At 45.1% G+C, this 115343-nt stretch carries 97 protein-coding genes and 2 tRNA genes (1 of these 99 running past the window's edge); 43 read left to right on the top strand and 56 right to left on the bottom strand.

Annotation, left to right across the window (positions count from 1 at the left end; genetic code table 11):
* The 5 genes from L865_RS0107425 to L865_RS0107405 all read right to left on the bottom strand — a co-directional run.
* Window positions 1-1175: the 5' end (the start) of a glycogen/starch/alpha-glucan phosphorylase gene (locus L865_RS0107425; protein WP_028772659.1), read on the bottom strand. Its footprint begins 1366 nt before the window's first position; 1175 of the gene's 2541 nt are visible here — the first part of the coding sequence; it begins with the start codon at window positions 1173-1175; the stop codon falls past the left edge of the window.
* Entirely contained in the window at window positions 1176-3323 is a 2148-nt protein-coding gene (glgX, locus tag L865_RS0107420) for a glycogen debranching protein GlgX (RefSeq protein ID WP_037470726.1), read from the bottom strand.
* On the bottom strand, window positions 3310-5544 hold the full coding sequence (gene glgB, locus L865_RS0107415) for a 1,4-alpha-glucan branching protein GlgB (protein WP_028772657.1): 2235 nt from the start codon (window positions 5542-5544) through the stop codon (window positions 3310-3312). The genes glgX and glgB overlap by 14 nt, the downstream gene beginning before the upstream one ends.
* Before the next feature lie 25 nt (window positions 5545-5569).
* Entirely contained in the window at window positions 5570-7750 is a 2181-nt protein-coding gene (gene malQ / locus L865_RS23305; protein ID WP_051484497.1) for a 4-alpha-glucanotransferase, read from the bottom strand.
* Between the two features lie 382 nt (window positions 7751-8132).
* Complete coding sequence (locus L865_RS0107405; protein WP_028772656.1) at window positions 8133-9335, bottom strand: porin; 1203 nt, start codon at window positions 9333-9335, stop codon at window positions 8133-8135.
* Window positions 9336-9461: 126 nt separating this feature from the next.
* Between L865_RS0107405 and L865_RS0107400 the strand changes: the two genes are divergently transcribed.
* Window positions 9462-11342, top strand: coding sequence for a methyl-accepting chemotaxis protein (locus tag L865_RS0107400; RefSeq protein ID WP_028772655.1), 1881 nt, complete (start codon window positions 9462-9464; stop codon window positions 11340-11342).
* Between the two features lie 58 nt (window positions 11343-11400).
* Here L865_RS0107400 and L865_RS24500 read toward each other — a convergent pair whose 3' ends face one another.
* Both L865_RS24500 and L865_RS0107390 read right to left on the bottom strand, forming a co-directional pair.
* A complete protein-coding gene (locus tag L865_RS24500) occupies window positions 11401-11871 on the bottom strand; it encodes a GGDEF domain-containing protein (protein WP_084632488.1) in 471 nt (156 codons plus the stop codon).
* 35 nt (window positions 11872-11906) lie between these two features.
* A complete protein-coding gene (locus L865_RS0107390; RefSeq protein WP_028772653.1) occupies window positions 11907-12317 on the bottom strand; it encodes a PAS domain S-box protein in 411 nt (136 codons plus the stop codon).
* Window positions 12318-12697: 380 nt separating this feature from the next.
* On the opposite strand from L865_RS0107390, the gene yiaY reads away from it, so the two are divergent.
* Window positions 12698-13846 carry an L-threonine dehydrogenase gene (gene yiaY / locus L865_RS0107385; protein WP_028772652.1) on the top strand — a complete coding sequence of 383 codons (1149 nt, stop codon included), beginning with the start codon at window positions 12698-12700 and terminating at the stop codon, window positions 13844-13846.
* A 386-nt stretch (window positions 13847-14232) separates the two neighbouring features.
* Window positions 14233-14382 carry a hypothetical protein gene (locus tag L865_RS25855; protein ID WP_245608408.1) on the top strand — a complete coding sequence of 50 codons (150 nt, stop codon included), beginning with the start codon at window positions 14233-14235 and terminating at the stop codon, window positions 14380-14382.
* A 185-nt stretch (window positions 14383-14567) separates the two neighbouring features.
* Here the strand turns inward: L865_RS25855 and ubiT are convergent, their stop codons facing one another.
* A complete protein-coding gene (gene ubiT, locus L865_RS0107370; protein WP_028772651.1) occupies window positions 14568-15077 on the bottom strand; it encodes a ubiquinone anaerobic biosynthesis accessory factor UbiT in 510 nt (169 codons plus the stop codon).
* 200 nt (window positions 15078-15277) lie between these two features.
* Between ubiT and ubiU the strand changes: the two genes are divergently transcribed.
* Complete coding sequence (gene ubiU, locus L865_RS0107365) at window positions 15278-16279, top strand: ubiquinone anaerobic biosynthesis protein UbiU (protein WP_028772650.1); 1002 nt, start codon at window positions 15278-15280, stop codon at window positions 16277-16279.
* A gap of 2 nt (window positions 16280-16281) precedes the next feature.
* A complete protein-coding gene (locus L865_RS0107360; protein ID WP_037470723.1) occupies window positions 16282-17163 on the top strand; it encodes a U32 family peptidase in 882 nt (293 codons plus the stop codon).
* Between the two features lie 4 nt (window positions 17164-17167).
* Here the strand turns inward: L865_RS0107360 and L865_RS0107355 are convergent, their stop codons facing one another.
* A complete protein-coding gene (locus L865_RS0107355) occupies window positions 17168-17851 on the bottom strand; it encodes a DUF998 domain-containing protein (protein WP_028772648.1) in 684 nt (227 codons plus the stop codon).
* A 389-nt stretch (window positions 17852-18240) separates the two neighbouring features.
* Between L865_RS0107355 and L865_RS0107350 the strand changes: the two genes are divergently transcribed.
* The 5 genes from L865_RS0107350 to L865_RS26155 all read left to right on the top strand — a co-directional run bounded on the left by L865_RS0107350 (window position 18241) and on the right by L865_RS26155 (window position 27236).
* Window positions 18241-19785, top strand: a complete 1545-nt coding sequence (locus L865_RS0107350) for a methyl-accepting chemotaxis protein (protein WP_028772647.1) — start codon at window positions 18241-18243, stop codon at window positions 19783-19785.
* 361 nt (window positions 19786-20146) lie between these two features.
* Window positions 20147-21478 carry a YjiH family protein gene (locus tag L865_RS0107345; RefSeq protein WP_037470735.1) on the top strand — a complete coding sequence of 444 codons (1332 nt, stop codon included), beginning with the start codon at window positions 20147-20149 and terminating at the stop codon, window positions 21476-21478.
* Between the two features lie 137 nt (window positions 21479-21615).
* Window positions 21616-25332, top strand: a complete 3717-nt coding sequence (locus L865_RS0107340; RefSeq protein WP_028772645.1) for a sensor histidine kinase — start codon at window positions 21616-21618, stop codon at window positions 25330-25332.
* A gap of 153 nt (window positions 25333-25485) precedes the next feature.
* Complete coding sequence (gene olsF, locus L865_RS23295) at window positions 25486-27006, top strand: bifunctional ornithine lipid synthase OlsF (RefSeq protein ID WP_483852535.1); 1521 nt, start codon at window positions 25486-25488, stop codon at window positions 27004-27006.
* 17 nt (window positions 27007-27023) lie between these two features.
* Window positions 27024-27236, top strand: coding sequence for a hypothetical protein (locus L865_RS26155; RefSeq protein WP_483852534.1), 213 nt, complete (start codon window positions 27024-27026; stop codon window positions 27234-27236).
* Window positions 27237-27276: 40 nt separating this feature from the next.
* Here the strand turns inward: L865_RS26155 and dapE are convergent, their stop codons facing one another.
* Window positions 27277-28476, bottom strand: a complete 1200-nt coding sequence (gene dapE / locus L865_RS0107330) for a succinyl-diaminopimelate desuccinylase (protein WP_028772644.1) — start codon at window positions 28474-28476, stop codon at window positions 27277-27279.
* Between the two features lie 131 nt (window positions 28477-28607).
* Between dapE and L865_RS0107325 the strand changes: the two genes are divergently transcribed.
* Window positions 28608-29012 (top strand): CBS domain-containing protein, encoded by a 405-nt coding sequence (locus L865_RS0107325; protein WP_028772643.1) that lies wholly within the window; start codon window positions 28608-28610, stop codon window positions 29010-29012.
* A gap of 80 nt (window positions 29013-29092) precedes the next feature.
* On the opposite strand, the gene L865_RS0107320 is transcribed toward L865_RS0107325, so the two are convergent.
* Window positions 29093-30454 (bottom strand): NCS2 family permease, encoded by a 1362-nt coding sequence (locus L865_RS0107320; RefSeq protein ID WP_028772642.1) that lies wholly within the window; start codon window positions 30452-30454, stop codon window positions 29093-29095.
* Between the two features lie 390 nt (window positions 30455-30844).
* Between L865_RS0107320 and L865_RS0107315 the strand changes: the two genes are divergently transcribed.
* A complete protein-coding gene (locus tag L865_RS0107315; RefSeq protein ID WP_028772641.1) occupies window positions 30845-32002 on the top strand; it encodes a BamA/TamA family outer membrane protein in 1158 nt (385 codons plus the stop codon).
* A gap of 208 nt (window positions 32003-32210) precedes the next feature.
* Here the strand turns inward: L865_RS0107315 and L865_RS0107310 are convergent, their stop codons facing one another.
* Window positions 32211-35336, bottom strand: coding sequence for an efflux RND transporter permease subunit (locus L865_RS0107310; RefSeq protein ID WP_028772640.1), 3126 nt, complete (start codon window positions 35334-35336; stop codon window positions 32211-32213).
* 12 nt (window positions 35337-35348) lie between these two features.
* Window positions 35349-36506 carry an efflux RND transporter periplasmic adaptor subunit gene (locus tag L865_RS0107305; RefSeq protein WP_028772639.1) on the bottom strand — a complete coding sequence of 386 codons (1158 nt, stop codon included), beginning with the start codon at window positions 36504-36506 and terminating at the stop codon, window positions 35349-35351.
* Window positions 36507-36988: 482 nt separating this feature from the next.
* On the opposite strand from L865_RS0107305, the gene L865_RS0107300 reads away from it, so the two are divergent.
* Both L865_RS0107300 and L865_RS0107295 read left to right on the top strand, forming a co-directional pair.
* Complete coding sequence (locus tag L865_RS0107300; RefSeq protein WP_028772638.1) at window positions 36989-37357, top strand: hypothetical protein; 369 nt, start codon at window positions 36989-36991, stop codon at window positions 37355-37357.
* Between the two features lie 341 nt (window positions 37358-37698).
* The gene (locus L865_RS0107295) at window positions 37699-39000 is read left to right on the top strand and encodes an NAD(P)/FAD-dependent oxidoreductase (RefSeq protein ID WP_084632487.1); all 1302 of its coding nucleotides are present in this window, start codon (window positions 37699-37701) and stop codon (window positions 38998-39000) included.
* Window positions 39001-39047: 47 nt separating this feature from the next.
* Here L865_RS0107295 and L865_RS0107290 read toward each other — a convergent pair whose 3' ends face one another.
* Complete coding sequence (locus tag L865_RS0107290) at window positions 39048-39416, bottom strand: acyl-CoA thioesterase (protein WP_028772636.1); 369 nt, start codon at window positions 39414-39416, stop codon at window positions 39048-39050.
* A gap of 378 nt (window positions 39417-39794) precedes the next feature.
* Between L865_RS0107290 and L865_RS0107285 the strand changes: the two genes are divergently transcribed.
* Genes L865_RS0107285 through L865_RS0107275 form a run of 3 tightly spaced genes read left to right on the top strand, consistent with a single transcriptional unit; the run spans window position 39795 to window position 43731 of the window.
* Entirely contained in the window at window positions 39795-41291 is a 1497-nt protein-coding gene (locus tag L865_RS0107285; RefSeq protein ID WP_028772635.1) for an alkaline phosphatase, read from the top strand.
* A 14-nt stretch (window positions 41292-41305) separates the two neighbouring features.
* Window positions 41306-42952 carry an alkaline phosphatase gene (locus L865_RS0107280; protein WP_028772634.1) on the top strand — a complete coding sequence of 549 codons (1647 nt, stop codon included), beginning with the start codon at window positions 41306-41308 and terminating at the stop codon, window positions 42950-42952.
* A gap of 59 nt (window positions 42953-43011) precedes the next feature.
* Window positions 43012-43731 (top strand): hypothetical protein, encoded by a 720-nt coding sequence (locus tag L865_RS0107275; protein ID WP_028772633.1) that lies wholly within the window; start codon window positions 43012-43014, stop codon window positions 43729-43731.
* Window positions 43732-43792: 61 nt separating this feature from the next.
* Here L865_RS0107275 and ltaE read toward each other — a convergent pair whose 3' ends face one another.
* Window positions 43793-44815, bottom strand: a complete 1023-nt coding sequence (gene ltaE, locus L865_RS0107270; protein ID WP_028772632.1) for a low-specificity L-threonine aldolase — start codon at window positions 44813-44815, stop codon at window positions 43793-43795.
* A gap of 298 nt (window positions 44816-45113) precedes the next feature.
* Here ltaE and L865_RS0107265 point away from each other — a divergent pair, with 298 nt between their 5' ends.
* Window positions 45114-45752, top strand: a complete 639-nt coding sequence (locus L865_RS0107265; RefSeq protein WP_028772631.1) for a trimeric intracellular cation channel family protein — start codon at window positions 45114-45116, stop codon at window positions 45750-45752.
* 141 nt (window positions 45753-45893) lie between these two features.
* On the opposite strand, the gene L865_RS0107260 is transcribed toward L865_RS0107265, so the two are convergent.
* From L865_RS0107260 to L865_RS23290, 3 genes are all read right to left on the bottom strand, one after another.
* A complete protein-coding gene (locus L865_RS0107260) occupies window positions 45894-46718 on the bottom strand; it encodes a mechanosensitive ion channel family protein (RefSeq protein WP_028772630.1) in 825 nt (274 codons plus the stop codon).
* 31 nt (window positions 46719-46749) lie between these two features.
* Entirely contained in the window at window positions 46750-47322 is a 573-nt protein-coding gene (locus tag L865_RS0107255) for an OmpA family protein (RefSeq protein ID WP_245608407.1), read from the bottom strand.
* A 218-nt stretch (window positions 47323-47540) separates the two neighbouring features.
* Window positions 47541-47990 (bottom strand): PACE efflux transporter, encoded by a 450-nt coding sequence (locus L865_RS23290; protein ID WP_051484496.1) that lies wholly within the window; start codon window positions 47988-47990, stop codon window positions 47541-47543.
* Between the two features lie 89 nt (window positions 47991-48079).
* Here L865_RS23290 and L865_RS0107245 point away from each other — a divergent pair, with 89 nt between their 5' ends.
* Complete coding sequence (locus tag L865_RS0107245; RefSeq protein WP_028772628.1) at window positions 48080-48964, top strand: LysR family transcriptional regulator; 885 nt, start codon at window positions 48080-48082, stop codon at window positions 48962-48964.
* 10 nt (window positions 48965-48974) lie between these two features.
* Here the strand turns inward: L865_RS0107245 and L865_RS0107240 are convergent, their stop codons facing one another.
* Both L865_RS0107240 and L865_RS0107235 read right to left on the bottom strand, forming a co-directional pair.
* Window positions 48975-49421 carry a DUF924 family protein gene (locus tag L865_RS0107240; protein WP_028772627.1) on the bottom strand — a complete coding sequence of 149 codons (447 nt, stop codon included), beginning with the start codon at window positions 49419-49421 and terminating at the stop codon, window positions 48975-48977.
* 166 nt (window positions 49422-49587) lie between these two features.
* The gene (locus tag L865_RS0107235) at window positions 49588-50148 is read right to left on the bottom strand and encodes a DUF4136 domain-containing protein (RefSeq protein WP_028772626.1); all 561 of its coding nucleotides are present in this window, start codon (window positions 50146-50148) and stop codon (window positions 49588-49590) included.
* A 178-nt stretch (window positions 50149-50326) separates the two neighbouring features.
* Here L865_RS0107235 and L865_RS0107230 point away from each other — a divergent pair, with 178 nt between their 5' ends.
* The 4 genes from L865_RS0107230 to ruvX all read left to right on the top strand — a co-directional run bounded on the left by L865_RS0107230 (window position 50327) and on the right by ruvX (window position 52172).
* Window positions 50327-50641 (top strand): hypothetical protein, encoded by a 315-nt coding sequence (locus tag L865_RS0107230; RefSeq protein WP_028772625.1) that lies wholly within the window; start codon window positions 50327-50329, stop codon window positions 50639-50641.
* 149 nt (window positions 50642-50790) lie between these two features.
* Complete coding sequence (gene yciH, locus L865_RS0107225; protein WP_028772624.1) at window positions 50791-51120, top strand: stress response translation initiation inhibitor YciH; 330 nt, start codon at window positions 50791-50793, stop codon at window positions 51118-51120.
* A gap of 19 nt (window positions 51121-51139) precedes the next feature.
* Complete coding sequence (locus L865_RS0107220) at window positions 51140-51700, top strand: YqgE/AlgH family protein (protein WP_028772623.1); 561 nt, start codon at window positions 51140-51142, stop codon at window positions 51698-51700.
* Window positions 51701-51752: 52 nt separating this feature from the next.
* Window positions 51753-52172 carry a Holliday junction resolvase RuvX gene (gene ruvX, locus L865_RS0107215; protein ID WP_028772622.1) on the top strand — a complete coding sequence of 140 codons (420 nt, stop codon included), beginning with the start codon at window positions 51753-51755 and terminating at the stop codon, window positions 52170-52172.
* A gap of 60 nt (window positions 52173-52232) precedes the next feature.
* On the opposite strand, the gene hemH is transcribed toward ruvX, so the two are convergent.
* The 5 genes from hemH to L865_RS0107190 all read right to left on the bottom strand — a co-directional run bounded on the left by hemH (window position 52233) and on the right by L865_RS0107190 (window position 57296).
* Window positions 52233-53240 (bottom strand): ferrochelatase, encoded by a 1008-nt coding sequence (hemH, locus tag L865_RS0107210; protein WP_028772621.1) that lies wholly within the window; start codon window positions 53238-53240, stop codon window positions 52233-52235.
* A 29-nt stretch (window positions 53241-53269) separates the two neighbouring features.
* Complete coding sequence (locus L865_RS0107205) at window positions 53270-53812, bottom strand: glutathione peroxidase (protein ID WP_028772620.1); 543 nt, start codon at window positions 53810-53812, stop codon at window positions 53270-53272.
* A 90-nt stretch (window positions 53813-53902) separates the two neighbouring features.
* Window positions 53903-55033, bottom strand: coding sequence for a hypothetical protein (locus L865_RS0107200; protein WP_245608406.1), 1131 nt, complete (start codon window positions 55031-55033; stop codon window positions 53903-53905).
* 99 nt (window positions 55034-55132) lie between these two features.
* Complete coding sequence (locus L865_RS0107195) at window positions 55133-56245, bottom strand: PilT/PilU family type 4a pilus ATPase (protein WP_028772618.1); 1113 nt, start codon at window positions 56243-56245, stop codon at window positions 55133-55135.
* 13 nt (window positions 56246-56258) lie between these two features.
* Window positions 56259-57296 (bottom strand): type IV pilus twitching motility protein PilT, encoded by a 1038-nt coding sequence (locus L865_RS0107190; RefSeq protein ID WP_028772617.1) that lies wholly within the window; start codon window positions 57294-57296, stop codon window positions 56259-56261.
* A 35-nt stretch (window positions 57297-57331) separates the two neighbouring features.
* Here L865_RS0107190 and L865_RS0107185 point away from each other — a divergent pair, with 35 nt between their 5' ends.
* The 8 genes from L865_RS0107185 (at window position 57332) to L865_RS0107150 (ending at window position 64264) form a co-directional block, all read left to right on the top strand.
* Window positions 57332-58027 (top strand): YggS family pyridoxal phosphate-dependent enzyme, encoded by a 696-nt coding sequence (locus tag L865_RS0107185; protein WP_028772616.1) that lies wholly within the window; start codon window positions 57332-57334, stop codon window positions 58025-58027.
* A 117-nt stretch (window positions 58028-58144) separates the two neighbouring features.
* A complete protein-coding gene (proC, locus tag L865_RS0107180) occupies window positions 58145-58963 on the top strand; it encodes a pyrroline-5-carboxylate reductase (protein ID WP_028772615.1) in 819 nt (272 codons plus the stop codon).
* A gap of 30 nt (window positions 58964-58993) precedes the next feature.
* Window positions 58994-59542, top strand: coding sequence for a YggT family protein (locus L865_RS0107175; protein WP_028772614.1), 549 nt, complete (start codon window positions 58994-58996; stop codon window positions 59540-59542).
* Window positions 59542-59835, top strand: a complete 294-nt coding sequence (gene yggU, locus L865_RS0107170) for a DUF167 family protein YggU (protein ID WP_028772613.1) — start codon at window positions 59542-59544, stop codon at window positions 59833-59835. Before L865_RS0107175 ends, yggU begins: the two co-directional genes overlap by 1 nt.
* Window positions 59836-59930: 95 nt before the next feature.
* Window positions 59931-60365 carry a DUF4426 domain-containing protein gene (locus L865_RS0107165; RefSeq protein ID WP_028772612.1) on the top strand — a complete coding sequence of 145 codons (435 nt, stop codon included), beginning with the start codon at window positions 59931-59933 and terminating at the stop codon, window positions 60363-60365.
* 103 nt (window positions 60366-60468) lie between these two features.
* A complete protein-coding gene (gene rdgB / locus L865_RS0107160) occupies window positions 60469-61071 on the top strand; it encodes an RdgB/HAM1 family non-canonical purine NTP pyrophosphatase (RefSeq protein WP_028772611.1) in 603 nt (200 codons plus the stop codon).
* Window positions 61071-62213 carry a radical SAM family heme chaperone HemW gene (gene hemW / locus L865_RS0107155; protein WP_028772610.1) on the top strand — a complete coding sequence of 381 codons (1143 nt, stop codon included), beginning with the start codon at window positions 61071-61073 and terminating at the stop codon, window positions 62211-62213. Before rdgB ends, hemW begins: the two co-directional genes overlap by 1 nt.
* Window positions 62214-62419: 206 nt before the next feature.
* On the top strand, window positions 62420-64264 hold the full coding sequence (locus L865_RS0107150; RefSeq protein WP_028772609.1) for a DUF885 domain-containing protein: 1845 nt from the start codon (window positions 62420-62422) through the stop codon (window positions 64262-64264).
* 947 nt (window positions 64265-65211) lie between these two features.
* Here L865_RS0107150 and L865_RS0107145 read toward each other — a convergent pair.
* From L865_RS0107145 to trmB, 5 genes are all read right to left on the bottom strand, one after another.
* Complete coding sequence (locus tag L865_RS0107145) at window positions 65212-66156, bottom strand: LysR family transcriptional regulator (RefSeq protein WP_028772608.1); 945 nt, start codon at window positions 66154-66156, stop codon at window positions 65212-65214.
* Between the two features lie 357 nt (window positions 66157-66513).
* Complete coding sequence (locus tag L865_RS0107140) at window positions 66514-67341, bottom strand: YggN family protein (RefSeq protein ID WP_037470719.1); 828 nt, start codon at window positions 67339-67341, stop codon at window positions 66514-66516.
* A gap of 197 nt (window positions 67342-67538) precedes the next feature.
* Window positions 67539-68453 (bottom strand): glutaminase B, encoded by a 915-nt coding sequence (gene glsB, locus L865_RS0107135; RefSeq protein WP_028772606.1) that lies wholly within the window; start codon window positions 68451-68453, stop codon window positions 67539-67541.
* Window positions 68453-68776, bottom strand: a complete 324-nt coding sequence (locus L865_RS0107130; protein WP_028772605.1) for a YggL family protein — start codon at window positions 68774-68776, stop codon at window positions 68453-68455. The genes glsB and L865_RS0107130 overlap by 1 nt, the downstream gene beginning before the upstream one ends.
* A gap of 38 nt (window positions 68777-68814) precedes the next feature.
* Window positions 68815-69531, bottom strand: a complete 717-nt coding sequence (gene trmB, locus L865_RS0107125) for a tRNA (guanosine(46)-N7)-methyltransferase TrmB (RefSeq protein ID WP_028772604.1) — start codon at window positions 69529-69531, stop codon at window positions 68815-68817.
* A 248-nt stretch (window positions 69532-69779) separates the two neighbouring features.
* On the opposite strand from trmB, the gene mutY reads away from it, so the two are divergent.
* Together mutY and L865_RS0107115 are read left to right on the top strand one after the other, a co-directional pair.
* A complete protein-coding gene (gene mutY / locus L865_RS0107120; RefSeq protein ID WP_037470729.1) occupies window positions 69780-70835 on the top strand; it encodes an A/G-specific adenine glycosylase in 1056 nt (351 codons plus the stop codon).
* Window positions 70836-70837: 2 nt separating this feature from the next.
* Window positions 70838-71116, top strand: coding sequence for an oxidative damage protection protein (locus L865_RS0107115; RefSeq protein ID WP_028772602.1), 279 nt, complete (start codon window positions 70838-70840; stop codon window positions 71114-71116).
* 31 nt (window positions 71117-71147) lie between these two features.
* Here the strand turns inward: L865_RS0107115 and L865_RS0107110 are convergent, their stop codons facing one another.
* Both L865_RS0107110 and L865_RS0107105 read right to left on the bottom strand, forming a co-directional pair.
* A complete protein-coding gene (locus L865_RS0107110; protein ID WP_028772601.1) occupies window positions 71148-71723 on the bottom strand; it encodes a YceI family protein in 576 nt (191 codons plus the stop codon).
* On the bottom strand, window positions 71720-72271 hold the full coding sequence (locus tag L865_RS0107105; protein ID WP_028772600.1) for a cytochrome b: 552 nt from the start codon (window positions 72269-72271) through the stop codon (window positions 71720-71722). Before L865_RS0107105 ends, L865_RS0107110 begins: the two co-directional genes overlap by 4 nt.
* A 355-nt stretch (window positions 72272-72626) precedes the next feature.
* On the opposite strand from L865_RS0107105, the gene L865_RS0107100 reads away from it, so the two are divergent.
* Both L865_RS0107100 and L865_RS0107095 read left to right on the top strand, forming a co-directional pair.
* A tRNA-Phe gene (locus L865_RS0107100) sits at window positions 72627-72702 on the top strand.
* Window positions 72703-72708: 6 nt separating this feature from the next.
* Window positions 72709-72784 (top strand) — tRNA-Thr (locus tag L865_RS0107095).
* A gap of 212 nt (window positions 72785-72996) precedes the next feature.
* On the opposite strand, the gene L865_RS25440 is transcribed toward L865_RS0107095, so the two are convergent.
* The 7 genes from L865_RS25440 to L865_RS0107065 all read right to left on the bottom strand — a co-directional run bounded on the left by L865_RS25440 (window position 72997) and on the right by L865_RS0107065 (window position 82086).
* The gene (locus L865_RS25440) at window positions 72997-73134 is read right to left on the bottom strand and encodes a hypothetical protein (protein WP_157577487.1); all 138 of its coding nucleotides are present in this window, start codon (window positions 73132-73134) and stop codon (window positions 72997-72999) included.
* Between the two features lie 162 nt (window positions 73135-73296).
* Complete coding sequence (gene nagP, locus L865_RS0107090; RefSeq protein ID WP_425423620.1) at window positions 73297-74598, bottom strand: N-acetylglucosamine MFS transporter NagP; 1302 nt, start codon at window positions 74596-74598, stop codon at window positions 73297-73299.
* 235 nt (window positions 74599-74833) lie between these two features.
* Window positions 74834-75970, bottom strand: coding sequence for a transmembrane glucosamine N-acetyltransferase NagX (nagX, locus tag L865_RS0107085; protein WP_028772598.1), 1137 nt, complete (start codon window positions 75968-75970; stop codon window positions 74834-74836).
* Between the two features lie 75 nt (window positions 75971-76045).
* Complete coding sequence (gene nagA, locus L865_RS0107080) at window positions 76046-77176, bottom strand: N-acetylglucosamine-6-phosphate deacetylase (RefSeq protein ID WP_028772597.1); 1131 nt, start codon at window positions 77174-77176, stop codon at window positions 76046-76048.
* A 66-nt stretch (window positions 77177-77242) separates the two neighbouring features.
* On the bottom strand, window positions 77243-78241 hold the full coding sequence (gene nagB-II, locus L865_RS0107075) for a glucosamine-6-phosphate deaminase NagB-II (protein WP_028772596.1): 999 nt from the start codon (window positions 78239-78241) through the stop codon (window positions 77243-77245).
* 67 nt (window positions 78242-78308) lie between these two features.
* The gene (gene nagK / locus L865_RS0107070; protein ID WP_028772595.1) at window positions 78309-79211 is read right to left on the bottom strand and encodes an N-acetylglucosamine kinase; all 903 of its coding nucleotides are present in this window, start codon (window positions 79209-79211) and stop codon (window positions 78309-78311) included.
* Between the two features lie 226 nt (window positions 79212-79437).
* On the bottom strand, window positions 79438-82086 hold the full coding sequence (locus L865_RS0107065; RefSeq protein ID WP_028772594.1) for a family 20 glycosylhydrolase: 2649 nt from the start codon (window positions 82084-82086) through the stop codon (window positions 79438-79440).
* A 925-nt stretch (window positions 82087-83011) separates the two neighbouring features.
* Between L865_RS0107065 and L865_RS0107060 the strand changes: the two genes are divergently transcribed.
* Window positions 83012-83896 (top strand): sulfite exporter TauE/SafE family protein, encoded by an 885-nt coding sequence (locus tag L865_RS0107060; RefSeq protein WP_037470717.1) that lies wholly within the window; start codon window positions 83012-83014, stop codon window positions 83894-83896.
* A 45-nt stretch (window positions 83897-83941) separates the two neighbouring features.
* Window positions 83942-85447 carry a tryptophan halogenase family protein gene (locus tag L865_RS0107055; protein ID WP_028772592.1) on the top strand — a complete coding sequence of 502 codons (1506 nt, stop codon included), beginning with the start codon at window positions 83942-83944 and terminating at the stop codon, window positions 85445-85447.
* 57 nt (window positions 85448-85504) lie between these two features.
* On the opposite strand, the gene L865_RS0107050 is transcribed toward L865_RS0107055, so the two are convergent.
* Together L865_RS0107050 and L865_RS0107045 are read right to left on the bottom strand one after the other, a co-directional pair.
* Window positions 85505-87025 carry a tryptophan halogenase family protein gene (locus L865_RS0107050; RefSeq protein WP_028772591.1) on the bottom strand — a complete coding sequence of 507 codons (1521 nt, stop codon included), beginning with the start codon at window positions 87023-87025 and terminating at the stop codon, window positions 85505-85507.
* Between the two features lie 206 nt (window positions 87026-87231).
* Entirely contained in the window at window positions 87232-90216 is a 2985-nt protein-coding gene (locus tag L865_RS0107045) for a TonB-dependent receptor (protein ID WP_028772590.1), read from the bottom strand.
* A gap of 661 nt (window positions 90217-90877) precedes the next feature.
* Between L865_RS0107045 and L865_RS0107040 the strand changes: the two genes are divergently transcribed.
* Both L865_RS0107040 and L865_RS0107035 read left to right on the top strand, forming a co-directional pair.
* On the top strand, window positions 90878-91600 hold the full coding sequence (locus L865_RS0107040; protein WP_028772589.1) for a SapC family protein: 723 nt from the start codon (window positions 90878-90880) through the stop codon (window positions 91598-91600).
* A gap of 54 nt (window positions 91601-91654) precedes the next feature.
* Window positions 91655-93163: a tryptophan halogenase family protein gene (locus tag L865_RS0107035; protein WP_028772588.1), complete on the top strand. Its 1509-nt coding sequence runs from the start codon at window positions 91655-91657 to the stop codon at window positions 93161-93163.
* Here the strand turns inward: L865_RS0107035 and L865_RS23285 are convergent.
* Complete coding sequence (locus L865_RS23285; RefSeq protein WP_037470716.1) at window positions 93160-94677, bottom strand: tryptophan halogenase family protein; 1518 nt, start codon at window positions 94675-94677, stop codon at window positions 93160-93162. The genes L865_RS0107035 and L865_RS23285 overlap by 4 nt on opposite strands.
* Window positions 94678-94809: 132 nt before the next feature.
* Window positions 94810-97533, bottom strand: coding sequence for a TonB-dependent receptor (locus L865_RS0107025; protein ID WP_028772587.1), 2724 nt, complete (start codon window positions 97531-97533; stop codon window positions 94810-94812).
* A gap of 439 nt (window positions 97534-97972) precedes the next feature.
* Between L865_RS0107025 and L865_RS0107020 the strand changes: the two genes are divergently transcribed.
* Entirely contained in the window at window positions 97973-98986 is a 1014-nt protein-coding gene (locus L865_RS0107020; protein ID WP_028772586.1) for a LacI family DNA-binding transcriptional regulator, read from the top strand.
* A 96-nt stretch (window positions 98987-99082) separates the two neighbouring features.
* Here the strand turns inward: L865_RS0107020 and L865_RS0107015 are convergent, their stop codons facing one another.
* Window positions 99083-99421, bottom strand: a complete 339-nt coding sequence (locus L865_RS0107015; RefSeq protein WP_028772585.1) for a P-II family nitrogen regulator — start codon at window positions 99419-99421, stop codon at window positions 99083-99085.
* 222 nt (window positions 99422-99643) lie between these two features.
* Between L865_RS0107015 and L865_RS0107010 the strand changes: the two genes are divergently transcribed.
* The gene (locus tag L865_RS0107010) at window positions 99644-100156 is read left to right on the top strand and encodes a GspH/FimT family pseudopilin (protein WP_028772584.1); all 513 of its coding nucleotides are present in this window, start codon (window positions 99644-99646) and stop codon (window positions 100154-100156) included.
* Window positions 100157-100273: 117 nt separating this feature from the next.
* On the top strand, window positions 100274-100813 hold the full coding sequence (locus L865_RS0107005; protein WP_051484494.1) for a GspH/FimT family pseudopilin: 540 nt from the start codon (window positions 100274-100276) through the stop codon (window positions 100811-100813).
* Between the two features lie 32 nt (window positions 100814-100845).
* Here the strand turns inward: L865_RS0107005 and L865_RS0107000 are convergent, their stop codons facing one another.
* The 12 genes from L865_RS0107000 to murJ all read right to left on the bottom strand — a co-directional run bounded on the left by L865_RS0107000 (window position 100846) and on the right by murJ (window position 114651).
* A complete protein-coding gene (locus L865_RS0107000; RefSeq protein WP_028772582.1) occupies window positions 100846-101133 on the bottom strand; it encodes a TapY2 family type IVa secretion system protein in 288 nt (95 codons plus the stop codon).
* A complete protein-coding gene (locus L865_RS0106995) occupies window positions 101130-101522 on the bottom strand; it encodes a type IV pilin protein (protein WP_028772581.1) in 393 nt (130 codons plus the stop codon). Before L865_RS0106995 ends, L865_RS0107000 begins: the two co-directional genes overlap by 4 nt.
* Window positions 101523-101558: 36 nt before the next feature.
* Window positions 101559-105098: a pilus assembly protein gene (locus tag L865_RS0106990; RefSeq protein ID WP_425423622.1), complete on the bottom strand. Its 3540-nt coding sequence runs from the start codon at window positions 105096-105098 to the stop codon at window positions 101559-101561.
* Window positions 105098-105535 carry a pilus assembly PilX family protein gene (locus L865_RS0106985; RefSeq protein ID WP_028772579.1) on the bottom strand — a complete coding sequence of 146 codons (438 nt, stop codon included), beginning with the start codon at window positions 105533-105535 and terminating at the stop codon, window positions 105098-105100. Before L865_RS0106985 ends, L865_RS0106990 begins: the two co-directional genes overlap by 1 nt.
* A 12-nt stretch (window positions 105536-105547) precedes the next feature.
* Window positions 105548-106531 carry a PilW family protein gene (locus L865_RS0106980; protein WP_028772578.1) on the bottom strand — a complete coding sequence of 328 codons (984 nt, stop codon included), beginning with the start codon at window positions 106529-106531 and terminating at the stop codon, window positions 105548-105550.
* On the bottom strand, window positions 106532-107086 hold the full coding sequence (gene pilV, locus L865_RS0106975; protein ID WP_051484493.1) for a type IV pilus modification protein PilV: 555 nt from the start codon (window positions 107084-107086) through the stop codon (window positions 106532-106534).
* Between the two features lie 226 nt (window positions 107087-107312).
* On the bottom strand, window positions 107313-108266 hold the full coding sequence (gene ispH / locus L865_RS0106970; protein WP_037470713.1) for a 4-hydroxy-3-methylbut-2-enyl diphosphate reductase: 954 nt from the start codon (window positions 108264-108266) through the stop codon (window positions 107313-107315).
* A 2-nt stretch (window positions 108267-108268) separates the two neighbouring features.
* On the bottom strand, window positions 108269-108691 hold the full coding sequence (fkpB, locus tag L865_RS0106965; RefSeq protein WP_028772575.1) for an FKBP-type peptidyl-prolyl cis-trans isomerase: 423 nt from the start codon (window positions 108689-108691) through the stop codon (window positions 108269-108271).
* 3 nt (window positions 108692-108694) lie between these two features.
* The gene (gene lspA / locus L865_RS0106960) at window positions 108695-109222 is read right to left on the bottom strand and encodes a signal peptidase II (RefSeq protein WP_028772574.1); all 528 of its coding nucleotides are present in this window, start codon (window positions 109220-109222) and stop codon (window positions 108695-108697) included.
* A gap of 13 nt (window positions 109223-109235) precedes the next feature.
* Complete coding sequence (gene ileS, locus L865_RS0106955; RefSeq protein WP_028772573.1) at window positions 109236-112058, bottom strand: isoleucine--tRNA ligase; 2823 nt, start codon at window positions 112056-112058, stop codon at window positions 109236-109238.
* A gap of 32 nt (window positions 112059-112090) precedes the next feature.
* Window positions 112091-113026 carry a bifunctional riboflavin kinase/FAD synthetase gene (gene ribF / locus L865_RS0106950; protein WP_028772572.1) on the bottom strand — a complete coding sequence of 312 codons (936 nt, stop codon included), beginning with the start codon at window positions 113024-113026 and terminating at the stop codon, window positions 112091-112093.
* Between the two features lie 65 nt (window positions 113027-113091).
* Window positions 113092-114651 carry a murein biosynthesis integral membrane protein MurJ gene (gene murJ / locus L865_RS0106945; RefSeq protein WP_028772571.1) on the bottom strand — a complete coding sequence of 520 codons (1560 nt, stop codon included), beginning with the start codon at window positions 114649-114651 and terminating at the stop codon, window positions 113092-113094.
* Window positions 114652-114898: 247 nt separating this feature from the next.
* On the opposite strand from murJ, the gene rpsT reads away from it, so the two are divergent.
* A complete protein-coding gene (gene rpsT, locus L865_RS0106940; RefSeq protein ID WP_028772570.1) occupies window positions 114899-115165 on the top strand; it encodes a 30S ribosomal protein S20 in 267 nt (88 codons plus the stop codon).
* Window positions 115166-115343 lie beyond the last annotated feature (178 nt).

Here is a 115343-nt window from a genome sequence, read left to right as displayed (position 1 = left end):
GCCATGGTATGGGTGGTGATATGCCAGGCGTCATCCCATTCAAGCCCATAAATATCAATCAGCAAGCGCATCAGCTCAGGGATGGCAATACTCGGATGGGTGTCATTGAGCTGAATCGCGTGCAGTTTGGCAAACTGACTAAAGTCTTCACCATGTACGGCAACATACTGCTTCAATAGATCTTGTAAACTTGCTGAAGATAAAAAGTACTGCTGACGCAGGCGCAGCTCTTTGCCATTCTCACTGGCATCATTCGGGTAAAGCACCATGGTGATTTGTTCAGCTTGGTTTTTACGTGCAACCGCTTCGGCATAATCGCCTTGGTTAAATTCAGCTAAGTCAAAATCATCGGTGGCTTCAGATTTCCACAGTCGCAGGGTATTAATGCGTTTGTTGCGATAACCCGGCACAGGCATATCGTAAGCTACGGCCAACACATCTTGGGTATCGACCCAGGTCATGTGCCGGCGGCCATGTTTGTCCACATAGGACTCGGTATGACCAAAGAAAGGCACTGTGACATTATGCGCCGGCACGCGCACTTCCCAAGGATTGCCATCCCTTAACCAACGGTCCGGACACTCTACCTGATAGCCGTCCTGTATTTTTTGACTGAACATGCCATATTCGTAGCGGATGCCATAGCCTACAACGGCTAAATCCATACTGGCGCAACTATCAAGAAAACACGCGGCTAATCGCCCTAGGCCACCATTGCCTAATCCCGCATCATGCTCCTGCTCGGCAATGGTTTCTAGCAGTTGAGAATAAGGCAGCAACGCTTGGCGCACCTCGGTATCAATATCAAGATTGAGTAGCGCATTGCCCAAGGCCCGGCCCATCAAAAACTCAAGTGATAAGTAGGCCACTTGTTTGTTTTGGTAACTGCCATCTTGACTACGGGTTTGACGCCAGTCATCTAACATCAACTCTTTTACGCTTTGCGCTAAGGCATTAAACAACTCTTGATTATCCTGCTCATCACGATTAAGCCCATGAAGCACTTGTCTTGCCATACTGTCTGCAAGCTGTTTAGCCGTTGCGGAAGTCTTAGCTGTAGTGCTGGAAGCTTTGGTAGTAGAGGCTTTAGCAGCCGCTGGCTTTTTAGCGCTAGCTGCTGTTTTTTTGTTGCTAGCGGATCTGCGTTTTGGCTTACTTGCCTGTTGTTCGCTCATTTAATTCGCTCCTTCAAATTGGGCGTAAAAAACCATTAAGCTTTTGCTTTGCAGTAAAAACTGCTTTGCTGCGCCACCGGCGAAATAGCCCTTAGTTTCGCTATCAAAACCACTGTCTTGGGTATGGATAAGGCAGTCCCAATGGCTGATACCTGAGATTGTCGGTAAGGTAAAATGCAATGACTCATCATCGGCGTTGAGCATGAGCAGCAAGGCTTGTCGGCATTGGGGTTGCGCTTCAAGCTCGCCACTTATCACGACACTTAAAGTACGCGTTTGCGCTTCGCTCCAAAGGGTCTTGGTCATTGGGCTACCTTGGCGGCAAAACCAATCCAAAGCCGGACTACCTGTGGTGCATGAATCGTGGATATATTCTCGATGGCATAACAACGGAAAGCGCTGGCGTAACTTAATTAGCCTGCGGGTAAATTGCAGCTGTTCATCGCGTTGAATGTCCTGCTGCCAGCTCAACCATGTGGTGGTGTTATCCTGACAATAAGCATTATTGTTGCCCTGCTGGCTATGACCTAACTCGTCTCCGGCCAGCAACATAGGCACACCTTGGGAGAGCAACAAGGTGGTGAGCATATTACGTGATTGGCGAGTCCTTAATGCCTGAATGTGCAGGTCCTGACTGACCCCTTCCATGCCACAGTTGTCACTAAAATTTTCCTGATGCCCATCACGACTTTGCTCGCCATTGGCATCATTGTGCCGCTGCCGATAACTCACTAAATCCGTAAGGGTGAAACCGTCATGACTGGTAATGAAATTGATGCTGGCACTCGGTCGGCGTCCAGCGTGCTCAAACAGATCACTTGAGCCATGAAAGCGCCGCGCAAATTCAGGCAACATTCCGGCATCACCGCGCCAAAAACGCCTAACGGTATCGCGATAACGATCGTTCCACTCACTCCACCCCATTGGGAAGTGCCCTAACTGGTATCCGCCTGGCCCGATATCCCACGGCTCAGCAATCAGACGCACTTGGCTCAAAACCGGATCTTGCTTTATTGCATCGAAAAAGCTCGAATTGACATTAAAGCCTTGCGGCTCACGCCCTAGGGTTGCGGCTAAATCGAAACGAAAGCCGTCTACGCCCATGACTTCAACCCAATAGCGAAGTGAGTCCATCACTAGCCTAAGTACATGGGGATTACTTAAATCAACGCTATTGCCACAGCCGGTATCATTGATGTAATAGCGCGGCTGCTGTGGGTGTAATCGGTAGTAGCTAAGGTTGTCGATACCGCGAAAACACAAACTTGGTCCGCGGCAATCACCTTCAGCGGTGTGGTTGTAAACCACATCGAGCAACACTTCGATACCTGACTGGTGCAACGCCGCCACCATCTGCCGAAACTCATTAATGTCGGCATTGTTTAAATAAGCCTGATGCGGCGCAAAAAAGCCGATACTGTTGTAGCCCCAGTAATTACTGAGCTGCTTTTGCTGTAAAAAAGGTTCGCTGGCAAATTGCTGTACCGGCAACAACTCCACCGCAGTCACGCCTAAATTTTTGATGTATTGCACTACGTTGGCGTTAGCAATACCACTAAAACGGCCACGTTCAGCCTCAGTTAAATCCGGAAATAGCTGAGTAAACCCTTTTACATGCATTTCATAAATAATGCTGCGCCGCAGTGACAATGACGGTTGAGTTTGATCGTATTCTTTGGCCACCGCCGGGATAGGCGAGAGGTTGCGGGTGTCGACGATTTTACACTTAGGCATAAAATCGCCACTATCCAGAGAGCAAAAACTTAAATCGGCGTCGGGATGCTGCTGTTGATAGGCGTAATGACTTGGGTGGTCAACTAGCTCGCCCAGAAGTAATTTCGCGTAAGGATCGAGCAGCAGTTTATTGACATTAAAGCGATGGCCAAGTTCAGGCTGATAAGGGCCGTCAACTCGATAACCATAACAGCAATCTAATGCCAAACCTTCGATGTGGCCATGCCAGATATGGTCGCTTTGTCTTGGCAAGGCCACTCGAGCCAGCTCATTAACGCCGCTGGCATCGTACACGCACAGATATACTGCGGTAGCATGGGCCGAAAACAGCGCAAAATTAACGCCACTATCGTCAACACTCGCACCCAGCGGATAAGGTCGTCCGGGAGTCACTAACATCTTAGTCAGCCTCATTATTGAGGCCTATCACTAGACAAGCTAGCGGCGGCACGGTAATTTCGGCGCTGTACTCACACCCTTGATAAGGCTGAGCTTGCGCCACAATCACCCCATGATTGCCAACATTGCTGCCACCATAGAGCTGGCTGTCGCTATTGAGGAGCTCAACGTATTGCTGATCAGTTGGCAGGCCGAGGCGATAGCCGTGGTGAACTTGTGGTGTCATGTTGACCACAAAAATTAACGACTCGGTTTGACTGTGACGCATAAAACAGAACACGCTGTTATCGGCGTTATCACAATCTAACCAGCTGAAGCTTTGTGGCAAATGGTCTTGGCTATATAGCGCGGGCTGCACCTGATACAAACGATTGAGATCTTTTAACCAGTCTTGCACCCCTTGATGGGGGGAGTACTGCAGCAGATGCCAATCTAAACTTTGCTGATGGTTCCATTCATCGCGCTGGGCAAACTCATTGCCCATAAACAGTAGCTTCTTACCAGGATGCCCCCACATGAAGCCGTAGTAGGCACGTAAAGTGGCAAATTTCTGCCAATCATCGCCAGGAATCTTGTGCAGCAACGACCCTTTGCCATGTACTACCTCATCATGGCTGAGTGACAGGATAAATTGTTCACTAAAGCCATACATTAAACCGAAAGTCATTTCACTGTGGTGATGGCTACGGTAGAGCGGATCACGGCAGAGGTAACGTAAGGTATCGTTCATCCACCCCATGTTCCACTTAAAACCAAAACCTAGGCCATCATGCTCGACACTTTGGGTCACTCCCGGCCATGCGGTTGACTCTTCAGCAATCATCAAAATGCCTGGGTAGGCTTGATATAATTCACTATTGAGGCGTTTTAACAAATTGATGGCTTGCAGATTTTCTCTGCCTCCATATTCGTTAGGCAACCACTCCCCTGCTTCACGGCTATAGTCGAGATACAACATTGACGAGACGGCATCTAAGCGCAAACCGTCGAAATGAAACTCTTCAAGGTAGTAGCACGCGTTACTGAGCAGGTAGCTTTGCACTTCAGCGCGGCCATAGTTATAAATCAACGTATCCCAATCTGGGTGTTCGCCCTGTTTAGGATCGTCATGCTCAAACAAGCAGGTACCATCGAAACGGCGCAGGCCATGGGGATCTTTGGGGAAATGAGCCGCCACCCAGTCTAGAATTACCGCCAAACCTAATTGATGGGCATGATCAATAAACGCCTTTAATTCAACCGGGCTGCCGAAACGATGACTCGGTGCATACATTCCTACCGGCTGATAACCCCATGAACCATCAAAGGGGTACTCGCTAACGGGCATTAGCTGTAAGTGAGTGAACCCCATCTCTTTGACATAGGGCAGCAAGGTTTGCTGCAGCTCAGTGTAGTCAAGGTAGCTTTGGCCCGAATCTCCTTGACGGCGCCAAGACCCTAGATGCACTTCATAGATTGAAACCGGTTGTTGATGCCATTTCTGCGATTGGCGTGCTTGCATCCATGGTGTATCTTGCCACGCATAGTCATCGGCCAACACCACCTTTGATGCATTACTTGGAGCCGGATCCATAGCTTTGGCAAATGGATCCGCTTTTAATTCGCGTTGTCCTTGCTGATCAATGATTTCGAATTTGTATAGGCTGTACTCGGCGACTTGAGGAATAAAAATCTCCCAAATGCCGTGGGCGACATGTTGGCGCATCACATGACGAGCGCCGTCCCAGTAGTTAAAGTCTCCCTGTAGAGACACGCGCTTAGCATTGGGCGCCCACACGCAAAACAGCACGCCATCGATACCATCAACAGTTCGGGGATTCGCGCCCAGAAACTGATAGGCATGCCTAAGCTTGCCTTCGGCAAAGAGATAGACATCTTGCTCAGTTAGCAAAGACTGAAACTGATAAGGATCGACAATCTCTTCCACACTTTGCGGATAGGTCACCCGCAATAGATAGGGAAACGGGTTTACCCGACGTGGAATGAAACCGGCAAATAGCCCCTCATCATCTTCCTTGTTCAATGTGGCGACTTTACGCTTATCTTTTAACGTCAATACCTCAACTTGCTGCGCGCCGCGCAAAAAGCACCGTAGCAATAACTTTTTAGTGGCTTTGCCAGTTTTAGATTGTTGCTCAACTTGATGCATGCCTAATAACGAAAATACGTCGATATACTCACCTTGAAGCAACGCGATACCTGCGCCGTCATGAAAGTGGGGGGCATTTTGTGTCATGGTTAGTTCTCCCATAATTTTAAATTCATGCTGACTGACTGTTACCTCGCGGCGCACTCACATCATTTGCACTCGCACCTGCGTTTCGCTGCTGAGCGATTTGCGATAACAGTTTGTCTATCAATGGGCTGCGGCTTATTTCGCTAACTGTCATTGAGTAGCGGCGCCGCCAATTTGGGTATTCAGTGCTGGTGCCGGGAATATTATTGCTAACGGTTTCAGACAATAGATCGCATAGTTGAACGCTAAACAGTTCAGCTGCGCTGCTGGCGCTGTCGCTTAGCCAAGCGGGTAATATCGCCTCAAAAGCCACGGTCTCAGATACGTCGTTCAGTAGCCCCAATGACCGCCAGCGCTTAACTAATTGCTGTATGTCGCAATCACGACTGACCTCGGCGGCTTCCAACTGCAAAGTAGTGATTAAGCCTAAAGAATGCTGCAGATGCAGATCATCACTGCGCCACCAAGCCGCTAAAGGAGGGACATCATGGTTGGCTAGCATCATTAAGCTGTGGCCTTGGTGCAGCTCAGGAGACACAATCCGATCGTATTGGCGAGTGAAATAAAACAGCTGGTTGGAATAGATATTAAATTGCTGCAGTTTGGTACGTATCTCATCGGGCACGATACCTAAGTCTTCGCCAATCACTGTGCAGTTAGCGGCGTGACTTTCATAGGCTAAAATGGCGAATAGCGCGTCGGCATCATAATAGACGTAAGCACCACTGGGATCGTTTGCATTTTGGGCCGTCCACCACCACAACCGTAATAATCCCATAATATGGTCGATGCGTAGCGCGCCGTAATGCTGCATATTGCTTGCGAGCAGCTCACGAAAATGACCGAAGCCAGTGGCTTTTAACGCCCAGGGTTGCATTGGCACCAACCCCCAGTTTTGCCCTCTAGCAGCAAAACGGTCTGGCGGCGCGCCAATACTGGCCGCAGCGCAAAAAAGCTTGGGGTGCTGCGCGGCCTCGACACCATCGGCAACGGTTCCCACGGCAAGATCGCCAACAAGACCAATCGCCATACCCAGCTCTGTTGCCAGCGCTTTTGTCTGCGTCAATTGCCGAGTGACTTCAAATTGCAAAAAGGCGATAAATTGCTCAGCATTCTCGCCAGCAATCGCTGCGACACTATCTGCTTGATGGTCAATGTAGGCCTGTAAGCTCTTCCCGCCTCGCTCAACAAACAGCTCAAAGGCTTGGGCTCTGGCACTGTTTACTGACAGCTCATATTGCACAAATGACTGGTAAATGAGGTAGAGTGCAGCAAGCTTTAAGCGAGATACGGCCTGGGCTTCGATAGTTGGGCTCTGATTTAACTCGTGCCTGGATGATTGATATGTCAGTGTTAGCGAATCTGCCACGTAGCGGCATTCAGGAACCTGCTCAATACTAATATATAAAGGATGAATAAAACGGCGATCAATCGGACTGTAGGGACTGAGCTCACTAGGTTTATCTAATGCCAGCGCATGCAAAGGATTGATGACCACAAAATCACATTGACGTGCTGCCAGCGTAGTCAATAACCCTTGTAAGTCGGCTAAATCGCCCATTCCCCACTGCGTATTACTGCGCAAACTGGGCAGGTGAACACTCACGCCCCACGACTTATGGCTTAGTTTCGCTGGCCGTTTTGCACGCCCTTCAGCTTGGCTCTGACCGTGAAGAGCATCAAAAGTGTGCCGGGGGGCTAGCAGTAACTCGCCCTGTGCGACTAGACTCCCAGCAATATGTAACTCAAGTTGTAGGTAGCCCATACCAGTATCAGTTAGCTGGGCAATTTGCGTCGATAATGGATAGCGATAACGGATATAGCGTTGCTGCTTAGTTTGATAATCACCAATTTCAACCAGCTTAGTAGTATCAATTGGCCACTGCATTTGCCGTGCTGGGGTGCGCTCTGATGCCGCCGAACGCACCGTAATCGTCATAGGCCGATTGTCATGCTCTGCTAAGTGCAGCACCACAGCAGCTTGGTCGGCAAAACAGTATTGGAAAGGGGCGAGAAAATCGCGCCATGGCTGAACATCAAGCTGGTCTATTTGCTGGGAAATGATGGCATCGTCTATCTCGGGCTTCGCCAACATGGCTTGCAATATTGCCAAGCGATCGTTGGCATGAATCGCGGTTAATTGACCATCACAGTCAACAAATTCTGCACCCACGCCCCGTAAGTAGAGCAACTTATCCAATCCCATTGAACCCGCCCTATTGCTTAACACACCTTGTTGAGAGTGCACTAAGCATGCCAAGGGCAGATAACAGCTTAAAGACAGTTTAATTGCAGAACCATGACAGGCAGAATTATTTAAATAACAACAACTTAGAGTGAAAAACTTAGGAAATAACTATCGCAAAGCCCAAGCTTAGCAGTAGTGATCAACCATACCTATTTTTAGGTATGCACAAGTGTGGCGCGTCATCTCACCAATTCGGCGCACGGCCAGCAACCAATAAACTTGTCACGCTCATGCTAACGCAAATAGCTAAAATGATAAGCAAAGGTTATGTATTCAACCAAAGAAAATAATCGCAATATATTGATTGCATTGTTTTTATCAACCAACTCTAGCCCCTACCCTAAAAGCGCCAATCTTTGGCGAAATCATAACGAAAGCCAACAGACCAGGAATTAAAGTCATCAAGATAATCGTAATCACGAACTAGATATTCCAAGTGGAACCTTAAATTCTCATCTGGCAACCACTCTAAAGTGGTATTGTAGCCATTGAACTTTTGGCTCAATTGAGCTTGATAGCCATCGTCAAAATCAAAATAGCCCAGCTTTAATCTGAACGCTTGGCTTAAGCGATAAGCCCCGGAAATATCCATCGTGTGACCTGTTCTATCACTGACAACGACATCTCTTTTATAGGTTTTATCTTGATAAGCTACGGCAAGGTACAGCCCCATATCGAATTGGTGAGCTAATGCGGCCGCCCAGACAATATCTTCGCCTTGGCTCAGGTTATCGCTAATACTGTCTTGTTGTAAGTAAGATATAGCCCCATGAAAACCACCAACATCATAACTCACACCTAAGTTGACCATATCAGCATTATTATTGCCGCTGTCACCGTCGAATTGTCCTGCTGCTAGCCAACTCAAACCGCCGGTTTCAATACGGTATGTCACCATATTGTTCACAAAGAAAATCCCTTCTGGATCATAAGAAAACGGGCTATTAGCATGATTAAAAATATCCACATATTCTGCAATCAACAAATATTGCGGCGGCCGCTGCTTACCGACCCCTAAACGACCATAGGGACTGTCCACCGCGACATAAGCTCGGCGTGCATTACCAAAGTCGCCGTTATTGGACAAGTCTATGCCCCACTCGCCATGTAAAATCGCCTGCCAACCGGGCATAAAGTCGTTACTCGCCTTTATTCCTGCATGGCTAAGTGCATCTCTAACATCCCAAAATTGCTCCCCTTTTTCATCAATATAACCATAGGTTGGACGCATGGTGGCATAAACGCTCACTTTATTTCGGGCTTCTACTTCGTCGGCGAGTTCTGTAACTGGCTGGCGCTTGTCTTGAGTTGCTATATCGGTTTCAGCCACAACGTCACTGTGCAACTGATTTTGTTGAACTTGTTGAGCTGGTTGGTTCTGTTGAGCTTGCTGGGCTTTTTCGAGCGCGATTATCTGTTGTTGTAACTTGTCGACTTGCTGCTTGAGCATTTCAAGAGTAATCTCTGCCTCTGCAGCCAACACATTGAAAATCATTAAAAAACTGCCAGAAAACAGCCATATCACCTTAGTCCATATACGCATCATTTCATTCCAAAACTAGCGAGCAATGACAAAAGTATAGACTATACTTTTGTACCATATGCAGGTGAATATTCCGTCATAGCAAGCTGTTATGTGGGTTTGTTTGGCCAAACAAGGACTAGCGCAATGAAAATAAGAACTAAATTCTCTGTCGCCTCAGGTATCGTCATCTTTGTTGTAGTCTCCCTACTTGCCATCACCACGGATCTGGCAATCAAAACCACTTTAGAAGAGAAAACACAGGCCTATATTCAAGACAACGCGTCATTGTTAACCACCAGTATTGGTAATTGGTTAACCGGAAAAAGTCGACAAGTCGACCTGTTAAAAAGCGTTGTCGAGCAAGACTTCTCGACTGACAACTTTCAAAACACCTTAGCCTTATCTGCGGTGAAACAAGACTTCTTACTGGTATTTGGCACGCTGAAATCTGAAACGGGGTTACGTTCTAATAACCCTAACAGACAAAATCCCGCCGGCGTCGATTTTAGACAAAAGCCTTGGTACGCCTTAGCGCAAAATAATAACGACACCGTATTTACCGCACCTTATCAAGATGCGGCAACCAAAGAGATGTTGTTATCTATCGTGACTAAAATTGAAACCGCGTCTGGGTTTCAAGGGGTTATAGGCGGTGATTTAAGCCTTGGTACCATTGCTGAAACCGTCAACACCATCAACTTTGATGGAACAGGGCTGGCTTTTATCGCTGATGGCCAAGGTAATATCATCACCCACCCACAAGCGGATTATAATGGTAAAAACACCAATAACGTCTATCAACATTCCCCAGCAACTAGCCAACAAATAATCGAAATTGAGCACCAAGGTGTCGACAAACTATTGTATTTTTACCCACTGCCACAAGCGAATGGTATCAATTGGCATTTAGCGGTGCTACTTGATAAAGACAAAGTATATCAAGCACTCACAGATCTGACTTGGCGAACTACCGTATTGGCTTTCTTCAGTATTGTGATCTGTTTCTTTCTACTCAAACAATTAGCCAAACACTTATTAATGCCACTAAACGAGTTAGAAAAGGCCATTGAAAATATTGCATCTGGCGAAGGCGACCTAACTCAAAGATTAACCATCAAGAATCAAGATGAATGCGGCGCGGTTGCCAACAACTTTAATTTATTCCTCGCATCAATGCAGGCATTGGTGGTCGATATTAAACAAAAGGCTGACTCAGTCGTGCATCACAGCAACGACTCAACGGATCTAGCAACCCAAGCGGGTAGTCATTTGGTCGAACAAAAAGCGCTGATTGAGGGCTTAGCCACAGCGATGAATGAAATGACAGCCACCTCTGCCGATATTGCCAGCAGCGCCCAAGAAGCGGCCAGTTCAATAACCTCAGTGAACGAGCGCACCGACCAAAGCCAAATCACCTTCACCGAGACCTCTAACTATATCGGTCAGCTGTCTGACACCATTAGTGTCTCGCAAGGCGTCAGCGACCAACTGGCCGAGTACAGCACTAACATTGAGCAAGTATTGTCTGTTATTAACGGCATTGCCGAGCAAACCAACTTATTGGCCTTAAATGCGGCCATTGAAGCGGCCCGCGCAGGCGAGCAAGGACGCGGTTTCGCGGTGGTTGCCGACGAAGTGCGCACCTTGGCTTCACGCACACAAGAATCAACCACCGAAATTAAAAGCACTATAGATCAAATACAATCGGCGTCGGCGCAAGTTCAACAAGCCATGCAAGACAGCAAAGAAAAAGCCCAAACATGCGTTGATCATGCTTATACCGCCAGCACGGCACTGCAAGAGATCTCTGAATCGGTGAAAGACATAATGGATAGAAATATTCAAATTGCCGCAGCGATTGAAGAGCAAAGTGTGGTTGCAGAAGAGATTAATCTCAACACCAATAACATTAACGATATCAGTACCAGTGTCGGTGAATTCTCTGAAAGTCAGCTCAGCACCAACCGAGAGCTCGTTGAGCAAGTGAACCAGCAGCAACAACTACTGAATAAATTCACCGTTTAAAGTACAGCTTGAACAAGCAGAATAATGCCGATAGCAGCTAGAGCATTTTCAAGTAGAATTAATCGCTGACGCTAGCCTCCATGTCAGCAACCAACACATAAGGTTGTCTCTCGGTTTTACTAAGGTACATGGCGTTGTCAGCGAGTGCGATAACTCGTGCTAGGTCTTTATCATCATGGGGTACTATACCGATACCAATGCTCGCCCCTACCCTAATAGGTTGTTGCTGCCCCTCAATTTGCACCTCTTGGGTAAGCAACTGGTGCAGTTTGCGACCAATACCATTGGCCTCTTGTTGATAATGCTGATGATGATTAATCTTAAACAAAATTAAAAACTCATCACCGCCAAGGCGGAAACAAACATCATCGCTACGCGATTGCACCAGCAAGCGCTGCGATAATGCAACCAGCAAACTGTCGCCAACATCATGCCCTAAATTATCATTGATCAACTTAAAGCCATTTAGGTCTATGTAAGCCACTCCTAAACATCCAGAATCGTAAATCCCCAAGTAGGGCCTGCTCATGACATTTTCTAAATGCCGCTTATTGAAAAGCCCGGTTAATGGATCGGTACTCGCTTCGCTTCGCTGCGCAGTTCATTAATTAACTCCTGCACAGTTGAGTAATCTTGTATGGTCGCAATACCACAAGCTTGGCCGTGGAACTCAATATTAGAGATGGAGATACGGGCGTTAAACCCTTCTCCTTTGGCGTTAATACACGGCATAATATTGCGCGACATCATCGGCCTTGAGTGGGACTGGTTATCAATAAATGTGGCCACTTTATTATGGTGACCCTGCACCTTTTCTGGTGTCATTAAATCGGTAATCGATAGCCCCAACATTTCACCTTGCCCATAACCAAATAATCGCTCACAAGAGCGGTTGGCAAATTCAACCTGTGATTGACGATTGACTATGACAATGGCGTCCGCCAGAAAGTCTAAGAACTTAGCAATATCATCCATAGATTGCTCTCTAATTATTAATTTCTACAGTTAAAAACATAGCCAAACTGAAGAGGGCTGCCAGCTTTAATAGCAACTTGTTTGATATCAAATAAGTATTTCAGACTAATTGACTATTTCAGACTAATTAACTATCCCAGCCTAGCTTCCCTTAATTGAAATCAGTCACGCGCTTGCTGTTCACCTGCTAATAAGAGGCCAGTTTTTACAACTCTGTCATAAAATTACAAAATTAGTCGTACAGATCGACTTTCTCATCATCCCTATGGCTAATCCGCGGACAAATCAGACGCGGATCACACCTTTTGGCCATGGGGGTTGGTACTTTAGTTACCAGATAAAGATAACAACTTTTAATTTTGAGCATAAAGGTGAATTTTATGGCTGCTAAATTTTTTATCCCATCTGTAAACGTACTAGGCCAAAACGCTGTCGATGATGCGATTGGTGATATTAAAACCTTAGGCTTTAAGCGTGCGCTTATTGTCACCGACCAACCTTTGGTAGATATCGGATTGGTCGCACAAGTGACTGAAAAGTTAGGTCAAGCTGATGTTAGCTCTGTCATTTTCGCCGGCGTGCAACCGAACCCAACCGTGGGTAACGTTGAAGCAGGCCTTAAACTTCTAACCGCTAATGACTGTGACTTTGTGGTCTCTCTCGGTGGCGGCTCTCCACACGACTGCGCAAAAGGTATTGCATTAGTGGCAACCAATGGCGGCAGCATCAAAGACTATAAAGGCTTAGATGTCTCTAGTAAGCCTCAACTACCGTTAGTGGCGATTAACACCACTGCCGGTACCGCCAGTGAAATGACCCGGTTCTGCATTATTACCGATGAAGAACGTCACATTAAAATGGCCATTGTAGACAAGCACACTACGCCCATTTTATCAGTTAATGACCCTGAACTTATGTTGGCCAAACCCGCGGGGCTGACGGCTGCGACAGGTATGGATGCATTAACCCATGCCATTGAAGCCTATGTATCGATTGCGGCTAACCCGATTACTGACGCTTGTGCAATTAAAGCCATTGAGCTGATTAAAGGTAACTTAGTTGAAGCCGTTAAAAATGATCAAAACATTGATGCTCGCGATCAAATGGCTTACGCCCAGTTCCTTGCAGGCATGGCCTTTAACAATGCGAGTTTAGGCTATGTGCACGCTATGGCTCACCAGCTCGGAGGTTTCTACGACTTGCCACATGGTGTCTGTAACGCGCTGTTACTACCGCATGTACAAGAATACAACGCACAAGTGGCCGCTCCCCGCTTAAAAGATGTTGCTAAAGCAATGGGCGCTGATGTCAGTGGCATGAGTGATGAACAAGGTGCCCAAACCGCTATTGACGCGATTAAAGCATTGTCTGTCGCGGTGCATATTCCTGAAAACCTCACCAAGCTGGGCGTGAAAGCAGAGGATATTCCAACGTTGGCTGATAACGCGTTAAAGGATGCTTGCGGGTTAACTAACCCACAACAAGCGACCCATGCTGAAATCTGCCAAATCTTTACCAACGCATTGTAACGGCAACCGTTACTGCAATTAATTGCTATACATTTTCTCCCTGCAAGTAGAAAATGCGCTCAGGGCTCAACCTAAGGTTGAGCCCTTTTTTATCTGTTGCAAATCGTGATCTCTCAATTAACTTAAGCTTAGGTCACACTCGGCAGTTTTATCGCAAAAACCGCTAGCACTCTGAGATACAAGTGTTATAAGATGTTATCAGTTCGCTTTTTCCCTGCAAAGAAACAGCTAGCTAGAGGCCCAAGCGAAGTCACTTTGCTTGGGCCTTAATTATTTTAACTGAGCCATAATCAAGGCTAGCGAATTTAATGGTTAAGGCTTCATAGACAGTTAAGCTACAGTCTTTACCCTAGCAAGATAATATTTATTAGGATGTCAGGCATTTGATGAATTGGACGAGCATAGGCCAACATTGTTGGTCATTTGGTTTAGCATTCGGCTTGTTTGTTGCCAGCATAGTCACATTAGTGATTACGGTTTGGGAATGGGTCGAAAATCCCGGCGGTATTTTTTATGACGGCAACTCAACGCAGTAGTCAATGCTGTATGACACCGCCATTAGCTGGTTTGTCCCCACTTTACTTTATGCCGCCATTGCCGCAACAATCGGTCATTTGAGCATTACGTTACTCAGCCAATGGATAGGTAAAAAATAAACAAGCGTCGTTATAACACTCCAATAAAAGGCTGCGCCAACAACATCAATGGCGCAGCGCACCATTTAAGCGTTAATGGGTGCCTGACGTTGTAAATACTGTAATAGCTCGGCAAGCTTATCGATACTATCTCTTAGCGGCGCAGGCATAGTGTCAAACTCAACCCCTAATAGCAGGTTTTTTACCTCTAAACCTAACTCTGTATCGCCTTCAATTGTTAGCTTACGTTGAAAAAACAGCGTGTCGGGATCTTCCTTGCCCGCAGCAATGAGCAACAGATCTTTGGAATTGCCACTAAATACCACTTCGGCGTTACCACTGGGTGCCACACTGATTTGACCATCGAAACTCACCTCAAATCGTAAGTCCATATCGGTGATGTTAATCCCCACCCAACGTTGCTCAAGAAAATCCAGTTCTTCATCAATTATCTGCTGCTTGAGGATTAGACTCAGCATTGACTGTAAAGCTTGACCTTTTACAGCAAAAGGAACCAACTGCAGCGGTTTAGCGACGATTTGTGGTCCATGGTTAAGCAGCTGTTTGGCGGCATGGGCAAATAAACGCGATTGCATCAAAGGGAATACTCCATAACGTTCAAGGGATAGCGTCAACGAACCGAAACGCTCGGTTGATGAAATAAGCGGCAAACGTGCTGCTTGTCAAAAAAAGAAACCAAGTTTAACCAGATTTTATGATCACAAACCTGTTTTACATCAACAATTCGATCTGCAAACGGTTTTAAACTCCAGTCTTTTTGTGGGAGAACACCATCATGGAGCTGTTATGTCCAGCAGGGAATCTGGCTTCACTAAAAACGGCGCTCAACGCTGGGGCTGATGCAGTCTATTTAGGGTTAAAAGACGACACCAATGCACGCTCTTTTGCCGGCCTAAACTTTACGCCGAAAAAACTACAACAAGCAGCCCAGTACACCCAGTCATTAGGGAAAAAGATTTTTCTCACTATCAATACATTCCCTAAACCAGGTGAAGAGCAACGCTGGTACGATGCCATTGATTTAGCCGCCAATACCGGCGTCAATGCGCTAATTATGGCGGATTTATCACTGTTAGATTATGCCCACAGCCGTTACCCACATTTGCCGCTACATTTATCTGTGCAAGCCAGTGCAACCAATCTAGGTGCACTGAACTTGTATAAGAAAGAGTTCAACATTGAACGCGCGGTATTACCTCGAGTTTTATCGATGAAACAGGTACGCGATCTATCTAAAGTCAGCCCCGTCGATTTAGAGGTGTTTGCGTTTGGTAGCTTATGCATTATGGCCGAGGGCCGCTGTCATTTATCCTCATACGTCACAGGGCAATCTCCCAACACGGGTGGCTCATGCTCACCGGCGCAACATGTTCGTTGGCAAGAAGTCGGCGCGAGCCGCCAAACCCGGCTCAATAACGTCCTGATTGACGAGTCCAGTGTGGATGAACAAATGGGTTATCCAGTAGTGTGCAAAGGTCGCTATACCACCGCTGAGAATGCCAAACCAAGCCATATTCTTGAGTCACCAACTAGCCTCAATACCCTAAGTCTGCTGCCGGAGCTGGCCAAAGCTAATGTGGTATCGCTTAAAATAGAGGGCCGCCAGCGCAGTCCAGCCTATGTGGAACAAGTCACCAAGGTGTGGCGACAAGCTATTGATACCTATCTTAATGATCCACAGGCTTATCAGTGCCAATCACAATGGGATGCCGCTTTAGCTAAAGTCTCTGAAGGCCAAACCACGACACTAGGCGCTTACGAGCGAGCATGGCAATAATCATGGAAAATACCCTTAATGCTTCTCTTGGGCCACTACTTTACTGTTGGTCCAAAGCTAAAGTCACAGAGTTCTATCAGCAAGTCGCTGACAGCGATATCCCGCTGGTGTATGTGGGGGAAACCGTCTGTAGCCGTCGTCGAGAGATCAAGTTTTCCGACTATATGGCAATCGCCCAGCAATTGCGTGAAAGTGGTAAGCAAGTGGTGCTATCAACGCTAGCGCTCATTGAAGCTCCGTCAGAGTTTACTGAGTTAAGTAAACATATCGACAATGGTGAATTTACTATTGAAGCTAACGACATGGGAGCGGTATCGGTTGCTAAGTCTTTAGAGTTGCCCTTTGTTTGTGGGCCCAGCATTAATAATTACAACCTCGCCACACTCAATAAGCTGGCAAGCTGGGGCATGCAACGTTTTGTTATGCCAGTAGAGCTTTCCAAGCATTGGCTAGGACACATTCTATCTGACAGCACTAAACGCCAATTTGAAGCGGAAGTTTTTGGCCATGGCTATCTACCACTCGCCCATTCAGCGCGTTGCTTTACCGCGAGGCAGCTGGGACGCCAAAAAGATGCCTGTAAGATTGCTTGTATCGACCACGCCAAAGGCTTATTAGCGCAAACCCAAGAGAATCAACCACTACTACGTATTAATGGCATTCAAACTCAGTCGGCTCAAGCTATTGATTTACGCAATGAGTTTCACAAGATGCAAGCAATGGGAGTGAGTTATTTTAGGGTTTCGCCGTCATCGCTAGACAGTATAGAACTGGCTCAACAACTGATAACCGAGAAGTCGTTAAACAGTAAAGACGAGCGGGATTTATCTTGTGACGGTTACTGGCATGGCCAACCAGGATTTAACAACACCTTAGCCGGCTAATCACTTAGGCTTTTGACTCTCGCTGGCTCCAAACCAGCGAGAACACCCACAATACAAACAAACCTACGCTGATCCACTCAATCAAGGCTGGCCACCACAGTTCTGGTCTAGGCTGCGCCATCACCATCTCTTGATAAAACGGTTTACCATTGACCGCAATGCCAATATCTAGATGTGCCAATAATAACGACAGCGTAAAGCTCACCCAAGTCAAAAAGGCCCAAAAAATACTGCCTAACGAAGCAAATCGGCGCTTGGCAAACGCACTGTAAAACAGGTAGGTCAAACTACTACTAAAACCAAAGTAATAGAAGCAATGCATAGCTTTGTTGTGCAAATGATAGACGTTAATCGGAAACAACCCCACCACGGCTAAAGATAAAAAACTGCCGCCTAACAACAAAAAGCAAGGCACAAGCCAAGGGCTATCACTTATCTGCATAGCGAACAAACAAAACAGCACTAAACTCAGGCCACCGAAAAATAGCCCACCATTAAGTAACACAGCACCAGCTGAGTGACCGTAATGCCCAAGCTCACTGACTGAATAATTGAAAAAGCTAAAACCGTGACCATCAACATCGGTGAAAGATAGCGTGGCAACGGTTACACCCAGCACTAAACCCGGCAAACCAAGCAGGCCAAACCGAAATGCGAGCTTAGAAAGTTTTTGTTGCCTTAAGATCATCTTTATTACATTCACTACACATAAAATGCCACAAACGTCTATGGAAACAGATTTTGTTACTAAGGTCTAGCCTGAAATATTTACAATGTGGTCAATGACTAACTATTACTTCAATCCTAGCGGGCGATTTTACCGCAACGTAAAAACTGACTGTAAAGGCAGATTGTTCATAAAAAAAGACAAAGCAGCATTCGCTAATAAAGCTCAGATTAGTAGCACAGCATGTTATTTGTAAGGTGAAATCTACGGCAAAAACACAGGAAAAACTAATCCACATCACAATTGTGGTTTTTATGTGATACACCTAACAAAACAAGTGTTTAAATGATAATATCGAAGCCATTAAAATAACACCTGTGAAACCTACAATAACTTCTGAGTAGTAGATTATGACCCGACAGCAAGTAAGCCTATCGAAGCGGGAAGTGCAGCTCGCAGCCGACGACGAATTAATTTCTAGCACCGATCTTTCAGGTAAAATTACCTACATTAATCAAACTTTCCTGGATATTTCCGGCTATTCACAACAAGAGTTGATTGGTCAAAATCACAACATTATTCGCCATCAAGATATGCCAAAAGCCGCCTTTGCTGATCTTTGGCAAAAGCTTAATGCCGGCCAATCTTGGCGTGGTGTGGTCAAAAACCGCTGCAAAGATGGACGTTTTTACTGGGTCGATGCATTTGTTTCACCTTTATATGAACATGGCAAAGTGATTGGCTACCAATCAGTCCGAGTAAAACCTAAGCAGCAATACATCACCGCCGCAGAGAAAATCTACCAAAGATTAAACTCAGGTAAAGCCGTAAACGATCCTTTGAGCCTAAACAATAAACGTATTCTCTCGGCCATCAGTGCCACCGCAGGTTTAGCGCTTGCAGGTTATCTATTCGGTTGGCAAGTGATTGTTGCCGGCTGTTTATTGATGGCTATTAATTTAGCGATTTTCTATGACGAGGCGTTTCGAGTGCCAGCCAAACTAATGGCAATGAAGCAAAGCTATGACTCAGTGAGTCGATTTATCTATTGCGGTCGAGATACATCATCACTATTAGATTTTCAAATGCTGATGAAAGAAGCCAAATTGCAAGGGGTGCTGGGTCGCAACCAAGACAGCGCCAACACCATTAATGATATAGCCAGTCAGTTGATTGTCGCAGCAAACCAGACCCATGCGGGGATAGATAAAGAGAACCGCCAAATTGAGCAGATAGCCAGTGCAATGGAGGAAATGGGTGCCACAATTGGCGAGGTAGCGACTAATACTCAATCCACCTCAGATCATATTGAGCAAACTTATCAACTGTGTGCAGAAAGTCGCGATAAGATGCAAACCAATGCCAATAGCATTGCCGCCTTGACCGATTCTGTCACGGTAGCAGCCGAAAATGCTCAGCAACTAAACAAAGAGGCTGAGCAGGTGGCCAATGCCATGAGTGAGATTGATGCCATTGCCGAGCAAACTAACCTATTAGCGCTTAATGCGGCCATTGAAGCTGCTCGAGCCGGTGAACAGGGACGCGGATTTGCCGTGGTCGCCGATGAAGTGCGCGCCCTGTCGAGCCGTACCCAAGTATCGACCAATAGCATTTCAACCAGTGTTGATAAGATGTTCAACATGCTCAGCGACTGGGCCAAGCAGATGGAGCATAGCCGTGAACAAGCACAAGATTGCGCCAATGAAACCCAAGAGTCTGCCGGGCACCTAGAGAATATTTACCAATCGGTGAGCCACATCCAATCCTTGGCCCAGCAAAATGCAGTGGCTGCTGATCAACAAAAACAAGTCGTTAATGAGATAAACAACGGGGTGTATGAAATCAACCATGCAGCAAACTCCAACTTGTCAGCGTTAACTGAAGTTGAAAACTCAATATTAGAGCTCAAATATAACGCAGACAAAGCCAAAGGCTTACGACAAACCTTTGGTTAACCCTCGCTCACCAAAAGTCGGTTTGCCACTATGGACACAGTGGCAAACCACCCCAAATTAAAAACACAATTATCACACTGTTTTAAAAGGTTTTTAACCAAAAAGTACATAGTGCAATCTCACTTTTTTCCGCTACAATATATTTAGTCAAAATCAGCTAATAACTATTCTTCATCAGTGAATATTCTCACCTATTGCTGGAATCGTTTTACATGGCTAGATGAAGGGAGTAACCTTCGTCGCTACGCTTGAATGGATATTCAGCATCAATCAATCTATAGCAAAGAACTGTAACTAGGCAGTTCAAATCAACATAGTAAAATTTAGGGCATAAAAAGTGGCAGAAAAACAAACCCATAACATGAAAACGATAATGACATTTATCGTGCCATCACTTATTGGCTTATTGTTGTTTATGACACCAATCAGCTACAACGATGCAATCACTATCCCGATTGCGATCATCTCTAAAGGCCTTCAAAGCTATTTGGGTGATGCCATAACCGCCATTGTCACTGCTATCGTGGTATTTACGGCGCTAGCAACATTGGTCACCAAGGCTTTCAAGCCCGCTATTGTCAGCAACAGTCGATTTTTCACGTCATTGCTCAATGTGTCTATTCCATGGACAGTAGTACGTGTATTAGGGGCGATATTTATTGTCTTGACCTATATGGGCATTGGTCCAGAGGCCGTCCATTCGGGTGATACTGGCGCCTTGGTACTCAATGATCTGTTACCTGTGCTGTTTTGTGTGTTTATCTTTGCTGGCATGCTACTGCCTTTACTGCTTAACTTCGGCCTGCTCGAACTGTTTGGTACCCTGCTCACTAAGATTATGCGTCCGGTATTTAACCTACCTGGCCGCAGCGCCATTGACTGTATGGCCTCATGGCTAGGTGATGGTAGCGTGGGTATTTTGATGACGAGTAAACAGTATGAGGCCCGCTTTTATACCCAACGCGAAGCCGCGGTTATCGGTACAACCTTCTCTGCAGTGTCAATCACCTTCTCACTGGTGGTGATCTCTCAAGTCAAATTGGAGCACCTATTTGTACCGTTTTACTTAACCGTATGTTTCGCTGGTATTGTTGCAGCCATTATTGTGCCAAAACTGCCACCGCTATCTTGGAAAAAAGATAACTACATCGACAACACGCCGCGTCACCCTGATGATGAGGTGATTCCGCAAGGTCATGGTGTGATGTCTTGGGGACTTGATCAGGCACTGACAAAAGCTTCGAAAGCTGGTGGTATTGGCCATACGCTTAAAGATGGGGTTAAGAACGTCATTGATATGATTTTTGGTGTCATCCCAGTCGTCATGGCAATCGGTACTGTCGCGCTGATCATTGCTGAATACACGCCGATATTTGACTACTTAGGTATGCCGTTTATCCCACTACTTGAGCTACTGCAAATTCCTGAAGCGACACAAGCGTCGAAAACCATCGTGGTGGGCTTTGCGGATATGTTTATCCCATCGATATTAGCAAGCTCGATTGAATCGGACATGACTCGCTTTGTTATTGCTGCAATGTCTGTGACTCAGCTTATCTACATGAGCGAAGTGGGTGCCCTGCTAATCGGCAGTAAAATCCCCGTGAATATCGTAGAATTATTTGTGGTATTTATCCTGCGTACGCTAGTCACTTTGCCTGTGATTGCCGGTGTCGCACATTTAATCTTCTAAGTTTCACCGCCGTAGATTAAATAAGGGAGCTGTCAATTCAGCTCCCTTTTTCATTTCAATCTCGCACTTTTGTTAATCCCATCTACACTTATAGCTTAAAACACTAACTTTATTAGAAAATAACTCGGCTAGGTGTAATGAGACCACTGCTGCTCCTTATCATTTGTTGCTTCAGCTTCTTCAGTTCTGCTGCGCAATTTTCGCCAAGGTTTGACACCTTTGGTGTTGATGAAGGCTTGTCGATGAATACCGTCAATGACGTTGTGCATGACCAACAGGGATATCTATGGGTCGCAACCCAGGCAGGTTTAAACCGTTTTGATGGCAAACAATTTATCCAGTACAACCCTAAAGCCAACGGCTTAGGTCCATCTAAAAAGCATATCACCAAGCTGTATTATGGCGAGCAGCAACGGCTTTGGCTTATCACTCGCAGTGATGGAATTAACCTCTACTTACCACAATCAGACTCTTTTACCTACTTTAATCAGGCTAATAGTGGTATTCCTAACAATCACATTGTTGATTTACTCGAAGACACCAATGGTCACCTGTGGATAGCAACGGCTGATCAAGGTCTGATATATTTTGACCCTGAAACTAAAAAGATACTTAAACACTATCGCTATGATGGCACCTCACATGCACTCATCAGCGACAGTATAACTGGATTGTTTCAAGACAGATTTAACCGAATGTGGCTCAGTTTTGTTAATGGTTTGATGGTATTTGATAGCGCACAGGATCAATTTATTGCGGTCGATGTCAGCGTCATTAATGGCAATATAACTCAATTAGAGCAAGCCCCTAGAAACGAGATTTGGATAGCAAGCAGCACAGGTGAACTATGGCTATTAAATGTAGAGTCGCGACAATTAAAGCCAATTGCGCTTGCCGAAGATAAACCTAACTCAGCCATCAGTAGCCTCAAGTATGATGGTATCGACACCTTATGGGTGGCCTATGCCAACCAAGGAGTCGCACTTTACGATATAAAACATCAGCAAACTAGCTGGTTAAAGCATAGCCACAGCCACCCTTTTAGTTTATCTAGCCCGTTGGTCAATGTGCTTTGGTTAGACGACGAACGGCAAATGTGGATAGGTACTCAGGGCGGAGGACTTAATAAGGCAAACCTTAATGCTGCATTTTTTGGTCACTTACATCCCTATAGTTTCGATAAAAACAATTTAAGAAATAAAGATGTACGCGCAATTGCACTGCACAATAGCCAGCTTTATGTGGGTACGGCTAAGGGCGTATTTGTCACCACCCTCGATGAGCAAGGTCATGCCAGTAGCTTTAAAAAATTCGATCCCAGTAATAGTCGCTTAAGCAATGGCTTTATCAGCTTCATCGAACTTGGGCCTCAGGGCAAACTATGGTTTGGTACTCGCGGAGATGGCTTATTTATCTATAGCGCAGAAGGTGATTACCGGCATTTACATCACACTCCACAAACGCCCCAGTCGGTGGATTATCTGGCCACAAACCAGCTTTACGCGCTGTACTTTGACCCACAGGGTGATGGCTGGTTAACCACAAAAGATGCCGGCTTCTATCGATTTACTAAAGGCACTACAACGCCACAGCATTATCAGCACAATGAAAATATCATCAACAGTCTACCGACTAATGCCTTGACGGACGTCACCCAAGACAGGCGCGGCCACACTTGGTTTACCTCTTATCAAGATGGCCTAGTAGAGCTCACTGCTGAAGGACAGTTTAATCACTATATTGATGCAGCGCTGCCGTCCAATCACTTATTCAATATCGTGGCCGGCGATGACAACCTGCTCTGGATAGCGAGCAGTGATGGGTTAATTAAATTTGACTCTACCAGTAAGCAATCTCAGTTATTTACCAAAGCTGACGGGCTTATCGGTGATACTGTCTACTTACTTACGCAAGATGCCACCCATCAATTATGGCTCGGCACTGCCAATGGCCTCACACGCTTTAACCCCAAAAACCAACAAGTGGTCAACTTCACCCGTGATGATGGTATTCAAGACAACGAATTTAATTTTGGCGCCAGTTTTTTAAGCCAAGATGGGTGGTTATATTTAGGTGGCATTAATGGCTTTAACCACTTCCAACCCTCGCAGGTTCGTTTAGGCAGCGCCCCGCGAAGACCGATTATAGATGCACTTTACATTTTAGATAAGCGCGTACCATTGCCTACATCCACCAGCAACAATCTGCAAAAAGGCAACCGGGCAGCAACCCTAAAGCTTCACTATAACGATGATATTTTCTCGCTGCATTTTAATAGCCCAAGCCTGCGTGCCGCCAGTTACCTAAAGTACGAATACCGAATGATCGGACTCAGCGAGACTTGGCTGCCGTCACCTGACGGGCAGTTCATTTACTTCACGGGATTAAAGCCCGGCGCTTATCTTTTTCAGGTCAGAGCTCGGGATTTAAATGGCAACTTAAGCCCCAACAAACAACTTAAAATTATTATCCCACCAGCACCTTGGTTATCACCACTCGCCTATGTCATGTATGCTTTATTAGTCGTGTTAACCATTGCAGGACTATTCTACCGAAAACATCGCCAATTCAAGCAACAAGCCCAAGTACTGAGCCGTATTGAAAACAGTGAACAACGTTTATTGCTGGCGTTATGGGGCAGCGGCGATGAATTTTGGGATTGGGATTTAGTCGCAAAACGCACAGTACGCACTAACTCTTTCTTAAATTATCCCAAAGATAATGTCAGCTTAAAGCAGGTACTCGCCCAATGCATCCACCCAGAAGATGTTGACGAAATTCAGCAACAGTTAGATAGCTGCCTTGAAAACCGCTCCGATAAGTTTTCCATAGCTTATCGAGCTCGCGGCGAAAACGATCAATGGATTTGGGTACTCAACCGCGGTCAGGTGGTCAGCCGGGACGCTAACTTAAAGCCGACACGCATTGCTGGCACCATCAAAAATATTCAGCAGCTCAAGCAAAGTGAGCTGGCACTCAAACAATTAAACAGCGATCTTGAAGATAGAGTCAAGGCTCGCACCCAAGACCTTGAACAAAGTAATCAGGAACTTACCGATACTTTAGCAAGCTTAGATCATGCGCAAACGGAGTTAATCGACAAAGAAAAAATGGCGGCGCTAGGTGGATTGGTTGCCAGTATTACCCACGAAATCAACACACCTATAGGTATTAGTGTCACTGCGGCATCACACCTACAAGAAAGTGTAAAACGTTTTAATACCGCCTATGCCAACGAAGATGTGTCCCACGATGATTTTGAGCTGTACCAAAAAGAGGTCGCCGAATGCTCTCAGCTTATGCTAACCAACCTAGGCCGTGCCTCTCGACTGATTAAGAGCTTTAAACAAGTGTCAGTCGATCAGTCCCATGAAGACGTACGCCAATTTGATTTACATGTTTATCTAGAGGAGATTTTCGTCTCGCTCAATCCACTGCTATCACGCACTCAACACCACTATGAGTATCAATGTCCAGAGTCGTTACAAATAACTAGTAACCCGGGAGCCTTCTACCAAATCATCAGTAACCTATTTAATAACTCGGTGATCCACGCCTATCCTGACGGTAACAGTGGTCATTTAAGCTTACAGGTTGAGCAAACAGCTGAAGCAATTGTGATGACTTACCAAGATGATGGCTGCGGAATGAGCGATGAAGTAAAAAATCACATCTTCGCTCCGTTTTACACCACCAAACGAGGTAAAGGTGGTAGTGGTTTAGGTATGAATATTGTTTATAACTTAGTTAACCAAGTGCTTGGAGGCAATATTGAGGTAGAGTCGGCACCACAACAAGGCACTCGGTTCATCATCACACTGCCACTTAGCTTATTAGCACAAGCAAAATCCTAGCAATTTTACCCAGCCAACAGTCATCTGTTTGCAATAAATCAGTCATCGATTAGTCAAACTTCCCCCCTACTCTGAGCGGTAACCTATTGTAAGCTCACAACGCAGTACCGTGGGCCTCATCCGTTTCAACGGAAAAATTGCGAGTAGCCAACTATGGAAAAGACCATTTTCAGTGTCGATGATGTTGTCACCAATAACCTACCTAAAATCAATCAATCACCCTGGTTAGCAACACCGACTAAAGCGGTATTACGCTACTTCTTAATGGAAAAGCAGTGCCAACAGATCACTCAGGAGTTTGACTACCTCAACGGTATCGATTTTATTGAGCAGGTTCTCGCAAAATTCAACTTCAACTACAGCGTACCCAATAGCGAAATTGAAAATATTCCTAGCGAAGGCCGCGTGGTTATTTATGCCAACCACCCTATCGGCTCTCTTGATGCACTCGCCATGATCAAACTGATAAGCAAAGTGCGCCCAGACATCAAAGTGGTTGCCAACGAACTACTCATGGCACTAGAGCCACTGCATAACATACTGCTGCCAGTAAGAAACATGACTGGTGGCACCCCAAAGCAGCATTTAAGTAATATTCACCAACACCTTAAGAATGAGGGGGCGGTGTTAATTTTTCCGTCAGGTGAGGTCTCTAGGTTGCGGCCAAATGGGGTACGCGATCTGCATTGGCACAGCGGCTTTGTTAAAATCGCCAAGGCTTGCCAAGCACCGTTGCTGCCAATGTATGCCGATGCTAAAAATTCAGCGGCCTTCTACGGTGCATCTATGTTGTACAAACCGCTGGCAAGCTTAATGCTGGTCAAAGAGATGTTTAAACAGGCGGAAAAAACCATGCCGATCCGCATCGGCCAGCTCATCGCCAAAGAAGTCGTCATGGGTCACGACTTCCCATTGAAGACGCAAGTAAAACTGCTAAAGAATCACCTCTATCGGATCGGCAAAAATCGAAGCCCACTGTTCACGACCCAAAATGCCATAGCCCACCCAGAGTCTCGCAGCGAACTTCTAGAAGCTCTATCACACTGTGAATTGCTTGGACAAACCCATGACAACAAGCAGATTTATCTATACAACCATGGCGACAGCAACCCCATCATGCGTGAAATCGGTCGCCTGCGAGAAATCGCTTTTAGAGCTGTTGGCGAAGGCAGTGGACAGCGCCGTGATACCGATAAATATGATGCTCACTATCAGCACTTAGTGCTTTGGGACAGCCAAGCACTGGAGATTGTCGGCGCCTATCGCTTTGGTCACGCCGCAAAACTCTATAATGACCCAGAAACCTCCGGGCTATACAGCCAATCACTGTTTCAATATGACAGTAAGTTCACGCCCTATTTCGAACAAGGGCTTGAGCTAGGGCGCAGCTTTGTGCAACCTAAATATTGGGGCAAGCGCAGCCTAGATTACCTGTGGTACGGTATCGGTGCCTACCTCGCCAAACGGCCACAGTTTCGTTACCTGTTTGGCTCCGTATCCATCAGTGACTCCCTGCCAGAACATGCAAAAGAGAGCTTAGTGTATTTCTATCAAACTCACTTTGCGACCGAACAACCGCTGGCAACGCCCAATATAAGTTTGATAGCAGCAAACAGCAGCAACTGGCCGCGCTATATCCAGGCCTTGACTATCAGTCGGAGTTTAAGCAGCTAAAACAAGCATTGTCGAGCATGGACAGTGCGGTACCCGCGCTATACAAACAGTATGGAGAGTTATGTAAAGACCAAGGAGTACGCTTTTTAGATTTTGGTATTGATGCAGAATTCGGTGACTGTATTGATGGGTTGGTTTTAGTTGATACCCACAAGCTAAAACCCAAAAAACGTAGCCGTTATATTGACTGCCATCAACCTGATCTTAACCTAGGCCAACATAGCCACTAGTAATCCGGGCTAAGTCATCCAACAGCAGTTCTTACCTAGGTTAGAACTGCTGTAATAACTGCCGATAGATATCATACAAGCGAACCACTTGCGCTAGCTCCACCTGCTCGTTAACTTGGTGAATGGTTTTATTGGGTAAACCCAGTTCAATAACCTGAGTTTGCGCTGAGCTTAAAAAACGCCCATCAGAAGTACCACCAGAGGTAGATAATCGCGGAAAGCGATGATTAACCGCCACAATAGCTTGCTCGACTTTAACTAACAAATTTGAGTCTGCATCAGCGGCATCGCCAATATGATAAGGCGTACAAGGCCGTTGCCACTCTAGTTGATATTGAGCCTGACTCTCTGCCATGATTTTTGTAATACATCGCACAATTCGCTGACTGATACTCACCTCATTGTAGCGGTGGCTATAGCGTAAGTTGAAGCACACTTCGCAGCTACCCGGCACAACATTGTCGGTAAACTCCCCTGAGTTGACGTAAGTCACCTGCAAGCTGGTACCGGGAAAATCGTCACTGCCTTTATCCCACCCAAGCTCGGCCAAGGCGCAGGCCACTTTGCTACCGATATGCACAGCATTGATGCTCTTGTCTGGATAGGCAACATGCCCTTGGCGGCCTTGGATGGTTAGCTTGGCTGAAATTGCACCGCGGCGGCCAATTTTTATCACATCACCGGCTTGTTGATCCGCTGTTGGTTCGGCAATCAAGCAGTATTGCGGCAGTTGGTTGTGCTGCGCCAACCGCTTAACAATGGATTGGGTACCATGACTTGCTTCGCCCTCTTCATCGCTAGTGAGCAAAAACTGCCAGTTCTGATTGGGGCGACCATAGGTTTGAAAATGATCTTCTACTGCCGCTAGCATCACTGCAACGCCAGATTTCATATCAACAGCACCACGCCCAATTAGATAGCCCGCTTTCACCGTCGGTACAAATGGGTCACTATGCCAGCGTTCGCGCGCGCCAGGCGGCACAACATCGGTATGACCCGCCAGTGCCAACACAGGCTTAGCGTCCGATAAGCTCGCAATGGTGTTGGTGACTCCATTGTCGACAAATCGCTCTATGTTAAACCCAAGCTTAGTCAGCTTGGCAGCAACCCAATCTTGGCAACCAGCATCGTCAGGCGTCACTGACGCTTTAGCCACAAGGGTTTGTGTGTAAGCAACAGCTTTATGGATAGCAAGATCTGCGTGGGCTTTATCATTACGGTAGGCATAAGCGCGATTCATAGTCAGTGTCCTTAAACAATGCGCATTCCACTGCTATTTAATCCTAGGACAGTGACATTTTTGTGACTTAACTATGGCTATTTGTTGAACGCTGGTTTGTCTGATATAACTAGTATAACAAGGAGATGCGTATGACAATTAAGGTTGAAACCATAATGAGCACCCGCGTGGTTACCATCGATATGGATGACCGCTTAACGGTAGCGAAAGAGATTTTCGACAACGCGCCCTTTCATCATCTATTGGTGACTGAAGATGGTGCCCTGCAAGGGGTATTATCGGAACGAGATTATTTGCGTGCACTGAGCCCGCACTTAGGCAAGATTTGTGAAACTGAGCGAGACTCAGAAACATTACAAAAACGGGCCCACCAAGTCATGACCCGTAAGCCTGTTACCGTGAGCCCGCAATCAAGTATTGATCAAGCAAGCGAGCTCATGCTTAAACATGGTATCGGCTCGCTGCCAGTACTAAATAATGCCGAACTAGTCGGCATTATTACTTGGAAGGACTTGCTCCGCGCTTACACAAACTAAAGGGTTAGGTGCTGAAGACTATTCGACTATTAGTCCTAAGCACTCATCACCCGTGGCGCTTTACTGCTAGCCTAAACAGCCTAAATTGCCCAACCGCCCATATAAAACACCACTAGCCCTAGCGTGATGGCGACAACGCCAGGTTTTAGTTGACGCCACTCACCACTGCATAAACGGCCAACAACTAAGGTGACAAAACCTAACATGATGCCGGTGACAATGTTGCAGCTCAAAATTATAAACACCGCACAAGTCAGTCCAGCCATCGCATCGACTTTGTCATCAAAATTTAGCTTAGTCACGTTGCTGAGCATCAACAGGCCCACATACATTAGTGCTGGTGCCGTTGCATAGGCTGGAACCAAATAACTTAGCGGCGCCAAGAACATCATGAGTAAGAACAGCACGCCAACGATGGTCGCCGTAAGGCCTGTCTTACCGCCCGCTGCAGTACCTGCTGCAGACTCTATGTACACAGCTGCAGGAGAGCCGCCCACCGCTCCAGCAAAAATACTGCTGACCGAATCTGAGGTCAGTGCTTTGCCTCCGCCAACAATATTGTCTTTTTTGTCAAGTAATTCAGCTTGTCCTGCCACTGCTCTTATGGTGCCGGTTGCATCGAAAATAGCGGTCATAACTAACGCCAACACAATGGGTAATACCACCGGGTTTAGCGCCCCCATAATATCCATTTGGCCAATCAGTGAGCCTTCAGATAACAAGTTGGGCCAAGCAAAAAGCCCTTGATACTGCACGTTAGGGTCAAACGCCAAGCCAAACAAGGACAACACCACAATCACTAATAAAATGCCACCTGGCACTCCACGGCGCTCAAGGCCTATCGTTGCAGCTAAACCGATGATAGTTGCCAATACAGGCAAGCTATGAATATCACCAAGCTTGACTGGCAACCCGCTATCATTAGCTACAATCAATGCCACACTATTGGTAGCAATTAACAGCAGAAACAGTCCGATACCAATGCTGGTGCCATGGGCGATGCCTTTGGGAAGGTTGGTCAATATCCACTGTCTTAAGCCTGTCACACTGACAAAGGTGAACACTAAGCCCATTAAAAAGATGGCACCTAAGGTCACAGGTATCGAGATTTGCTGACCTAAAACCATACTAAATGCAGTAAACGCGGTAAGCGAAATCGCACAGCCAATCGCCATCGGCATATTGGCCCATAACCCCATTAACAAAGACCCAAAAGCCGCAATCAAACAGGTGGCGATAAATACAGCACCGGGGTCAAAACCTGCCGCACCTAACATGTTAGGCACAACAATCACCGAGTACACCATCGCCAAAAAGGTCGTTAAACCAGCGATAGTCTCACGTTTAACATTACTGCCACGCTCGGTTATAAGGAAGAATTGGTCGAGTTTAGACAGTGACGGGCTAGCCGCCGAACTTGCAGGGGATTGCTTCGAGGTCATAGGAGTACCTTATTTTTTGATCTCTTGTGTTATTTGGTTAAGGGTGTCGCAGATGAGAGCCCCGCTGGCGGGTGAGAGATCCATAAAGTGATTGCACTTTATGATCTGCTAATTGATATTTTTTGCATCAATTAATGTCGTTGCTATACCGCACGACAACACAACCTTATGTTGGCGGCGGATTCTACAGTATGACGAAGAAGTGAAAAGGGACATAGGCAGCAAATCTGAAACAAACTTCTGCTTTCATCAACATGTGCTACAGCAAATTGGTTACAAAGATTTTGCTAGCTAACTGAAAAGACGCCAATATAATGTACACAACAAGCTCAATGGATTGTTTGATAACTGCAAATAATGCAACCAAGCGCTATGCAAAGGAATACATTAATGCCGCTTTCATATCGACATATTGCTCGGCTAAGTCGTTTATCATTGGTCATTGGCTGCCTATTTACTGCAAGCAGCCATGCTGATGTATGGCAACAGTTAACCGATCCTCAAGATGGTCAGTTTGATACCAGTCAATGGATTTTAGACAATGCCCACGGCTTTATGCCGGTTCCTTTTATTATTACCGAGCCCGCGGTGGGCACTGGCGGCGGCGCAGCGTTACTGTTTTTCCATGAAAGCGAACAACAAAAACAATTGCGACAACGCCATCCCGATCAGGTATCCGGCATTCCCCCTAGTGTCACAGGGATCGTCGGCGGTGCAACCAGTAATAGCAGTATATTTGCCGGGCTATTTCACTCTGGCAATTGGCAACAAGATAAAGTCCGTTACCTAGGCGCCCTGCTTGCAAGCTCAATTAATCTAGATTACTACGCCCCGCTCACCAACCGCCCGGCTCAGTTTAATATCGAAGGGCTGTACGTGCTGCAAGACATTGACTTTAGATTGGGCGATAGCCAATTTTTTGCAGGCGTAAATTATACCTATGTACAATCTAAGACTGTTTTTGATATCACAGACAACCTGCCAGGTGTCGACCCGCTGAGCTTAGATAATCAAGATGCTAGTGTCGCAGTTAAACTCTCTTACGACAGTCGCGATAATCAGTTCTCACCACGAACGGGACTTAAAGCAGGTATTGAAGCAGGCTTTCATCATCCCAATCTAGGCGGTGACTTTACCTATCAGCAATACTCATCTTATGTTCATAGCTATCAGCGACTCAGCAACACTTGGGGGCTGAGGCTACGCGGTGAGTACGACTATATGACCGATGGAGCCCCTTTTTACGCGAAACCTTTTATCAGTTTGCGCGGTATTGCCGCAATGCGCTACCAAGGTGATGACGTCTCTGTAGCTGAGATGCAATTAGATTATGATCTCAACCCGCGTTGGACAGTGTTAGCCTTTGCTGGTGCAGGTAAAGCCACGACTGAACAACAAAGCTTTGCTGATGCTGATTGGCAATTCACCCAAGGAGGTGGCTTTCGATATTTGATTGCTAGGCAGCTTGGATTACGCAGTGGTATAGACGTTGCTAAAGGCCCTGAAGAGTGGACTTTTTACATCCAATTTGGCAGCGCTTGGCGTTAACTTAATCGCTTTAACTTAATCGCTTAAGCACCCTTTTAACAGCCGATGTTAAATCTCTTGAGCCACTTTCACCCCGGCGTATTAATCGTACTGCGGTAACGCCAGCCGTCCTCTCGACACAGTTTTCCAAAGACCAAACTCATCCCTTTAGCACGCCAAAATAAAAAGCCCACATCAAGTGGGCTTTTTATAAAAGGTTTGCTAGCGTTTAGGCTTTGGCTTCGTCACTAGTGCCTTTCATGCGCTCGCGCAGTTTTTGCATAATCACATAGAAAACCGGTACCAGCAATGTCCCCACAATGGTGGCGGCCAACATGCCACCAAACACCGAATAACCTAGGGCGCGGCGGCTGCCTGAACCCGCACCGGTAGCCACCACTAACGGGAGTACCCCAAGTAAGAATGAGAAAGCTGTCATCAGTACCGCGCGGAAACGCAGCCTAGCAGCGGTTTCCCCTGCATCAAGAATGCTCTTGCCTTCTTCACGCAACTGTTTGGCAAACTCGACAATCAAAATCGCGTTCTTACAGGCAAGGCCAATCAATAATACTAAGCCAATTTGAGCATACAAGTTCAGATCCGCCCCAACCAATAAGATATTGAGGAACGCGCCTAATATTGCAATTGGAACCGCAAGCATAACCGCAAATGGAATGCTCCAACTTTCATACTGCGCGACTAAGAACAGATAGGTGAACACCAGTGCCAGTGCAAAAATTAGCGGTGCTAAGTTCCCCGCCTTAATTTCTTGATAAGTCTGCCCTGTCCACTCAAAGGTATAACCTGCCGGTAAACTCTCATTGGCTGCGCGCTCCATTGCGGTAATGGCATCACCACTACTAAAGCCCGGTGCGGGGAAACCATTAATGGTGGTTGAATTGAACATGTTGTAGGCGTTCATTACGTCGGGACCAAGAATTGGCGTCACCTTAACTAAGGTGCTCAGCGGCACCATTTCACCGGTGTTGGAACGCACATAAAAACTGGAGATATCCCGATCTGAATTTCGATAATCGCCCTCAGCTTGGAGTATCACCCTAAACACCTTACCAAAACGGTTAAAGTCATTGACGTACATTGAACCGAGCATAGTCTGCATGGTGCTGAAGATTTCATTAAGCGAAATCCCTAAAGCTTTAGCCTTGTCACGGTCAACATCAACAAACATTTGTGGCACGTCGGCCCTAAAGTTACTAAAGGCCATAGCAATTTCAGGCTGCTCATTGGCTTTCATAATGAGCGCTCGCATTACCGCAGCAAGCTCTTGCGGAGAGCGACCTTGGGTATCTTGCAGCACAAACTCAAAGCCACCAACACTGCCCACACCAGGAATAGGCGGCAGAGAAAACGCCATCGCTTTCACCGAGGGGTTAGCGGCATATTTAGCCTGCAATTTAGCAACAATTGCCGCTTCAACCATATCTGGCGTGTCACGTTCATCCCAAGTCGATAAAGTGACAATCATCAAACCACCGTTTGACGATACCGAACCGGTCAAAATACTAAAGCCACTAGCATGAATCACATTCTCCACACCCGGCTCTTGCAGTGTCAGTTCAACTAAATCACGCATAACTTCTTCGGTACGGTTGAGCGACGCGCCATCAGGTAGCTGAATATCTACCATAAAGGCCTTCTTATCTTCCATTGGCACAAAGCCTGAAGGCAAGATTTTTGCGATACCGCCCGTTAGGCCAATCAAACACACGTAGACAATTCCCACTAGGGTTAACTTGCGGGTGAGAGATTTCACTAAGGTCATATATTTACCGGTGAACTTCTCAAACATGCGGTTGAAAGCGGCATGAAAGCCTTTGGTATGCTGCTTAGGCGGTCTCAATACAGAAGCACATAATGCAGGTGATAATGTCAGTGCATTAATCGATGAAATAAGCACCGAAATACAGATGGTGACCGAGAATTGAGCATACATCTGCCCGGTAATACCTGGCATCACTGCGGTTGGAGCAAATACAGCCAATAACACTAAGGTGGTGGCGATAATAGGGCCTGTCACCTCTTTCATCGCTTTTGAGGTCGCTTCTTTGGGCGATAACCCCTCATCCTGCATAAGGCGAGTCACGTTCTCAACCACCACAATCGCATCATCAACCACGATACCAATCGCCAAAATAAGCGCAAATAGCGATACGGTATTAATACTCATGCCAAAGGCAAGCAAAAACGCAAAGGTACCAATCAAAGACACCGGAATAGCAATCCCAGGTACTAAGGTCGAGCGTACATCTTGCAAGAAGATAAACACCACAAATACCACCAGCGCGATTGAGATAAACAGGGTTTGCACCACTTCTTTAATCGAGGTTTCTACAAACTCGGTGGTGTCGTACAGCACTTCGTACTCTAAATCAGCCGGAAAACGAGCCGATAGGCGCTCCATTTCCGCTTTAATGCCTTTAGCCACATCTAGCGCATTAGCATCAGGAGACTGATAGATAGCAATAATTGCTGACGGTTTATTGTTGAGTTTACCTTGAGCATCATAGGTTTGAGAGCCGAGCTCAACACGTGCCACATCACCAACTGTGACTTTTGAGCCATCATTATTGGCTCTTATCATCACGTTACGAAACTCATCGGGGTCTTTCAAACGCCCTTTAGTTTGTAATGTATATTGAAATTGCTGTTCTGGGTCTACCGGCGCTGCACCAATACGCCCGGCGGCAACTTGAATATTTTGCTCTTGCAACGCGGCAATGACATCACTGGCGGTGACGCTCAGGCTTGCCATTTTAAAGGGGTCAAGCCAAATACGCATGGCATAATCTAATGCACCAATGACTTGGACTTTAGAGACCCCGTTTTGCCGTGCTAATGCATCTTTTACATTTAAACCGGCATAGTTGGTGATAAACAGCGAGTCAAAGGTCTCTTTAGGTGAAACCAAGTTAACCACCATCAACATATTGGGACTTTGTTTCTCAACTTTGACCCCCTGACGGCTCACCTCTTCAGGTAAACGCGGCATAGCCTGTTGTACGCGGTTTTGCACCTTAACCTGAGCCATATCCGCATCGGTACCCACCTCAAAGGTAACACTCAGCGAATAGCTGCCATCGTTAGCGCTTTTAGACTCCATGTAGAGCATGCCTTCAACACCATTGACCTCCGCCTCTAACGGCTGCGCGATGGTATCTTTAACAATCTCGGCACTGGCGCCTGAATAACTGGTTGAAACATTCACTTGCGGTGGCGCTATTTCTGGAAATTCTGCCACCGACAAAATGGGAATAGAGATTAAGCCCACCAAAGTCAGCACTGTGGAGATCACAAATGCAAACTTGGGCCTATTGATAAAAAATTCACTAATCATAATAGGCTCCGGCTACGCGTCGTTATTTTCTTGGAAAGGTACCACCTGCTGCTCAACCGCTTCGACCTTTATGCCTGCGCGGATTTTTTGCAATCCATCTACGACAATACGCTCACCATCTTTAAGCCCACTATGTACGCGCCAATCAATGCCAAAACGTTCGCCTAGTTCCACGACGCGCTTTTCAACTTCATCATTTTCATTTAGCACCATCACAAAGCGCCCTTGTTGATCTTCCTGCACGGCTGCTTGGGGAATCAATAACGCAGTTTCAGTGATAGGAGATTCAATCACTAAAGTGACAAACAAGCCCGGTAGCATCAGTTTTTCGCCATTATCGAAGGTGGCTCTAACCGGCAAAGTACCGGTCGCGGCGTCAACACGGTTACCGATAAAGTCGATATAACCTGTTTCATTAAACATGGTGCCATTAGGCAAACGTAAGTTGATGACGATATCGCTGATTTTAATGTCGCGCTTTGCCGCTTTAGAGAAGTTCTGCTGAGCTGTGATTAATGCCTTTTCCGCCACTTGGAAGGTGACCCACATAGGTTGAAGCTGAACTAAACTGGCCATATCAGACTGCGGAGTAATGATGTCACCGGTGCTGACCATTGCGTTACTGATACGCCCCGAAATGGGTGCGTAAATCTTGGTGTAACTCAATTGTAGCTCCGCCGCTTTAACTGCAGACTCGGCCTGAACGACGCCTGCGGCTGTGGTTAATTTTCGGCTGGTTAGCTCATCCATATCTTGCGCACTGATCATACCATCAGGTAGTAAACGTCGACCACGCTCCCAATTCATCACCGCTACATCACGCGACGCAATGGCCTGCTCCAGCACCGCTTGTTGCTGGGCCAATTCCGCACTATAAGTCGACGGGTCGATTTCAAACAGCAAATCCCCTGCGCTAACATCGTCACCTTCGACAAAGTTACGTTTAAGTAACTGTCCTTGGATCTGTGAGCGAATAACCACATCTTCCGACGCCTCAGTTCGACCAACAATTTCGCTCTTAGGAGTAACTTGTTGGGTTTGCGCGGTATTAACAATCACACTCGGTAACAAAGCTTGTTGCGGGGCTGGCGCCTCACCACAGGCCGTTAAAACAAGTAGCGCCAAAACTGTGGAACACCACTTAAATGTGGCAACGGTGCGAACAACCATTACGGCCTCCGGTAACAATTAATAAAATTAATAACTTGAGTGACATAGAGTATAAGACGATAGTCAGACCAATAAAACTTTTTTACATTTTTTTTTCATGGTGGTAACGCGATTAAAGTAAGCCCTGCAGGAGGTATAGCGCTAGAGCAATATTCCCCGCTATGTCAATTGCACCCGCCCACGGCCGAAAGCTTGCCGTGGTAGCCAGGATGAACGCCAATGGGCTATTGGATGAAGGCTTTGGACAGGGGGTTACGTTTTAGCTGATGCTTTATTAACCATTAACGATGCGATTAAAAATAGATTAGTACAAATGCGATCTAGCACAAAGTTATCTACGCTTTAAGCATGCTAAAACAAGTTCATAGCAACGAAGCTTTAACTTTGGATTTAAGATAGTTAAGTAAATACGAATAAAAGTTGACCGAATAGAAATACAGTGCCTATGATGGCATTAGTATCAACATACAGGTAGGTAATTTATGACAGCAATCTCTCATGTCTACAACTATACAGTTCGATGCCCACACGTTAAGGATCCCGCCCACCCCACCACTTGGCAAAATCACATTGAGTTCAACCAATCCTGTGAAATCGGTTTAAATCGCGTCACCAAGTGGCATGGCCGTTCTGGGCACCGAGTATTTGACATTCAAGGTTTTGTCGTGAGAGAAGCCGATACCGAGAGTGCATATTTTAGTATGAACAACGTCCGTATCAAAAATGACGGCCATGTGCTTGTCACCTTTAAGATTTTTATGGATGACGATACGAAAGACACCTCAGTACAAGAAATTATGCAGCATCTGATCAGCGATCTTAACGAGCGTATCGGTAAAATTAACGAGTAATTTGCCGTTGCGAGAGTAACCTCCAAAAGGAGGTTGCTCACAGTTTTTAAAACTAAACTGGTGCGAGATCACATAATCGACAGGTCTACATCGCCAGATTTCTTTGTTTTAAATTGCAAAATTAAAAAATAAAAACATTAATAATCAATCCACTACTATAAAACACATCCTATTTACGCCTTTTAATCACGATATCCCCCTCAATTGCTGAAATTAGACACTACTGATACAATTTTGCGCAGTTGATTTTCGTCAGCAACCGTATTAGCTGCGGCAAAATCACGGTTAACCTCTAAACTAAATATTTATCTCACTCCTCTATCGATAGGAACACGCAGTCCATGCAGGAAATGATCAATGTAGTCATCGTTGGTGGTGGCGCAGGTGGAATGGAAATCGCCACCAAACTAGGACATAAACTCGGCAAAAAGAACAAAGCTCGGGTCACCCTTATCGATTGTGCTGAAAGCCATGTTTGGAAACCTTTGCTCCACGAGGTTGCCACCGGTGCACTTGATATCGGAATTGATGCTATCAGTTATCGTGGTCACGCTGCCGCTCACGGCTATCACTTCCAGCAAGGAGCAATGACAGATATTGACCGCGAAAATAAGCAGGTCATTTTAGCGCCGATTGTCGATGAGGATGGTGAAGAACTGCTACCAGCACGCCGAATTGATTACACCTATTTAGTGATTGCTATTGGTAGTATTGCCAATGACTTTAATATTGAAGGCGTGCGTGATCATTGTGTATTCCTCGACAGCACTGAACAAGCCATGGAAATTCGCACCATGCTATTAAATAAGTTCATGCGCTACGCCAGTCACCACCAGTTGGACGAAAAGATCAAAATTGCTGTTGTTGGCGCTGGGGCGACTGGGGTTGAGATGTCTGCAGAGATGCACCATGCCGTCGACCAGCTGCGGGGCTTTGGGTATAAAATAGATACGAGTTTGCTCGAAGTTACCCTGATTGAAGCAGATCAACGTATTCTACCTAAGGTAGAAAAAACCGAAATCTCTGACTCTGTTGCCAAAGAACTGACCGCCATTGGCGTTAACGTGCGCACCAATACCCGTATTGATGCCGTGACGCCTGAAGGTCTGCATACCACCACTGAAGAGTTTATCCCTGCAGATATGGTGATTTGGTCTACTGGGGTAAAAGCGCCAGATTTTCTCAATGAGATCGGTGGACTTGAGAGTAACCATATTAATCAGGTAATGGTTAAGCAGAATATGCAAACCACTCGCGATAGCCATATTTTTGCGATTGGTGACTGTGCAGCTTGCCCCCAAGAGGATGGTTCTTGGGTGCCACCACGTGGTCAATCGGCTCGACAAATGGCGTTAATGACAGCAGACAATATCCGCCTAATGATCGATGGTCAGCAACCAAAACACAACTATGTCTACAAAGACCTAGGTTCTTTGGTGAACTTGTCAAAATTCCATACTGTCGGTAACTTGATGTCCTTCATGGGCGGCGGGGTCTTGGTCGAAGGCAAGATTGCTCGCTTTGTCTATACCTCATTATACCGACGCCATTTAATTGAGTTACATGGCGTATTCAAAGGCACACTGCTGATGTTTGCCAAAGGGATTAGCCGCATTATTCACCCGCATTTAAAGCTGCACTAATCATAAAAGGGCTTCAATATGAAGCCCTTTTTAGTTTTTACATGCCTTCACGCAACATTGGCTCTTAAGCCGTGCGGCTTAGGTAAGCCCCGCTCATCAACGCAAACAAACACCATTTTATCAATGACTACCACTGGCATATGAGTCATTTTATTGCGCACTTCACAGCGTACAGTAATTGATGAACTACCTGCACTAACAAGCTCTAAGCCAAACTCCAACACATCGCCCTGTCTAGCAGGCGTCATAAAGTTAATCTCAGAGATAAGCTTAGTGACAATACTATTGCTACTGGTTTGGCAAGCCGCAAAAATCGCTGCTTCTTCATCTATCCAGCTCAGCAGCTGACCACCAAATAGCGCGTTGGCAGGGTTAAGGTGTTCCGGTTTGATAAAACGGCGGCTGTAGTACTTCATAGTAACGACTCCAATCAAATTAAATACCTATTTAGAGGTATGCAAAATAATGACCAGTTTTTACGATTCTTTGCAATGTCAGTAACCACGCTCACTCCTCTGCCGTTGATAAATGATTGCCCCATTAAACCTGCACAGTTAACGCCCATTGAAGCCCCATTGCGGTGCACTTTAATCACCTCCAACCAAAGCCACATCACGCTAAACCCCTGATTACAATCAAAAATGATACAGGGTAACATTTTGCAACAGCTATTAAATAAGTCACAAAACCGACACAACAACAACACACACCTGTCACAAACTTTGCCGACAATCGGTGCGTTTTAGTGAATTAACTCTAGATATTCCTCAATCGACCTAAGGGTGATCATAGTGATAAACCATAAAAAAATAGCTGCATTGTTCACATGTAGCTTGGTAAGTGCAGGTATCAATGCTGCAGTACTACCAACAGTACAAACTGACAGTGATTGGTATAAAAATGGCGCACAACGTGTTGCTGATAAAACTCAAATCACAACCAAACAACAAGCGAAGAATGTCATTTTGTTTGTCGGTGATGGCATGGGTATCTCTACCCTTACCGCGGCTCGTATCTATGCAGGTCAGCAGTTAGAAGGTAACCAAGGTGGTGAAGAGCACTTCTTGAGCTTCGAACACTTTGATAATACCGCCTTAGTTAAAACCTATAATACCAACCAGCAAACCCCTGACAGCGCCGGTACCATGACCGCGATGGTCACAGGTGTAAAATCTAAAGCTGGGGTTCTATCGGTTTCTGATACCAGCTTGCGCGGCAACTGTTTATCATCTCAAGGCAATGAACTGACAACTTTGGTGGATTTAGCTAATGCTAAAGGCCTGTCAACGGGTGTGGTTTCTACCGCAAGAATCACTCACGCAACGCCAGCAGCCACTTATGCCCGCAGCCCAGAGCGTAACTGGGAAGCGGATAGCAACTTAACAGATGAAGCGATGAGCAACGGTTGTAGTGATATCGCTAAACAGCTGGTCATGCGTGACAAAGATAACGCCTTGACTGTCGCACTTGGTGGCGGCCGTCGTAACTTCATCCCTAGCGATGTCACTGATGGTGAAAATCAATCGGGTCGTCGAGATGATGGCATCGACCTAACTCAAGCTTGGGTAGAGAATTTTGATAATGCCGCATACGTGTGGAACAAAACTGATTTTGACGCCATTGATGTTGATAGTACCGACCACCTCCTTGGTCTATTCAATTCATCTCATATGGAATATGAAGCCGACCGTGCAGATGATGTGGCTGGCGAACCTTCGCTAACCGAGATGACGGCAAAAGCGATTGAAATGCTGAGTAAAAATGATCAAGGCTACTTATTGATTGTTGAATCTGGCCGTATCGATCATGCCCACCATGGTGGCAATGCGAAACGCGCACTAATTGATACGGTTGAGTTTTCCAACGCCGTCAACGCTGCTGTCACGGCCACCAGTGATGATGACACACTCATCATGGTAACAGCCGATCACAGCCACGTGTTTACTATCGCTGGCTACCCAAAACGCGGCAACCCAATATTAGGATTAGTCCATGGTGTTGATGGTTCATTATCGACCGCCTCTGACGGTCTACCTTACACAACACTAGGTTATACCAATGGTCCTGGCGCCGTGGTCGGCAGCCGTGATGATTTAAGCAGCGTCGATACCGAAGCGACCGACTTTCAGCAGCAAGCACTTATTGCCACCAGCAGTGAAACCCATGCCGGTGAAGATATCAGCTTACACGCAACGGGCCCCGGTGCACATCTAGCTCAAGGTGTCATGGAGCAGAACGTTATCTTCCATATCATCAACCAAGCACAAATGCTTGGCGGCACTAAGTACTAATTGGAGTGAACAACATGAAAAAGCATTTACTTGTACTGTCCCTTGCCGCAGCACTAGGCCTAGGATTATCAGCCTGTGGCAGTGATGGTGACAACGGCGCCGCTGGCGCTTCTGGCAGCAATGGCACTAACGGAACCGATGGCAGCAATGGCTCCAACGGCACAGATTGGACGAACGTGAACAGTTGGTACATTGACGGCCAAAACCGAGTCGCGCGTGCCGACACAATGGCAACCGACAATAACGCCGGTGCCGCCAAAAATGTCATTTTGTTTGTGGGTGATGGCATGGGCGTGTCGACAGTGACTGCCGCGCGTATACTCGATGGTCAAATGAAAGGTCAAATGGGTGAAGAGAACTCACTGTCATTTGAAACTCTACCCTATGCAGGCTTAGCCAAAACTTATAACGTTGACGGCCAAACACCGGACTCTGCTGGAACCATGACCGCAATGGTCACTGGAGTAAAAACCGATGTGGGTGTGCTATCTCAAGCTGAAGGGGTCACACGCGGCAACTGCGCATCAACCTCAGGGCAGAATCTCGTCACCTCTTTAGAGTTAGCTTCAATGGCTGGCTTAGCCACTGGCGTAGTATCAACCGCTCGCGTGACCCACGCAACTCCGGCAGCAACTTATGCGCACGCGCCAGAGCGTAACTGGGAAAATGATAGCGATCTACCAGAGGAAGCCGTGAGCAATGGCTGTACCGATATTGCCTCTCAACTGCTTGCATACGATCATGGCAGCGGTATTAATGTTGTTTTGGGCGGCGGACGCCGTAACTTCATTCCCAATACCATGACCGATCCAGAAGGTAGCACTGGTCGCCGTAGCGACGGTCGTGACCTGACTGCTGAATGGACCGCAAAATATGTTAATTCGGCCTATACCCAGGACCGCGATCAACTGCTAGCTGTGGATGCCAGTACTACTGACCACCTTCTAGGCCTATTTAATTCATCACACATGGATTATGACTATGACCGCACGGAAGATGGCGTAAACGGTGAACCGTCATTGGCAGAAATGACCGCAAAAAGTATCGACATTTTGCAAAAAAATGACAAAGGGTTTGTGTTGATTATTGAAGCGGGTCGTATTGATCACGCCCATCACGCGGGTAATGCCGCACGGGCATTACATGACACCATTGCATTGTCAGAAGCAGTGCGCGTTGCCATGGAAAAAACCTCTAGCAGCGACACATTGCTGATGGTAACGGCAGACCACAGTCATGTATTTACCATTGCGGGCTACCCAACGCGCGGCAACCCAATCCTTGGCCTCGTTAAAGGTAATGACGCTAATGGCGCCCCTTCAGTGTTAAATGCCACTGACAACAATGGCCTGCCTTACACTACAGTGGGCTATACCAACGGCCGTGGATTCGCCAACCTAGAGACCGGCGGCGATGAACGTTATGGCTATGATGTTGCAGCAGGTCGTATGGATCTTAACTATGTAGACACTCAAAGCGCAGGCTTCCACCAAGAAGCTTTAGTGCCGCTATCAAGTGAGACTCACGCAGGTGAAGATGTGGCAATTTTTGCTAGCGGTCCAGGGGCACATTTACTCCAAGGTACCGTTGAACAAAATCACATTTTCCACGTGATGAATCACGCAACTAACCTTGTTACTCAAGCTCAAGCAGCCCAATAAATTTGGTTGCAGCCGAGCCACCTATGGTGGCTCGGCTAACTTAATACTAGGAATTCACCATGCGTTATATCTTGATTTTGGCAGCAACACTACTTTGCCATACCGCCACTGCTCATTCGTCCTCGACAGCAACCTGCCCGACACAGGCTAATTCGCAAGCCTACCAAGCCACGTACCAAGTACAGCGCTCAGATGGCGGTGAGCATCAACTTATACTGACACGTTTCAACGACACAATTCGCTATCAAAGTCATGATTCGGTATTTGAACAGTGGAACCTTCAGGGTGAATTTAGCCGCTATTTTGCCAATCATATGCGCTCAGTCACCTACACTCGTGGCGATCTCAAATCACTGCATCGTGTGCCCAACATAGCGCAAAAGTTTCATTTAATCGCACCTGATATGCTGGCCCAATTCAGTAAAGGCAGTGAACACAATCAAGGATGCTTTACCGTGACTGATTACCATAGTACAGAGCCGCAGGAAGTTAAGCTGCAGTGGATAGCACAGTTGCAACTGCCCTACTCTCTCAACTATCAAAATGCGGCTCATCAGGTGCGCTTTACGTTAGCTAACGTTACGCCAATCACAGCAGCTGATTTTAATGCTGTCGCCACAGGTTACCGAGATATCGACTTTGCCGATATTGGCGACAATGAATCCGACCCTTTCATCGCAAAAATGATCAATCAGGGCTTTATTGAGCATGGTAGCTCAGGGTTTTATCGCAGCAATGGCCAAAGCCTAGGTGGCAGTAGCCACCACCACAGTCACTAGTTGTCTAAGTGCAAAAGTTACCGCACGATTTCACGCATCGGGTAACGCTGTCTATACAGCGCTACCCACGGTGCGAGCTTAAGTATTGCTTGAGCTTATGAATAAACGTTGCAACATCAGCGCGGCTAATATCGGCATGGGTCACCAATCTTAAGGTTCTACCTGGGCTGATTAAAATACCTTGCTGCTTTAGATGTGTTGCTAACTGATCCACATCAAGGTGCTCAGCCACACGGGCAAATAACATATTGGTTTGCACGCTGGGCACATCAACATCAAACTCTGATAATGCCGCCAGCTCATTGGCTAATACCTGTGCATTGTGATGGTCTTCAGCCAAACGTTCGACTTCAGTGGTGATTGCAAGTTCAGCAGCAGCCGCGAGAATACCGGCTTGACGCATGCCACCACCGAGCATTTTTCGCCAGCGACGCGCTTTAGCGATTAAACGCTCATCACCCAATAAGATAGAGCCGACTGGCGCGCGTAACCCTTTAGATAAGCAGATTGAGACTGAATCAAAGTGTTGAGTTATGTCGCTAATATCAACCCCTTGGGCCACCGCAGCATTAGCAACACGCGCGCCATCGAGATGAATTTTCAAACCATGGTTGAACGCCAGCGACTGAGCTTGTGCCAAATATTCCATAGGTAACACTTTGCCGCCAATGGTATTTTCTAAACTCAGCAATCGAGTGCGGGCAAAATGAATATCATCGGGCTTAATCGCAGCTTTTATATCAGCTAAGGCAATGGTGCCATCAGCTTGATTTGATAATGGCTGTGGTTGAATACTCCCCAATACTGCCGCACCGCCGCCTTCAAACTTATAGTTGTGGGCATCTTGGCCACAAATGTACTCATCGCCTCGCTCGCAGTGCGCCATTAAGGCGAGTAAATTGGCTTGTGTGCCCGATGAGGTAAACAAAGCTCGATCAAAACCAAATCGCTCTGCAACTTGATCTTCCAGACGGTTAACCGTTGGGTCATCACCATAAACATCATCACCTACACTAGCTTTGTGCATCGCATCTCGCATCGCCTGAGTTGGCTGCGTCACGGTATCACTGCGAAAATCTATCATTCCACCCTCTACTAGGTACCACAAAGTAAAAAAAGCATACTACTCCGAGTTAAGCCAACTCTCTAGTGACCGACCGCAAGTTTTCCCGCTCCGCTGCTCCGCTTTATATTCATCTTGAAAGTTAAGCATCAAATTTGCTCACACAACAACTCAGTTTCAGTTGGCTAATTGTTGTATTAGTTAGGCTAAGCCGAGCATATATTGGATTAGAAAATATAATGCAAAATAGAATAAAAACACTAGTCAGAAACCGTAGCAATGAGGCAGAATCTGCAGCCGCATATTGGTGAGCAGTAATATCATGGAACTAAAATTTATCAGCCTGCTTTGGCTTATCGGCATTATTGCCGAAGCGATGACCGGCGCGCTCAGCGCAGGTAGACGCCAAATGGATCTATTTGGTGTTGTCATTATTGGCTGCGCAACAGCAATTGGCGGCGGTACCTTACGCGACATGTTGCTTGGGCACTACCCCATCATTTGGATAGAGAACCCACACTATTTACTTGCCATTGCTTTTGCATCATTGCTAACCGTACTGATTGCCCCGGTAATGCGCTACCTATCTAAACTGTTTTTAACGATTGACGCATTGGGCTTGGCAGTATTTTCGATTGTTGGCGCGCAAAAGACCTTACAGCTTGGATATAGCCCGGTTGTCGCCATCGTAATGGGGTTAGTGACGGGTGTTTTTGGCGGGATCATACGAGACATTTTATGTAATCAAGTGCCGTTAGTGTTCAAAAAAGAACTCTATGCTTTGGTGGCTCTCAGTACGGCAAGTTTATACGTGACTATGAAGTTTTTTGGTGTGACTGAGTGGATAAACTTAGCTGTGAGCTTAAGTTTTGGATTTGGTTTTAGAATGATAGCGCTGCACTATCGCTGGTCTATTCCACAGTTTAATTATCAGCAAGAAGATCAGCACAGCCACTAAATATAAGTCACTAAATATAAGTCACTAAATATAAGCCACTAAATGTAAGCCAGTCGCGGCAAGCTCATTAGCTCGGTCAATCGCAACTCAATGGATACAAAAAAGGTCGACATCGCGTCGACCTTTTTTAACCTTATAGGCTTATGCCGCAGGCGTTTCTTTTACGTGCAGATCAAGCTGAGGATATGGGATGCCGATACCCGCTTCATCTAAAGCTAACTTTATTTGCTCTAAAATTTCAAAATAGGCTGGCCAGTAATCGCTACCATTAACCCATGGACGGACAACAAAATTAACTGACGAGTCCGCAAGTTCTGACAACGCAATGGTATAGGCAGGATCTTTCAATACATAGGCATTTTTCTCAATCACCGCTGTTAGCACTTGCTTGGTCTGTGCAAGATCGGCATCGTATGACACACCAATAACAAAATCGATACGGCGCTTATCCATCGTTGAATAATTGATAATAGTGCCATCCATCACTGATGAGTTAGGCGCAATGATCACTTTATTGTCTGGCGTAAGTAGCTTGGTTGAAAAAATGGTGATTTCATCGACGGTACCGGCTACACCAGCCGCCTCAACATAATCCCCCACACGGCATGGACGAAAGATAATCATCAACACACCAGAGGCAAAGTTCGACAAACTCCCCTGTAGCGCTAAACCAACCGCAAGGCCCGCAGCACCGAGAACCGCAACCAAGGATGCTGTTTGAATACCAATCTGCCCAAGTGTCGCTATCACAGTAAATACAAACACAACCGCCCATGCCATGTTGGCAATGAACGACACGACTGTCGGCTCAAGCTTACGCTTGTTCATTAACTTGGTAGAAACCTTCTTGGCCACATTGGCGAGGTATTTACCAACTAGGAAAATGACCAGAGCAAACAAGACTTTCAACCCGTAGGCCACAATCAAATCAGGCGCTTGCTCAAGTAAACTTTCAATATTATCCATTTATTACTCCCTTAAAATACTCGATTAAAATCTATTTTGTCTCTACTACAAATTCCACTCGACGATTCAAGCTTCGCCCGAGGTCGGTATCATTGCTAGCAACAGGATGTTCAGTTCCCATCCCATCTATGGTTAGCCTTGCTGGGTCGTGCCCAAAATCCTCAACCAATATGGCTTTTATGTTGGCTGCGCGCTGCTTTGACAAACTCAGGTTAAACTGTGACTCACCTACATTGTCGGTATAGCCAATAAGCGCCAATGACACATCATGCTGCTGTAAAAACCGATTGATGAGTGCAAGCTTTGTCCATTGCGACATCGCCACATCAGCTTTAGCAAACGCAAACTGGATTGATAATGCCGTCATTTGTTGGCATGTCTTGGGAAATAAATCACCAGCACGGGTTTTTAAACATAGTGCTTGTTGCGACTCCCGCTTGCATCCTGCAGCATCGACAACAACACCGGCCGGCGTGCCAGGGCAGGCGTCTTTGGCATCTGGCACCCCATCGCCATCACTATCTTGCCAAGCAAATGTAAGCGGAATGTAGCACAGCATTGTTACAGCAAAAACTACCACAGCAGGCGTTTTCATATCATCCATTTTCCGTCTAAGGCATTAATACCTAAGCCTTATATAGACTAAAGCGCGTCAATAAACAATTTCAGAGGGATTTAAAGTGCGCACTTAGCCTGTAATTATGCATTGTCATACAGCCAAAAACACAACAAACCGCCAACATTATTCACATTGGCGGCATTTTATCCTCATTCTTAACTATTCTCAAAGACTAAATAGCAAATTAGCATCGCTGGTTGATATTAGTGGCCAGATTTATGACTCACTGTAGCAATTTTAGCTGTTGCAGCCGTATTAGGCGCAGTTATACGGTCATAAATTCCATTAAAAATCATCGCATAAAAGAAGAAAAATACTAAAAATGCAGCTTCGAGCATCAACGCCGACAGCATAGAAATCCCGAGGAACCAAGCAACCGCTGGCAAGGTCACCACAATGATGCCAAGCTCAAAACCGGCAGTGTGTATTAAACGGGTCGCCAGTGTTCTGCTAGCACGTTGCTCGCCAAAGTAGCGATCAAAAATGATGTTGTAGAAATAGTTCCAAACCACAGCATAAATGCTCAGGCCAACAGCAACCACCAGCATGTCACCCGCTTCTTTTTGTGCGAAAAACGTTGCCAATGGCACAACAATAATCAATGCGAAAAATTCAAATAGCAGCGCATGTGTCAGTCTCTGTTTATTGTTCATGGGTTATTCCTAGGTTTGCATTTGTTGTTGCAGCTATTATCATTCACAAATAAGATGATTAAAAACTAGATACCATCAGGTTTAGTGATATGTTTACCATTGAACAACTCAGTGCGTTTGTCGCAACAGTTGAGGCTGGATCCTTTTCTGCAGCAGCGAGAAAGCTAGGCAAAGTACAATCGGCGATAAGCCAAAATATCATCACATTAGAGATAGATACTAACCAACAGCTGTTTGATCGAAGTGGCCGTTACCCGGTACTCACCCACGCAGGCAAAGCGCTGCTGCCACAAGCTAAGGCGGTAATAGCGCAACATCGTCGTTTAACTCAGCAATTGCACAGTTTGGATGCTGCTCAACCACAAACATTGACCTTAGCTCTGGATGAAGGCGTGCCTTATGCCCAACTGGCGCAGTACTTGAACGCTTTCGCACAAGAATGGCCTACCATCGAATTGGAGTTTCTCAACGCATCGAGTCATGACATTATTCAATTGATTCGCCAACAACGTGCTGATGTAGGGCTGGTTGTGAGTGAATTGACTTACCCAGAGCTCATTGAATTTGAGTCAATAGGCACCATAGAGTTTGACTTAATGGTGGCGGTTAACCATCCACTTGCAAAGGGTGATTTTGCCCATCTAGACCAACTGAAGTTATTTAGACAAGTGGTGATTGGCGCTCGCGACCGTAACCCAAGTCAGTACAACCTTCAGCATTCGCCCGATGTGTGGTTTGCCGACAACTACTATATGCTAGCTGAATTGATTAAAGGCGGGTTTGGTTGGGGAATTGTACCTAAACATATTATGCAAGAAGCGCTTAAGGCTAAACAGGTTTGCTCGCTCCCCGCCAGCTTTCAGCGACTAGATTGGACAGCGAATATTGATGTAATTCAACATATTGGTTCTGGCAACGCAGCTTGTAATGAACTGCGCCGCCAACTACGTTTAATGATGCAAACTAGCCAGTAAACGGTTAGCTTCAGCTGACCGAAGCTTGTTGATACCAATTAGACCATGCGGGACGCACTGCGTGCTCAACCTGAAACTGCATCCCATCGAGCAACTTAATTAATAGCGCGCGGTCTTCTGCACGTGTTGAATAAAAAAGTGGGTCGTAAAAACAGCGCCGTTGAATTGGGTTTAACTGAGTATCAAAACCGCGATCTACCCCACTGACGCACAATTTGTGAGCTCGACTTTGTAAGTGGTGTGACTGCTCATCATTTAGAATATGTGCTACTGGCCCCATCAGTAAAATTAGTGATAAGCGACCGGGCGGAGAATTTTGCCAACAGTCCAACTCGCCAGCCTTAAGCTGGTTTAACAACTGCTGCCAGTGAGTTTGGGTCGCCTCACTGAGTTCACTAACCTCGACACCTTCACCTTTTTGATAATGATGAAACCACTGCTGTAAGAAACCTTCCACGTTTGCCTCAATCTACCGCTTATATGACTAGAGTGGCAGCATAGCATTGGCAGTAAAAACAGATATCTTGGACTTTGGTCTAATTGGTTTATGGATCACAAAATCGCTGGGAATGGAAAACAAAAAGGGCGGCCTAAGCCGCTCTTAAATAACAATAACTTGCTATCTATTTAGTGCCAGGCATTGGCGGATAGTTAAGCATCATTTCACCGATAGCTTTGTTGATCACTTCAACACGCTCTTCAGGGGTATTCTTGTCACGAATGGTATCAGCCACTGAGCCACGCCAGATAAGTTTGCCTGTTTCACGATTAACCATATCTAGAATCAGTGTACCCACTTCATACTCACGGACTGTCGTTTGAGTATGCATGTTGCCACCATAACCCCAGCCTGGGCCATAGTATGGGTTGTAGCCAAAGCTAGTATTAAAGGTATCTACATTGATTTTTTTATCGACCTTGGTTAAGTAATTAACCAAAATGTCGGCGGTTGCGGCATCAGATTTGCTGATCCCTTTGAGCTGCATATTGCTATCAACAGCCGCGCGGACACGTTGGTCCATCAAACCATCTAAATGGTAGGTGGCGTCTTTACTTTTTTGTTCAACCCAAGCATAGGTCTTAATGTCTGCAAAGTTAGCTTGAGGATCATAATCCGAGCTGGTCTTTAACGAACTACAAGCCGTCAGCGCTAATGCTGCCGCCAACACGATTAACTTTTTCATACTTTCACTCCTATTAATCCCTAACTTAGGTCTGACACCTAATTCATAAAAAAGAGCTTACAGAGCAATTTTATGATCTACAACTCTATTTTAGAACTATATCACTTTTATTCAGCTTGACTTCAGCAAAGATGTAAATGATAATGATTATCAGTTAGATTATTTATAGAGAATTATCATGACTTGGTTCATTGCAGCTTTTACCATCGCGACCGCTATATTCCTATTTGGGCCTAAAGAAGTCAGCGACCAACAAACGCAAAAACACAGTGAGCTACCCAAACAGCTGTCACTATTATTGCTGCCGGTCATTATGCTTGCTTGGTTTGCAGTAACTCAGCTAAACAGTCAAACCTCAATGTTTGATATTGTTGCACTTGGATTTGTACTTTCTGCTTGCAGTATTGCATTGCCTACTTTGCGCCGTTTCATCCTCCCCTGCGCAGGATTAACCAGTGTGGCACTAATCGCTGCTTTACTCGTTAACCTCTAAGCTAACGCTAGTTTCGCAAACCGATCTCCCTGCAAATTGATCGATACGCCATTAAGACCACCCAAGGTGGTCTTTTTTTTGCCCTTTCTCCCATAGTGTCACTGAGTTTGTTAAACTTGAAATAACTCAATACCACAAGTGTGTAAATAATGAGAATTGATCCGAATATTTCCCTGGTCTATAGCACAGACGGTGGAAAAATTGCTCCCGAGAAAACCCGGAAATCAGCACCGAAAGGAGACGGTATTATCCGTATCCACAAAGATAGCAAAGGCCGTAAAGGTAAAGGTGTATCTGTGATTAAAGGTTTGGAGCTAGACGAAAAAGCCCTCAAGGCGTTAGCGCAGAAGCTAAAGAAGCAATGTGGCTGCGGTGGCACGGTTAAAGATTTTAATATTGAAGTTCAAACCGACAATCGCGAGCAGCTCAAAGTCTTACTAGAAAAGCTCAACTATACGGTAAAACTGGCTGGAGGCTAATCCTTTGACAGCGCCTAAAATGACAAGTTTGCAGAATCACTTACTGATTGCAATGCCATCACTGCAAGACACTTTTTTTGAGCGTTCAGTAATTTATATTTGCGAACACGATGAAAAAGGTGCGATGGGGTTAATGATAAATCGCCCTATTGGCGTTGAGGTGGAAGAACTCCTCAAGCAGATGGAACTTGATGATAGTGCTGATATGCAGCCGTCTTTATCAACTAAGGTGTTGGTTGGCGGTCCGGTTAACCCTGAACGTGGCTTTGTATTACATACGCCGCAACCTCACTGGAGTAACAGCGAACAACTTAGCGATGAAGTCATGCTTACCACCTCTAGGGACGTGCTTGCTGCGCTCGGAAAAGACAGATCACCGCAGCACTATATTGTCGCCTTAGGTTATGCAGGTTGGGGCCGAGACCAGTTAGAGCAAGAGCTTGCCGACAATTCTTGGCTATCGATTCCTGCCAGCGCCGATATTCTTTATAGCATTGCCCATGACGAACGTTGGCAACAAGCCACCCAATCGCTAGGGTTCGATGTTTGGCAACTATCACATCAATCAGGCCGAGCCTAGCTGCGGCCTCAACCCGTTTTATTGAACGCATAATAGCCATTAGGATTTACACATGAGTACTCAATCAGTACTGGGCTTTGATTTTGGCACTAAGAGTATTGGTGTTGCTATTGGCCAGGCCATTACCGCCAGTGCCAGACCTCTCACCTCGCTTAAGGCAAATGATGGCATCCCCAAATGGGAGGACATCGCTGCACTTATTGAAGAGTGGCAGCCAGATATAGTCGTGGTCGGCCTGCCGCTTAATATGGACGGTACTGAGCAAGAGATGACCCAGCGAGCCCGTAAGTTCGCTAATCGTATTAATGGTCGCTTTGGCATCAAAATAGCCACCCAAGATGAGCGCCTAACGACCGCAGATGCGAAAGCTAGGCTGTTTGAATTTGGTGGCTACAAAGCACTTACCAAGGGCCAAGTCGACTCTATGTCTGCAGTATTAATCATTGAAAGCTATTTTGAAAACCAGTATTAATTGCCGTCGCTAAAACATAAAAAAGCAGCCAAATGGCTGCTTTTTTTTAGCAAAATTGGCTTATAGATGGGGTTTAACCAAATTGGCCATCATCTTTATATGGCTGTCTCCGTCATTGAGCGCAGCAATATAGCGATAGCGCTCACCACCAGCTTGTTCAAACACTTCTCTGTTTTCTGATTCAATTTCTTCTAAGGTCTCTAGACAATCGCTGCTAAAGGCTGGACAGACAATGGCGACATCTTTGACGCCCTTTTCAGGTAGCCCCTCCAGCGTAGCATCGGTATAAGGACCCAGCCACTTAGCTTCACCAAATCGAGACTGAAAAGTAGTGATGCACTCATCTTCGCTCAAGCCAAGCTTCTCTACCACAAGACGGGTGGTGACTTTGCAGTAGCAGTAATAAGGATCGCCAAGGTGAAGATTACGCTCAGGCATGCCATGATATGACAACACCAGCTTTTGCGGCTTACCATGCTTGTCAAAATCAGCTTGGATTGACGCTGCTAAGGCATCAATGTAATCGCTGTTGTCATGATATGTATTGATAAAGTGCAAAGAGGGTAAGAAGCGCCACTTAGTTAACACCTTGCTAATGGCATCAAAAGCAGAGCCGGTGGTGGGCGCCGCATACTGAGGATAAAGTGGCAGCGCGACAATTTTATCCACGCCTTGTTGATGGAGACGATTTAACACTTCATCGACCGACGGATTGCCATAACGCATACAAAAGTCGACCAAAACAGTGTCGCTGCCTATTTGCTCGCGCAGTTTATTGGTTTGTGCCTGAGTGATACTCATTAAAGGTGACCCATCTTGCTGCCAAATTTCTTTGTATAGTGCAGCAGATTTGGCGGGCCTTACCCGTAATATAATGCCGTGTAGAATTAGCATCCACAGCAGTTTGGGGATCTCAACCACTCGCGGATCGGATAAAAACTCTGCCAGGTAAGTTCTAACCGATGCAGCAGTTGGCGCATCAGGCGTGCCTAAGTTCATTAATAACACAGCCACTTTGGCTCTTTTTTGGTGGCCTTGCTCTTTGGTCATTCCAACAAACTTGTTCAACTTATCTCCTTAATACGCACCATACGACGTTATAGTTGCTGCTCTATCGCCTCAACAAGGGCATCTGAATCAGGTTTAACACTCGAATTAAATTTTTGCACTACTTTACCATCAGCACTGACTAAGTACTTATTAAAATTCCAATTTGGCTCGCTGGTTTGTGCAGAAAGGTGGTTAAAAACGCTTTGTGCGCCCTGACCTTTAACTTTTCCTGGCGCTAGCATGGTAAAAGTGACGCCATAGTTGATGTAACATACATCGGCGGTTTTAACCTCTTCAGCTTCTTCTTGATTGAAATCATTAGATGGGAAGCCCAGTACCACCAGCCCTTGGTCTTTATAGGTTTTATGTAATGACTCTAGCCCTTTAAACTGCGATGTGTAGCCACAGTTGCTGGCGGTATTGACGATTAACACCGGCTTACCCTCAGTCAATTTACACAAATCGACCTGTTTCTCTGAGTGCAATTTTCTAGCAGTAACATCTAAAAAGGCGGGACACTGCCCTTGGGCGAATACGCTCGGCACAGCCATCAAGGCCAATAAGCTTGAAATAATAATGCGGCTTTTCATAACGACTCCTTAATTAGTTAAGTGTCGATACGTGTAACCGCACTATTTGGATCATAACAAAGCACATTTCTAATCAATGGCGTACGGTATTTAGAAATAAAAACCAATATTGACGTTCAGACGAGAACTCCAGCGCTGCTCACCTTCATCAATACCGATACCGGGTCCATTAATAAACCACATATTGTTACCAGCAATCCAATCCACGTATGAATAAAATTTGCCAGCCGTGATCGCACAACCCGTGACGTTTTGAATCGAGTCTGCTTGACCTTGACCTGACACAAAGATTTGGCTGTAGTCGTTATAACAATTGAGGTGAGTGATTGGGCCCCAGTCAACGTCAAAGCCTTTAGCAATGTTTGCCGTTACCACATCAGCTTCATTTGCTATCTCAAAGGGGAAAGCAAATGCAGATAACGCTATGCGCTTATCTGCCGGCGTATCATAGTGGTAGCGCATATACTGCAATTGTGTTTGCCATTGCTGCCAATCCATTTGCCAATGCACTGCCCCAGCATAACCTTCAATATCCTCACCGGGATCAGCACCTACCGTGTTTGGCTGATATTCCAGTTGCTGCCATTGTAACGACCCACCAATTTTATGGGTGGCATCACCAGATTTAATAATATTTTCACCGCGTAAATTAACCTGACCCGCTTCTTCATAAGGCGCTTCGGCGGTGGTTGCCACATCAAACGAGTAACGGTCAAACTCAGTGCCGTCAGCATATTCATCGCTGATAAAGTAAGCCACATCCCAACGCCAATCGCCGCGATCATGTATCCAGTGGAAACCGGTATCATAATCATCTTCAAAACCAAGGTAATAATTAGCGCTAAACCAGAAAGAGTGCGAATTATAAGGCAGCAAACCAAAAGGGACTTGAGTCACCCCTAACTGAATTTTATTGTGCTTATCAATGTTGTAGCCAATATACGCATGGTGGATAACATCAATGTCTTTGTACCAGCGATACTGGGCCGAACCATAGAGGATATCTGACTGGTAGTTGACATCGACTCGAAATAACTCAAATTCAATTGAATCGTCGTTATCATAATCTTTCCAACCATAGTTAACTCGAAGTGCGCCACCCACATCCCATTCATCATTGATCGGAATAGCGTTGGCTTGGGTTGCAGAGCACGCCATGCCCAATAGGCATAACCGCCAAAAGTGATGCAGTTTTGGAGTAGGTTTGGTGCGTGTTTTCATGATCACTCATCCTTGTGAGGGAATTTTTATCCGTCACTTTGCATACAAAAAAAGTAAAGCAGGCGACTGCCTGCTTTACTTCATACGACTATATTGCAACTAGTCGAGGTCTAGGGTCACCCCTTCCATAAAACCTGAACTCGGTGAGTCTGAATTTTGTAGCTTAATCATCAGACGCAAGTCATTAGGCGAGTCAGCGTGATGCAGTGCATCTGCGTAGGAGATTTCACCTTCGCTATATAACTGTAGTAAAGCTTGGTCAAATGTCTGCATTCCTTGCTCATTTGATTTAGCCATGGTTTCTTTCAGCACGTGCAGCTCATTTTTGGCAATTAAGCTGGCAACCCTTGGCGTGTTAATCAACACTTCGATTGCTGCACGCCTGCCGCTGCCATCACTCTTGGGAATGAGCTGCTGAGCAACAATGCCGCGCAAGTTCAAAGATAAATCAAATAACAATTGCTGATGCTTATTCTCTGGCACTAAATGCATGATGCGGTCCAGCGCTTGGTTGGCGTTGTTGGCGTGCAAGGTTGCCATACATAAATGCCCGGTTTCAGCAAACGATAACGCAAACTCCATGGTTTCTTGGGTACGGATCTCACCAATCAAAATCACATCGGGCGCTTGGCGCAATGAGCTCTTAAGCGCGGCATCAAATGAGTCTGTATCGATGCCAACCTCACGCTGAGTAATAATACTTTTGCGATGGTCGTGGACAAATTCAACCGGATCCTCAATGGTTAAGATGTGCCCTCGGGCATTAGAGTTGCGGTAACCAACCAGTGCAGCCAGCGAAGTTGACTTACCTGTACCGGTACCGCCAACCATAATAATCAGACCACGCTTACTCATCACCAAGTCTTTCAAGATAGGCGGTAGCTTGAGGTCGTCAACCAGAGGAATTTGGGTTTCGATACGACGCATCACACACCCTGGCGACTCTCGTTGCCAAAATGCACTCACACGAAAACGCCCTAAATCTTTCGCAGCAAAAGCGAAGTTACATTCACGGCTTTCATGAAACTCCTGTTTTTGCACATCTGTCATTAGCGACTCAACAAACGCTAGCGATTGCTCAGGTGAAAATGGGTTTTCCGCTAACGGCCTTAGTTCACCATCAATTTTCGCACTAGGTGGAAAGCCCGCAGTAATGAATAAATCAGACGCTTTGCGCTCAATCATTACCTTTAAAAATGGGAGGACATCCATATTATCTTCCTACTTAAAATGTCGTTTGCTTATTCGCGCTTTTTTGCATGGCGTCTTCGCGGGTGATTTGGCCACGATTGACTAGATTTTGCAGGCATTGATCCAGTGTTTGCATGCCATGAGCCATACCGGTCTGAATCGCCGAATACATCTGCGCCACTTTATCTTCACGGATTAGATTTCGAATCGCAGGGGTACCCATCATAATTTCATGAGCCGCCACTCGACCACCGCCGACTTTCTTAATCAGGGTTTGCGAAATCACCGCCTGCAATGACTCAGAGAGCATGGTCCGCACCATGCCTTTTTCACCTTCAGGGAAAACATCCACCACACGGTCAATGGTTTTTGCCGCTGAGGTGGTATGCAAGGTGCCGAATACTAAATGACCGGTCTCCGCTGCCGTCATCGCCAAACGAATGGTTTCAAGGTCACGCATCTCACCCACTAGAATAACATCGGGATCTTCACGTAAAGCGCTTCTTAGTGCGGCATTGAAGCTATGGGTATGCTTATGAACCTCACGTTGGTTAATCAAGCACTGCTTGTTTTGGTGTACAAATTCTATTGGGTCTTCAATAGTCAGAATGTGGTCATGGCGATTTTCATTCACGTAATCAATCATCGCCGCCAAAGTGGTACTTTTACCAGAACCAGTAGGCCCGGTAACCAGTACTAAACCCCGCGGGTAACTAGAGATTTTCTTAAAAATTTCTGGAGCGCCTAATTGCTCTAAGCTCAGAATATCACTGGGAATGGTACGAAAAACGGCTGCAGCGCCGCGAGACTGATTATAAGCATTGACACGAAATCGTGCTAAATTAGGCACTTCAAAAGAAAAATCTATCTCTAAATGTTCTTCGTAATCTTTACGCTGCTTATCATTCATAATGTCATAGACTAAGCTATGTACGCCTTGATGATCTAAAGCAGGCAGATTAATCTTTCTGACTTCACCATCAACACGTATCATTGGCGAAACGCCAGCACTAAGGTGTAGATCTGAAGCGTTGTGTTTTACACTAAAGGCAAGTAACTCTGTGATTTCCATAGTTCGGGACATCCATTCAACCAAAAACTTACATCATGACAACAATAGCAGACAGACTGGCTAACGCCCACCTAAGAATTACCCAAGCGTCGCAAAAAGCAGCGCGAGATCCAAGCGATATTCATTTACTGGCAGTCAGTAAAACCAAGCCGATTTCGCAAATCCAAGCCGCTTATGCCGCTGGGCAGCGCCAATTTGGTGAAAATTACGTACAAGAAGGCGAACAAAAGGTTAAGCAGTTAGCCACACAATGCCCTGAAATCATTTGGCATTTCATTGGCCCATTGCAGTCAAACAAAAGTAAAATTGTCGCCGAAAACTTTGATTGGATACACACGCTATCACGGGATAAAATCGCCAAGCGCTTAAACGAACAGCGCCCAGCGGGAAAAGCACCGCTAAATGTCTGTATTCAAATTAATATTAGTAACGAAAGCAGCAAATCTGGCTGCAGTGTCGAACAAGCACTGCAACTGGCCAGTGACATCAAAAAACTGCCTAACCTGTGTCTGCGCGGCATTATGGCGATTCCCAGTGCCGAATGCTCACCCGAGCAGCAGCAACATGAGCTCAGCGCCATGCAAACCCTGTATCAAACATTGCAGCAGCAACATTCCAGTATTGATACGCTTTCGATGGGGATGAGTAACGATTTAGAAGCGGCTGTCACCCACGGCTCTACCATGGTACGCATAGGCACAGCGATATTTGGCGCACGAGACTATTCCTAATATGCCGCCCAGCGGCTAAATGAGTTAAATTCGACAACAATTTAGTAAGATGACTGGTAATTAGCGCGCGGTAGGAATGCTAGTTACCCCTCATAGGCAGGAGCTTAGAGAGCAATAATGATACAGAAAAAGATATGCTTTATCGGCGCAGGTAACATGACCAGCAGCATAACTAGTGGATTGGTCAAAAGTGGCTATAACCCACAACTCATCCATGCAACGAACCCAAGCCAAGCCAAGCTGGATAAATTGTCTCAACAACTGGGCATTAAAACCTCTAATGATAACCTACCAGCCGCAGCAGAAGCTGATGTGGTTGTGTTATGTGTTAAACCGCACCTAATGGAAAGTGTTTGTCAGCAGTTAAGCCAGCTCGATATGACTGACAAATTAGTTATTACCATTGCTGCGGGGGTCACTGCCAACCGTTATCAAGATTACTTTAACCAGCCAATTAAGTTAGTACGCACCATGCCAAATACCCCCACGCAAATAGGCGTAGGCATGACCGGGCTTTTCGCCGATGACAAGGTCTCTCAAAGCGACAAAGATTATGTAGAGCAGCTTATGGCTAGCGGCGGTGAAGTCGTTTGGGTGAATCAAGAAGATGAGCTCAATCAAGTTATAGCATTAGCGGGTAGCTCTCCTGCCTATTTTTTCCTTATGATGGAAGCGATGATTGACAGCGCCAAGCAAGATGGCGTTGATGAACAAGCTGCAAGAGCACTTGTACAACAGGCCGCAATGGGAGCGGCTGCAATGGTTAAACAAAACCCACAACTCAGTGCAGCCCAGCTGCGAGAGAATGTGACATCAAAAGGCGGTACAACAGCACAGGCTGTTGCAGCGTTTGAACAAGCCGATTTGCGTGGTATTGTGCGTAATGCAATGCATGACTGTATTGCCAGAGCAGAAGAGATGGCCAAGCAATATTAATTGATCCCTGACCAATAATAGAGACCAACAATGAACGCATTTAGTTTTTTAGTCAGCACCCTATTTGATCTATACCTAATGGTGGTAATTTTACGCATTTGGTTACAACTGGCGCGCGCTGATTTTTACAACCCGTTTAGCCAATTTATCGTTAAAGCAACCCACCCTATTGTCGCACCGATGCGCCGAATACTGCCTTCGATGGGCAACTTAGATACCGCTTCAGTCGTACTGGCGCTATTAGTGGTCGTGGCTAAGTTTGTGATCTTAAGCTTAATGGCAGGCGCCAACATCGACATTGTCACCATATTGATCATCTCTATCGTGTCAGTAATAAAAGAGGCTGGGGTGTTACTTTTCTGGATGTTAATCATCCGCGCTATTTTAAGTTGGGTCAGCCAAGGGCATAACCCAATTGAAATGGTTATGGGTCAACTAACAGAGCCACTGTTATCACCCATTCGCCGACTATTACCGCCAATGGGTGGTTTAGATTTATCGCTACTCGTTATGATGATAATCCTTAATTTCCTCAACATATTGCTCAGTCAGTATGTGCCGTTTTGGGCTAACGTATAGTGGCAGCATTAATTGAGCAGCAAGATAACTTGCTGCTCAAGCTATATATTCAGCCTAAAGCCAGTCGTAACCAGTGGGTGGGATTGCATGGGGACGAGATAAAAGTAGCCATCACTGCGCCCCCCATAGATGGTAAGGCTAATGCCCACCTCACTAAGTGGCTGTCTAAAGCCTTTAAGGTGCCTAAATCAGCTATCACGATTACCAAAGGCTCACTTGGGCGCCATAAACAAGTGGAAGTGATTGCCCCCAAGCAAATACCAACCGTGATTGCGCAATGGCTGCACCCATAAATCAATTGAATAAAACGTAACAAAATACAGCAAAACAAGATCGAAACCGCGCTATCCCCTATACTTGATAAAAGCGCCAACCGAGGAGTATCACTATGGTACGTTTACTGATCGCAACCCTTTTACTGGTTATTACCTATAGCCCCAATGCGCTAGCAGAACAAAAAAAAGTCGTCGGCAACTTTGACATCCACTACGTGGCATTAGGCAGTACCTTTCTAACCCCCTCCATTGCCAAAACCTATGGCATCAAACGCAGCAGTTATACCGGTATTATCAATATCTCGGTGCAGCAAAATAATCTACAAGGTCACCCTGCGGTACCGGTAGATATATCAGGAATAGCCAATAACCTGCTTGATGCACGAATAAACCTGAACTTTAGAGAGATACGTGAAGGCGATGCCATCTACTATATTGCTGAAGTACCTTATCGAGACGATCAAGAAATCAACTTTCAAATCGCCATTAAGCATGACAACGAGCTCAATACCCAGCTCAAATTCAAACAGAAATTTTATGTAGAGTGACCCATCAAGGCAGCTAAGCTGCCTTGATTGTTTTCTTCACTACCGTTTTCAGCCATCCTTGGGTATCATGGCGCGCTAAAATGTGGCCCGAAAGGTGATGATTGTGAAAAAAATAGTGTTAGCTAGCGGTAACAAAGGCAAGTTAAAAGAGTTTTCAGAAATATTGGCTGAGTTTGGCATTGAAGTCATGCCACAGAGCCAGTTCAACGTATCTGAAGTTGCCGAAACCGGTACCACTTTTGTTGAAAATGCTATTATCAAAGCGCGTCACGCCGCTGAAGTCACCGGCATGCCTGCCATTGCAGACGATTCAGGACTTGAAGTTGACCTTCTCAATGGTGCACCAGGCATCTATTCAGCTCGCTATGGTGGTGAAAACGCCAAAGACAGCGACAACTATATGAAACTACTCGATGCCATTGCCGACGAAAAACAGAACCGTAGCGCCCGCTTCCAGTGTGTGCTGGTCTATATGCGCCATAGCGCTGATCCAACGCCCATCATTTGCCAAGCCTCGTGGGAAGGTGAAATCGGCTTTAAGGTTGCCGGCGATAACGGCCATGGTTATGACCCAATTTTTATTCCTCAAGGCCACAGTTGTACCGCTGCCGAATTAACTAGCGATGAAAAAAATGCTCTCAGTCATCGTGGTAAAGCCATGCAGCTTTTACTCACCCAGATGCAAGCTAAAGGCGTGCTCGACTAATGTTAACACTGCCACCACTTAGTCTGTATATCCATATTCCTTGGTGTGTACAAAAATGCCCTTATTGCGACTTCAACTCCCATGGTCAACACGGTGAGTTACCGCAACAGGAATATGTCGACGCGCTGCTTGAAGACTTAGACCAAGACTTAGCCTACGTTCAGGGCCGTCGATTGCACTCAATCTTCATAGGTGGTGGTACGCCTTCACTATTTGATGCTCAACAAATCAAACGCTTACTCGATGGCGTACAGGCACGAATTGTCTTTGAAGACAGTATCGAAATTACCATGGAAGCAAACCCTGGCACCTTAGAGCATGATGACCTTGCCGCTTATCAGCGTGCTGGCGTCAACAGGTTATCAATTGGCGTACAGAGTTTTGCCACAGATAAGCTTAACTTGCTCGGTCGGATCCATGATGAAGGCGAAGCCCAAGCTGCCGCTAAACAGGCGCATAAAGCGGGATTTAACAGCTTTAATTTAGATTTGATGCATGGTTTGCCCAATCAAAGCTACGAGCAAGCCATGGCTGACATCGCGCAAGCTGCAGAGCTCAACCCACCGCACTTGTCTTGGTATCAGCTCACCATTGAGCCTAATACGCTGTTTCACTCTAAACCACCGCAGCTGCCTGACGATGAAGCATTGTGGCACATTTACGAGCAGGGTCAGAAGAAGTTGGCAGAGCTTGGGTATCAACAATATGAGATATCCGCCTATGCAAAACCTGGCTACCAATGTCGTCATAACATCAACTATTGGCAATTTGGAGACTACATCGGCATCGGCTGTGGTGCCCACGGCAAAATTACCGACTTGAGCCAACAACAACTATTTAGAACGGTCAAAGTTAAACACCCTAAGGGCTACTTGTCTGAGCAAGATTATCTATTTGATAAGAATGAAATAGCACTTAACGATCGTGCGCTAGAGTACTTAATGAATCGCTTTCGATTAATGGCCGCGATCCCTAAAGTAGAGTTTGAGCAACGTACCGGCTTAGCGGCGACATCAATAATAAAACCCATGCAGCAAGCACAAGCTAAAGGCTTAGTGACTGTTAGCAGTGATCATTGGCAATTAACCGCAAAAGGTAGCATGTTCGTCAATGAACTACTGGGGCTATTTTTTGACGAATAGGCCCGAGCTAGACCGAAACCACATTGTACAATTAGCGACTGACATCGCGAGTAGCCGCTAGGATAAAGCCCGTTAGCCTCGCGGTAGTCGCTATATACAGATTCGTCAACTTTCTGCGCAATAATACACATCTGCTAACAATTATATTAGAAAATCATCGCCAACCTTTATTAGGATAACAAGCAATAATAATAGGAAGACGACACATGCAAATAAAAACAACAACGACCCTAATCGCACTAACCCTGAGTGCTTTACTTGCTTCACCAGTTACCTTAGCCGCTAATGGTGCTGGCCTATCAAGCCCCAACCAACCAGTCGCACAATCACTTAATAGTGAATCAGAAAAAGCCAACGCGCTGTTTGAACGCATTTTTATGGATAATGTGATGGCTAGCCCCACCACCCAAACCCAACTTGGTATCAAAACAGATTATGACAAGTGGGATGAGCGCGGTGAGCAAGCGGATGAACGTAAACTAATCCGCAGCCAAAAGCACCTCGCTGAGCTCAATAGCATTAACATTGACAAGCTAGATCAACAAACTCGTCTCAGTTACGACTTACTTAAAGCACGCTTAACTCAAGCAATAGATCAGCATCAATGGCGTCATTATAGTTACCCTGTCAATCAAATGTATGGCGGTCACTCTTTCATTGCCTCGTTTCTGATCAATCAACATCAAATTAGCAATGAAGCTGATGCACAAGCCTATATCGCTCGCCTCCAAGCGGTACCGAGCAATCTACATCAACTCACGCAATCACTCGAAGTCCGGGCTGAAAAAGGCATTATTGCACCTAAGTTTGTATTCCCTTATGTGTTATCAGACAGTAAGAACATCATAACTGGCGCACCTTTTGATAATGGCGAAGATAGTGCGATTTGGGCTGACTTCAAGCGCAAAGTTGCCCTACTCGATATAAGCCAATCACAGCAAGAAGCGCTACTAAAACAAGCCAAATCAGCGCTCATCAAACAGGTTAAGCCCGCTTACACTAGCCTAATTAGCTATATGACAGACTTAGAGAAGCGTGCCGATACTCGAGACGGTGTATGGCGTTTTGAAAATGGCGAGCAGTTTTACAATATGGCGTTAGCGCGCACGACTACGACAGATATGAGCGCAGATGAAATCCATCAACTTGGCTTAAGTGAGGTTGATCGTATTCATGACGAAATGCGCGCCATCATGAAGCAAGTTAACTTCGAGGGGAGCTTAGCTGAGTTTTTCACTTTCATGCGCGAAGATAAACAGTTTTACTATCCAGCAACCGATGAGGGCCGCCAAGCCTATTTGACCGAAGCCACAGCGCTTATCGACAATATGACTTCGCGACTCGATGAAGTATTTAATATTAAGCCAAAGGCACCAATGGTTGTTAAACGGGTTGAAGCTTTTAGAGAGAAATCTGCTGGTAAGGCATTTTACAATCAACCAACCCCAGACGGATCTCGCCCAGGCACTTATTACGCCAACCTGTACGACATGGAAGCCATGCCTAAATACCAAATGGAAGCATTGGCTTATCACGAAGGTACACCCGGCCATCACATGCAAATCGCCATCGCTCAAGAGCTACAAGGCGTGCCGAAATTTAGACGTTTTGGTGGCTACCAAGCCTATGTTGAAGGATGGGGTTTATACAGTGAGTACTTCCCTAAGGAGATGGGGCTGTATGCAGACCCCTACTCTGACTTTGGCCGCTTGGCCATGGAGCTCTGGCGCTCTTGTCGCCTAGTAGTCGATACCGGCATTCACGCCAAAAAGTGGACCAGAGAGCAAGGCATCGAATACTACGTACAGAACACGCCCAATGCAAAATCAGATGCAGTAAAAATGGTCGAAAGACATATTGTGATGCCTGGCCAAGCTACCGCCTATAAGGTTGGTATGATCAAAATATTGGCACTAAGAGAAAAAGCGCAGCAAGCATTAGGCGACAAATTTGATATACGTGATTTCCACACAATAGTACTCAAAAATGGCCCTGTACCATTAGATGTACTAGAAAGTGAAATTGATCTTTGGATAAAGCAAAGTAGCTAATTCGTCAGTATTGACCATTAAGCCTCGTCAGCAAATTGTTGCTTACGGGGCTTTTTTATTGCTTGCTATCAATTCAATCAAAGGAAATTGACCGAAGATTTCCATGGGGCTGTGACAAATAGGCTATGGCAAATATTAATTATACCAATCAGTATAAACATTTAGTCACTCAGCGAGAGTTTAGCGGTTCTGAGGTAAGGCAACGAGTGAAGAGCATAGTTATTCTACGGTTAAGCTCGTTAACACAGCATCAGAATCGCTAAAACTCGCCATTCTGGCGCGTTTTGGCTGCCTACTTCTGCGTTGAATAATTTCACAAGGGAACAACCATGGTTTCAATCATTCGCCTTGAATTAGTTTGCCCAAAGCGCGCTGAGTAGATCAAATTCTTATACTGATTGGTATTATACCAATCAGTATAAGATTCACAGACAAACTTGTTGAAGGTGCGTTTGCACAAAGCGCCGTTAGATAAAGGATGAGATTAGCGAAGTTGACCCTAAAAAGAAAAATACCCCGGTAAAAGCCGGGGTAAACCAAAAACTAGGATGATGGTTTAAAGCCGACATTGTTTTAGTTCTTAAACCGCTGTCAGCATTGAATTAAAGCCGCGTTGCCGCTGTCTGCGAAAAAAAGCCAAGAGGGGTCATTCTTTAGCTTTCTTAAGGGTCTCAGACACCCTAATTCAATTTCCACCATTGTATTATTTACAGAACAAATGACAATAAAAACTCACACTCACCATTAGTAATAACTAAACAAAACGGCACAATACAAGTAGCAATAACAACACGTAATCATTTGTTTTAATTAACAAAAAAGGCGATCGACTGCAAGGTGCCGCCTTTTTGTTCTAGATATGAAACAATGTTTCCAGAATAACTAAAATTATAATGTTCAAAAAGCCAACAATACTAGCTCATCTACTATTTTACATCGTCCCTAATTTAAGACTTACGCTTCGCATAAAGTTCAGCATAAGGCGCATCCCAATATGGAGGCGTACCAATATGTTCTTTAATAAAGTCAATAAAGGCACTGACTTTGGGCGCAAGGTGTTTACGACGAGGATAGACAGCCTGTAGCGGCAAATGGTTGGTCAATTGCCACTCAGGTAAAATAGGCACTAACGTGCCCTTAGCAATCTCATCTTCAAGCAAGTAACTGGCTAAATAAACAACCCCTAAACCACTTACTGCTGCAGATTTCAGTGCTGGCGCATTATCCACTCTAAAGTTACCAGAAACGCCAATCTCACAGTAATCTTCACCGCGCTTAAACTGCCACACACTGTGTTCGTGCCATTCGCCGTGATACACCAAACAATTATGATCAACAAGCTGCTCAGGACGCTCTGGCTGACCATGTTTGGCAATATATTCAGGTGAAGCTGTAAGAAGGAACTGACATTTCATCAGTGGGCGAGCCACCATGCCTAAAGGCAATTGCTCAGACATCGTCAACAACAGATCTAAGCCTTCGCTCACGACATCGACTTTATGATCTAGCAAGCTAACTTGTAGCTCTAACTCTGGATGCTTAGCCATAAACTCTGGCAGTGCGGGGATAATATGCATAGTACCGAATGATTGAGAAATCCCTACCTTCAATACACCGCGAGTAGCATCATTAAGATTATGGACACTGGCCACCGCTTGATCAGCATCTCGTAATAGCTCTTCGCCTTGGGTATAAAGCAGTTGACCCGCTTCTGTCAGACTCAAACTGCGCGTAGTTCTTTGTATTAGCTGCACACCTAATTTGTGCTCCAAGTCAGCAACTTGAGTACTTACCTTAGATTTAGATATGCCCAATTTGCGTGCAGCAGAGCTAAAGCTTCCTGCCCTAGCAACATGGGTAAAAATAGCAATAGGTTCCAAAAGTTCTAACATGTAAATCGCCTTCAGGTATTTGCGACACCAATATTATTCTTTAATAATCAAATAGGTAAGGATGTTAAACGGCTAATCCACACTGCATTGAATAATCGAGAATATGCGTAAGTAGGGTCAATTTCGCAATCAGTATTTGGTCAAAAATCTGATCGATATTGTTATTATTTTTTTAAGTATACCAAAGATTTGCCCATTATTTCTAATATGTATTTTTAAACAAAGATAATGCAAAAGTATAAGAGAAAATCCCCACAACACAATTGCATAAAAAAGCCCCAAATGAATTATCATTTGAGGCCGTTGCAATTGCGGTTGGGCGCAACAAGGAGAAATGTAGCTTAACGAATAGCGTCGCTATTCACGCAAAGGTTGGTTGCTGGTATCAATCAACGCGTAATTCTTTAAACTGGATACTTGAGCACGTAGTTTGTTTTCTGTGACCAGTAACTGCTCAAAGTTGTCGCAAACGCGCTCTGCACGTACTTCAAGATCTTGGGCTTGTTGCTCCATTTCACGCTCTATATCTTGGCCCATACGCTCCATTCTTTGGCCAAAAGAGTTCATTTTCTCTTCGAAAGTGTCACCGTCACCGGCCATCATTTCACTGCCTAAGGTCATCATCATGCTGCCAATAGAGCTTTGTACTAACTGATCAAGCTCTTTTTCAAAGTCTTCACCAAAAGTTTGCTCCAATGATGACTCGGTGGCGCCAATATAAAACTTGTCGCCATTTTGGTAGGCCACAGACTCAATGCGCTCACTAAGCCCATCCATCATGGTGTCAATCTTGGCGCCGCTGGCATCACCCAATAGCGGCGTTAGCGCCATACTTACGGCTGATGTAGCAATTTCTACCGCATCATTCACAAGCTCGATAACTTCTGGCACTTGCTTAGAGACTTGCTCGCTATAGTCATTAACCAGTGCTTGTTGACTGCTGTTCAACGCGATCTCTTTGCCTTCAACGAACAGTTTGCCAAACTCTACACGATAGACTTCTTTGCCACCGTCACTTACTGTCAGCTTTTTAGGCTCAACTGCAACATCATAATTAAGCGCAACATCACACTGCTTATTGTCACCAAAGCTAATATGGTTACCTTCACCATCATGCGCCCATGCTGACGCAGTTGTAGCCAGTACCATTGCGGTTATCCCTACTGAAGCGGCCAATTTCTTCATCACTTTATCCTTTTGCTCATTTAATCTAATTGCTGATAAGACCTAAAGTCTTTAGCTGTCTATTGATAATAGTTATAGCAGTTGCCATGCCAACTTTTTAAATTACTGTAATTAAAAGAATTATTAATAATTTGGCGGAGTATGGAAGGAAAATAGCAGTCATTGCCACTAAAAATTAGTGACATTGACCAACAGAATTAGAAAATCGAACGACCGAGTGCTTGGCAAAGCGATTCTAGCGCGGCAGTTCCCGCCAGTGAGTTACCATTTTTGTCTAACTCAGGCGACCACACACACACCGCCATGTCACCGGGTATGACAGCTATAATACCGCCACCTACACCACTTTTTCCTGGCATACCAACACGATAGGCAAACTCGCCCGCGCCATCATAAAGCCCTGATGTGGCCAACAATGCGTTAAGTTGGCGAGTTTGTACTGGTGAAACCAACCGGTCGCCTCGAATACTGGTGCCCGCATTCGCTAAATACAACATTGCCCGAGATAAATCAGCACAACTCATGCGCATCGCGCAATAATGAAAGTAACTTTTAAGCACGGTATCAACATCGTTGTTGAAGTTACCAAAAGATTTCATCAAATAGGCAATCGCGGCGTTACGGGCACTGTGTTCATACTCAGAAGCAGCGACCGCTTTGTCATAGCAAATATGTGAGTTGTTGCTTAGCTTACGGACGACTTCTAGCATACGTTGCTTAGGCGCGCCTAAGCGACCTTGGAGCATATCGGCAATCACTAACGCGCCGGCATTAATAAAAGGATTTCGAGGTAAGCCTCGCTCTAACTCCACTTGAACCAGCGAGTTGAACGATTGACCAGAAGGCTCTTTACCCACACGAGACCATATCTCTTGCTCTTCATAAAGCGTTAGCGCAAGCGTGAGGCTAAACACTTTGGAGATACTTTGAATGGAGAATGGTTCTAAATAGTCACCGGCACCAATGGTGGTGCCATCGAGCGTGGTGATAGCGATCCCAAGCTTATTGGCATCCACGTTTGCCAGCGCTGGAATGTAATCGGCGACCTTACCTTTGCCTAGCAGGGGTCGCACTTGCTCGAGCACTTGCTCGAGCATTTGCTCATCTGGCATTAACTCCACCAAATATCATAAAGGTCGCTAACTTCAACATCTTTAACGTCTTGGCCATCCCAGAATGCTTTTACCGCTTGACGATCTTCCTCTGTGCACTTACCAATAGTCTGGGTTGCGATAATGCCTTCCCACTCTTTATGACCACCACCATGGAAACCGAGGTTTCTTGGCTCAATCACAGTATCGATAAACGCATCAACCGCGGTATCAATTTGCGCTTCGCTTACTGACTCATTGAAAGTCCAGTTAACATCAAAGCCAAATTCTTGAAACTCATCTATACGCAACTTTTTGCGCAAACGACGACTACGTGTTGCCATAATTTTATTTCCCTAGTGAGGTAGATAGTTGAGACAGATTATTGGTCTCTTTCAAACATTAAATCCCAAACGCCATGACCTAAGCGATGGCCGCGAGCTTCAAACTTAGTCAGCGGTCGGTGATCCGGGCGTGGAACCACATCTCCAGTTGTAGATTGGTTTTTATAGCCCGGTGCAGCTGTCATCACCTCTAACATGTGCTCGGAGTAGTTTTCCCAATCGGTGGCGAGGTGGAAAACACCACCAATTTTTAGCGCACTCCGAATCGTTTCAACAAACTCAGGCTGAACAATACGACGCTTATGATGACGCTTTTTGTGCCAAGGATCAGGGAAAAATAGTTGTACACGCGCTAATGACGCCGGCACGATACTGTTCTCTAGCACTTCTACGGCATCATGGTGGAAAACACGTAAATTGGTGACGCCCGCTTCTGCCGCATCCGCTAAGCATGCGCCAACACCGGGTTTATGAACCTCAATACCGATAAAGTTAAGTTCTGGTGCCGCTTTCGCCATCGCGACTAACGAGGCCCCCATGCCGAAGCCGATTTCAAGTACGGTGTCCGCTTCGCGGCCAAACACCTTAACTAAGTCCAATGGCTCAGGCGAATAGTCTAAGCCCATAGTTGGCCACTGCTGTTCAAATGCAAGCGCTTGACCTTTAGTCAAACGCCCTTCGCGTAAAACAAAGCTTCTCACTTTGCGAAGGTACTTACCCTCTTCATTAAATTCAGCAGTGGTTACTTCGCTCATGTGCTTTGTGCCTCTATCTCACTTGGACCATACCGTAGGTTATTGCATCTGCTGGTTTTCACCAAGCGACGACACACAACCCTGACAGTAGAATAATTTTCAAAGAGCAGGCATTATCCAAAGTTAACTGGACAGTGCAACCCTTATTGTTGCCAAAGTATACCAAGAATACAAAAAGGTGCGAATTAGCCTATCACTAAATGTTAATATTTGTTGTGATGGCTATAAGGCATGGTTACACTGGCGCCATGACAACAAAAAGCTTTAGCCAACGTGTCGTCAGTTGGTACAACGACCACGGACGTAAACACCTTCCTTGGCAACAACAAAAAACACCCTATAAAGTCTGGATATCTGAGATCATGCTGCAGCAAACCCAAGTGGCTACAGTGATCCCTTACTACGAACGATTTTTAGCCCGGTTTACCACCATTACCGAATTGGCCAACGCTGAGCAAGATGAAGTGCTGCATTATTGGACAGGGCTTGGCTATTACGCCAGGGCCCGCAACCTACATAAAGCTGCACAAATCATGCGAGATGAGTATCAGGGACAATTCCCTGAGGAGTTTGAGCAAGTATTGGCACTACCGGGGATCGGTCGTTCGACAGCAGGCGCGGTGTTATCATTATCTTTAGGGCAACACCATCCTATTTTAGATGGTAATGTGAAGCGTGTTTTAGCAAGGCATGGCGCGATTGCAGGCTGGCCCGGAACTAAATCAGTCGAAAACAGGTTGTGGCAGCAAACAGAACTGTACACGCCAAAAACTGACATACAAAAGTATAACCAAGCAATGATGGATTTAGGCGCCAGTATTTGCAGTAGAAGCAAACCACAATGCGCTCACTGTCCAGTGGCGGTAGATTGCCAGGCGCAGCTATCTGGCAAACAAACTGACTACCCAGGTAAGAAGCCCAAAAAACAGATCCCAGCTAAATCAGCATATATGCTCGCCATTATAGATGAGCAACAAACAATGATGATAAAACGCCCTGCAGCGGGAATTTGGGGCGGCCTATGGTGTTTCCCTCAGTTTAACAGCCTAGATGAACTCCGAACTTACGCAAAGACACATCAGCTTGATTTACGCGCTGAAGAGCTAACAGCCTTTAGGCATACCTTTAGCCACTTTCATCTTGATATTAGCGCCTACGTTGCTTTTAGCAGCCAGAGCCACAATCAGATCATGGAACCTGACCTCGCGGTCTGGTATAACATAGCCACACCACCTAAAGTTGGCCTCGCCGCTGCTACCGAGCGAATCTTGGCCAATTTAGGAACCGTATCAACTAAGGAGTAATCATGGCTCGCACAGTAAATTGCCAATATCTTAAAAAAGAGGCAGATGGCCTAGCATTTCAGCTATATCCCGGTGAGCTTGGTAAACGTATATTTGACAATATCAGCCAAGAAGCTTGGACACTATGGCAATCTAAGCAAACAATGCTTATCAATGAGCACAAGCTCAATATGATGAATGTAGATGATAGGAAGTATCTCGAAGAGCAGATGGTTAACTTCTTATTTGAAGGCAAAGAAGTCGAAATTGAAGGCTATGTGCCACAAAAAGACGAAGAATAATAAAAGGCGCCCAACGGCGCCTTTTTTAGTTTTACTGCTTAATACCTTCAACCACTAACGATAGTTGTACATGGCTAGATGCCGGGCCCAAGTCCATTTTGATATCATAATCTTTAAGGGCAAACTCGGTCTCACCAATAAAGCCAGCACGATATCCCCCCCACGGGTCTTGACCTTCACCAATCATTGTCGCATCAATGGCCACTGGCTTAGTCACGCCATTTAAGGTTAAGTTGCCATTGAGGACAAACTGACCATCACCTTTATCAACCGCAGATGTTGACTCGAACGTCGCTTGTGGGAATTTACTGGTATTGAGAAAATCCGCACCCCTGAGGTGCTTGTCACGTTCAGCATGGTTTGAATCTATGCTGGCTGTATTAATTTTCACGCTAACCTTTGAGCTTGCAACCGCCTTAGCATCAAAATTGAAGTTTCCTTCAAATTCATTAAAGCGGCCAACCACAAAGCTATAGCCTAAATGGTTTACTTTAAATTGAATCGAGGCATGCGCTCCTTGCGTATCGATAACGTAGTCAGCAGCAAGGGCTTGAGATGATGCCATTAACGCTGTTGCAGCAATCATGCTATAAAGTGATTTTTTCATCGATTTTCCTTAGGTTTGATGATGTTTAAAAGTGTTTGGTCTTTGTCGATAAATTGATGCTTTAGCGCACCCAACATATGGACAACGACCAGGGCAATTAAGGTATACGCTAAGTATTGGTGAACTAAACCCGCTAAGTCAGCTTGGTTATCAAATAACGCCCCAAGGCTGGGAACGGCAAAAAGGTCAAATACATTGATCCCGCGGCCATCAGCGGTCGAAATGAGATAACCTGAAACCAGAATCAACAACAACAGTGCGTACAAAGCCCCATGGGTCCAATGTGCGACTCGCCTCTCCCACAGCTTATGGCCGCCATTAATCGGCTTGGGGTTAACTAGGCGCCAAAACAATCTAAAGACCGTCACCAGTAGCAAGAGTACCCCCACCGCTTTATGTATCTCAGGTGCAGTTTTGTACCAGCTGCTGTAATAGGTTAAGTCCACCATCCAAAATCCGACAGCAAATAAGCCTAGAATGGTTATTGCGCTTAGCCAGTGCAGTAAGATGCTAATCAGGCCATAGCCGTGTTTATTATTCCGAAACATAATATCTTTCTCTGTAAAACATACATAAAAGCATATAGCGGTGTTCGCTGATAAAAAACTGTTAATATTCGCCAATTCCTTTCTATTTTTTAGAAAGGTTAGCTTTCTCACCATAATGAGTGGATTTCTCTTAGCTTACTTTGTAACCCTAAAGCGCCTCACTGCGTGCATTTTGATGTGTTATCAATCAGCAATGAAACAAAATTACAGCAGTTTGCACATTTACTAGCCAAGCGATAAAAATTATTAAAAAAGCACTTGCAGGAAAAATATCATCGCTATATTATACGCGCACTCCAAACGAGACGGGTCACAAACACCCAGTTTGAAGTAGTTAATTAACGCTTAGTTAATTGCCCGAATAGCTCAGTCGGTAGAGCAGAGGATTGAAAATCCTCGTGTCCCTGGTTCGATTCCGGGTTCGGGCACCACTATTAGCCGGCATAGCTCAGTTGGTAGAGCAACTGACTTGTAATCAGTAGGTCCCGAGTTCGACTCTTGGTGCCGGCACCATATAAAGAATAGCCACTCAATTGAGTGGCTTTTTTTGCCTCAATTTCAACGCTATTCATTTTAGCTCTGCTGTTACAAACAGCCACCTCCCCCGTTAGATTTCAAACACATTCCTCTAGCCTTCGCTAACTTACTTCAAACACCGCTATTGTCCGTGCCGACAAACAGCCCTTATACCAATCAGTATAAACATTTAGTCACTCAGTGAGAATTTAGCGGTTCTGAGGCAAGGCAACGAGTGAAGAGCATAGTTGTTCTACGGTTAAACTCGTTAACACGGCATCATAACCGCTAAAACTCACCATTCTGGCGCGTTTTTTGCTGCCTATTTCTGCGTTGAATAACCTCACAAGGGAGCAACCATTGTTTCAGTTATCCGCCTTGAATTAGTTTGCAAAAAGCGCGCTGAGTAGATTAAATCCTTATACTGATTGGTATTATTAGCGGTAACAGCTGCGCTATCGCCACAAAAAAAGGAGCCCTAGGCTCCTTTTTTATTCACACTGAAATGCTTACTTCCAGCTTTTCATCTTATAGCCTTTGACCGCATAAAATAAGATGAACATATAACACGGCAACATTACTGCGTAGCCGCCTTGCATACCCAGTGAAGTACCAGAGCTTAGTCCCCAGAACAAAGGACCAAACGCCCCACCAGCAATCCCCATAACCAACAATGCAGAACCTGTACTGGTTAGCTTACCAAGACCTGATAACGCTAGCGGCCAAACCGCTGGCCATACAATCGCGTTCGCTAAACCTAAGAATGCAATCATCAGCAAGGTATCAGGTAACATCGCACCACCCAATGGCACTAACACAGCATTGGCGATAGCGTAAGAGTTGTTGTCGCCAAACAAAATACCTACAGTAAGCACAATACCTAAGATAGCGGAAATCATCAGCGCTTTAGGCTGAGAGATGAACCTTGGAATTGTGAGAATACCTAAAGTGTAACCCACAACCATGCACACCATGGTATAAGATGTCATGACACCGTAATTCTCAACACCCAAAGATAAAGCGAATGTACCAATGGTATCGCCTGCTATCACTTCTACTGCAACATAGAAAAACAATGCCACTACACCAAGCGCAAGATTGGGGTGAGATAAGGCTTCACGAGTATGACCTTTATTGGACTCAGTGGGCTCTTCATCGCTTTCTAATTCAGGTAGTGGTGACTTTTTCACTAAGATAGCTAGAAGGCCAATGAACAGTGCCATACCTAAGTAAGGCACCACTAAGCTATTGGCCATTTCATCAATTTGTACTGCGGTTAACTCGGTGCCAACTCGATCTTTAAACGAATCAAGGATCAAAGCAGTAAATACTAACGGTGCAATAACACCTGCGCCCTTATTTAAGATACCCATCACGCTGACACGTGCTGCCGCAGATTCTTCGGGGCCAAGGCGAACAACATAGGGGTTAACCGCCGTTTGCAGCAATGTTTGCCCAGCGCCCATGACCAACTGCGCAAATAAGAACAATGCGAAAATTTGTGTTTTTGCCGCCGGGATAAACAGCAAACCAGCAAGCATCATAATGCCCATACCCAGTGCCATACCGGATTTATAACCGACTTTTCTAATCACCCATGCTGAAGGTAATGCGGTAAATGTCACTGCGATATAAAAAGAGAATAAAATAAGTGAGGCTTGGAACGGGGTAAGTTGCAGGATTTGCTTTAGGTACGGCATTAACGAACCGTTCAACCAAGTTGCAAAACCAAGAATAAAAAACAGCCCAGCGACGATCGCCATCGGGATCACGCTGCTGCGTTTATTTTCATTATTTATTGTCATTTCCATAAGCCTACTTTCTTATAGTAATTAATATATTGATATCTATGGCACTGATATCGGCTTTATTTATTTTGGCCAAATCCGTAGGGAGGAAAGGCAAAATTGATTATTAATCTTGTTGATTGTTTCACTGATGTTAAAACATAAAACCCAAAAAGACAACGCTGTCATTTTGGGTTTTAAACAAAATATCACTAACTTGGTAACACAAAAAATCAAATTCAATTTAACCATCAAAGGCTTAAACCTTGATGAAAATACCGCGTTTGTACATCCAGTACAATAGTAGCCACTGCACCAACAACAGCGCTACAGTTGCCGCTAACGCTTGAACTGAGGTTGGTAGAGCCGAGATAAAGCCGCCAAATAGACTCGTCGCTGTGTAGCTCCAATTTACTAAGCTCGACGCCAAGTAAATAATAATGGCATTACAACCAATTACCACGAAAGGAAATGCCAATTTAGACCATTTAAGCACATCGACCAAAGCATAAAACAAGGCTAATAGGATCAGGCTCCACCCCGTTGTAACTAATACAAAACTGCTGGTCCACAGCTCTTTATTTACCGGAATGATAAAATCGGCCAACCAGCCTAGTGCCAAGGTAACCCCGCCGGCTAAGGCCAAAATAGCCACTTTAGCCCATTCGCCCTTTGGATGCGCTTTTACGATAAAGTGACCAGTGAAGACCCCTGCCAATGCATTAATTACCGCAGGTAGCGTTGACAGTATTCCTTCAGGATCCATAGGGCGATTTTGATAGCTGACTCCCGGCAGTAAATGGGTATCAACGTAGGCATTGATTGAACCCGCCAGCGTTAGATCTCCTGCGCTACCTCCAGGCACCGGCAACCATAACTGCATTGCCGCATATCCAAATAACATGGCCGCAGCCACAATCAGTTGAGTGCGTAAACTAGTATGCCAAACCAACATCGCAGCAAAGAACCATGCAAATGCAATGCGGCCAAGTACACTGGCATAACGTACTTCATCGGCCGCTGCTGGCATACCGCCGCCCCAACCGTGATTATAAAGCACCCCAAAAAACAGTAGTAATGCCAAACGCTTAATAGCATGCTTGTACAGAGGTAGACGCTGCACCATCGGCATTTTGTCTAATCGCTTAGGCGATAAGCCCAGTGCCACTCCAGAGAGAAATATAAATAGAGGAAAAATCAAATCATAAAAAGTGAAGCCATGCCATGCACTATGATGCATTTGTGCGTCAGCTATTTTCCATCCTTGCCAACCGGTCCAAGCTAGCAACCCCACAAACAGGGCCTCGCCACCTAAAATCCAGAACATGTCAAAACCGCGCAGCGCGTCTAAAGACATTAAACGCAACTTGGGCTTCTTGGTTTGGCTCACTTCCATATATCCAACCTCTATTATTATGATTGTATAGATACAAAAAAGCCCAAAGCTAACGCTTTAGGCTGAGTGTTCGGGTTATTTTTGAAAAACGATTTTACCGCCAATATAAGTTTGCTCAACTTGACGCTGCTGATTGAGCAGCACCATGTCTGCTTGACTACCCACCTTCAGTAACCCGCGCTGCTGATGACCAATAAACTCAGCAGGATATAGCGCCGCCATCCTCAGTGCTTCCTCAAATGGCAGGCCTAACATATTAACCGTGTTATTCACCGCACCAATCATATCAAGCACACAGCCAGCGAGCTCACCCGTGACGGCATTAAGCTTATCGCCTTGGCGAACAACTTCGATACCAAATAGCTCGAAAGTGGCGTTTTCAGGCATGCCCACAGGCGGCATTGCATCAGTGACTAACATCACTTTGCCTTGTGGCTTTGCCGCAATCGCCACCTTGGCGGCAGCTGGGTGCACATGGTGACCATCAACAATAAGCCCACACCAGGCATCTTGGCTTTCAATTGCGGCGCCCACCATGCCAGGGTCTCGTGAACTTAATGGTGACATCGCATTATAAAGATGAGTAAAGCCTGTAGCACCAGCTTCTAACGCCGCTACAACCGTATCATAATCAGCATTTGAGTGTCCCAAACACACACGTACATCTGCCGCAACTAGGGCTTTTATCACATCGACCGATACATTTTCCGGCGCTAAGGTCACCACTTTGGTGCCGAGATCATCTCGACTAAAAATCGCAAGTTCTGCATCGGAAATACGGCGAATGTGTGATTGAGGGTGAACGCCCTTTTTAGGAATGGATAAGTGCGGCCCTTCAAAATGTACGCCTAACACCCCTGCACTGCCTTTCGCCACAGCTTGCGCTACGGCATCGGCAGCATGCTGCATCACTTCAACATTGTCGGTAATAAGCGTCGGCAAATAGCCGGTCGTGCCGTACTGAGCATGGGCTTGGCCAATCGCTTCAATACCCGCGACAGTGCAGTCAGTGTTTAATAAAACCCCGCCGCCACCATTGACCTGAACATCAATAAAACCAGGTACGAGAGTCCCTGGCAACTGGGTTTCTACGGCGCCTTTAACAGTATCTAATGCGACAATCTGGCCATCTTCTACACTAATAGGTAGTTGTTGATGAAAGCGCTCGCCATCGAACACCTGCTCTGCAATAAATGTCTGTTTCATAAGTTGTTTCCTAAAGCGTTATAAATGCGTACTAGCTATAATCCGATATAAAGTGAATGTGAGTTGTTAGCATGTTTTCATCACCTTACTTAGCCCTTCTGGCTCATCGGGGTTAGCCCCCAACAGGGTCGATATTTTGGCTATATCAATATAAAAGCGTTGCAATAGTGCTAGCGGTGCTACCCGAGGATGTACGCCAGTTAACACTTGATTAAGGTGTACTAAAGGTGTTTCACATTGCAGCAGATGTTCCAGCTGTTCTAAATGATTGAGATAAGATTCATCACTAATACATACATCAATCACTTTTATATCTTGCGCAACAAGCGCTGCGCAGCCATGGCGAAACTCGGCACTACTAACAGCTTCAGCATGTATCGCACAAACCTCTTTAAGTTTGAGCGCGACTTCTTTAGCCACAGCAAACCCTAACCCTCTGCCAAGTACCACTAAATTAGTTACCCCCTGCAACTGCTCTACTCGCAAGTTAGCAGGCGCGTGGGTTGCCTCCTGCAAAATGGTAGGCAGCGATGCTACAGCGGCAGTCAGCTCCTGATTACCTGTCCAACTACTGGTTAATTGCAATAACCCAGTTAGTGTTGCCAACAAGCTTTTGGTTGCAGTCACCCCCTGTTCCTGACCAATGTGCAGAGGAATGATATCGTCAACAAGATGCTTTAGTGGGCCTTCCACTTCGCTTGTTAAAGCAACGCTATAGGCGCCTGCATTACGAGCCATTTCTGCTTGCGCAATAATGTCAGGGCTTTGGCCAGAGTGCGAAATGATCAACACCATCGCTCCTTCAAGAGCCAGTGTTTTACCATACACGCTTGCAACCGAGGGCGCTGCTGAAAAAGTGGCAACACCCGCTTCAATTTCAATTAAATACTTTGCGAACACCGCGGCGTTGTCAGAAGATCCTCGGCCAACGAGCATCACAAATTTAGGTGCATATTGGCGTATTTTGCTGCCAATGGCTGCGATAAGTGAGCGGTTATCCTCAATCTGCTTAGCGATATAATGGCTAGCGCTTTTGGTATCAGCTTCCATTAGTGTGTCTGTCATTCTGACGGCCATTCCTGTGTCAGCATTAGCAAAGCGGCCTGATAGAATCTATCAAGCCGCTAGTCAATCAGTTCATTTTTTTATCGAAGCTCTGCCTAGCAAAATAGGTAGCACCTAGCTCCGGTGGCGCGAGTGTGGGGGATAACTTAGCCACCACATCTTTATCCAGCCACGGCGCTAATGGCTCCGCCAAGCCTCCAATCATTGAAAACCTTGGAGGGTTAACTTCAAACAGTTTGCGGGCCAGTTCACTGATGTACTGCGCACCTTCTTTAACAATATTTTGTGCCACTTCATCTTTTTCGTGGGCACAAGTCAGCACAGTTCGCGCTAGCTTGGCGTAGCTGCTTGATGACTGGCCAGCAAGATGCTCAACGATGCCCATGGCATCGTGGACTTTAAAATGCGCGAGTAACTGTTCAGTTAACGCTGTTTTTTGTGCAAAACCATCTAAATGCAGTAATACTTGCTCAGCGGCTTTTAAACCTAACCATGCGCCACTGCCTTTATCGCCAAGGGCAAAACCATGACCACCAAGACATACCTGTTTACCAGCGACATGGGCATAGCCACATGAACCTGTTCCGGTAATAATCACTGCACCTTCGCCACCGCGGTGAGCACCAATGCAGGCTGTGTGCAAATCAGTCGTGACAAACATGTCCGCAAAAGGATGAGACCAATTGACAATGTCTTGATAAAGGCGCGGTACATTAACTCCCGCAAGCCCTAAGCCCGCGATAAGGCCTTTACTTTCTGTTGGGCTCATTCCGGCATCTTTCAACGCTAGTTCGGTAGACATTTGAATCGATTCAAAGGTTTGAGACAAGCCATGCAAAGGGTTGGCACGTCCAGCAACACCTGTACCTATTACGCCATCTTCGTTTGAATAGATCGTTGCTCGGCACTTGCTGCCGCCACCATCAATACCTATAAACAACGGTTTCTCCTTTGTCTGGTTCACACTCATGACAGACCTCTTCAACAGTTTTATTATTCAAAGCAAAGAGATAGTCGTCACTTTTGCTCTGCCTACTGACTAAGTTAACCCTATGTTACAACATAAATGACAGCGTTGTCATTTACTTTTTTAACCACAATCCATAATTATTACTTTCGGTCAAAACATAGGGAATACGCGGCTTGTAGCGTAACCACACCAATAATTCAGCGTGGTTACGCTCGTTAACACCCTGTTAATTCACAACAAGTGTTCTACCTTTACGTTGATTATCTGCAGCAATTGCACGAACCTCGACTTGGCCTGTCACCGCAACCGGCGCGGTGAACTTTTGCCAGTCTCCACCATTAGCACGATATTCAATACTCAAGCCAGGGTAGATAATGTTGGTATACAGCATGCCTTGTTCGATTTTAGCGCCCACGGTAGGAACGCGGTAGTCGATACCAGCAAGATCGAGTTTAACCAACTCTTTTTGGCCCAACGTATTGGCTAACTCGCCCCACTGTTTACTTTGAGCGGCTCGCATTTCATTGGTAAATGTACCCGTTTGCTGGTTATATACAGCGCCTTCATAGTTGTAGGGCACTTCCCAGCTCGCTTTGTGCCAAGCTCTTTCAGCAAGCACTAATAGACGTGGGTAAATCATATACTCAACTAGCTCGTCACTGCGCAGTGTTTCACTCCAGATCTGACCTTGCAGACCTGCAAATTTAACACCTTGTTTGAGAGGGCCTGAAACAAGCTTACCTTGGTCATCTTTAGTGACTCGATCGTCAGCTTCAAATGGCTTACCTTCAATGTCTGTCCATTGCTCTGCGTTGGCAGGTAAATTATCCGGCATGAAACTATGCAAAGTTCTCTCATCGGTGCCGCGACTTGCCCAATAGTAGCCATGCTCTTTCGGATCATTCACATAAGGAAAGTCAAAGTACAGTACCTCAGGATTACCTAACACCGCATCCCAACCTAGGTTAGCTTGCTGATGGGCGCGTTTATGACCACCATGGGCGACAACATCCCAAATATTACTTTGGTTGTTTTTGGCCATTTTTTCAGGTCGAGTATGGCTCATTCCATCACTCCAGCCTGCAGCTAAAATACCTTTACTTGCAATCAGATTAGATAGACGCTCAATAAAATAAGCACCCAGCTCATCAACGGATGTGACTCCTTGATCGTTGTTGGCGATAAAAGCTTTACACAAAGGTGACTCTAACCAAGCACCTGCCGTTTCATCGGCGCCAATATGATAGATTTTTAGCGGCTGTCCAGCTTGCTCATGCAAGTTGGCGATTTCATCAATGACTTTATCAACAAAGTGGAAGCTAGACTCCATACAAACGTTAATGGTGTTGTCATCATAGTACTGTACAGAAGAGTAAACTGTGGTATCTAGCGGGTCGGTCAATCGATACTCATTGGCTTGTTGCTCAAGCCCTTGCGCCATCAGTTTACGGTAACGTGCTTCCATAGAAATAATGGCCGCACGTGAGTGCCCTGGCATATCCATTGAAGGAATGACTTCGATTTGCCTTGCTGCGGCATATTGCAAAATCTCAATATAGTCTGCTTTGCTATAGTAACCATTGACTTGCGTATCTGTGCTAGGCCCACTTCCAAGCTGGGGTAATAGACAATTATTCTCGGCAAGATCATGACAGCGCTGACCACCAATATCTGTTAGCTCTGGTAAGCCTTCAATCTCTAAACGCCAGCCTTCATCATCTGCCATATGCAAATGCAACTTGTTAAGCTTGTATGCGGCCATCTGGTCGAGCAGATCTAAGATGAATGCTTTGCTATGAAAGTTACGCGCTACGTCAACATGCATGCCGCGGAAATCATAACGCGGGGCATCAACCACTTTCATCTCATTAACTTTCTTAGATTTCACATCTACTAAGCTAGTTAGCGAGGCTAAGCCATACGAGAAACCCGCATCGCTGTTAGCGTTAATGACGATTCTATCTGCACCAATAGTTAACTCGTAAGCCCCCTCGCCGGTAATCGTCTTATCGAGTTCCAGCAAAGTCGGTAAACCACTATTGCTTTGGGCGACACCGATACGTGCTAGGCGGTTCAATGCCGCATCAACACTACTGGCTTTAACACCATTTAATATCACCTTGATACCGGCATTAAGATCGACCGCTTGATCTGTTGAGCTTACAACTTGACTTAAAGGGGTTGGAATAATCGCATCAACCACTTGTGCGCTGTCATGTTCAATCGTTTGATTGGCGGCAAAAAGCACATCACTTTTAGCCCACTGTAGTTGGTCACTCTTGCTGCGCTTGTAATGATTTAGTTCATCGTCAAAGTCAACAACATAAGGGCGTACTTCCATGCCCGTTTCACTATCAATGCTAACTTGAGTACTTTTAATCACTGCCGGGCTTAACTCGCCAGCAGTAATGTAATAACTAGGCATTGCATCAATTTCTGACAGCTGCCACGACTGACCGATAAAATCGATAGTGACCGTTTCACCGGCCTTAAAACCAGCAAACTGTTCAGTAGGGGTAATTTTATGCAAATCGCCCTTGACTCGCTCTATGGCAAATTGTTGCGAAAGAACCTGTTGCACTGGGCGCATTTGGCTGAAATATATCGACCAAGTCTTGTCATTAAAATCAGCTGCAGGGGTTAACTCTATTTGTGCGGCAAAACAGCGTTCACCCGCACCATCACCACTGCATTGCTCAGGAAAGTTGGATAGTAGACGATATTTGACATCCAATGTCGCGCTTAGTTGATTTAGCTGACTTTGAGTTAGCCCTGCTTGCACTTCTACAGCTGGGGCCGCCTGGCTAGTCCTTTCTGCACATCCGGTTGCAGTCATCATCAAACCGACTGCGACCGCTATTAACTTCTTTTTCATCTCTACCCTCTCAACGTGTTTAATAAGCCACTGACAATTCAGTGTACTTTCACTGGAGCCCTTGGTTCCCCCCCTGACACTCCCATCAATACCTAACACGCTGATGGGGTGCAGTCCTATCTATGCCAGTGGCCAAAATAAGTTTGCTAATATTGTCTTTGTATTTATCACTTAGCAACCACGCGATAATGCTGCGTAGCTTTACCTTAAAACATTTACGGCAAATTTTATGGTAACCACCCTGCTTTGGCATGGCAGTTATCGGTAATTTATTGACGGGAGTATAACAAGTTACTAGCTATTAAGAGGTAATGATATGGCTCAGATGAAAGCTAAATTGCCAACGTTGATATGCTTTGCTAATGGCAAGAAATGGCTTTATTTTCATTTGCAGCACCTCTTTTAAGCGCTCTAATTATAAAGCAAGAGTTATAGTAATTGTTTTGCCGCCAGCAGGTAAAAATGTACCTAATAAGGCCTTAGTATTTCTAAGAAAAAATAGCTAGGTGTTTTATCAAATACTGATTGGATAAACCACCTAGCCAACTCTAGTTTCTGGGGAGAGACTATTTAGAAATAACAAACACAAATGCATAAATTTTCGTTATACAGATGCCAAACACATGAAGTAGGAGACCTCTTCCTAAACCATGTAGACCTTACAAGACAAACGAGTCACACAAGCAAATGACAACGCTGTCATTTACAAACATACACAAGCCCGAACAGAATTTCTACATATTTTTGACAAATTTGAGCATGTTTTTTTAGTTGAGCGACCCAATAGCGCTCCAATCCCCTTTGCAGCCTAGCTTTGCGAGAATCGCACCCATTAACAAAATAATGACAACGCTGTCAATTGTTGCTAACATCGACATGGATTTGCTGGCCACTTTTAAGCTAAGATAACGACCAGAGTGGAATAATGATAAGAAAATTCAATAAAATAAAAGACTATCAGCGCCATCTCATTTTACTCGCAGGCTTAGTATCCATTTGGTTTATCTGGGCGATGCAATTTACTGACACATTGGATGTAATCAAAAGTTACCTTCACTACGTGATGTTAGGGATAACTGGCGCCATTTTCGCAAACTCCACAGGTGCTGGCGGTGGAGTTATCTTTATTCCGGTATTTAATAGCCTTGAACTTAGCCATAGCCAGAGCGTATCAACATCGTTTGCGATTCAATGTTTCGGTATGACCGCAGGTTCCATCGCGTGGTGGCGTCACTTCAAACAGGCTGAATTTAAACAATCTGCACAGCTACTACCCATTTTAGTCGGCCTATGCGCCCCTGTATCCATTATGGGAATTTGGTGTGCAGAGTTACTGAGTATTTCAGCGCCAGCTTCATTGGAGCTAAGCTTTAGCCTGTTCTCAATTATTTTAGGGATTGCCATTGTCTACAGTGGCTTACGCCCACAAAAGCAGCACTCTACTCGCTCACTTACTCCCCTTGAGGTAAGCCATCTAATCATATTGAGCTTTGTCGGTGGACTGATCACCGCTTGGTTATCTGTTGGGGTGGGAGAAATATTGGTGATTTACCTGATATTAAGTCGCTTCTCACCAACCTTGGCCGTTGCGGTTGGCGTCATGGTTACCGCGATTACGGTTTGGTCTGTGAGCCCAATTCATTTAAACCCTAGCAGTGATGCATATTTTAATATTGTGCTGTTTGCCGGCCCGGGAGCCATCCTCGGTGGAATTCTAGCCAAAAAGTTAGCACTGTACTTACCGGTAAGATCGCTAAAATTATTTTTCGCATTTTGGATTATCATCTCCGGAATCCATATGTACCCCTAATATAAAACCTGTTGGCGACTACACAAATAACAAAGAGGTGAAAGGATGACAGCTCCAATTAAAGATGTAGTGATTCTGGGTGGCGGCACGGCAGGCTGGATGACAGCTGCAAGCCTAATCAAGTATGCGCAGGGAAAGCAGCTGAACATCACACTTATTGAGTCAACTGACATAGCTACCGTTGGTGTCGGCGAAGCGACTATCCCCAGTATTGTGCAGTTTAATCATCAAATTGGACTTGATGAACTTGAATTCATTAAAGCCACCCAAGCCACCTTCAAATTGGGGATACAGTTTGAGCAATGGACTCAGAACCAACAGCCATTTTTTCATCCTTTTAGCGACTATGGTATCCCCGTCAATGGCGTACCATTTCATCACTATTTACACAAGTTATCGCAATCGGGGTTTGCTACGGAGCTAAGTGATTACAGTTTTTCAAGTGTGTTAGCACGCACTAACCGCTTTGCTCAGCCGCACCCGCAACCCGCGACACCATTAGCTGATTATTCTTATGCGTATCACTTTGATGCCGGTCTCTATGCAAACCTACTCAAGCAACATGCAACCAAACAGGGGGTTGTGCATATTGATAGTAAGATTGAGCAGGTAAATTGTCAGGCAGAAAGCGGCTTTATTGAATCAGTAACGCTAACCAACGGCCAACGAGTATCTGCCGATCTCTTTGTCGACTGTACAGGGTTTAAAGGATTACTGATTGAGCAAGCACTAGAAACTGGTTATGAAGACTGGAGTGAGTGGTTACTATGCGATAAAGCCATCGCTGTACAGAGCGAACTGCAACAACAACCTGCGCCCTATACGCGGGCCATTGCACATAGTAATGGTTGGCAATGGCGCATACCGCTGCAACACCGAATGGGAAATGGCTATATCTACGCCAGCCAATTTGAAGATGATGACCATGCGATGCAAAACCTACTTGGGAATATCGAGGGTCAACCCTCTAATCAAGCCAAACAATTTCGTTTTACACCGGGAAGACGCAAACAAATTTGGAATAAAAACTGCTTTGCCGTGGGTCTCTCTAGCGGCTTTTTAGAACCCATTGAATCGACCAGTATTTCATTAATCCAAAGTGCGATTGCTAAGCTGCTAGACTTCTTTCCAGACACTAGTTTTAATCAACACGATATCGCAGAAGTAAACCGCCTACATAATGCGGAACTTGAGCACGTAAGGGACTTTATTATCTTGCACTATAAGCTCACAGACCGCCAAGACAGCGAATTCTGGCGTTATTGTCAGTCTATGCCTGTCCCTGACACATTGGCACATAAAATCGCGTTATTTGAAAGCCGAGGCCATATCATTATTCATGAAAGTGAATCATTTGAGGCGGCAAGCTGGCTTACTATGTACCATGCTTTCGGGGTTACGCCAAAAAGGTACGATCCCCGTGCAGACTCGGTAGAGCACCAAGTCATAATCAACAACTTAGAACAAATGAAACGCTCTATCACACAGGCAGCAAACCAAGCCATGACCCATGAGCAATTTATCGCTAAACACTGCGCTGCAACGCGGTAAACCACACCCTAGCCTGTTAGCTTTGACGATTAACAGGCTAGCGTGCTAACACAACAATTACTTCCCAGCTTCAAATCCACAGGTTTCATACAAAAATTGTTTGTGGGTCGGCGCGCTATTCACGCTTTGAGCGACTCTCGATTTCATATAATGCATATGTTTAAGCAGGTAAGCTTGCTCCATATTATCGGCTTTTGTCGCGTATTGCTCTGGGATTAAGCCAAAGCCATGGTAGATAGCCAGCCAACTGTCTTTGCCAAAAATCTCCCATGGATAAGCAAGCATTGTCCCATTCTTTTGGTAAGCCGCTAGTTTATCGGTTAACGATTGAGGAATGTCCATCTGCTGACAATAACGCCACATAGGTGAGTCATTTCGTTGGGTCGCTTTGTAGTGCAATATAATGAAGTCTCTGACACGTTCATATTCGGCCGCAGTAACATCGTTAAACTTATCGACTGTACGAGTTGTATATTGATTAGCTGGAAAAGATAGGCATATTTTTTCAATAGCGGTTTCAACTAGTGCAATACTGGTGCTTTCTAGCGGTTCTAAAAAGCCTGAAGATAGACCCACTGCGATACAGTTTTTGTTCCAGGCTTTTTGTGCACGGCCTGGGGTAAAACTAAAGTGTCTAGGTTCATGCAATACAGGCCCATCTAGCTGTTGTAATAGGCATTGCTCCGCTTGCTCTTCGCTCATAAACTGGCTCGAATATACATGACCATTACCAGTGCGATGTTGCAGTGGGATCTTCCATATCCACCCAGCTTTCTGGGCATGGGAGACGGTTCTTGCAATCGGATCGTCACTCGCTTTTGTCTGCACAGCAACCGCTTTATCGCATAACAACCACTCGCTCCAATCGCAATAGCCTGTGTTTAATGTCTGCTGTAACAGCATCGAACGAAAACCTGAGCAATCGATAAATAGATCGCCTTTGACTTGACCACCACTGGCAAGCTGTAGTGACGAAATGTGTCCATTGTGATTATCGGTATTAACTTGCTCAATTTTGTCGTCAATGACCATTACATTGGCTTGCAGAGCCACTTGCTTCATTAACTCGGCAAACAGTGACGCGTCAAAATGCAGCGCCCAGTCATAGACCTCCAATTGGCTTTCTGGCTTGGTACTGGGGTAAGTAAACTTATTGGACCGAGCAAGTTGCACACCTAATGAGTACTCTGAGAATGCTGTGGTATGCCCCGCTTGCATCGCACGCAGCCAATAGTGGTGAAAATCGGTCTCTTTAGTACCTTGACCAAAGATCCCAAAAGGGTGAATAAAACTGTCACCTAACGTTGACCAGTCCTTAAATTCAATACCCAGTTTGCACGTTGCATTAGTCGCTTTTAGTACGTCAGTATCGGTTAGTCCCAGCTTGGCATAGAAGCGCCTTAAGGTAGGAATCGTCGCTTCTCCAACCCCTATGGTTCCAATTTGTGAAGACTCAACCAAGGTGATACTGACTGGCTTATCCTTAAAGTGCTGACTGAGGGCCGCAGCCGTCATCCAACCAGATGTGCCACCACCCACAATTACAATCGAGTTAACTTCATTCGCTGAACTTTCCATTTTAGCTACCACTCAGTAAATATAACATCAACAAACCCGCCCTATCGGCGATACATCACACCATTGCAGCATTTAATCACTAGACAACAAAATGGACTAATAATCAAATATTATCAATAAATTAAATGTGTATTCTGTGACAATAAAAACGCAAAAAGGTGCCGCGACTGCGGCACCTTTAGATACACCAATTAAAATGATTTCTATTAGAAAATCATACGTGCACCCAATGTATAACGTGCTTCATAAGCATTCTGGAATGCTTTCTGCTCTGGGAACTCAACATAAGTTTCCTGGATCTCTTCGGTAATGTTTGAACCGTTGAGATAGAAGCTAAAGTTCTCATTGAGGTTATAGGTCACGTTCACATCTAACTGCGAATAGTCATCTTGGTAAAGAGACTGTCCGCCCGTTCCAGCAGAACCTGGAGTGATCAGACGTGGGCTACGTGAGTTCCATGCAATACGCGCTGAAAACTCTTCTTGCTCATACCAAAGTACCGCATTGTATGTGTCTTCTGACATACCAATGAACGGTAGATCATTGCCATATACGTCTTTGTCTTCACGGCTACTATCTGTGTAGGTGTAGTTAGCATCAAAACCAAAGTTATTTAGAATAGCAATATCGGTATAGTCACCAAAAGCAACACGACCCGCTAATTCAAAGCCTTTAACTTCGCCACCAGTTCCCTGTAGGGTTGTAGTGAAAGGCCAAGGACCACGTTTAACACCGTCTGAATCTGGCTCATCTACCATGGTGATACCAGGTGTAGTGAAACTCTCAATTTCAATTAAGAATAGACCAGCAGATAGCATTGATGCTTCAGCCATGTACCACTCAGCAGAAAGCGAGTAGTTGTCTGAACGTAGTGGATCTAGCTCTGGGTTACCCCTTAGCTGACCGTTAACCACACGCATACAGTCACATTCTGCGTTATACGCATTACCAACGACTTTACCTTCACCCCACTCAGATAGATCGAGTGGCATCATCTCTTTCGAGTAAGCACCACGAACGATAAGATCTTCAGTGATACCGTAGTTTAAGTTCACACGTGGTAGATAATCGGTATAGCTACGCTCAGTAACCACATCACCAATATCAGGTCCTAAACCTGAATGCGGTAAGTTAGGTCCAACTAGATTTTGCTTAACATACAAATCAGTATTTACGACTTTAACGCCAAAGTTACCTGTTAGGCCTTCCCAATCGATATTCGCTTGTAGGAAGTAGCTCATTTCTTTGAGCTTAACATCGTAAGTTGAACCACCATTTTCAGTGCGAGCAACATTACCAAATACTCTTTCATGGAATGCACGTGGGTCACGGAAGTTACTTGGATCAATTGACCAAACTCCTGGAATACCCGTTACGCCACCAAAGTTAGTTTGAAATGATGCTGTCGTGACTTCATCAATTCCAGTAGGTGGAAGTAGTGTATAAGGTACCCATTCACCGTTAACCATCTCACCCGTGCCTTCAACACCGACACAATCTGCACCGTAGGCTTGGTCAACCGCTTTCCACTGAGCGATATCACATCCACCACCAAAATCAGAGGTATAAGTGAATTGGTCATGATCAACACTACGCTCCATATAGCGCAGACCGAAATCAACACTACTGATGAAACTTAGATCATCAAATGCATAGTTCCATGCTGTGCTAAAGGTATCAAGCTCGCCTCTATCATCAGTGTTACCTTCTGATGAGAACGCACCAATATGGTATGAATCTTTGTCTGCCATATAATCGGCAACACTCATCATACCTTTACCACCGTTAACCATCTGGTCAAAACCACCAAAGTGTGGGTAGGCACCAGCAGAAGAATGAGTGATCAGGAATTGTGAATCTTGGATACCAGTTGAGTAGTTACCGTAGCAACCACCTTGGTCACCTACAATCTCTTCGCCATTGTTACAATATTCAGCTGGAGTTAATCCACCAGGACCAGTAATTAGTGTCCCTTCATCAATACTGAGGATATCGCCTTCACCGTAAGCATGACGCATGGTTGCTTTCGCAGTCGCGTGAGTTACACGAACTTGACCAGTTAACGCGCCACCATTGTCATAATTCAGCTCTAAGTTGAAGTTCTCAGATTTTTCTTCGTTAATGTTAACCTGAGTAAACGACTGCATACGGTAAGGACGCATTTGATAACCGTTTACTGCACGCCACTCTTCACCTGTTTCTAGGTGAGTGTAGCCACTGCCGGTAAAGCTAGTTGCGTCTGCATAGTTTTGATAACCCTGCCAGCGACTGTTGTGGTTAAAACCGCGACGCGCATTGAAGCGCTCTTGATTGGTATAGAAATAGTCAAAAGTTAACTCAAAACCTTCGCCCAAATCACCTTGAAGACTAAATTGTAATGCATCACGGTCACGCTCTTCTTGCTTATTAAACGCGGTGAAACCATGAGGAGTGATGTGGTTAACGCCATCGGTCACACTGCTACCAGTCCAACCCAAACCGCCGTTTTCTGACGTGTCGTTAAAACCGTTGTAATCGGTTGCTAGCGTCGCTTGAGATGTTACGGCAGAAAGTAGAACACCGAATTTATCATCATTGTATGATACTAGACCGTGGAACGTTGGATCTGTTTCTTCGCTAATAGAACCTTGTGTCGCTTCCGCGCCACCTGCGAATGTAAATCCAGTATCCATATCAAATGGACGACGAGTTTTCAGATCAATAGTACCGGCCATACCCGCGCCGACATTACTTGCATTTTTAGTTTTATAAACATCAACACCAGAAAAAAGTTGTGATGGTAAATCACCTAAATCAGTGGTTGATGAATCAATCGTTGTCGCGCTTAAGAAGATCTCACCATTCATCATGGTATCAACTTGAGGCAGACCACGGATTTGAACTGGACCACTCTCGCCTGCAGTTCTTTCTACTTGAACACCGGTAATACGTTGCAATGAATCTGCAATGGTGACATCTGGAAGCTTACCAATATCCTCAGCAGAAATACCATCTACTTGAGAATCAGAGAATCGCTTGGTGTTGATACTGGCTTTAGTACTGGCACGAATACCTCGAACCGCTATGACCTCAATATTTTCATCAGACGCTGTAGTCTCATCAGCCGCAACAGCAAGAGGAGCTACTCCGCTTGTCATTACAACCGCAATGCTGGTCGCTAGAACACTTTTCTTAAAGTTAAATCGTCGCATCTCAATATCCCTTATTATGCTTTCTTATCATTTTTATGCTCATGACCACCCCCAACCGAGAATGACAACGCTGTCATGTACAGCTTAAATACTACACAACTAAAATGGCGTTCGCTACATGTTTTTAACCAAAGCTTAACACCTAAATTGAAGCGACTAAAGCATCAAAATCAACTAGAGAATCGTGTGACATTAAAAAAAAGTAACAAGGCATCATTACACAGCAGGTTATTGATGAAAAAGATAAAATTAACAGCGAATGCAGAATAAAACCCAATAAATTAACACGATATTCAAGGTATTATTCTAAACCACAAACAACTACATTTTTTGATAGTAAAGTACCAATTAATGCGATTATAGTCCCAATAATATGATTAAATTTGTTACATTTGGTACAAGGTGCAACCCAAGTATTAAGTCGTTACTTATACCGAGCAACCCGATACTGAATCGAGCGAATTTGATGTACCAACAGCACCGCAATTGACAGCGCTGTCAAAACAAATTATATGTAGCAATTGGTGGTTAACAAAAGATATACATGATAAAACGTTAACTTGAAAAATTTTAAGTTCTACTGTGGTTGCCCTATGAGTGATTACAGACATCTTCTAAAACAATAAGCTATTACAAGTAGCTAAAATATTAGGTCTTCCCCATGACACAAATTGTCCCGCTTACGTCAAACAAACATCTAAAAACCAACGTCAAAGAGTCGACTGATTACAGTCGTTTCTCAACGGAGCATATTGTTCCTGTAGTGATTAGAGAAATTATTACCCTTTCTTCAGAGTACCCAATCGTATTTATCAAGAATGCGAAAACCGAGGAGTTTATGCCCGTTGCAATGATGGGGCTCAAAAATGGCATCAACTTATACTGCCAAACACCACAATGGGATGCCCCGCTTAAACCTCTTGGCTTTAACAATGCACCACTGTCGTTAATGAAAGCCAATGAGAATAGTGATGATGTCATGATCTGCATTGATGAAGACAGTAACTTAGTCAGTGAAACCGAAGGCAACCCTCTATTCACACTGAGTGGCGAACAGTCTGAGTACTTAAAACAACGTGCCAATGCCTTACTTGATATGGCGGCGATGACACAACAAACAAGTGCCATCTCAAAATATTTAGAAGAGAAAAACTTGCTAAGTCCTCAGCAGCTCACCGTTAAACTCGCAAGTGAAGAAAACAATATCAATATTGGCGGTATTTATATGGTCAATGATGAAACGGTCAATAATATGTCAAACGAGTTACTCATCGAGCTGAAAGAGAAAGGCTTACTACCCGTAATTTATGCTCATAGAGCGTCTCTACACCAGGTACCAAGACTGATAGCGAAGCAAAATCAATATGATGCAAAACAAAAATAACCAACTCGCTTCTCTTATTATCTCTGTTAGATAGTGCTGTTTGAGGACCAAAATATGTCGATGACCACGCAAGTCCCACGCTCAATATTAATTGTTGGTGGTGGGACAGCAGGCTGGATGGCTGCAACAAGTTTGTTAGCCGCTTGGGGGGATAATACAAAAATCACCTTAGTAGAGTCGGAAGATATCGGCATAATTGGTGTAGGTGAAGGGTCAACCCCTTACCTAAAACAGTACTTTTCTCACTTAGGCATAGAAGAAAAGGAATGGATGACAGCTTGTGATGCCACATATAAGGCGGGTATCACCTTTCCAAACTGGTCAACAGTAAAAGGATATGAAAGCTATTTTCATCCTTTCTTTTCTCAATTCGATCTAAAACCTGCAGAGATGTTCTTTCATAATTGTGGACTGCGAAGAAGAGGACATGAAGCAGATGTTCACCCAGAAAACTATTTCGTTGCTTCACAGTTAGTTCAGTTAAAACATTCTCCAATTACTAACCAATCACTACCATTCGATATTGATTACGGTTACCACTTTGATTCAGGAAAACTAGGTAGCTTTTTAAAGCAACGAGCAAAACAACTTGGATTACACCATGTCATTGATCATGTGGCTGAAGTGATAACGAATCAACAAGGTGAGGTCGACCGAGTACAATGTAAAAAATCGGGGGCATTGACCGCCGATCTCTATATCGATTGTACTGGCTTTAGCAGTTTACTATTGGATAAAGCCCTTAAAGTACCGTTTCAAAGTTTTAGCCGTAGTCTATTTAATAACGCGGCCATTGCGATACCTTCAGAAGCGATCCCTTTAGATAAGATAACACCACATACGGTTTCGACAGCATTGACTAATGGTTGGGCATGGGAAATCCCGTTAACAAGCCGTGTCGGCAACGGCTACGTCTACAGTGATGCTTTTCAAAGCGCCGACAGTGCAGAGCTTGAACTGAGACAAAAACTCAATTTGGTCGATGCTGACGTTAATGCAAAACACCTAAAAATGAAAGTTGGAAGAGTCGAAAACCATTGGCACAAAAACTGTCTTGGAGTCGGCCTATCCCAGGGGTTTATCGAGCCACTAGAGGCTACGGCACTGATGCTAATCCAATTTACCCTAGAAAAGTTTATTGCCAGAGTGAATGCCAAACTTGATCAAGCCAAACAACAGCAGCAGTACAACGACGAAATCAATGCAACTTTCGATGGAGTTAAAGATTATATTGTTGCCCATTACAAACTAAACTCACGGTCTGATAGCGATTATTGGCATGCATGTAGAGAAGACAGCATCATTTCAGATACTCTCGCGGAACTCATACATACCTGGGACAGTGGTGCGGACTTTGAACAAGTATTAACTAAATATAAGCAAGAGTTAGTCTACCTTAGGCCTTCGTGGTACTGCATCTTAGCAGGAATGGGTCGCTTCCCTGAAAATGCAGCACCGACAAACATAGCTGGACCAACCGCCCAAGCGCTTGCTTACTGTGAAAAAATGGCTAACCAGTATTTCGTGAATCATGAAAAACAACTGACTAAAATACACCGCTAGTCATTGCTTGCTGCTTTCTGACTGTCGATATGTTGTTGATGATCAACATAACGACTCGCCTCGACTTCACAAGCTTGTTTGGCTTTCTGGTGGTTTCGTGCAGCGATACGTGAGCCACGCTTTGAGACTGGATTGAAATGGCCCATGCCCGCCAAAATGCAATACCATGATGTTTTAAAGTAAGCTTGATTATGCAAGTTATCACGCAATACGGCATCGAAAGAACCAGTGGAAATCCAACCGTTGATGATGTTTTTCAGCGAAGTTGACATTACTGGGTTGTCGCGACATTCTCGCCAATAAGGGGAGTCTACTCTGCTATTTAGTAGGTAGTGAGCTTGTAAATAATCTCGAGTACCATCGATTAGGTGATTGACCTCTTCATTAAATATTGTCTGATATTGATTTGTAAACTCGCCTGTTTCAAAGTACTTTACGAACTGCTCAAGGGTCTGCTGAATCACATTTAACATTGGCGCTTCAAGAGGTTCTAAAAAGCCCTGGGAAAGGCCTATAGCAACACAATTTCCTTTCCAATGATTGCTGACTCTGCCTACCTTCCATTGTAAGTGCAGTGCTTTAGCATCTTTACTCGCGTCACCTAAATGTGCTCTTAGTTCTGTTTCAGCTTGTTCAGCGGTTATATGCTCGCCACTATACACATAACCATTACCAAAGCGATTGGCTAAGGGGATCTTCCAAGCCCAGCCAGCGCTCAATGCTTGCGAAACTGTTTCAGAAGATAACGAATCTTGTTGCGACAGCGGAGTTTGAATAGCGACTGCCCGGTTGTTGAATAAATAGTGACTATAGTCTTTGAGCTGCTCACCCAATGTTTGCTGTATTAATAAACCTTTAAAGCCTGAGCAATCAACAAAAAAATCACCATAGACATGCTCTCCTCCGGCAAGAATCAGCCTATCTATATTTCCTTTATTGTCACCAACAACTTCAACGACCTTATCATCGACATGTTTTACTCCACGACCTGTGCCGATGCGCTTTAAGTAACGTCCTAATAGCTCAGCATCAAAATGGTAACCGTAATCTAACCGCTGCCCTTTCGATACCTGGCTTATCGGTGCACGACATTGCCTAGCCAAAGCGGACGTGACGAAATAGTCATCTGGGTGAGCATGAGTATCCATGCCTTCTCGGCGAAAGTTAGCGTTATTAAAAAAATGTTCTACCTGAGCAGTATCAACGTGAGAGTAAAAAGGATGAAAATAGTTATCGTAACCAGTCTTAGTAGACCAATTGGGGAAGCTTATTCCACATTTGTAGGTTGCATTAGCCTCTGGCATCCATTCGGACTCGCTAACATCAATGGAATCGAAAAAGCTTTGGATAAAAGGTGTTGTCCCTTCGCCAACCCCGACGGTCCCCTCTACCGTCGACTCTATCAATGTTATTTCTACACCCAAACCTTGCCAGCGTTTGTGCATCAAATTAGCTGTCATCCACCCGGCTGTTCCACCACCTAATATAACGATTTGCTTTGGAATATTCTTCATTCTAGTTGTTTCCATTAATTAACAAAAAGTACTGCATTTTATAGAGAAAGCTCAGTTACAGATTAACCTTGCAGATAAAAAAGCCAGTCTATTGACTGGCTTTTTCGCTCAATACTTACAACCCCTATATCTTTATAGGCGGAAGCTAGCACCTAAGTAGAAACGACGTCCGTTTGCACTTTGAGTACCGCCTAAGCGAGCACCATCAGACTCACGAATGTAGTAGTTTTCCCAAATTTCGTCAGTTAAGTTAAGTGCTTCAAACTTAATAGTTAACCAATCAGTTGCATTCCAGCTAACTTGGGCATCCCACTGCTGTTGCGCATCGCGGTAACGGTTACCAATCTCAGTTTGAGCAATGAAGTATTCGCTACGATAGTTGTAGTTAATACGTGCACTGAACAAGTCATTTTCGTAGTAACCACCGATGTTATACGAATTCTTTGAGGTGTTAGGTAGCTCAACATAACGGTCAACAGTTGTTGCGCCAGTGATATTACCGTCTGCATCTGTAACTGTTGCAGCTTCAGTGACTTTCGCGTCAGCTACATCAGTGTATGTGTAGTTAGCATAACCACCGAAACCATTTTCAAATGCGTGCTGTAGTTGGAACTCAACACCGTCAATTGAAGTATTACCACCATTAACAGGAGTACTTAGCTGGTCAATTTGCTGGCCATTAATCTCTTGAGAAACAGTAGTCGTATAGATGAAGTTATTAATGTCTTTCTTAAACGCAGTCACACCAAGAATAGACTCTGGAGTGAAATACCATTCTGCACCCATTTCATATTGCGCAGCTGTTAGAGGCTCAAGGAATGGGTTACCTGCAGAACCAGAACTCGTTTCAGGAGTAAGGTTAACAGCCGGTGCTAGTTGGAACGGTGCTGGACGAGTTAACGCACGGCTCGCTGCTGCACGCAAAATAACATCATCAGCTAGATCATAAGCAACATTTAAGCTAGGTAGCCATTCACTGTACTCATTATCAAACGATACAGCTTCGCCACTATTGACATCAGTACCTGAAGAAGTTGAATCAGTCGTCACATAACGTAAACCTACGTTACCGCGTACACCTTCAACATCGAACTTCGCCATGGCATATAAAGCAGAGATTTTCTCAGAAACATCAAATGAAGATGCACCTTCGAAAACATTCGAATTACGACATAGATCAGTGCTTGTCGCTGTACACTCAGAGACGTCATAAAGTGCTTGATACATTAGATCGCGATCTGGCATGAAATAGCTTTGGCTTGGGTTACTTGTGTTAGCGTGAGCTACATTAACCATATCGCCTTTCCAAAACTCACTCGCCGCACCTAAGCTACCTTCACCTGTTGGTGCTAGACCTTGAAGGTCAGTCTTCCAACGGTTTTGCTCCATTGAGCGGTCACGGTACTTACCACCAACCTTAATTTCGTTTACGCCACCAAAATCAACAAACCAAGAGTAATCTAACTGAGCATAAGTCTCTTTATCTGTCGTTTCGTTCAACTGATCAAAAATACCGCCTAACCACATCTCATCACCTGGGTTTGCCAACCATGGGCTAGCAGAAGTGAAGTCGATTGCTGGTGCAGTACCACCTGGGTTAGTGAAATCAAAAGAAGCACGAGGATCAGTAGCATCTACCCAAAATTCAGTGAAGAAATCACGGTTTGTGCCTTTACCTTCAGTGGTACCGATTTGCCAGTGCAGCTTACCAGAATCTAGTGACCAGTTACCTTCGAAATCGGCGACATAAGTCGACATTTCTGAGCCATCGCGGAAGATGTTATCGTATGCCATATGACGAGCCCAACCTGGGCGATGGTCAACACCAGTAACATCCAGAGACTCAACGATGCTGTTGTCTACAGTACCTGGGTTAGTATCTTCGCCAAGGAACGCCACACCACGGAAAGGAATACCGATAAGGTTTGAGTTAACGTTATCAGCTTTCATGGTCGAGCTCATGTAGTGCAGCGCCATGTCTAAATCATCAGTTGGTGCCCACTGTGCTGTAATGTCATAACCAATACGTTCACGCTCTTGCTCAAACAGCGCAGAACCAATACCCCAAGGTGTTGCCCCTTTTTCGTCTGCTCCTGCTGGCGCTTCCATTAATGGATCAATACGTTCAATTGAAGGTCCGAACCAACCGAAATCCTCTGTCGTTTCACGACGAACTGAACGATTTTGTAGCGATGCTGAAACTAGGATACCGAATGATTCTTCTTCGTTTTTCCAGCTGTATAGACCAGATAGACCTGGGTCAACCTCTTCTGAAAGGTCACCATATTGACCTTCAACAGAACCGTGGAAAGTGTTTGCTTCTAGGTCTAAAGGTTTACGAGTACGTAAAATAACCGTACCACCTAGCGCACCTTCGTCGATATCAGCTTGAGAAGTTTTATATACTTCTAGACCCGCAACCATTTCTGATGCAAGCAATTCGAAGTTAAAGTTACGCGTCGCATCAGATAAAACAAACCATTGGCTAGTACCTACAGCCTGGCCATTAAGCAACGTTAAGTTTTGATCTGGCTGAACACCACGAATGGTTACACCTTGACCCTCACCAAAAGTACGGTCAATCGTAATACCAGGAATACGTGCTAGTGTTTCTGCTACGTTTTTATCAGGAAACTTACCGATATCTTCAGCGCTGATCGCATCAACTGTTCCTTCTGAAAAACGTTTGGTATTCAAATTCGCTTGTTGCGAAGCTCGAATACCACGTACTTCAATTTTTTCAATGTTATCATCAGCACCAACTTCGGCGGCGGTGACTGATACTGACATTGCGCCACTCATCAAGAGCGCAATATTCGTCGCTAGTAGAGTCTTCTTAAAATTAGATGGTCGCATCTCGTTTCCCTTTCATAACTTTCTATTATTTTATTTTTTAGCGCCGCCAACTGACTTCTTAACAAAATGACAACGCTGTCATGTCGCAGTACAAACATTACACAAGAATTAACAGTTGCGCCACAAGAAAATAACCATCAGACTCAATTTCTTGCTCGATTGAACATTTTTTTTACAGGTTTTTTAATTAACGAACTTTGTTAAATTATTGTAAAATAAAAACATACACCAAAAAGACCGAACAAACTTTCGAATATAAGTAATACTCAAATTAAATTTGATTATTGCTAAATAGAATAAAAGTTCGCACTATAGTCGCACTGAAATGATAAAAATTGCCTGTAAATTGACAGTTCACTGGTGACAAAATCGCAATATGTAACATGCGCAGATAAGCATTTGCATCTGCATTACAGCTAAAAAGATGAGTGTAGGTTTGATGAAAGTAACAATAAATGACGTAGCTAAACATGCTGGTGTCTCAATTAAAACCGTATCAAGGGTCACCAACAATGAGCCTTCGGTAAAGCAAACCACAATAGACAAAGTTAATCAGGCTATTGAAGCACTAAACTATCAACCTAACGTTGCAGCGCGTAACTTGGCCGGCACAAAATCCTATGTGATTGGTTTTGTCTATGACAACCCCAATGCTTACTATGTCATTGATATGCAAAATGGTATTTTGTCGTCATGTAAGGCCGCAGGTTATGAATTATTGATTCACCCCTGCGATGCAAAGTCGGCTAATATCTGTGAAGAATTGACAACACTGGTTAAGCAAGCGCGGCTGTCTGGCTTGGTGCTGACTCCGCCACTATCTGAAGACCCAAAAGTGCTCAATGCACTAGATGAAGCCAATGCAAATTATGTACGTATCATCGCCGGTGAGAAAGCCCCTGAACAAGAAGGGATTGCCGTTTTGGTCAATGACCGCCACGGTGCAATTTCAATTACGCAGCACCTAATTGATCTTGGCCATAAATCAATTGCGTTCTTAAGCGGCGATCATCAACATGAATCAACCAAAGAGCGTCTAGCAGGCTTTAGACAAGCAATGCAGAACAACCACCTATCAGTGAATGAGCAGTTTATCGTCCCGGGTCAATATTCATTTGAATCAGGTGTAGAAGGCGCGCGTAGCTTATTAGAGCAAGCAGATAAGCCGACCGCAATTGTTGCTTGTAACGATGAGATAGCTGCTGGGGCATTATTTGCCGCACGCTTGGAAGGAGTTGATATCCCGGGCCAACTTTCTATCGTCGGCTTTGAGGATAGTCCATTTTCAAGGCAAACTTGGCCTAAACTCACCACAGTTCACCAACCCAATGAACGCATAGCACAAGTGGCAACAGAGTTGTTGATCGCCAAAAAATCAAACATTAAATCAGATACGGGTCGAGTATTTGTTCCAGAGCCGGTAATACGAGACTCTACCAATCACCCTACTTAGTCAAAACTAAATAGAGCATTCAGTCAATGAAAACAAAAAGCCGCTAATAAATATTAGCGGCTTTTTTAACTCATACTCTGCGACTTGTTCTGTAAACTATACCGCTTCTTCGTTTTCTTCACCGGTACGAATACGAATGACTCTTTCAATATCCGTAACAAAAATCTTACCATCACCTATCTTACCGGTTCTAGCAGTATCAACGATAACTTCGAGTGCTTGCTCGACTTGCTCATCTTGAACCACCAGCTCAATCTTAACCTTAGGCAAAAAGTCCACCATATATTCAGCACCACGGTAAAGCTCTGTATGGCCTTTCTGGCGGCCAAAGCCTTTAACTTCTAATACCGTCATGCCAGTGATACCAATTTCAGCCAGGGATTCTCTTACATCATCTAATTTAAACGGCTTAATGATGGCCTCTACCTTTTTCATTTACAGCTCCTAAATTGTTCGCATAACGGGTTGAATAGCCACTAGCTTACCACGGGCATTAAATTGCCTAAAGGCATAAATACAGCCACTTACCTCTGTTTTAGTTAGCAATCCAAATCGAATAAATCTTAGCGGCAACATCAGCAAGCTCGTCTATACTTCAAATCAGGCGACAATTTTGCCGCCAGTGCAGGATGCACGACAACTTTTCAAGGATTGAAAATGAAACTTTCTACTGGATTTAATCTGGTTGAGTTGATGACAACCCTAGTGATAGCCATCACCTTGGTTAGTATCGCTCTACCATCGTTAACGGATCTCTACCAGGCTTATCGTGCGAATATGGCCATACGCACAATTCAAAGTACTCTCATGCTGGGACGTAATGCAGCGATAAGCTATGGCGCACGAGTTACAGCCTGCCCTTTGACCGACGGCTATTGTCATAACGACTGGCAGCAAGGCATCACCCTTTTCATAGACTCTGGTGAACCTAATGTCATCGACGGCCAAGACCAAATATTGCTAACCAGCGACAGTTTCCATGAACATGATTTCATTTTGTACAATCGTGCAGTAATACGCTTTCAACGAGATGGACTAGCCTCAGGAACGAACGGGACACTTTCTTATTGCCCTTCAAGCCGAACCAGCCCTTTTTCACAGGCCGTTGTCATCAATCAGGCTGGTCGCATACGTTTCTCGACTAAAAATAACATCGACTGCTTAGATTAGTGCGTACAGCGTCAATTTGTAGCAGCTTGCCAATTAATTGGCTCGAAAAAGCTCCTATACAGAGCTGTAAAACCGTGTAATCTCACATATACTTAACAGGATAATTGGGAGATATATATGCGACGGTTGCAGCAGGGTTATTCAAGTAAATGGTCACAGGGCTTTACGTTAGTAGAGCTGATGGTCACTATGGTCATTGCCATAATTTTGATAACCGTTGGCGTACCGTCCATGAAAAGCATGTATGAAGCTTATCGAAGCGAGGGGGAAGTTCGTCGCATCCAGCAGTCATTACTTTTGACTAGGAACTATGCGGTAAGTTACGGTTCGCGAGTCACTATGTGTCCCACAGCAAATGCAGGGTGCGGTACCGATTGGAGCGCTGGTTATCATATTTTTATTGATGGTGGCACAGACAATAGCATCGATGGGACTGATGAAGTTTTACAGCAATTTGATGCATTCAACACGAGTGATTTTGTCACTTTTGACGGTAATGCTATTAGCTTTACCCCAGATGGACTCGTTGCAGCTAATTCAACATCAGGTACTTTTGTGTATTGCCCAGGCAGTAAAACAAGTGAAGAGTCTCGGGGCATAACCATTTCGGCATCAGGCAGAATACAGTTTGAAACCGGAGCAGTTGATTGCAACTAATTTAATCACTAATTGAACGAAGTGCCGTGCTGTCAACGAACCATAGTTTTGTCTAATCGTTGCGCATTTGCATTAGCAAAGCTTTTATAATCTAGCTGGCATTCCATCACTTTTTTTACATAATTCGATTTGAGTTTTTTGCCTTGAAAAGTCTGACCGACAAGCGCTTGTTCTTGCCTTTTGGCATCTGCGATTTTCCAGCGGAAAAACATTAGCGTCTCTCCTTCAGTCGTTTCTACAAAGCACTTGTAATCACCTTTCTCTTCAGCAGCTACAGCCGATGAAAAAGCTAATATCAAGCTAATCATAATAATCTTCATTGCCAACACTCCTTTGGCGACTTCACCCCTGCACTCGTCACACTAATGGTTGCACAAGCGGTATCTCTAGCAGCTTGTTTACCTAAAGCTGTAGCCGTCACCGTAAAGCTTGTGGTGCCACTTGAGTCAACACTATAGTGTTCATGTTCAGTTTTAAGAGGATCAGCCGTCAAACCTAAATCAGTCATATCTTCAGTATAAATACGGTTATCTAGATAAAATTGCTCTTGCAGGTTAGCCACGCGCATCACCGCCGCATGGCCTTCTGCACGACCACTTACAGTAACGTACTCAGTATATGATGGGTAAACAATTGCCGAAATTATACCGATAATAGCGACAGCAACCATCAACTCCACTAACGAAAAACCACGATTTAATTTGCTCATTTCATCCTTTACTTAGGTTATCTAGCTTCAAAACAGCTATTCGTCTATGTGGTAGTATATTTTGTTAACACCCAAACCAGCCCCCACATTAATAGTACCAGTATACTCCCCATCAGCTCCCTTCTCTCCTTTACCGACACCAATAATGTAAATGTAAGGATCTTCACCGGAATCAGGAGCTGGTATCACAATTTGTGGTGTATCAGGTACACGTTCACCTAATTCGTAAAACAAGGTATCATGAGTTCGAGTGCCTTTATGCAAATCAAACACATACAATCGACCTTCACCAGAAACCGTACAAAGTTCATCCGATAATTCTTCGGTAGGTGGCACGTAAGAGGTAAAATAAACTTTACCATCAACAATCAAGCCTGCCGTTAAACTCTTTTCACCAGACCCCGTAAAGTCGTAGTACCAGCCCAGCTTCTTACCAAAAGCAATATTCTCGCTATCAGTATCTGGCGCCTTGCTGGTCACGTTATATAGGTCATTTAATGCAATGGTTGCAGGAATTGGGTTTTCACTGCCATCAAAGCTACGAGTAATAACATTACGATCTTGCAATACGTAATACATATCTTCCGTTGCAGTACTTGTAGGATTTGGACGATTGCCACTGCCGACACTCACAGCATCATATGGAACATTTTGATATGTCTTGGTTGTTGTGGAACTATCACCTTCTGGTGTCGATTCCGTTACCGTCACTTCAGAAATATTGCTAAATACAGTTTGAGCTACAACAGGCTCCGCAAAGAACCGCCTATCATTAGCCGCAGTTCCCCCACCTAGAGAGGCAAATTTAAACGCCGTCCATGTTGTCTTGTCACTACTGGGTAAATCCATTCGCCATACATTGCCCCCTGTATCGGTTGCATAAATTCTGTCAGTTGCACCATCACTATTGCTATCCAGTACCGCAACAGAATTGGGAATGCTATCGCTGATCCCTGGTAACGGTGTAATACCAGAACCTGAGCCCGCACCAAAGGTATGTATTAAGGAGCCTGTTTTTGCATCAACGATATACACCGTTCTACCTAAAGGACTGGAGTTTGGTGTTGTATCGTAAGTTACATCATAACCCCCACCAATGATTAGCACAGGATCATCATTGCCAGGAATAAAGGTAACGACGGGCTCTGACCAACTTTGTCCCAATTCAGCAAAACCATCTGAATCCGGGTCAATCTTCCACATCAGGCTAGGATTATCTGGACTGGTAATATTCACCCCGTAATAAGATGAACCACCACGTCGCATACCGGCAAACACCCAAGCCTGTTCAACTCCGCCACTACCAGTTTTGACATAAGCTACAGGCGATGCATCCATACCATAAATGCTATGTCCTCCAGAAGACAGGTTATCTCTTAGCTTAGTGACGTTGGGTAACAACTCATAGGGGAGAAACGCCCAAGATTCAGTAACGCTAGAATCGTTATCTTGGAACATGTGTAACAAACCTTGGTTTGTTCCTAAAACGATACGTATATCAGGGCTTGCTGGAGTGCCAAAGTTAATCGCTAACGGTTTAGAATGTAACGGATCTCCCATAATGTCATTACGAATTTCAGTGGAGTTTTGATTTTCATTCTCATCGTCTACATCAACACCTTCGAGCCAAGCAATGGATTTTGCTACTTCAGACTCAGTAGTATTCATATACGCCGCCAGTCCGGCTAAATCCCCTCCTGCAGCATTAGAAACACTTAAAGCTTCAAGTGCGCCTCCTGACCCCGTATTACTTATGATGTTTCGTTCAGACATAGCTCGCATGGTCTCTGCTACGCCACCTTCTTCAACCTTGTTGCCGTCACTACCACTTGTACACTTTGACCAATAGGTACAAGCCGTTGGCTTAATGTTGCCAGAGTCAGCAATCGCGTTGTTATTGTTTTTGTCTACGAGAGTTCCACCAGAAGTCACCTTCAACTTTTTCAGGTTACCACTCCAACGAGGTCCTTTTCCTGGTAAAAACATGGCGTAGTATGCCGCATCAAAGGTTTGCGTACGGTCAAAGTTATTGCTGGCAATACTGGGGGAAGTAAAGCTTGAATCAATCTCCAAAATCGAACTCAGCGCGTCTGACAAAGCACTACTTAACTCCAAACTATCTTGAGCAGCGAAATACTTGCCACCTCCACGTTTTGCCGTTTCTATTAATAAGGGCGCAGCATCATCTGCACCACTACTGAACCCAATAGTAAACGTTCTTACTGTTTGCATTGGGTTGTCACCATTACGATCTTCTTTATCCACTAAATCATTTTGAAACATATAACTAGCCAAAGCTGGCATGTAACTATCAGCCCAGCCGTTATAAGTTCTAGCATAATAAGCAGAGTAATCTCCTAACGGATCCGCTCCTGAAGTCAGCGTCTGTACATAGCCATTAGCGTCAGAATCATTTGAAGGCGCTCCATCAGTAACATAAATAACATAGGCAATATCTGGACAAATTTTCAAAGGTGAATCATAAGTACCGCCACCCTCAACCTCCGCTTTAATATCATAAGCAGGCGAACTACTATCTTTATGACCAAATTTAACGGTAGCTCCGGCAAAATACTGATGCGCTTCAACTAAGGTTTCACATAACGGCGTCCATGTTTCAGCGTCTAAAGAGTTAATCTTGGTCAGTATTGAATCTCTTGCTGAGTCACCATCTACAGTACCTACGGTCATATCTGTGATACCGGCAACTATACGTCCCCCATCGCGGTCATAACCGTTACTGTTGTTATTAAAGACCGCTAAACCAAAATCAATGGAGGGGGTGGTGTTAATCACATCTGAAATTGCTTTCTTTGCGATATCGATACGTTTTTTAGAAACTTGTGGAATGTCACCGGCTTGCGTTTGCTCGTACCATCTTAGGTAATTGTCTGTGTACAAAGTCACCGACTCACCTTGGCCAATTTTGGTTTGTTTTGCGGCTGCTAGAGCTCCATCCCACGCAGCATCAGACGCACTTGAAACATGGTTGTAAGGGATGTTTTTCTTATTCTCCCGCTTACCATCAACAGGAAAACCAGCTGTTCCATAATCGCTCGAGTTGATAGGATCTTCAATCTCAATGTCTTCCCAACACTCAATTATTCGGCTTTGACTCAATGAGCGATTAGTGCGTAACTCTTGCCAGGTACCGGTTTTGTTTTTACTGCGATATTCACTTACATGACCTTTAAAAGTCCCGAATTGCGCAAGTAAATGCCAACTTTGATGGCAACCATTGTACTTAGTATAAAAACGGCTATCCGAACCAAGTGCTGGCGGCTCACTATTCACACCTTTTGAAAAGTAGACAATATCCTTAAACCCATCACCAGAGTAGTCATAGCTTGGATCATAGTCAGAATCGTAGCCTGGTGGTGGAATATAGTCAGGATCGGGTACATTTTCATAGGTATCCATACTTCCAGAGTTATCAAAAATAATAAGAACTTTAGGCCTCACCCCGGTTCGCGCTGAAGACTCAAAAACATAGAGCTCTGTATCATCGGCGAACGTCACGCCTGAAGCTGTGACAACCGCAAATAAAAGTGCGATTAAAAACTTGTTAAACATAATTAACTCCCAGTGAGAACTTCTTGCTCTACACCTGCCACTACAGTAAGTTGCCCCAGATTGCTACGACCAAATGCAGCAGCACTAGATACCTCAACACGTCGGCAACTAATCAAATTTGCGGAACTGGCTTTCGTGCTTCGTTGACAGCTAACATCTTGGACATTCAATGGGGCTAATGTATTGGTGACATCACTCCCCAATGTATTGTCGACAGTCGTCATCGTTGCATTCATATTGGCCATGGTTGCGCCGGCTGCAGTAGATAAAACACGCGCCTGTGCCCCATGAGCTGCTGCCATAGCCTCGACTCGCTCAGAACCTGCTCCAGCCATTCGCATCGACTGGCTGGAATTCGTCGCTAAAGCTACACCAATCACTGTCATAATCAGTAAGCCTATAAGCGAAAAAAATAACACCATGCCCTGTTGTTTATTCATAAATGTAACCAACTAATTTCTTATCATTACTGGGTTTTCAAGTACGATAGTACTCGACACAACCTTACGCCTAAAGTTATCCCCAGGCGCTGCAATCGTTTTATCACCCAAAGTATATTGAGTGTTATTGGTATAACTACGATCAGCTTCAGTTGACCTAACCAACAAAAAGATTCTCATAGAAACCAGACGTTGAAATAGTTCATTATCCCACATCAACGTTGTAACATTCTGTACTGGCATATAGGTATCTGCCGTATCGTCACCATCATTATCAAACCCATATAGAATGCGCATATTCTCTATACCTTCGACTAGCTGCTCTTCATTGTTCATGCCATTATTGACCGATAGAGTCCGTCTGCGTAACACGGGAATATCACCATCATTGCGAATAAAATATATATGATGTTGATACTCCCAAAATCTACCATTAGCTAGTACCGGTGTAGCCTGAGCTCCGGTAAAAAATATTGCTTGGTTAGCTGTCGCGCCTATGTAGTAACGTGTAGGGTTATTTGGTGCTAATGTGCTTGGCCCGAGTAAACGCTTAACCTGAATGACATCAGTGCCAGTCTCGACACCATTTAAACAAGCAAAAGATTGAGCACTAACGCCGGCTTCATAACCCCATAAGCGGCGAAAATGAGCCGGTTGGTTATTGGGTAGTGTTGCGTTATTAAGGCCAGCACCAATACAATCGTTACCAACTGCACCAGCCAAAACCTGAGTATTACTGCCAAGCACAAAATCTGTTCCGGTCATATCTGCCATAAAGCCTAGTTGGGTGATATCTCGCTCTATCAACGCTAAACCTATACGGCCACTTTCTTGCAGCTGACTAAACTGACTAGTCGTTGTCACATTGGTGGCTGACATATTGAACATGGCGAACACACCCGCAGCTAAAAAAAGACTAGTCACCATTGCCACCATCAACTCAACTAATGACATGCCTGCCTGGCGAATAATCGCTTGTCTGTGCGTTAATCCCATTTATATAATTACCGTGTTCAAAACAAAAATTCGGCGCCGATCACTCGCCGTACCGCAGCCTTTAACAAAGCTGCTATCATTATTTGCTGCACCATCAGACACCTCACGAATACCGCGCCATGCCATCACTACCGTTACCGTGCCATTACCTTGCACCGAAACACAGGCTGTTGGGGTATCCAATCCACCGACATTTCTGCCCCCAACTTGCTCAGCAGCGCCAGTAAATAATTGCTCCCACTGATACAGATCCCATTGCCGAGTTTCTGTCGTTGTGCATATCGCATTCGCTGCCACCGCAACATCGCATGATTTTGCCGGCTCAGAAAGGTTGCCAGAATAACTCCCCGCATAGTTTGCTAGCTCATTGCGATTTAGCTTCATGCGATTAATGACATCGTTGGCATAATAAGATGCCTGGGTTTGCTGAAAAGACTCAAAACTGCCTCGTTTCGCAACCACATGTAAGTTAAAAACACCGACTAAACCAATGACTAAGATCACTAACGCTACCATGACCTCAATTAAGGAAAAGCCTCTGCCATTTTGAACCATGAGTGTCAAACCCTCTGAAATCGTCACATTTTTGACTACAAAAAAGTGATTTACCCTTTAAAAATCTTAATCTTAGCTATATTTATGCTGTATTAGTTAATCATAGATGAGTCAGATGTTACACGCTAGTAATATTAGTGTCTAAAAATCTAATTCATTAGATCCAGACTAAATTTTAAGCAATAAAAAAGGAGCCATATGGCTCCTTATTTGGTTGGGCAAGTCACTACCTTAATTCGGCAGGTACTTCAAAAACCGTATCTTCTTTACGGCCTTCAACTTCAACAATAGTACTTGGTGCAAGCTGAGCAATAGCATCAATCACTTGTTTAACCAACACTTCTGGCGCAGAAGCTCCCGCGGTAACAGCAACTTTGGAGATACCGTCAAACCAATTTGAATCGATATCATCGGCATTATCGACTAAATAGGACTGAGTGCCCTTCTTCATTGCCAACTCTTTAAGCCGGTTAGAGTTAGAGCTATTTTTCGAACCTACAACAATGAAAAGATCCACATTGTTGGCCACGTTTCTTACCGCATCTTGGCGATTCTGCGTGGCATAACAGATATCATCCTTGCGTGGACCTTTAATTGAAGGGAAACGTTTCTGCAAAGAAGCAATCACATCGGCAGTATCATCCATCGACAAGGTCGTTTGGGTTACAAAACACAAGTTATCAGGATCTTTAACCACCAAGTTAGCCACATCTTCTGGTGACTCAACCAGTAAAACCCCACCTTCGGGGTTATCGTACTGACCCATAGTCCCCTCAACTTCAGGGTGACCGGCATGACCAATTAAAATGCACTCAATACCTTTGCGGCTTGCGCGAGTCACTTGTAAATGCACCTTAGTGACCAATGGACAGGTTGCATCAAACACCTTCAATCCACGAGATTTAGCTTCTGCTCTCACCGCTTGTGATACACCGTGAGCACTAAAGATGACAATACTGTCATCGGGCACTTGATGTAGCTCATCAACAAACACCGCACCGCGATCTTTTAGGTTTTGCACCACATAACGGTTATGAACCACCTCGTGACGCACATATATCGGCGGCGAGAATAGCTCAAGTGCACGTTCAACAATGCTGATAGCCCGATCTACGCCCGCACAAAATCCCCGTGGATTAGCAAGCTGAATTTGTAAACTGCCTTGCTGTTGACTCGCCATAATTACAATACCTCTACGACTTCAAGCTCAAAAGTCACCTTGCGGCCAGCCAAAGGATGATTAAGATCAACAGTCACCGAGTCACCCGCAACGTCCCTCACTATCCCCGGAATCTCACTGCCACCAGGGCCACCGAAACTGACGATAACCCCTTCTTCTAAGGTCATGTCTGCTGGAAACTTACTGCGGTCTAGATGATGAATAGCATCAGGGTTTGACTCACCAAACGCATCAGCCGGCTCTAACGTAAACTGATGCTGATCGCCGACGTTAAGATTGGCAAGCTGGGCTTCAAACGCAGGGCTTAGGCTTTCATCACCAATATTGAGTCTTGCAGGTTTACCTGAAGCCTTGGTGCTATCAGCTGTTGAACCATCTTCAAGCACAATGTTCATATGACACACTAATGAACGAGGGTTTGTCATGTCCTACTCCTTTGCCGCTGGCTTGTCAGCCCTAGCCGCTTGCTTATCTTCGCGTTCAGTTATAAACGAATCAATAATAATTAACGCTGCACCAACACAAATCGCTGAGTCAGCAATATTAAATGCGGGAAAGTGGCTTTTGTTCCAGTAAAAATCAAGGAAATCCACCACAAAGCCATGCTGTAAACGATCAATTAGGTTACCAAGCGCGCCGCCAATCACTAGGGTGTAAGCCAGGTTTAGGCGCCACATGCTGCTAGGCTGTTTACGCAACCAAATTGTCAGCAAGGTACTGAAGCCCACAGCAACAAAGGTGAACAGCCAACGTTGCCATCCACCAGCATCACTTAAGAAGCTAAATGCAGCACCGTAATTCCTAACGTAGGTAAAATTAAAAAACGGTAGCAATTGAATTGACTCGTACAAGTCAAAACTTGCCAGAACCCATTGCTTGGATAGTTGGTCAGCAACAAACACCAACACCACTATCCAATACCAACGCAAGCCACTCTCTTTCCAATTAGCTGGCATTTACATGGCTTCCTTAGGCAAACTGACGAACTTCGCCGTCACCTTCAATATTGGTTACACAGCGAGTACACAGAAGTGGATGCTCAGTCACCTGCCCCACATCTTCGCGGTGATGCCAACAGCGATCGCACTTTTGTGCGGTTGATTTTTCAACGAGCAGCTTGAGCCCTTCAAGCTCAGTCGCTACCGCATCGTCCCCTGCTTGTGCTAAAGGCACAACCTGCGTGTTCGATGTCAACAATACAAAGCGCAACTCATCGCCTAGCGTCGCTAACGACTCAGCAAGTTCTTCATCAGCAAACAAGGTCACTTCGGCTTCTAGCGAGCCACCAACGCGTTGCTCACGTCTTGCCTGCTCAATACTCTTATTCACTTCATCACGTACAGTGATAAGGCTCTGCCAATAATCATCACTTAAGTCAGACTCTAAAGTGATTGATTGTAGGCCGTCATACCATTGCTGAGTAAACACATATTGTTCGCGCTCACCAGGCAGTAACTGCCAAATTTCATCAGCAGTAAAACTTAGAATTGGCGCAATCCAACGTACCATCGCTTCAGCAATCAGATACAAGGCACTTTGACAAGAACGACGCGCAACGCTGTCACTCTTGGCCGTGTACTGACGATCTTTAATGATATCAAGGTAGAAACTACCTAGCTCCACCGAGCAGAACTGCATTAATTTTTGCGTAACTAGGTGGAAGTTATATTGCTCATATGCTTCTAGAATCTCTGTTTGCAGTGTGGCTGCGCGGCGCACAACCCAGCGATCTAATGCCACCATATCTTCAACAGCGACCATATCCGTTTCAGGGTTGAAACCGTTTAGGTTAGCTAATAAGAAACGAGCGGTATTTCGGATACGACGATACGCATCAGCACTGCGTTTTAGAATCTCGTCAGAGACTGTCATTTCGCCGCTGTAATCGGTCGCAGCAACCCATAGGCGCAGGATATCAGCCCCTAATTTGTTGGTCACTTGCTGAGGAGCTATCACATTGCCCACTGACTTCGACATCTTTCTGCCTTGGCCATCGACGGTGAAACCATGGGTCAACACTTGTTTGTATGGCGCCTTGCCGTTCATCGCCGTTGAAATCATCAATGATGACATGAACCAACCGCGATGTTGATCGCTACCTTCAAGGTACAAATCGACACCATGGCCATGATATTCAGGACGTGCAGCAACGACTGATGAGAAAGTCGAGCCAGAGTCATACCACACATCCAAAGTATCAGTCACTTTACGGTATTGCTCAGCTTCATCGCCAAGCAGCTCTGCGCTATCCATGTCCCACCAAGCCTGAATTCCTTCTTGCTCGATGCGGTTGGCAACCCGCTCCATAAGTGACACGCTATCTGGGTGTAACTCTTCAGTTTCGCGGTGAACAAATAGTGTAATTGGCACGCCCCATGTACGCTGGCGTGAAATACACCAGTCTGGGCGGTTCTCAACCATCTTCTCAATACGACTTTGTCCCCAATCAGGAATCCATTGAGTTTGCTCAATCTCTTTTAACGACTGCGTACGTAAACCTTTATTGTCCATTGAGATGAACCACTGCGGCGTCGCACGGAAAATAATTGGAGTCTTATGACGCCAGCAATGTGGGTAACTATGACGATATGCCACATGATTGAGTAGCGCGCCTTTTTCTTCTAACAGGGCAACCACATTGTCATTGGCTTTAAAAACATGCTGACCAGCAAAAAACTCAGTGTCAGACTTGTATACACCGTTGTCACCAACAGGATTAGCCACTTCTAGGCCATATTTCTGACCAATCACGAAATCGTCTTGACCGTGACCTGGCGCGGTATGAACCACACCAGTACCAGAATCGATAGTGACATGATCACCAATAATCGCTGGCACATCAAAGCTATAAAACGGGTGATTAAAGCGCATGAGCTCAAGCGCCTGGCCTTGAACTGTTCCCAGGACCTTGTGGCTTTCAGCGCCATAACGCTCCAGGCATGACTCAACCAACGCCTGGGCAACCACGATGGCCACACGTTGGCCTTCTTTAACAAATTCGACGAGGTCATAATCAATGTCACCTGCTAATGACAAAGCGCGGTTAGCTGGCAGTGTCCAGGGCGTGGTGGTCCAGATAACCATCGACACATCAATATCCAATGCCTCAACACCAAACTTGGCTAGCAGTGCAGGTTTGTCGACAGCAGTAAAACCAACATCAATTGCAGGTGAAGTCTTATCTTCATATTCAACTTCTGCTTCAGCCAATGCCGAACCACAATCAGCACACCAATGCACAGGCTTAACACCTTTATGCAAGTGGCCACTATCAATTACTTTAGCTAGTGAGCGAACAATATTAGCTTCAGTATCAAAGTTCATTGTGAGATAGGGATTTTGCCAATCACCAAGTACACCTAAGCGAATGAAGTCATCACGCTGACCATCGACTTGCTTAGCAGCATATTCGCGACATTTCTGGCGGAATTCACCGGCGGTCACTTTATGGCCTGGCTTACCCACTTTTTGCTCTACTTTTAGCTCAATCGGCAGACCATGGCAGTCCCAACCAGGGATATACGGCGCATCGAAGCCAGACAGGGTCTTTGACTTTACAATGATGTCTTTAAGAATTTTGTTAACAGAGTGACCAATATGAATACTGCCGTTAGCATACGGCGGGCCATCGTGAAGAATAAATGGTTTTGCGCCTGTGCGGCTTTCACGGATCTTTTGGTATAAACCATTCTTAGTCCATGATTTCAACATTTCTGGCTCACGTTTAGCCAGGTTACCGCGCATCGGAAAATCAGTTTCCGGCAAATTTAATGTAGATTTATAGTCGCTCATTGATCCTATACCATTTATTTAGCTAAAAGAGCTCAGCCTGCATCAAAGCCAAGCAGAGCTTTGGCTCTGTCAGCATCATTTTTAATCTGTCGTTTCAGCGCATCTAAAGATTTAAATGGCTGTTCATCACGAATCTTCGCCACCAATTCAACCTCAACAGTTCGACCATACAGATCACCATCAAAATCAAATAAGTGGACTTCTAATTGACAAGTCTGGCCATTCACTGTGGGTCTAAACCCCACATTAGCCACACCTTCGTATACGTCGCTGTCATGCCAATGTAACTTGACCGCAAACACGCCTCTTACCGGTGATACTTTGCGTTTCAACGCAATATTCGCGGTAGGAAAGCCTATGGTTCGACCAATTTTTTGGCCGTGTGCTACGCGCCCCGATAAAGTAAAGGGATGACCGAGCAATCGTCTTGCTTGTTCTAAATTGCCTTTGGCCAGTAGTTGACGAATTTCTGTTGAACTCACTCGTTTGTCGCCCAACAAAAAACTCTGCGTACTGACGACTGCAAAGCCAAATTGTTCACCGGCTCGTTTAAGCATGTCAAAATTGCCTTGGCGATCACGGCCAAAACAGAAATCATCTCCGACCACCAAATACCGCACACCGAGCTTGTTGACCAGTAGCTGCTCAATAAACTCTTGTGCAGGCATGTTGGCCAACTTTTTATTAAAGTTCGCACAAAGCAATCGCTCAACACCCAGCTCATCTAATAAGCTCATCTTGTCACGTAACAAGCTCAATCGTGCTGGCGCGCTATCACCGCGAAAAAGTTCTTGCGGTTGTGGCTCGAAGGTCATCAAACAAGCTGGAACTTGAAATTGTTCGGCCTTTTTTACTAGTTTACTAATCACTTCAGCATGACCACGATGCACCCCATCGAAATTACCGATAGTGAGCACGCAACCATGATGTGTTGGCAAAATATTGTGTATGCCGCGGATCAGTTCCATTACATTCAATAACTAGCAAGCATAAGTTGGCGGATTATATACCAGCTAGACGCGAGAATCAGCACTCAAAAGCCAGCTTTCAGTTTCCAAGGTCGAATTCCCATCAAAATCATCGCCAAAAGATACACAAAAGCCCCAGCAAAGATCAGCCCAAACAGCCAGTAAACCCGCACTAGAAAGCTAAAATCTACCCATTGACTAATAGGTGGAACAAATTGATATATAAACAAAACCATGGCAGCAGATGCTAATACGGTTTTAGCAAAGAACATTAAGGTTTGGCGAGTAACTCGGTATACACCCGCTTTATGCAAACCGCGATATAATAAAGTTGCATTAAGTAGCGCCGATAGCGAGGTGGCGATGGCTAAACCAACATAGCCAAACGGAATAGCGAAAATTAGGTTAAATACCATATTGCTCACCATCGCAATAATGCCGTAGCGAACCGGAGTTTTAGTATCTTGGCGTGAATAATAGCCGGGCGCTAGCACCTTAATCAGCATAAAACTCAGTAAACCGCTGCCATAGGCCATTAAACTGTATGAGGCCATTTCAACATCATCGAAGCTAAAGGCACCACGCATAAACAGTACCATTAACATAGGTTTTGCTAGGATGATTAAGCCACACATCGCGGGTAGCCCTAGCAATAAAATCGCTTTAACCCCCCAATCCATGGTGTGCGAGAACCCCTCACTTTGTTCATTAACATGCTTTTTTGATAACGCAGGCAGAATCACTGTCGCAATGGCAATGCCAAATAACCCCAATGGAAACTCAAGCAGTCTGTCTGAGTAGTACAGCCAACTGATTGAACCTGTTACCAAGAAACTGGCAATAAACGTATCAAGCAATAAGTTAATTTGTGAGACCGACACACCAAACAGCGCAGGAATCATCAAGGTTCTAATTTTAACCACGCCAGGGTGATGCCAGCCCCAACTTGGTTTTACCAGAGCGCGCTCGCGATAAAGAAATGGAATTTGAAACAAAAACTGGATTAATCCACCCAAAAATACGCCAGTCGCTAAACCAATTTCTGGTCGGGTCATATTGGGGGCGATATACAGTGCAGCCGCAATGATAGCAACGTTAAGAAAAACGGGCGTAAACGCCGATACCGCAAATCGACCCCGAGTATTGAGAATCGAGCCAGCCAACGCCGTAAAAGTGATAAACCATAAATAGGGGAAAGTGATTTTCAACATCAAAGAGGCGAGTTCGAACTTCTCTCCATTGGGCTCATCATTAAGCCAAGCTAAAAACCACCCGCCACCAAACAAAGCTGTTAATAGCGGAGAGCCAATCACCCCGAGCAAGGTGACTATCGTAACGACTAAACCTAAAGTACCCGCTACTTTGCTCAGTAAAGCACGCACTGCTTCATCAGTTTGTTTTTGCTGATACTCTGTTAATACGGGGACAAATGCTTGGGCAAAAGCCCCTTCGGCGAACAATCGGCGTAAAAAATTAGGAATTTTGTTAGCAAAAAAGAATACATCAGCACTGCTTCCGGCCCCCATTAGGTTGGCAATAACCACATCTCTAACTAAACCTAATACGCGCGAAATCAGTGTCATAGCACTGACGATCATCCCTGACTTAAAAAGTTTCTTGCTCAAAATGCCCCCAGACAAGTGCAAAAAAAGGTTGGGCAAGCGTCTAGAAAAGTGGATTTCCCCCTGTTGCCTAGCCTCAAATACTGCTAGAATTACGCCCCATATTACACGAGTTGGGTTGAGAAACGCCAAGTATGAGCGATTAATTTATCTTTAAGATAAAGTTTCGATCATTGTCATTGACAAAGTGACAAAAAAAGGGCATATTCCTCGACCTTTAAAAATATCTAACCCTTTTAGGAGTTGCACCTTGGCTAATAGCAAGTCTGCAAAGAAGCGCGCGCTTCAATCTGAAAAACGTCGTCAGCACAATGCTAGCCGTCGTTCAATGTTACGTTCTTACGTGAAAAAAGTTATCGCAGCTATCCAAGCTGGCGATCACAAAGCGGCTACTGAAGCATTTAATGCTGCACAACCAATCGTTGACCGTATGGCGACTAAAGGCCTTATTCACAAGAATAAAGCTGCACGTCATAAGGCTCGTCTAAACGCAAAAATTAAAGCACTAGCTGCTTAATTTTTCGTATAGCGAATTAAAAAAACCGGCTTAAGCCGGTTTTTTTATGTCTGCTGTTTTATACCAATCAATTATCTTATACCAATCAGTATAAACATTTAGTCACTCAGTGAGAATTTAGCGGTTCTGAGGCAAGGTCCTTAAATGCTCCTGCATTAATGACATTCACCACATCCAT

Source organism: Shewanella waksmanii ATCC BAA-643, assembly GCF_000518805.1.
Taxonomy (GTDB): Bacteria; Pseudomonadota; Gammaproteobacteria; order Enterobacterales; family Shewanellaceae; genus Shewanella; species Shewanella waksmanii.
This window is presented reverse-complemented; position numbering and strand designations above follow the sequence as displayed.

Bases quoted from the DNA above. Each gene is read 5' to 3' on its own strand.
- glgX (WP_037470726.1), bottom strand. From the start codon at position 3,323: ATGAGGCTGACTAAGATGTTAGTGACTCCCGGACGACCTTATCCGCTG.
- glgB (WP_028772657.1), bottom strand. From the start codon at position 5,544: ATGACACAAAATGCCCCCCACTTTCATGACGGCGCAGGTATCGCGTTG.
- malQ (WP_051484497.1), bottom strand. From the start codon at position 7,750: ATGGGATTGGATAAGTTGCTCTACTTACGGGGCGTGGGTGCAGAATTT.
- L865_RS0107405 (WP_028772656.1), bottom strand. From the start codon at position 9,335: ATGCGTATATGGACTAAGGTGATATGGCTGTTTTCTGGCAGTTTTTTA.
- L865_RS0107400 (WP_028772655.1), top strand. From the start codon at position 9,462: ATGAAAATAAGAACTAAATTCTCTGTCGCCTCAGGTATCGTCATCTTT.
- L865_RS24500 (WP_084632488.1), bottom strand. From the start codon at position 11,871: ATGAGCAGGCCCTACTTGGGGATTTACGATTCTGGATGTTTAGGAGTG.
- L865_RS0107390 (WP_028772653.1), bottom strand. From the start codon at position 12,317: ATGGATGATATTGCTAAGTTCTTAGACTTTCTGGCGGACGCCATTGTC.
- yiaY (WP_028772652.1), top strand. From the start codon at position 12,698: ATGGCTGCTAAATTTTTTATCCCATCTGTAAACGTACTAGGCCAAAAC.
- L865_RS25855 (WP_245608408.1), top strand. From the start codon at position 14,233: ATGAATTGGACGAGCATAGGCCAACATTGTTGGTCATTTGGTTTAGCA.
- ubiT (WP_028772651.1), bottom strand. From the start codon at position 15,077: ATGCAATCGCGTTTATTTGCCCATGCCGCCAAACAGCTGCTTAACCAT.
- ubiU (WP_028772650.1), top strand. From the start codon at position 15,278: ATGGAGCTGTTATGTCCAGCAGGGAATCTGGCTTCACTAAAAACGGCG.
- L865_RS0107360 (WP_037470723.1), top strand. From the start codon at position 16,282: ATGGAAAATACCCTTAATGCTTCTCTTGGGCCACTACTTTACTGTTGG.
- L865_RS0107355 (WP_028772648.1), bottom strand. From the start codon at position 17,851: ATGATCTTAAGGCAACAAAAACTTTCTAAGCTCGCATTTCGGTTTGGC.
- L865_RS0107350 (WP_028772647.1), top strand. From the start codon at position 18,241: ATGACCCGACAGCAAGTAAGCCTATCGAAGCGGGAAGTGCAGCTCGCA.
- L865_RS0107345 (WP_037470735.1), top strand. From the start codon at position 20,147: ATGAAAACGATAATGACATTTATCGTGCCATCACTTATTGGCTTATTG.
- L865_RS0107340 (WP_028772645.1), top strand. From the start codon at position 21,616: ATGAGACCACTGCTGCTCCTTATCATTTGTTGCTTCAGCTTCTTCAGT.
- olsF (WP_483852535.1), top strand. From the start codon at position 25,486: ATGGAAAAGACCATTTTCAGTGTCGATGATGTTGTCACCAATAACCTA.
- L865_RS26155 (WP_483852534.1), top strand. From the start codon at position 27,024: ATGGACAGTGCGGTACCCGCGCTATACAAACAGTATGGAGAGTTATGT.
- dapE (WP_028772644.1), bottom strand. From the start codon at position 28,476: ATGAATCGCGCTTATGCCTACCGTAATGATAAAGCCCACGCAGATCTT.
- L865_RS0107325 (WP_028772643.1), top strand. From the start codon at position 28,608: ATGACAATTAAGGTTGAAACCATAATGAGCACCCGCGTGGTTACCATC.
- L865_RS0107320 (WP_028772642.1), bottom strand. From the start codon at position 30,454: ATGACCTCGAAGCAATCCCCTGCAAGTTCGGCGGCTAGCCCGTCACTG.
- L865_RS0107315 (WP_028772641.1), top strand. From the start codon at position 30,845: ATGCCGCTTTCATATCGACATATTGCTCGGCTAAGTCGTTTATCATTG.
- L865_RS0107310 (WP_028772640.1), bottom strand. From the start codon at position 35,336: ATGATTAGTGAATTTTTTATCAATAGGCCCAAGTTTGCATTTGTGATC.
- L865_RS0107305 (WP_028772639.1), bottom strand. From the start codon at position 36,506: ATGGTTGTTCGCACCGTTGCCACATTTAAGTGGTGTTCCACAGTTTTG.
- L865_RS0107300 (WP_028772638.1), top strand. From the start codon at position 36,989: ATGACAGCAATCTCTCATGTCTACAACTATACAGTTCGATGCCCACAC.
- L865_RS0107295 (WP_084632487.1), top strand. From the start codon at position 37,699: ATGCAGGAAATGATCAATGTAGTCATCGTTGGTGGTGGCGCAGGTGGA.
- L865_RS0107290 (WP_028772636.1), bottom strand. From the start codon at position 39,416: ATGAAGTACTACAGCCGCCGTTTTATCAAACCGGAACACCTTAACCCT.
- L865_RS0107280 (WP_028772634.1), top strand. From the start codon at position 41,306: ATGAAAAAGCATTTACTTGTACTGTCCCTTGCCGCAGCACTAGGCCTA.
- L865_RS0107275 (WP_028772633.1), top strand. From the start codon at position 43,012: ATGCGTTATATCTTGATTTTGGCAGCAACACTACTTTGCCATACCGCC.
- ltaE (WP_028772632.1), bottom strand. From the start codon at position 44,815: ATGATAGATTTTCGCAGTGATACCGTGACGCAGCCAACTCAGGCGATG.
- L865_RS0107260 (WP_028772630.1), bottom strand. From the start codon at position 46,718: ATGGATAATATTGAAAGTTTACTTGAGCAAGCGCCTGATTTGATTGTG.
- L865_RS0107255 (WP_245608407.1), bottom strand. From the start codon at position 47,322: ATGGATGATATGAAAACGCCTGCTGTGGTAGTTTTTGCTGTAACAATG.
- L865_RS23290 (WP_051484496.1), bottom strand. From the start codon at position 47,990: ATGAACAATAAACAGAGACTGACACATGCGCTGCTATTTGAATTTTTC.
- L865_RS0107245 (WP_028772628.1), top strand. From the start codon at position 48,080: ATGTTTACCATTGAACAACTCAGTGCGTTTGTCGCAACAGTTGAGGCT.
- L865_RS0107235 (WP_028772626.1), bottom strand. From the start codon at position 50,148: ATGAAAAAGTTAATCGTGTTGGCGGCAGCATTAGCGCTGACGGCTTGT.
- L865_RS0107230 (WP_028772625.1), top strand. From the start codon at position 50,327: ATGACTTGGTTCATTGCAGCTTTTACCATCGCGACCGCTATATTCCTA.
- yciH (WP_028772624.1), top strand. From the start codon at position 50,791: ATGAGAATTGATCCGAATATTTCCCTGGTCTATAGCACAGACGGTGGA.
- L865_RS0107220 (WP_028772623.1), top strand. From the start codon at position 51,140: ATGACAAGTTTGCAGAATCACTTACTGATTGCAATGCCATCACTGCAA.
- ruvX (WP_028772622.1), top strand. From the start codon at position 51,753: ATGAGTACTCAATCAGTACTGGGCTTTGATTTTGGCACTAAGAGTATT.
- L865_RS0107205 (WP_028772620.1), bottom strand. From the start codon at position 53,812: ATGAAAAGCCGCATTATTATTTCAAGCTTATTGGCCTTGATGGCTGTG.
- L865_RS0107200 (WP_245608406.1), bottom strand. From the start codon at position 55,033: ATGAAAACACGCACCAAACCTACTCCAAAACTGCATCACTTTTGGCGG.
- L865_RS0107195 (WP_028772618.1), bottom strand. From the start codon at position 56,245: ATGGATGTCCTCCCATTTTTAAAGGTAATGATTGAGCGCAAAGCGTCT.
- L865_RS0107190 (WP_028772617.1), bottom strand. From the start codon at position 57,296: ATGGAAATCACAGAGTTACTTGCCTTTAGTGTAAAACACAACGCTTCA.
- L865_RS0107185 (WP_028772616.1), top strand. From the start codon at position 57,332: ATGACAACAATAGCAGACAGACTGGCTAACGCCCACCTAAGAATTACC.
- proC (WP_028772615.1), top strand. From the start codon at position 58,145: ATGATACAGAAAAAGATATGCTTTATCGGCGCAGGTAACATGACCAGC.
- L865_RS0107175 (WP_028772614.1), top strand. From the start codon at position 58,994: ATGAACGCATTTAGTTTTTTAGTCAGCACCCTATTTGATCTATACCTA.
- L865_RS0107165 (WP_028772612.1), top strand. From the start codon at position 59,931: ATGGTACGTTTACTGATCGCAACCCTTTTACTGGTTATTACCTATAGC.
- hemW (WP_028772610.1), top strand. From the start codon at position 61,071: ATGTTAACACTGCCACCACTTAGTCTGTATATCCATATTCCTTGGTGT.
- L865_RS0107150 (WP_028772609.1), top strand. From the start codon at position 62,420: ATGCAAATAAAAACAACAACGACCCTAATCGCACTAACCCTGAGTGCT.
- L865_RS0107145 (WP_028772608.1), bottom strand. From the start codon at position 66,156: ATGTTAGAACTTTTGGAACCTATTGCTATTTTTACCCATGTTGCTAGG.
- L865_RS0107140 (WP_037470719.1), bottom strand. From the start codon at position 67,341: ATGAAGAAATTGGCCGCTTCAGTAGGGATAACCGCAATGGTACTGGCT.
- glsB (WP_028772606.1), bottom strand. From the start codon at position 68,453: ATGCCAGATGAGCAAATGCTCGAGCAAGTGCTCGAGCAAGTGCGACCC.
- L865_RS0107130 (WP_028772605.1), bottom strand. From the start codon at position 68,776: ATGGCAACACGTAGTCGTCGTTTGCGCAAAAAGTTGCGTATAGATGAG.
- trmB (WP_028772604.1), bottom strand. From the start codon at position 69,531: ATGAGCGAAGTAACCACTGCTGAATTTAATGAAGAGGGTAAGTACCTT.
- mutY (WP_037470729.1), top strand. From the start codon at position 69,780: ATGACAACAAAAAGCTTTAGCCAACGTGTCGTCAGTTGGTACAACGAC.
- L865_RS0107115 (WP_028772602.1), top strand. From the start codon at position 70,838: ATGGCTCGCACAGTAAATTGCCAATATCTTAAAAAAGAGGCAGATGGC.
- L865_RS0107110 (WP_028772601.1), bottom strand. From the start codon at position 71,723: ATGAAAAAATCACTTTATAGCATGATTGCTGCAACAGCGTTAATGGCA.
- L865_RS0107105 (WP_028772600.1), bottom strand. From the start codon at position 72,271: ATGTTTCGGAATAATAAACACGGCTATGGCCTGATTAGCATCTTACTG.
- nagP (WP_425423620.1), bottom strand. From the start codon at position 74,598: ATGGAAATGACAATAAATAATGAAAATAAACGCAGCAGCGTGATCCCG.
- nagX (WP_028772598.1), bottom strand. From the start codon at position 75,970: ATGGAAGTGAGCCAAACCAAGAAGCCCAAGTTGCGTTTAATGTCTTTA.
- nagA (WP_028772597.1), bottom strand. From the start codon at position 77,176: ATGAAACAGACATTTATTGCAGAGCAGGTGTTCGATGGCGAGCGCTTT.
- nagB-II (WP_028772596.1), bottom strand. From the start codon at position 78,241: ATGACAGACACACTAATGGAAGCTGATACCAAAAGCGCTAGCCATTAT.
- nagK (WP_028772595.1), bottom strand. From the start codon at position 79,211: ATGAGTGTGAACCAGACAAAGGAGAAACCGTTGTTTATAGGTATTGAT.
- L865_RS0107065 (WP_028772594.1), bottom strand. From the start codon at position 82,086: ATGAAAAAGAAGTTAATAGCGGTCGCAGTCGGTTTGATGATGACTGCA.
- L865_RS0107060 (WP_037470717.1), top strand. From the start codon at position 83,012: ATGATAAGAAAATTCAATAAAATAAAAGACTATCAGCGCCATCTCATT.
- L865_RS0107055 (WP_028772592.1), top strand. From the start codon at position 83,942: ATGACAGCTCCAATTAAAGATGTAGTGATTCTGGGTGGCGGCACGGCA.
- L865_RS0107050 (WP_028772591.1), bottom strand. From the start codon at position 87,025: ATGGAAAGTTCAGCGAATGAAGTTAACTCGATTGTAATTGTGGGTGGT.
- L865_RS0107045 (WP_028772590.1), bottom strand. From the start codon at position 90,216: ATGCGACGATTTAACTTTAAGAAAAGTGTTCTAGCGACCAGCATTGCG.
- L865_RS0107040 (WP_028772589.1), top strand. From the start codon at position 90,878: ATGACACAAATTGTCCCGCTTACGTCAAACAAACATCTAAAAACCAAC.
- L865_RS0107035 (WP_028772588.1), top strand. From the start codon at position 91,655: ATGTCGATGACCACGCAAGTCCCACGCTCAATATTAATTGTTGGTGGT.
- L865_RS23285 (WP_037470716.1), bottom strand. From the start codon at position 94,677: ATGAAGAATATTCCAAAGCAAATCGTTATATTAGGTGGTGGAACAGCC.
- L865_RS0107025 (WP_028772587.1), bottom strand. From the start codon at position 97,533: ATGCGACCATCTAATTTTAAGAAGACTCTACTAGCGACGAATATTGCG.
- L865_RS0107020 (WP_028772586.1), top strand. From the start codon at position 97,973: ATGAAAGTAACAATAAATGACGTAGCTAAACATGCTGGTGTCTCAATT.
- L865_RS0107015 (WP_028772585.1), bottom strand. From the start codon at position 99,421: ATGAAAAAGGTAGAGGCCATCATTAAGCCGTTTAAATTAGATGATGTA.
- L865_RS0107010 (WP_028772584.1), top strand. From the start codon at position 99,644: ATGAAACTTTCTACTGGATTTAATCTGGTTGAGTTGATGACAACCCTA.
- L865_RS0107005 (WP_051484494.1), top strand. From the start codon at position 100,274: ATGCGACGGTTGCAGCAGGGTTATTCAAGTAAATGGTCACAGGGCTTT.
- L865_RS0107000 (WP_028772582.1), bottom strand. From the start codon at position 101,133: ATGAAGATTATTATGATTAGCTTGATATTAGCTTTTTCATCGGCTGTA.
- L865_RS0106995 (WP_028772581.1), bottom strand. From the start codon at position 101,522: ATGAGCAAATTAAATCGTGGTTTTTCGTTAGTGGAGTTGATGGTTGCT.
- L865_RS0106985 (WP_028772579.1), bottom strand. From the start codon at position 105,535: ATGAATAAACAACAGGGCATGGTGTTATTTTTTTCGCTTATAGGCTTA.
- L865_RS0106980 (WP_028772578.1), bottom strand. From the start codon at position 106,531: ATGGGATTAACGCACAGACAAGCGATTATTCGCCAGGCAGGCATGTCA.
- pilV (WP_051484493.1), bottom strand. From the start codon at position 107,086: ATGGTTCAAAATGGCAGAGGCTTTTCCTTAATTGAGGTCATGGTAGCG.
- ispH (WP_037470713.1), bottom strand. From the start codon at position 108,266: ATGGCGAGTCAACAGCAAGGCAGTTTACAAATTCAGCTTGCTAATCCA.
- fkpB (WP_028772575.1), bottom strand. From the start codon at position 108,691: ATGACAAACCCTCGTTCATTAGTGTGTCATATGAACATTGTGCTTGAA.
- lspA (WP_028772574.1), bottom strand. From the start codon at position 109,222: ATGCCAGCTAATTGGAAAGAGAGTGGCTTGCGTTGGTATTGGATAGTG.
- ileS (WP_028772573.1), bottom strand. From the start codon at position 112,058: ATGAGCGACTATAAATCTACATTAAATTTGCCGGAAACTGATTTTCCG.
- ribF (WP_028772572.1), bottom strand. From the start codon at position 113,026: ATGGAACTGATCCGCGGCATACACAATATTTTGCCAACACATCATGGT.